This is a genomic window from Pseudomonas sp. LBUM1664, from assembly GCF_059695895.1.
The window spans coordinates 1655055-1763638 of the sequence record NZ_CP166791.1 but is presented as its reverse complement, the minus strand read 5'-3'; the positions used below and the strand labels follow the sequence as shown (position 1 = coordinate 1763638).

At 59.5% G+C, this 108584-nt stretch carries 122 protein-coding genes, 1 tRNA gene and 2 pseudogenes (2 of these 125 cut by a window edge); 40 read left to right on the top strand and 85 right to left on the bottom strand.

Annotated elements, in window-relative coordinates; genetic code table 11:
* Window positions 1–2177: the 5' portion of an exo-alpha-sialidase gene (locus tag ACA047_RS08465; RefSeq protein WP_497358370.1), read on the bottom strand. 355 nt of this gene lie to the left of the window's left edge; 2177 of the gene's 2532 nt are visible here — the first part of the coding sequence; its start codon is at window positions 2175–2177; the stop codon falls past the left edge of the window.
* A gap of 375 nt (window positions 2178–2552) precedes the next feature.
* Between ACA047_RS08465 and ACA047_RS08460 the strand changes: the two genes are divergently transcribed.
* Complete coding sequence (locus tag ACA047_RS08460) at window positions 2553–2825, top strand: hypothetical protein (RefSeq protein ID WP_497358369.1); 273 nt, start codon at window positions 2553–2555, stop codon at window positions 2823–2825.
* A gap of 250 nt (window positions 2826–3075) precedes the next feature.
* Here the strand turns inward: ACA047_RS08460 and ACA047_RS08455 are convergent, their stop codons facing one another.
* Window positions 3076–4422 (bottom strand): DEAD/DEAH box helicase, encoded by a 1347-nt coding sequence (locus ACA047_RS08455; protein WP_497358367.1) that lies wholly within the window; start codon window positions 4420–4422, stop codon window positions 3076–3078.
* 193 nt (window positions 4423–4615) lie between these two features.
* Between ACA047_RS08455 and ACA047_RS08450 the strand changes: the two genes are divergently transcribed.
* Complete coding sequence (locus ACA047_RS08450) at window positions 4616–5914, top strand: mechanosensitive ion channel family protein (RefSeq protein ID WP_497358366.1); 1299 nt, start codon at window positions 4616–4618, stop codon at window positions 5912–5914.
* Window positions 5915–5926: 12 nt separating this feature from the next.
* Here the strand turns inward: ACA047_RS08450 and ACA047_RS08445 are convergent, their stop codons facing one another.
* From ACA047_RS08445 to ACA047_RS08435, 3 genes are all read right to left on the bottom strand, one after another.
* The gene (locus tag ACA047_RS08445) at window positions 5927–6793 is read right to left on the bottom strand and encodes a carboxylate/amino acid/amine transporter (protein ID WP_497358365.1); all 867 of its coding nucleotides are present in this window, start codon (window positions 6791–6793) and stop codon (window positions 5927–5929) included.
* Between the two features lie 249 nt (window positions 6794–7042).
* Window positions 7043–7642: an FMN-dependent NADH-azoreductase gene (locus ACA047_RS08440; RefSeq protein ID WP_497358363.1), complete on the bottom strand. Its 600-nt coding sequence runs from the start codon at window positions 7640–7642 to the stop codon at window positions 7043–7045.
* A 151-nt stretch (window positions 7643–7793) separates the two neighbouring features.
* A complete protein-coding gene (locus ACA047_RS08435) occupies window positions 7794–8108 on the bottom strand; it encodes a 3-phosphoglycerate kinase (RefSeq protein WP_497358361.1) in 315 nt (104 codons plus the stop codon).
* Between the two features lie 50 nt (window positions 8109–8158).
* On the opposite strand from ACA047_RS08435, the gene ACA047_RS08430 reads away from it, so the two are divergent.
* The 5 genes from ACA047_RS08430 (at window position 8159) to aqpZ (ending at window position 13402) form a co-directional block, all read left to right on the top strand.
* Window positions 8159–9082, top strand: coding sequence for a PA3225 family LysR-type transcriptional regulator (locus ACA047_RS08430; protein ID WP_497358359.1), 924 nt, complete (start codon window positions 8159–8161; stop codon window positions 9080–9082).
* A gap of 14 nt (window positions 9083–9096) precedes the next feature.
* A complete protein-coding gene (locus ACA047_RS08425) occupies window positions 9097–9900 on the top strand; it encodes an alpha/beta fold hydrolase (RefSeq protein WP_497358357.1) in 804 nt (267 codons plus the stop codon).
* 4 nt (window positions 9901–9904) lie between these two features.
* On the top strand, window positions 9905–10468 hold the full coding sequence (locus ACA047_RS08420) for a peptidylprolyl isomerase (RefSeq protein WP_497358355.1): 564 nt from the start codon (window positions 9905–9907) through the stop codon (window positions 10466–10468).
* Between the two features lie 85 nt (window positions 10469–10553).
* Entirely contained in the window at window positions 10554–12386 is a 1833-nt protein-coding gene (locus ACA047_RS08415; protein WP_497358353.1) for an ABC transporter ATP-binding protein, read from the top strand.
* A 326-nt stretch (window positions 12387–12712) separates the two neighbouring features.
* Window positions 12713–13402, top strand: coding sequence for an aquaporin Z (aqpZ, locus tag ACA047_RS08410; protein ID WP_497358351.1), 690 nt, complete (start codon window positions 12713–12715; stop codon window positions 13400–13402).
* A 16-nt stretch (window positions 13403–13418) separates the two neighbouring features.
* Here aqpZ and ACA047_RS08405 read toward each other — a convergent pair whose 3' ends face one another.
* The 7 genes from ACA047_RS08405 to aceK all read right to left on the bottom strand — a co-directional run bounded on the left by ACA047_RS08405 (window position 13419) and on the right by aceK (window position 24299).
* Window positions 13419–14543 carry a GNAT family N-acetyltransferase gene (locus ACA047_RS08405; protein ID WP_497358349.1) on the bottom strand — a complete coding sequence of 375 codons (1125 nt, stop codon included), beginning with the start codon at window positions 14541–14543 and terminating at the stop codon, window positions 13419–13421.
* Between the two features lie 141 nt (window positions 14544–14684).
* Window positions 14685–15995, bottom strand: a complete 1311-nt coding sequence (locus ACA047_RS08400) for an OprO/OprP family phosphate-selective porin (protein ID WP_497358347.1) — start codon at window positions 15993–15995, stop codon at window positions 14685–14687.
* 215 nt (window positions 15996–16210) lie between these two features.
* Window positions 16211–16456: an anti-sigma factor family protein gene (locus ACA047_RS08395; protein ID WP_497358345.1), complete on the bottom strand. Its 246-nt coding sequence runs from the start codon at window positions 16454–16456 to the stop codon at window positions 16211–16213.
* A complete protein-coding gene (locus ACA047_RS08390; RefSeq protein ID WP_497358343.1) occupies window positions 16450–17061 on the bottom strand; it encodes an RNA polymerase sigma factor in 612 nt (203 codons plus the stop codon). The genes ACA047_RS08395 and ACA047_RS08390 overlap by 7 nt, the downstream gene beginning before the upstream one ends.
* An 86-nt stretch (window positions 17062–17147) precedes the next feature.
* On the bottom strand, window positions 17148–18269 hold the full coding sequence (locus tag ACA047_RS08385; RefSeq protein ID WP_497358341.1) for a beta-ketoacyl-ACP synthase III: 1122 nt from the start codon (window positions 18267–18269) through the stop codon (window positions 17148–17150).
* Window positions 18270–18506: 237 nt separating this feature from the next.
* A complete protein-coding gene (gene hrpA, locus ACA047_RS08380) occupies window positions 18507–22418 on the bottom strand; it encodes an ATP-dependent RNA helicase HrpA (protein WP_497358339.1) in 3912 nt (1303 codons plus the stop codon).
* Between the two features lie 159 nt (window positions 22419–22577).
* Complete coding sequence (gene aceK, locus ACA047_RS08375) at window positions 22578–24299, bottom strand: bifunctional isocitrate dehydrogenase kinase/phosphatase (protein ID WP_497358337.1); 1722 nt, start codon at window positions 24297–24299, stop codon at window positions 22578–22580.
* Between the two features lie 372 nt (window positions 24300–24671).
* On the opposite strand from aceK, the gene ACA047_RS08370 reads away from it, so the two are divergent.
* Window positions 24672–25580: a DMT family transporter gene (locus tag ACA047_RS08370; protein WP_497358335.1), complete on the top strand. Its 909-nt coding sequence runs from the start codon at window positions 24672–24674 to the stop codon at window positions 25578–25580.
* Window positions 25581–25743: 163 nt separating this feature from the next.
* On the opposite strand, the gene ACA047_RS08365 is transcribed toward ACA047_RS08370, so the two are convergent.
* Together ACA047_RS08365 and cysK are read right to left on the bottom strand one after the other, a co-directional pair.
* Complete coding sequence (locus ACA047_RS08365) at window positions 25744–26682, bottom strand: aspartyl/asparaginyl beta-hydroxylase domain-containing protein (protein ID WP_497358333.1); 939 nt, start codon at window positions 26680–26682, stop codon at window positions 25744–25746.
* A gap of 265 nt (window positions 26683–26947) precedes the next feature.
* On the bottom strand, window positions 26948–27922 hold the full coding sequence (gene cysK / locus ACA047_RS08360; protein ID WP_497358331.1) for a cysteine synthase A: 975 nt from the start codon (window positions 27920–27922) through the stop codon (window positions 26948–26950).
* A gap of 130 nt (window positions 27923–28052) precedes the next feature.
* Here cysK and ACA047_RS08355 point away from each other — a divergent pair, with 130 nt between their 5' ends.
* A complete protein-coding gene (locus ACA047_RS08355) occupies window positions 28053–29129 on the top strand; it encodes a DUF748 domain-containing protein (protein WP_497358329.1) in 1077 nt (358 codons plus the stop codon).
* Here ACA047_RS08355 and ACA047_RS08350 read toward each other — a convergent pair.
* Both ACA047_RS08350 and ACA047_RS08345 read right to left on the bottom strand, forming a co-directional pair.
* The gene (locus tag ACA047_RS08350) at window positions 29126–29626 is read right to left on the bottom strand and encodes a DUF2442 domain-containing protein (RefSeq protein WP_497358328.1); all 501 of its coding nucleotides are present in this window, start codon (window positions 29624–29626) and stop codon (window positions 29126–29128) included. The genes ACA047_RS08355 and ACA047_RS08350 overlap by 4 nt on opposite strands.
* Complete coding sequence (locus ACA047_RS08345; protein WP_497358326.1) at window positions 29614–29844, bottom strand: DUF4160 domain-containing protein; 231 nt, start codon at window positions 29842–29844, stop codon at window positions 29614–29616. Before ACA047_RS08345 ends, ACA047_RS08350 begins: the two co-directional genes overlap by 13 nt.
* A gap of 199 nt (window positions 29845–30043) precedes the next feature.
* Here ACA047_RS08345 and ACA047_RS08340 point away from each other — a divergent pair, with 199 nt between their 5' ends.
* Both ACA047_RS08340 and ACA047_RS08335 read left to right on the top strand, forming a co-directional pair.
* The gene (locus ACA047_RS08340; protein ID WP_497358324.1) at window positions 30044–30889 is read left to right on the top strand and encodes an AAA family ATPase; all 846 of its coding nucleotides are present in this window, start codon (window positions 30044–30046) and stop codon (window positions 30887–30889) included.
* A 34-nt stretch (window positions 30890–30923) separates the two neighbouring features.
* Window positions 30924–32102: a vWA domain-containing protein gene (locus ACA047_RS08335; RefSeq protein ID WP_003184227.1), complete on the top strand. Its 1179-nt coding sequence runs from the start codon at window positions 30924–30926 to the stop codon at window positions 32100–32102.
* A gap of 49 nt (window positions 32103–32151) precedes the next feature.
* Here ACA047_RS08335 and ACA047_RS08330 read toward each other — a convergent pair whose 3' ends face one another.
* From ACA047_RS08330 to ACA047_RS08300, 7 genes are all read right to left on the bottom strand, one after another.
* Entirely contained in the window at window positions 32152–33072 is a 921-nt protein-coding gene (locus tag ACA047_RS08330) for a 5-oxoprolinase subunit C family protein (protein WP_497358322.1), read from the bottom strand.
* Window positions 33069–33773, bottom strand: coding sequence for a 5-oxoprolinase subunit PxpB (gene pxpB, locus ACA047_RS08325; RefSeq protein ID WP_497358320.1), 705 nt, complete (start codon window positions 33771–33773; stop codon window positions 33069–33071). Before pxpB ends, ACA047_RS08330 begins: the two co-directional genes overlap by 4 nt.
* Window positions 33770–34522: a 5-oxoprolinase subunit PxpA gene (locus ACA047_RS08320; protein WP_497358318.1), complete on the bottom strand. Its 753-nt coding sequence runs from the start codon at window positions 34520–34522 to the stop codon at window positions 33770–33772. Before ACA047_RS08320 ends, pxpB begins: the two co-directional genes overlap by 4 nt.
* A gap of 63 nt (window positions 34523–34585) precedes the next feature.
* Window positions 34586–35872 carry an MFS transporter gene (locus ACA047_RS08315; protein ID WP_497358316.1) on the bottom strand — a complete coding sequence of 429 codons (1287 nt, stop codon included), beginning with the start codon at window positions 35870–35872 and terminating at the stop codon, window positions 34586–34588.
* A gap of 324 nt (window positions 35873–36196) precedes the next feature.
* A complete protein-coding gene (locus ACA047_RS08310; RefSeq protein ID WP_497358314.1) occupies window positions 36197–36739 on the bottom strand; it encodes a DUF2937 family protein in 543 nt (180 codons plus the stop codon).
* Window positions 36740–36751: 12 nt separating this feature from the next.
* A complete protein-coding gene (locus ACA047_RS08305) occupies window positions 36752–37528 on the bottom strand; it encodes a class II glutamine amidotransferase (RefSeq protein ID WP_497358312.1) in 777 nt (258 codons plus the stop codon).
* A gap of 32 nt (window positions 37529–37560) precedes the next feature.
* Window positions 37561–38058 (bottom strand): MFS transporter, encoded by a 498-nt coding sequence (locus ACA047_RS08300; protein ID WP_497358310.1) that lies wholly within the window; start codon window positions 38056–38058, stop codon window positions 37561–37563.
* A gap of 179 nt (window positions 38059–38237) precedes the next feature.
* Between ACA047_RS08300 and ACA047_RS08295 the strand changes: the two genes are divergently transcribed.
* Both ACA047_RS08295 and ACA047_RS08290 read left to right on the top strand, forming a co-directional pair.
* Window positions 38238–40292 (top strand): S9 family peptidase, encoded by a 2055-nt coding sequence (locus tag ACA047_RS08295; protein ID WP_497358308.1) that lies wholly within the window; start codon window positions 38238–38240, stop codon window positions 40290–40292.
* Between the two features lie 211 nt (window positions 40293–40503).
* On the top strand, window positions 40504–40977 hold the full coding sequence (locus ACA047_RS08290; RefSeq protein WP_497358306.1) for a cyclic nucleotide-binding domain-containing protein: 474 nt from the start codon (window positions 40504–40506) through the stop codon (window positions 40975–40977).
* On the opposite strand, the gene ACA047_RS08285 is transcribed toward ACA047_RS08290, so the two are convergent.
* Entirely contained in the window at window positions 40974–41261 is a 288-nt protein-coding gene (locus ACA047_RS08285) for a hypothetical protein (RefSeq protein ID WP_497358304.1), read from the bottom strand. The two genes, ACA047_RS08290 and ACA047_RS08285, sit on opposite strands and share 4 nt — an antisense overlap.
* Before the next feature lie 76 nt (window positions 41262–41337).
* Between ACA047_RS08285 and ACA047_RS08280 the strand changes: the two genes are divergently transcribed.
* From ACA047_RS08280 to ACA047_RS08265, 4 genes are all read left to right on the top strand, one after another.
* The gene (locus ACA047_RS08280; protein WP_497358302.1) at window positions 41338–42024 is read left to right on the top strand and encodes a spermidine synthase; all 687 of its coding nucleotides are present in this window, start codon (window positions 41338–41340) and stop codon (window positions 42022–42024) included.
* 48 nt (window positions 42025–42072) lie between these two features.
* Window positions 42073–42447 (top strand): YajD family HNH nuclease, encoded by a 375-nt coding sequence (locus ACA047_RS08275; RefSeq protein WP_003184246.1) that lies wholly within the window; start codon window positions 42073–42075, stop codon window positions 42445–42447.
* Window positions 42448–42703: 256 nt separating this feature from the next.
* Window positions 42704–43174 carry an RNA methyltransferase gene (locus ACA047_RS08270; RefSeq protein WP_003198862.1) on the top strand — a complete coding sequence of 157 codons (471 nt, stop codon included), beginning with the start codon at window positions 42704–42706 and terminating at the stop codon, window positions 43172–43174.
* A 76-nt stretch (window positions 43175–43250) separates the two neighbouring features.
* Window positions 43251–43634 (top strand): YgaP family membrane protein, encoded by a 384-nt coding sequence (locus tag ACA047_RS08265; RefSeq protein ID WP_497358299.1) that lies wholly within the window; start codon window positions 43251–43253, stop codon window positions 43632–43634.
* Between the two features lie 106 nt (window positions 43635–43740).
* On the opposite strand, the gene ACA047_RS08260 is transcribed toward ACA047_RS08265, so the two are convergent.
* Both ACA047_RS08260 and ACA047_RS08255 read right to left on the bottom strand, forming a co-directional pair.
* Window positions 43741–44970 carry a M61 family metallopeptidase gene (locus ACA047_RS08260; RefSeq protein WP_497358297.1) on the bottom strand — a complete coding sequence of 410 codons (1230 nt, stop codon included), beginning with the start codon at window positions 44968–44970 and terminating at the stop codon, window positions 43741–43743.
* Between the two features lie 31 nt (window positions 44971–45001).
* Complete coding sequence (locus ACA047_RS08255; protein WP_497358295.1) at window positions 45002–45451, bottom strand: YcgN family cysteine cluster protein; 450 nt, start codon at window positions 45449–45451, stop codon at window positions 45002–45004.
* 159 nt (window positions 45452–45610) lie between these two features.
* Here ACA047_RS08255 and ACA047_RS08250 point away from each other — a divergent pair, with 159 nt between their 5' ends.
* On the top strand, window positions 45611–46204 hold the full coding sequence (locus tag ACA047_RS08250) for a nitroreductase family protein (protein WP_497358293.1): 594 nt from the start codon (window positions 45611–45613) through the stop codon (window positions 46202–46204).
* Window positions 46205–46269: 65 nt separating this feature from the next.
* Here the strand turns inward: ACA047_RS08250 and ACA047_RS08245 are convergent, their stop codons facing one another.
* From ACA047_RS08245 to ACA047_RS08220, 6 genes are all read right to left on the bottom strand, one after another.
* Window positions 46270–47202 (bottom strand): D-2-hydroxyacid dehydrogenase, encoded by a 933-nt coding sequence (locus tag ACA047_RS08245; protein WP_497358291.1) that lies wholly within the window; start codon window positions 47200–47202, stop codon window positions 46270–46272.
* 124 nt (window positions 47203–47326) lie between these two features.
* Window positions 47327–47620 carry a YcgL domain-containing protein gene (locus ACA047_RS08240; RefSeq protein WP_497358289.1) on the bottom strand — a complete coding sequence of 98 codons (294 nt, stop codon included), beginning with the start codon at window positions 47618–47620 and terminating at the stop codon, window positions 47327–47329.
* Complete coding sequence (rnd, locus tag ACA047_RS08235; protein ID WP_497358287.1) at window positions 47617–48750, bottom strand: ribonuclease D; 1134 nt, start codon at window positions 48748–48750, stop codon at window positions 47617–47619. The genes ACA047_RS08240 and rnd overlap by 4 nt, the downstream gene beginning before the upstream one ends.
* A 133-nt stretch (window positions 48751–48883) precedes the next feature.
* Window positions 48884–49525 (bottom strand): class I SAM-dependent methyltransferase, encoded by a 642-nt coding sequence (locus ACA047_RS08230; RefSeq protein WP_497358285.1) that lies wholly within the window; start codon window positions 49523–49525, stop codon window positions 48884–48886.
* 69 nt (window positions 49526–49594) lie between these two features.
* Window positions 49595–51244: a phosphoethanolamine transferase gene (locus tag ACA047_RS08225; RefSeq protein ID WP_497358283.1), complete on the bottom strand. Its 1650-nt coding sequence runs from the start codon at window positions 51242–51244 to the stop codon at window positions 49595–49597.
* 164 nt (window positions 51245–51408) lie between these two features.
* Window positions 51409–52791: a glutamine synthetase family protein gene (locus ACA047_RS08220; protein ID WP_497358281.1), complete on the bottom strand. Its 1383-nt coding sequence runs from the start codon at window positions 52789–52791 to the stop codon at window positions 51409–51411.
* A 524-nt stretch (window positions 52792–53315) separates the two neighbouring features.
* Here ACA047_RS08220 and ACA047_RS08215 point away from each other — a divergent pair.
* Window positions 53316–53606, top strand: a pseudogene (locus ACA047_RS08215) (LysR family transcriptional regulator); the annotation flags it as partial.
* Window positions 53607–53689: 83 nt separating this feature from the next.
* Here ACA047_RS08215 and ACA047_RS08210 read toward each other — a convergent pair.
* Together ACA047_RS08210 and ACA047_RS08205 are read right to left on the bottom strand one after the other, a co-directional pair.
* On the bottom strand, window positions 53690–54055 hold the full coding sequence (locus ACA047_RS08210; protein ID WP_497358279.1) for a 5-carboxymethyl-2-hydroxymuconate Delta-isomerase: 366 nt from the start codon (window positions 54053–54055) through the stop codon (window positions 53690–53692).
* A gap of 97 nt (window positions 54056–54152) precedes the next feature.
* Complete coding sequence (locus tag ACA047_RS08205; RefSeq protein WP_497358277.1) at window positions 54153–55076, bottom strand: LysR substrate-binding domain-containing protein; 924 nt, start codon at window positions 55074–55076, stop codon at window positions 54153–54155.
* A gap of 208 nt (window positions 55077–55284) precedes the next feature.
* Here ACA047_RS08205 and ACA047_RS08200 point away from each other — a divergent pair, with 208 nt between their 5' ends.
* The 3 genes from ACA047_RS08200 (at window position 55285) to ACA047_RS08190 (ending at window position 56883) form a co-directional block, all read left to right on the top strand.
* Complete coding sequence (locus ACA047_RS08200) at window positions 55285–55476, top strand: YegP family protein (protein ID WP_497358275.1); 192 nt, start codon at window positions 55285–55287, stop codon at window positions 55474–55476.
* Window positions 55477–55606: 130 nt separating this feature from the next.
* Window positions 55607–56413: an AraC family transcriptional regulator gene (locus tag ACA047_RS08195; RefSeq protein ID WP_497358273.1), complete on the top strand. Its 807-nt coding sequence runs from the start codon at window positions 55607–55609 to the stop codon at window positions 56411–56413.
* Between the two features lie 98 nt (window positions 56414–56511).
* Window positions 56512–56883, top strand: a complete 372-nt coding sequence (locus ACA047_RS08190) for a cupin domain-containing protein (RefSeq protein ID WP_497358271.1) — start codon at window positions 56512–56514, stop codon at window positions 56881–56883.
* An 81-nt stretch (window positions 56884–56964) separates the two neighbouring features.
* On the opposite strand, the gene ACA047_RS08185 is transcribed toward ACA047_RS08190, so the two are convergent.
* Window positions 56965–57744 (bottom strand): methyl-accepting chemotaxis protein, encoded by a 780-nt coding sequence (locus tag ACA047_RS08185; RefSeq protein WP_497360261.1) that lies wholly within the window; start codon window positions 57742–57744, stop codon window positions 56965–56967.
* 78 nt (window positions 57745–57822) lie between these two features.
* Window positions 57823–58599, bottom strand: a pseudogene (locus tag ACA047_RS08180) (MCP four helix bundle domain-containing protein); the annotation flags it as partial.
* Window positions 58600–58943: 344 nt separating this feature from the next.
* On the opposite strand from ACA047_RS08180, the gene ACA047_RS08175 reads away from it, so the two are divergent.
* Complete coding sequence (locus ACA047_RS08175; protein WP_497358269.1) at window positions 58944–59507, top strand: P-loop NTPase family protein; 564 nt, start codon at window positions 58944–58946, stop codon at window positions 59505–59507.
* Window positions 59508–59970: 463 nt separating this feature from the next.
* Here the strand turns inward: ACA047_RS08175 and ACA047_RS08170 are convergent, their stop codons facing one another.
* From ACA047_RS08170 to ACA047_RS07990, 37 genes are all read right to left on the bottom strand, one after another.
* Entirely contained in the window at window positions 59971–61059 is a 1089-nt protein-coding gene (locus ACA047_RS08170; RefSeq protein ID WP_497358267.1) for an acyltransferase family protein, read from the bottom strand.
* Between the two features lie 101 nt (window positions 61060–61160).
* Window positions 61161–61682 carry a lysis system spanin subunit gene (locus ACA047_RS08165; protein WP_497358265.1) on the bottom strand — a complete coding sequence of 174 codons (522 nt, stop codon included), beginning with the start codon at window positions 61680–61682 and terminating at the stop codon, window positions 61161–61163.
* Window positions 61679–62104, bottom strand: a complete 426-nt coding sequence (locus tag ACA047_RS08160; RefSeq protein WP_497358263.1) for a cell wall hydrolase — start codon at window positions 62102–62104, stop codon at window positions 61679–61681. The genes ACA047_RS08165 and ACA047_RS08160 overlap by 4 nt, the downstream gene beginning before the upstream one ends.
* Before the next feature lie 65 nt (window positions 62105–62169).
* On the bottom strand, window positions 62170–63216 hold the full coding sequence (locus tag ACA047_RS08155; RefSeq protein ID WP_497358261.1) for a phage late control D family protein: 1047 nt from the start codon (window positions 63214–63216) through the stop codon (window positions 62170–62172).
* A 64-nt stretch (window positions 63217–63280) separates the two neighbouring features.
* Complete coding sequence (locus tag ACA047_RS08150) at window positions 63281–63487, bottom strand: tail protein X (RefSeq protein WP_497358259.1); 207 nt, start codon at window positions 63485–63487, stop codon at window positions 63281–63283.
* The gene (locus ACA047_RS08145) at window positions 63462–64307 is read right to left on the bottom strand and encodes a phage tail protein (RefSeq protein WP_497358257.1); all 846 of its coding nucleotides are present in this window, start codon (window positions 64305–64307) and stop codon (window positions 63462–63464) included. The genes ACA047_RS08150 and ACA047_RS08145 overlap by 26 nt, the downstream gene beginning before the upstream one ends.
* A gap of 9 nt (window positions 64308–64316) precedes the next feature.
* Window positions 64317–67049: a phage tail tape measure protein gene (locus ACA047_RS08140; RefSeq protein WP_497358255.1), complete on the bottom strand. Its 2733-nt coding sequence runs from the start codon at window positions 67047–67049 to the stop codon at window positions 64317–64319.
* A gap of 127 nt (window positions 67050–67176) precedes the next feature.
* Complete coding sequence (locus tag ACA047_RS08135; protein ID WP_497358253.1) at window positions 67177–67488, bottom strand: phage tail assembly protein; 312 nt, start codon at window positions 67486–67488, stop codon at window positions 67177–67179.
* Window positions 67489–67554: 66 nt separating this feature from the next.
* Window positions 67555–68064, bottom strand: a complete 510-nt coding sequence (locus ACA047_RS08130; RefSeq protein ID WP_497358251.1) for a phage major tail tube protein — start codon at window positions 68062–68064, stop codon at window positions 67555–67557.
* Between the two features lie 12 nt (window positions 68065–68076).
* Entirely contained in the window at window positions 68077–69243 is a 1167-nt protein-coding gene (locus ACA047_RS08125; protein WP_497358249.1) for a phage tail sheath subtilisin-like domain-containing protein, read from the bottom strand.
* A gap of 85 nt (window positions 69244–69328) precedes the next feature.
* Window positions 69329–69865 (bottom strand): tail fiber assembly protein, encoded by a 537-nt coding sequence (locus ACA047_RS08120; RefSeq protein WP_497358247.1) that lies wholly within the window; start codon window positions 69863–69865, stop codon window positions 69329–69331.
* Window positions 69866–69874: 9 nt separating this feature from the next.
* Window positions 69875–71434: a phage tail protein gene (locus ACA047_RS08115; RefSeq protein WP_497358245.1), complete on the bottom strand. Its 1560-nt coding sequence runs from the start codon at window positions 71432–71434 to the stop codon at window positions 69875–69877.
* Window positions 71431–72036 (bottom strand): phage tail protein I, encoded by a 606-nt coding sequence (locus tag ACA047_RS08110; RefSeq protein WP_497358243.1) that lies wholly within the window; start codon window positions 72034–72036, stop codon window positions 71431–71433. The genes ACA047_RS08115 and ACA047_RS08110 overlap by 4 nt, the downstream gene beginning before the upstream one ends.
* The gene (locus ACA047_RS08105; protein ID WP_497358241.1) at window positions 72036–72917 is read right to left on the bottom strand and encodes a baseplate assembly protein; all 882 of its coding nucleotides are present in this window, start codon (window positions 72915–72917) and stop codon (window positions 72036–72038) included. Before ACA047_RS08105 ends, ACA047_RS08110 begins: the two co-directional genes overlap by 1 nt.
* The gene (locus tag ACA047_RS08100) at window positions 72914–73240 is read right to left on the bottom strand and encodes a GPW/gp25 family protein (RefSeq protein ID WP_497358239.1); all 327 of its coding nucleotides are present in this window, start codon (window positions 73238–73240) and stop codon (window positions 72914–72916) included. Before ACA047_RS08100 ends, ACA047_RS08105 begins: the two co-directional genes overlap by 4 nt.
* A 5-nt stretch (window positions 73241–73245) precedes the next feature.
* Window positions 73246–73455, bottom strand: a complete 210-nt coding sequence (locus tag ACA047_RS08095) for a hypothetical protein (protein ID WP_497358237.1) — start codon at window positions 73453–73455, stop codon at window positions 73246–73248.
* A 52-nt stretch (window positions 73456–73507) separates the two neighbouring features.
* Entirely contained in the window at window positions 73508–74071 is a 564-nt protein-coding gene (locus tag ACA047_RS08090; RefSeq protein WP_497358235.1) for a phage baseplate assembly protein V, read from the bottom strand.
* Window positions 74068–74610 (bottom strand): hypothetical protein, encoded by a 543-nt coding sequence (locus ACA047_RS08085; RefSeq protein WP_497358233.1) that lies wholly within the window; start codon window positions 74608–74610, stop codon window positions 74068–74070. The genes ACA047_RS08090 and ACA047_RS08085 overlap by 4 nt, the downstream gene beginning before the upstream one ends.
* Window positions 74585–74965 carry a head-tail joining protein gene (locus ACA047_RS08080; protein WP_497358231.1) on the bottom strand — a complete coding sequence of 127 codons (381 nt, stop codon included), beginning with the start codon at window positions 74963–74965 and terminating at the stop codon, window positions 74585–74587. The genes ACA047_RS08085 and ACA047_RS08080 overlap by 26 nt, the downstream gene beginning before the upstream one ends.
* Window positions 74965–75279, bottom strand: coding sequence for a hypothetical protein (locus tag ACA047_RS08075; protein WP_497358229.1), 315 nt, complete (start codon window positions 75277–75279; stop codon window positions 74965–74967). Before ACA047_RS08075 ends, ACA047_RS08080 begins: the two co-directional genes overlap by 1 nt.
* Window positions 75280–75345: 66 nt before the next feature.
* On the bottom strand, window positions 75346–77397 hold the full coding sequence (locus tag ACA047_RS08070; RefSeq protein ID WP_497358227.1) for a ClpP-like prohead protease/major capsid protein fusion protein: 2052 nt from the start codon (window positions 77395–77397) through the stop codon (window positions 75346–75348).
* Window positions 77336–78871 (bottom strand): phage portal protein, encoded by a 1536-nt coding sequence (locus ACA047_RS08065; RefSeq protein WP_497358225.1) that lies wholly within the window; start codon window positions 78869–78871, stop codon window positions 77336–77338. Before ACA047_RS08065 ends, ACA047_RS08070 begins: the two co-directional genes overlap by 62 nt.
* Window positions 78868–79074, bottom strand: coding sequence for a DUF6148 family protein (locus tag ACA047_RS08060; protein ID WP_497358223.1), 207 nt, complete (start codon window positions 79072–79074; stop codon window positions 78868–78870). The genes ACA047_RS08065 and ACA047_RS08060 overlap by 4 nt, the downstream gene beginning before the upstream one ends.
* Window positions 79065–81122 (bottom strand): phage terminase large subunit family protein, encoded by a 2058-nt coding sequence (locus tag ACA047_RS08055; RefSeq protein ID WP_497358221.1) that lies wholly within the window; start codon window positions 81120–81122, stop codon window positions 79065–79067. The genes ACA047_RS08060 and ACA047_RS08055 overlap by 10 nt, the downstream gene beginning before the upstream one ends.
* Window positions 81085–81630, bottom strand: a complete 546-nt coding sequence (locus tag ACA047_RS08050) for a terminase small subunit (RefSeq protein ID WP_497358219.1) — start codon at window positions 81628–81630, stop codon at window positions 81085–81087. Before ACA047_RS08050 ends, ACA047_RS08055 begins: the two co-directional genes overlap by 38 nt.
* 179 nt (window positions 81631–81809) lie before the next feature.
* A complete protein-coding gene (locus ACA047_RS08045) occupies window positions 81810–82553 on the bottom strand; it encodes a hypothetical protein (protein WP_497358217.1) in 744 nt (247 codons plus the stop codon).
* A 45-nt stretch (window positions 82554–82598) separates the two neighbouring features.
* Window positions 82599–82925, bottom strand: a complete 327-nt coding sequence (locus tag ACA047_RS08040; RefSeq protein WP_497358215.1) for a phage holin, lambda family — start codon at window positions 82923–82925, stop codon at window positions 82599–82601.
* 233 nt (window positions 82926–83158) lie between these two features.
* Complete coding sequence (locus ACA047_RS08035) at window positions 83159–83902, bottom strand: hypothetical protein (protein ID WP_497358213.1); 744 nt, start codon at window positions 83900–83902, stop codon at window positions 83159–83161.
* A 56-nt stretch (window positions 83903–83958) separates the two neighbouring features.
* Entirely contained in the window at window positions 83959–84312 is a 354-nt protein-coding gene (locus ACA047_RS08030; protein ID WP_497358211.1) for an antiterminator Q family protein, read from the bottom strand.
* A 320-nt stretch (window positions 84313–84632) separates the two neighbouring features.
* Window positions 84633–85928 carry a tyrosine-type recombinase/integrase gene (locus ACA047_RS08025; protein ID WP_497358209.1) on the bottom strand — a complete coding sequence of 432 codons (1296 nt, stop codon included), beginning with the start codon at window positions 85926–85928 and terminating at the stop codon, window positions 84633–84635.
* Window positions 85925–86227: a nuclease domain-containing protein gene (locus ACA047_RS08020; RefSeq protein ID WP_126589535.1), complete on the bottom strand. Its 303-nt coding sequence runs from the start codon at window positions 86225–86227 to the stop codon at window positions 85925–85927. Before ACA047_RS08020 ends, ACA047_RS08025 begins: the two co-directional genes overlap by 4 nt.
* The gene (locus ACA047_RS08015; RefSeq protein ID WP_126589536.1) at window positions 86224–86448 is read right to left on the bottom strand and encodes a DUF3310 domain-containing protein; all 225 of its coding nucleotides are present in this window, start codon (window positions 86446–86448) and stop codon (window positions 86224–86226) included. The genes ACA047_RS08020 and ACA047_RS08015 overlap by 4 nt, the downstream gene beginning before the upstream one ends.
* Entirely contained in the window at window positions 86448–87815 is a 1368-nt protein-coding gene (gene dnaB, locus ACA047_RS08010) for a replicative DNA helicase (RefSeq protein WP_497358206.1), read from the bottom strand. The genes ACA047_RS08015 and dnaB overlap by 1 nt, the downstream gene beginning before the upstream one ends.
* A complete protein-coding gene (locus ACA047_RS08005; protein WP_497358204.1) occupies window positions 87808–88515 on the bottom strand; it encodes a helix-turn-helix domain-containing protein in 708 nt (235 codons plus the stop codon). Before ACA047_RS08005 ends, dnaB begins: the two co-directional genes overlap by 8 nt.
* Window positions 88512–88736 carry a hypothetical protein gene (locus ACA047_RS08000; RefSeq protein ID WP_497358202.1) on the bottom strand — a complete coding sequence of 75 codons (225 nt, stop codon included), beginning with the start codon at window positions 88734–88736 and terminating at the stop codon, window positions 88512–88514. Before ACA047_RS08000 ends, ACA047_RS08005 begins: the two co-directional genes overlap by 4 nt.
* A gap of 63 nt (window positions 88737–88799) precedes the next feature.
* Complete coding sequence (locus tag ACA047_RS07995) at window positions 88800–89222, bottom strand: phage regulatory CII family protein (RefSeq protein WP_497358200.1); 423 nt, start codon at window positions 89220–89222, stop codon at window positions 88800–88802.
* 66 nt (window positions 89223–89288) lie between these two features.
* A complete protein-coding gene (locus ACA047_RS07990; protein ID WP_497358198.1) occupies window positions 89289–89495 on the bottom strand; it encodes a hypothetical protein in 207 nt (68 codons plus the stop codon).
* Window positions 89496–89584: 89 nt separating this feature from the next.
* On the opposite strand from ACA047_RS07990, the gene ACA047_RS07985 reads away from it, so the two are divergent.
* Window positions 89585–90412 carry a S24 family peptidase gene (locus tag ACA047_RS07985; RefSeq protein ID WP_497358196.1) on the top strand — a complete coding sequence of 276 codons (828 nt, stop codon included), beginning with the start codon at window positions 89585–89587 and terminating at the stop codon, window positions 90410–90412.
* Window positions 90413–90450: 38 nt separating this feature from the next.
* On the opposite strand, the gene ACA047_RS07980 is transcribed toward ACA047_RS07985, so the two are convergent.
* On the bottom strand, window positions 90451–90768 hold the full coding sequence (locus tag ACA047_RS07980; RefSeq protein WP_497358194.1) for a DUF1654 domain-containing protein: 318 nt from the start codon (window positions 90766–90768) through the stop codon (window positions 90451–90453).
* Between the two features lie 488 nt (window positions 90769–91256).
* On the opposite strand from ACA047_RS07980, the gene ACA047_RS07975 reads away from it, so the two are divergent.
* The 6 genes from ACA047_RS07975 to ACA047_RS07950 all read left to right on the top strand — a co-directional run bounded on the left by ACA047_RS07975 (window position 91257) and on the right by ACA047_RS07950 (window position 94044).
* Entirely contained in the window at window positions 91257–91691 is a 435-nt protein-coding gene (locus tag ACA047_RS07975) for a tellurite resistance TerB family protein (protein WP_497358192.1), read from the top strand.
* A gap of 2 nt (window positions 91692–91693) precedes the next feature.
* Window positions 91694–91858 (top strand): DUF3927 family protein, encoded by a 165-nt coding sequence (locus tag ACA047_RS07970; protein ID WP_497358190.1) that lies wholly within the window; start codon window positions 91694–91696, stop codon window positions 91856–91858.
* Between the two features lie 311 nt (window positions 91859–92169).
* A complete protein-coding gene (locus ACA047_RS07965) occupies window positions 92170–92442 on the top strand; it encodes a hypothetical protein (RefSeq protein ID WP_497358188.1) in 273 nt (90 codons plus the stop codon).
* A complete protein-coding gene (locus tag ACA047_RS07960; RefSeq protein ID WP_497358186.1) occupies window positions 92439–92753 on the top strand; it encodes a hypothetical protein in 315 nt (104 codons plus the stop codon). The genes ACA047_RS07965 and ACA047_RS07960 overlap by 4 nt, the downstream gene beginning before the upstream one ends.
* A gap of 91 nt (window positions 92754–92844) precedes the next feature.
* Window positions 92845–93192, top strand: a complete 348-nt coding sequence (locus ACA047_RS07955) for a YfdP family phage-associated protein (protein WP_150748789.1) — start codon at window positions 92845–92847, stop codon at window positions 93190–93192.
* Window positions 93193–93228: 36 nt separating this feature from the next.
* Entirely contained in the window at window positions 93229–94044 is an 816-nt protein-coding gene (locus tag ACA047_RS07950; protein ID WP_497358184.1) for a YfdQ family protein, read from the top strand.
* A 53-nt stretch (window positions 94045–94097) separates the two neighbouring features.
* Here ACA047_RS07950 and ACA047_RS07945 read toward each other — a convergent pair whose 3' ends face one another.
* Window positions 94098–94883: a hypothetical protein gene (locus ACA047_RS07945; RefSeq protein ID WP_497358182.1), complete on the bottom strand. Its 786-nt coding sequence runs from the start codon at window positions 94881–94883 to the stop codon at window positions 94098–94100.
* A gap of 74 nt (window positions 94884–94957) precedes the next feature.
* Here ACA047_RS07945 and ACA047_RS07940 point away from each other — a divergent pair, with 74 nt between their 5' ends.
* On the top strand, window positions 94958–97027 hold the full coding sequence (locus ACA047_RS07940; RefSeq protein WP_497358180.1) for a DNA cytosine methyltransferase: 2070 nt from the start codon (window positions 94958–94960) through the stop codon (window positions 97025–97027).
* Window positions 97028–97043: 16 nt separating this feature from the next.
* On the opposite strand, the gene ACA047_RS07935 is transcribed toward ACA047_RS07940, so the two are convergent.
* Window positions 97044–97787, bottom strand: coding sequence for a hypothetical protein (locus ACA047_RS07935; RefSeq protein WP_497358178.1), 744 nt, complete (start codon window positions 97785–97787; stop codon window positions 97044–97046).
* Between the two features lie 54 nt (window positions 97788–97841).
* On the opposite strand from ACA047_RS07935, the gene ACA047_RS07930 reads away from it, so the two are divergent.
* On the top strand, window positions 97842–98435 hold the full coding sequence (locus tag ACA047_RS07930; protein WP_497358176.1) for a hypothetical protein: 594 nt from the start codon (window positions 97842–97844) through the stop codon (window positions 98433–98435).
* A 29-nt stretch (window positions 98436–98464) separates the two neighbouring features.
* On the opposite strand, the gene ACA047_RS07925 is transcribed toward ACA047_RS07930, so the two are convergent.
* A complete protein-coding gene (locus ACA047_RS07925; RefSeq protein WP_497358174.1) occupies window positions 98465–99037 on the bottom strand; it encodes a hypothetical protein in 573 nt (190 codons plus the stop codon).
* A gap of 157 nt (window positions 99038–99194) precedes the next feature.
* Between ACA047_RS07925 and ACA047_RS07920 the strand changes: the two genes are divergently transcribed.
* From ACA047_RS07920 to ACA047_RS07895, 6 genes are all read left to right on the top strand, one after another.
* Window positions 99195–99569, top strand: coding sequence for an HNH endonuclease (locus ACA047_RS07920; RefSeq protein WP_497358172.1), 375 nt, complete (start codon window positions 99195–99197; stop codon window positions 99567–99569).
* On the top strand, window positions 99566–99754 hold the full coding sequence (locus ACA047_RS07915) for a hypothetical protein (RefSeq protein ID WP_497358170.1): 189 nt from the start codon (window positions 99566–99568) through the stop codon (window positions 99752–99754). The genes ACA047_RS07920 and ACA047_RS07915 overlap by 4 nt, the downstream gene beginning before the upstream one ends.
* Window positions 99755–100034: 280 nt before the next feature.
* Window positions 100035–100499: a hypothetical protein gene (locus ACA047_RS07910; RefSeq protein ID WP_497358168.1), complete on the top strand. Its 465-nt coding sequence runs from the start codon at window positions 100035–100037 to the stop codon at window positions 100497–100499.
* 36 nt (window positions 100500–100535) lie between these two features.
* Entirely contained in the window at window positions 100536–100745 is a 210-nt protein-coding gene (locus ACA047_RS07905) for a hypothetical protein (RefSeq protein WP_497358166.1), read from the top strand.
* Complete coding sequence (locus ACA047_RS07900; protein ID WP_497358164.1) at window positions 100742–101002, top strand: hypothetical protein; 261 nt, start codon at window positions 100742–100744, stop codon at window positions 101000–101002. Before ACA047_RS07905 ends, ACA047_RS07900 begins: the two co-directional genes overlap by 4 nt.
* Window positions 100999–101250: a hypothetical protein gene (locus ACA047_RS07895; protein WP_497358162.1), complete on the top strand. Its 252-nt coding sequence runs from the start codon at window positions 100999–101001 to the stop codon at window positions 101248–101250. The genes ACA047_RS07900 and ACA047_RS07895 overlap by 4 nt, the downstream gene beginning before the upstream one ends.
* Window positions 101251–101252: 2 nt before the next feature.
* Here the strand turns inward: ACA047_RS07895 and ACA047_RS07890 are convergent, their stop codons facing one another.
* From ACA047_RS07890 to dapA, 6 genes are all read right to left on the bottom strand, one after another.
* On the bottom strand, window positions 101253–102230 hold the full coding sequence (locus ACA047_RS07890) for a tyrosine-type recombinase/integrase (RefSeq protein WP_497358160.1): 978 nt from the start codon (window positions 102228–102230) through the stop codon (window positions 101253–101255).
* A gap of 110 nt (window positions 102231–102340) precedes the next feature.
* Window positions 102341–102430 (bottom strand) — tRNA-Ser (locus tag ACA047_RS07885).
* An 83-nt stretch (window positions 102431–102513) separates the two neighbouring features.
* Window positions 102514–103224, bottom strand: coding sequence for a phosphoribosylaminoimidazolesuccinocarboxamide synthase (gene purC, locus ACA047_RS07880; protein ID WP_497358158.1), 711 nt, complete (start codon window positions 103222–103224; stop codon window positions 102514–102516).
* A gap of 28 nt (window positions 103225–103252) precedes the next feature.
* On the bottom strand, window positions 103253–104011 hold the full coding sequence (locus ACA047_RS07875) for an MBL fold metallo-hydrolase (protein ID WP_497358156.1): 759 nt from the start codon (window positions 104009–104011) through the stop codon (window positions 103253–103255).
* 4 nt (window positions 104012–104015) lie between these two features.
* Window positions 104016–105131: an NlpB/DapX family lipoprotein gene (bamC, locus tag ACA047_RS07870; RefSeq protein WP_497358154.1), complete on the bottom strand. Its 1116-nt coding sequence runs from the start codon at window positions 105129–105131 to the stop codon at window positions 104016–104018.
* A 17-nt stretch (window positions 105132–105148) separates the two neighbouring features.
* Window positions 105149–106027, bottom strand: coding sequence for a 4-hydroxy-tetrahydrodipicolinate synthase (dapA, locus tag ACA047_RS07865; protein WP_497358152.1), 879 nt, complete (start codon window positions 106025–106027; stop codon window positions 105149–105151).
* Window positions 106028–106342: 315 nt separating this feature from the next.
* Here dapA and ACA047_RS07860 point away from each other — a divergent pair, with 315 nt between their 5' ends.
* Both ACA047_RS07860 and ACA047_RS07855 read left to right on the top strand, forming a co-directional pair.
* On the top strand, window positions 106343–106903 hold the full coding sequence (locus tag ACA047_RS07860; RefSeq protein ID WP_497358150.1) for a glycine cleavage system transcriptional repressor: 561 nt from the start codon (window positions 106343–106345) through the stop codon (window positions 106901–106903).
* Window positions 106904–106913: 10 nt separating this feature from the next.
* The gene (locus ACA047_RS07855) at window positions 106914–107390 is read left to right on the top strand and encodes a peroxiredoxin (RefSeq protein WP_497358148.1); all 477 of its coding nucleotides are present in this window, start codon (window positions 106914–106916) and stop codon (window positions 107388–107390) included.
* A 69-nt stretch (window positions 107391–107459) separates the two neighbouring features.
* Here the strand turns inward: ACA047_RS07855 and ACA047_RS07850 are convergent, their stop codons facing one another.
* Window positions 107460–108530, bottom strand: a complete 1071-nt coding sequence (locus tag ACA047_RS07850; RefSeq protein ID WP_497358146.1) for an AI-2E family transporter — start codon at window positions 108528–108530, stop codon at window positions 107460–107462.
* 30 nt (window positions 108531–108560) lie between these two features.
* On the bottom strand, window positions 108561–108584 hold the end of the coding sequence (locus ACA047_RS07845) for a sulfurtransferase TusA family protein (RefSeq protein ID WP_497358144.1). Its footprint extends 216 nt past the window's final position; 24 of the gene's 240 nt are visible here — the last part of the coding sequence; the start codon falls outside the window, past its right edge — the gene reads right to left on this strand; its stop codon occupies window positions 108561–108563.

Genomic DNA, 108584 nt, shown 5'->3' with positions numbered 1-108584 from the left:
GGCTGGCTGCTCTCGACCATGATATTGGCCAGGTAATAATCCGGATCGGTTTCAGTGCTCGACGGGATGGCCTGCACCCCTTTAAGCCGGTAGTGCTTCCAGACCGAATTGGTAAATTCGCTGCTCTCGTTCATCAGCGCCTGGACCTGATTGTTGACCACAGTGACTTCAGAAAAGATGGTTAGCGGTTGCACCACAGGGATCGGGCCGGCTTGCCCCTGAGGGATCCCCTTGGTACCGGAGTAAATTTGCGGATTCAACTCAACGAAATTGCTTCTGGGCAAGTCAACCTTATGGGTGGTGTTGCCGTCGGAGAAAGTAGCGACCGGTGGGTTACGCGCCAATGCGGAGGTGGTGGGATAGGCAATCCTGTTGTAGTTGGCGATGTAGTAGAGACCGGTCGGCGACTTGCCATCAGGTAATGTCAGGGCATCTTCGTGCTCGAACGTGGCGAAGATGAAGGTTGGGTAGTTGGGCGTCTTATGGATGATGTGCAAGGCGACCAAAGCGTAGTCTTCGTTGTGCGCCAACGGCGCAGCATCGGTGCCCTGATAGGTCACCACGGTTGCCGTGTGGTAACGCGCGCGTTGCGATAGCGGAATGTCTGCCAACTTGCGCCATGCCGCCTTGACCTCCACCGCGCCGTCAGGCAGGACGATATTTGTACTGGGATAGCGGCTCAGGTTTTTCGCATAGTCGTAAATCATACGATTCGCCTTGGCCTCAAACAGAATCTGGCTGTCGTTTGAAGGGGCATAGGCAGTCCCGGTCGGAGTCGATATCGTTGCTACTTGCGGAGGGGTGACCGGGAAAAATATAGCGTTCTGCCCGATCTGGGTCGCCTCATCCAGATTGTTGTAGTGAGCATAGGTGGCGCCTAGGGCTAAAGGCGCACCGTCGGGAAACTCGATATAGCTGTACTGCGGGTCAGAATCAAATGGACGCATAGGCCCGCCTGCGGAGTTTTTTCCTTTCGCCGGAAACAACTCAGTGCGGTGGGCGAAGGTTTGCCACAGCAAGGGAGTGGATAAGGGGCTGGAAGTTTGTGACACCCTACCCGAATCGGCAAAGCTGCTGGCGGGATTGCCGACGCCGCGGTTAGCCGGCAACGGCGCCTGGGCCGTATTGTTCAGTGCGATAAAGCTCCGCCAAGCGAAGGTTGCATAGTCGGTATGGCTAAGGCCCGTCGCCAGATCAGCAGGCAGTTGTGGATTGTCTGCGGTTAGATCGCTTTCGGTGATGGCATAGGAAACGCCCAATGCCGATGAGAAATTGTTAAGCCCACTCTTGGAGAAGTACGGATTCCAGCTCAGCCCATCGGTTGAATAAAAGGTATTCGTGTTGTTGCTGATAAACACACGCTCGTTGATCATCGTTGCACTGTTCAGGAAAAGCGCACTTTTTATACCTGCCAGCTCTTTCCTCCCTCCCCATTGGCCGGCACGGTCGTAGGTGCGTGCGTACATGAGACGATTCTCCAACGTGTAGTAGGCCCATAATTTACCGTTATAGACGACAGGCACCACTTTGATCAGAGGCGTGGCTGTGCTTTCCTGGAACGCTAGAGTTTCCCGGCTCCACAGAAGACCATCATTTGAAGTGACGTAATAAACAGCTTTAGCTGCACCGTCGTCTTTGTGATACAAGACAAACAATTGACCGTTATACACGACGGGATTGTTAACGCCGACCACAGGCGTGGTGGGGATAGTTTTAATATCGGACCAAGTGATACCGTCTCCGGAACTGGTGGTCTTTAAGTGACGCTGGGGATCGGCAAAGGTCAGCACTAGCTTTTGATTAAATACGGTCACTGAAATATCACCAGCCCACCTGTAGCCGTCTACCAGGATAGGTTGTGGAACGGACCAGTTTTTCCCATCTGCTGAATTGGAAAAATAGATATGACTTGAATCATAATTATTGGACCAAAACATATAAATCTTTCCCTTGAACGACTGCACCGCGGGTGTAAATCCCGCCGGGAGGGTGAATCGCACCATGCTCGTCGAAGAAGGATTACCGCTCGAGGCACCTGGACTGTCGAAGACATCGACTTTGATCCCTACACCTTGTTGCGGTGTGGCAACGATCAGACTCTCCGCATAGGCCGATGAGAGCGCAAACAAACCACACAGGCACAACATTAACCGACTGAGTATCACTTTAAAATTCATCTATTTCATTCCTTTGAATTAATCACTACTACAGGCCGTGGGCGTGTTCTGACAAGCGTAGTTATTCCATAAATTTACGTCCTCTGTTAAGCAGCGACCCAGCATCTTGCAGGCACCGATGTACCCGTCGCCTCTTCCATGGTAGACGACTGTTTAATATCGGCTAGGGAGCCACTGAAAAAGACTTCAACTCGTGGTTGTCCTTTAAGGTGAGCTCTACAACTATTCCTTTAAAATCAAATGCCCCCGAACGAAGATCCTGTGCAAAGAGGTTACACCTGCAAAAACGGCAGCCAAGACGACGGTTAATGAACTTTCCACCCAACCCCGGCCTCAACCGATTACCTGCCCAACAAGGAACAAGAGGCCCCTGCCATGAAAACCCTCATGAAAATCACCCTCGCCACCGCCCTCACTTGCGCCCTGCCCGCCTGGGCCTGCACGCCCGAGGAAGCCACCGCCAAGCGTGAACAACTGGCCCAGGAAGTGAGCAAACTCACCGAACAGAACCCAGACAAGGCCAAGGAGATCAATGACGAGTTGCAGGCCATGGACCTGGAAACCGCTAGCAAGGACCAGCCGGACAAGTGCCAGTTGATTGATAAGCGTCTGGAAGAGTTGAAGGCTGCGGGGAAGAAGGCTGGGTGATTGCCCAAGCCGAGCGCAACCAGCTTTTGTGACGAGGGATTTAGCGAAACGTCGCACCGCCTCGCTGTGGGAGCAAGGCTTGCCCGCGATGAAGGCGATACGGTCTTTCATAAATCGAGGCGTCTGTGTCGCCAGCAAGCTTTGCTCCCACAACTCCCCTCGCCACAGGGTTCTGCGTCGAAATCTGAGTATCCACCCATAAAAAAACCGGACCCAAGGTCCGGTTTTTTTATGAAGCGCTATGGCCGTTTCACTCAGCCGCTGGCGCTTCTGGCTTGCGACGCTTGAGTGGGGCCATGCCGTCCTTGCTGACCAGCGACAAGGCGTCGGTCTTCGGGCGGTTGGCGATTTTGCGTTTGGTCGGGGCCTTGGCGCCGGTTTTCTTTTTGTCGCCCTTGGCGTCGACCTTTTTCTTCTTCACGCCAACGGCCTTGCCCGAGGCCTTGACCTTTTTCGGTCCGCCGTAGGTGCCTTTGACTTCCTTGATGGTGCGGCGCTCGAAGCTCTGTTTGAGGTAGCGCTCGACGCTCGACATCAAGTTCCAGTCGCCGTGGCAGATCAACGAGATCGCCAGGCCATCGTTACCGGCGCGACCGGTACGACCGATGCGGTGCACGTATTCGTCGCCGCTGCGGGGCATGTCGAAGTTGATCACCATGTCCAGACCTTCCACGTCGAGGCCGCGGGCAGCAACGTCGGTGGCGACAAGGATTTTCACGCCGCCCTGCTTGAGGCGGTCGATGGCCAGCTTGCGGTCTTTCTGGTCTTTCTCGCCGTGCAGCACGAACGCCTTGTATTCCTGGGCCACGAGGCGGCCGTAGATGCGGTCGGCCATGGCCCGGGTGTTGGTGAAGACGATGGCTTTCTGGTAGGTCTCGTTGGCCAGCAACCAGTTCACGATCTGTTCTTTGTGCTGATTGTGGTCGGCGGTGATGATTTGCTGGCGGGTGGTGGAGTTCAGCTGGCTGACCGCGTTGAGCTGCAAGTGCTCGGGGTTGTTCAGCACCTTGGCGATCATCTCCCGCAGGCCCGAGCCGCCGGTGGTGGCGGAGAACAGCATGGTCTGCTGGCGGTTGACGCATTCGTCCACCAGGCGCTGCACGTCTTCGGCAAACCCCATGTCCAGCATGCGGTCGGCTTCGTCCAGCACCAGCACTTCGACTTCCTTGAGGTCCAGGTTGCCGGCGTTCAGTTGCTCGATCATCCGCCCCGGCGTGCCGATCAGGATGTCCGGCACCTTGCGCAGCATGGCGGCCTGGACCTTGAAGTCTTCACCGCCGGTGATCAGGCCGGACTTGATGAAGGTGAACTGCGAGAAGCGCTCCACTTCCTTCAAGGTCTGCTGGGCCAGCTCACGGGTTGGCAGCAAAATCAGGGTCTTGATGCTGACGCGGACCTTGGCCGGGCCGATCAGGCGGTTGAGGATCGGCAGCACGAACGCAGCGGTCTTGCCGCTACCGGTTTGCGCCGTCACCCGCAGGTCACGCCCCTGGAGCGCGAGCGGAATAGCCGCTGCCTGCACCGGCGTTGGCTCGACAAATTTAAGCTCGGCCACGGCTTTGAGCAGGCGTTCGTGCAGGGCGAATTGGGAAAACACGGGTGCTACCTCGAAGAAATGCAAAAAAACAGCTGCATAGGGTAACGGTTTCGAGCGCGAAGGCCGAGTTTCTTTATGCAAACGGCGACAATCAGTCGCTTTTTTTGCCGCCGATTTACCATCAACGGTCACTTGGACAGGCTTAAATGCTCTAATCGGCCCATCGCGTATTTATAGAAGAACCGTTTCGTCCATGGATATCAAACAGCTCTGGGTCAACATGCAAGACCTCTGGGGTGCCCTTGACCAGCACCCGCTCCTGCATTCCAGCCTCGCCCTGATGTTGCTGCTGGTCATTGCCTTGGTGCTCGGACGCGTGGCGCGCTACTTGATCCTGCACGGCGCCAAGTTGCTCGCTCGTCAACCGGCCCTGCATTGGATTAACGACCTGCGTCAGAACAAAGTCCTCCATCGCCTGGCGCAGACGACGCCGTCGCTGATCATCCAGTTCGGCCTGCACCTGGTGCCGGAGCTCAGCAAGACCAGCCTGATTTTCCTGGGCAATGTCGCCCTGGCGTTCACCATTCTGTTCATGGTGCTGACCTTCAGTGCCCTGCTCAGCGCCCTGCTGGATGTCTACGCCCGCACCGAGCACGCGCGCACCCGCTCGATCAAAGGCTATGTGCAACTGACGAAGATGGTGCTGTACGTATTCGGCGCAATCATCATCGTCGCCACCCTGATCGACCGCTCGCCATTGCTGCTGCTCTCGGGCCTAGGTGCGATGTCGGCGGTGATCCTGTTGGTCTACAAGGACACCTTGCTGTCGTTCGTCGCCAGCGTGCAGCTGACCAGCAACGACATGCTGCGGGTCGGCGACTGGATCGAGATGCCCCAGGTGGGCGCCGACGGTGACGTGGTGGACATCACGCTGCACACGGTCAAGGTGCAGAATTTCGACAAGACCATAGTCTCGATCCCCACCTGGCGCCTGATGTCCGAGTCGTTCAAGAACTGGCGCGGCATGCAGCAGTCCGGCGGGCGACGGATCAAGCGCAGCCTGTTCATCGACGCCAGCGGCGTGCGTTTCTTGCATGACGAAGAAGAACAGCGCCTGACCCAGGTTCATCTGTTGACCGACTACATCAGCCGCAAACAGGCCGAACTCAAGGCCTGGAACGAGGCCCAGGGCAATGTCGCGGCGATGTCGGCCAACCGCCGGCGGATGACTAACCTGGGCACCTTCCGCGCCTATGCCCTGGCGTATTTGAAGAGCCACCCGGATATCCAGCCGAACATGACCTGCATGGTCCGCCAGATGCAAACCACGGCCCAGGGCATTCCGCTGGAAATCTACTGCTTCACCCGCACCACCGCGTGGACCGACTACGAGCGCATCCAGGGGGATATTTTCGATTACCTGCTGGCGGTGATGCCGGAGTTCGGGTTGAACCTGTATCAGCAGCCAAGCGGCATGGATTTGCGTTCAGGGTTATTACCGGCGGTGCTGGGGGCGAGTCATATTCCGGAGCCGCAGAAGCGGGTGGTTTAACCCTCACAGGGGTCAGAGTGAAGACACGGGCTGGCGCACACCCAACCGGCTGATCCACACCGCCGCCAATATCACCGCCCCACCCAACAGCAACCGCCCCAGTTCCTCGTGCTGGTTCCAGATCAGCAGATTGACCAGCAGCCCCACCGGCACGTGCAGGTTGTTCATCACCGCCAGTGTCCCGCCGTTGACCAGGCACGCGCCTTTGTTCCACCAGTACAGCCCCAGCGCAGTGGAGACCAGGCCGAGGAACACCAGCACACCCCATTGCAGCGGTGCTTCGGGCCAGAAGTTGGCCTTGCCGAACAGCAGGAAGGCCGGCAACGCCACCGCCAACGCGCCGAGGTAGAAATAGCCGAAACGCCGGTAGTGCGGCAGATCGCTGGGGTGGCGGGCCACCAAGTGTTTGTACAACACCTGCCCGGCCGCGTAGGTGAAGTTGGCCAGTTGCAGTAGCAAGAAGCCCATGAAGAAGTCCGGGTTGATCCGGTCGTAGCGAATCACCGCGGCACCGGCCACAGCCACCAGCGCCGCAATCAGCGCCCAAGGGTTGAAGCGACGGTTCAACGCGTCTTCGATCAAGGTCACGTGCAGCGGCGTCAGGATGGTGAAAAGCAATACCTCGGGCACTGTCAGCACCCGGAAACTCAGGTAAAGGCACACGTAGGTCACGCCGAACTGCAAGGCCCCGATCAAGAGCATGCCGCGCATGAACGACGGCTCCACCTGACGCCAGCGAGTCAGCGGAATGAACACCAGCCCGGCCAGCAGCACCCGCACCAGCACCGCGAAGTAACTGTCCACATGCCCGGCCAGGTATTCGCCGATCAGGCTGAAGGAAAACGCCTGAATCAATGTCACAAACAGTAAATAGCCCATACACCCCTCGTTTCGAATGGCGGCGAAGATAGCGGTTTTAAACTGTGGGAGCGAGCCTGCTCGCTCCCACAAGGTCCTCCAGTGTCGTGATTAAATCCCAGGCAAAAAAAAGCCCGATCTCGCTAAAGCGTTCAATCGGGCTACTGCACTCAGGAGCAACAAGTGCCAAGGGAGGTTCGATGCGCAAAACGGTTTGAAGGGTAGCGCCAAGTCACTAGACCACCTGGCGATTACCCGAGGATTAACGGATCAGGCGACCTGGGACAGTTTGGCGTTGGCCTGATTCAACCCCTTCTCCTGGAAGTCGCCGCCCAGGTTCATGCCTTCGGCATGGATGAAGGTCACGTCGTGGATACCGATGAAGCCCATGACCTGACGCAGGTAGGGTTCCTGATGATCGGTACTGCCACCGGCATGGATGCCACCGCGAGCGGTCAGCACGAAGGCACGCTTGCCCGTCAGCAGGCCTTGAGGGCCAGTGGGGGTGTACTTGAAGGTCACACCAGCGCGCAGCACGTGATCGAGCCAGGCTTTCAAGGTGCTGGGGATGGCGAAGTTGTACATCGGCGCAGCCATCACCAACACGTCAGCGGCCAGCAATTCATCGGTCAACTGGTTGGAACGCTCCAGCGAGGCGTTTTCGATGTCGTTGCGCTGCTCGACGGGTTTCATCCAGCCACCCAGCAGATTGACGTCCAGATGCGGCACCGGGTTGATCGCCAGATCGCGAACGCTGATTTCATCGGCCGGGTGCGAGGTTTTCCACTGGCTGATGAAGGTTTGGGTCAGTTGGCGGGAAACCGAGTCTTGCTGGCGGGCACTGCTTTCGATGATCAGAACGCGGGACATGGGATGTAGCCTCCATCGGAAAATGTTGTCAGTCGATGGAGTGAAGATTAAACAGGGCCATATCGATGAAAAAGCGCAAATAATTGCTGTAAAGCATCGATAATTTCGTTTATAAGCGGAGCAAGCGTTATTTTACTGCTCCGCCCTTGGACTATTTCGGCTTACAGGTCAGCTCGACGCGCAGCTTGATGACGTTGCGATTGAACTTGGCCGTGACGTTCTTGAACTTGCCGGCGGCGACTTCAATCTTGCGGGTACGAGGCGCTTCGGGGCCGCTGCGAAACACCACAGTACAGGCCGCATCGGTGGTGCCGTAGTTATTGACCTGGATGGAGCCGATGTCGGTGTCTGTGTCATAGGCGGTGTAGTCGATGCTCAGGCCGTTAAGGTGTTTTTCCACATCGATCGGGTACGCAAACGCAGTCAGCGGCAGCAGGGCCAGCACCGCACAACAGATTTTCTTCATTCGGCAATCTCCACCAAGGGGCTGCCAGCTTAGGACAAGAGGAGCTCAATATGAAAGCGCCCCGCGTGACCCTTGATCAATGGCGAACCTTGCAGGCCGTGGTGGACCACGGCGGTTTCGCCCAGGCCGCCGACGTGCTGCATCGCTCCCAGTCGTCGGTGAGTTATACCGTGGCCCGCATGCAGGATCAGCTCGGCGTGCCGTTGCTGCGCATCGACGGGCGCAAGGCCGTGCTGACCGAAGCCGGCGGCGTGTTGCTGCGTCGCTCCCGGCAATTGGTGAAACAGGCCAGCCAACTGGAAGACCTGGCTCATCACATGGAGCAAGGCTGGGAAGCGGAGGTGCGCCTGGTGGTCGACGCGGCCTACCCCACCGCCCGCCTCGTGCGGGCCCTGACGGCGTTCATGCCGCAAAGCCGCGGCTGTCGGGTGCGGCTGCGCGAAGAAGTGCTGTCGGGTGTCGAAGAAGTGCTGCTCGAAGGCGTGGCGGACCTGGCCATCAGCGGCTTCAGCATTCCCGGTTACCTGGGCACGGAATTGAGCGACGTGGAATTCATCGCGGTGGCCCACCCCGAACACGCCTTGCATCGGCTCAATCGCGAACTGAATTTCCAGGACCTGGAAAGCCAGCTGCAAGTGGTCATCCGTGACTCCGGTCGCCAGCAACCCCGGGACGTTGGCTGGCTCGGCGCCGAGCAGCGCTGGACCGTCGGCAGCCTGGCTACCGCCGCGACCTTCGTCGGCAACGGCCTGGGCTTTGCCTGGCTGCCACGGCACATGATCGATCGGGAGCTGAGAGAAGGCACGCTTAAACGTCTACCCTTGGATAAGGGTGGAAGCCGCAACCCGAGCTTCTATTTGTATTCGAACAAGGAAAAACCCCTGGGCCCGGCCACGCAAATCCTTATCGAACTGCTGCGCACCTTCGACACCGCGCCGCTGGACGCGCCGTTCGCCGCCCCAGAACAAGCCTGACAAGGACTTAGCAGATGGCCTATTTCGAACACGAAGGTTGCAACCTGCACTACGAGGAGTACGGCCATGGCGCGCCCTTGCTGCTGGTCCACGGGCTGGGTTCCAGCACGCAGGATTGGGAAGAACAGATCCCGGTGTTGTCTGCCCACTACCACCTGATCGTCGTGGACGTACGGGGCCACGGCCGCTCCGACAAGCCCCGCGGGCGCTACAGCATCGAAGGCTTCAGCGCCGATTTGATCGCCCTGATCGAATACCTGAACCTGGGCCCGGTGCATCTGGTCGGTTGGTCCATGGGCGGTATGATCGCCTTTCAACTGGCGGTGGATGAACCCGGGCTGGTCAAGAGCCTGTGCATCGTCAACAGCGCACCCGAAGTCAAAATCCGCCGCCCCGACGATGTTTGGCAATGGTTCAAGCGTTGGAGTCTGATGCGCATCCTCAGCCTGGAAAGCGTTGGCAAAGCCTTGGGCGCCAAGTTGTTCCCCAAGCCTGAACATAGCGAGTTACGACGGGAAATGGCCCGGCGCTGGGCAAAAAACGACAAACATGCTTATCTCGCCAGTTTCGATGCCGTCGTGGGGTGGGGCGTTCAGGAACGACTGTCACAGGTCGCCTGTCCTACCCTCGTCATTTGCGCCGACCATGACTACACCCCGGTGGCGCTGAAAGAAGCCTATGTAAAACTGCTGCCTGATGCACGGCTGGTAGTCATCGCCGATTCACGGCACGCTACCCCGCTGGATCAACCCGAACGCTTCAATCAAACCCTGCTCCAATTTTTGACCGCAACCGACTCCACCACTCAGGATCACTGAACCCATGCTGAAAAAAATCGCCCTCGTCGCCGGCTCCGTCCTGTTTGCCGCCAACCTGATGGCCGCGCAGCCGACCAAAGCGCCACACGTCCTGCTGGACACCACCAACGGCCAGATCGAAATCGAACTGGACCCGGTCAAGGCCCCCATCAGTACCAAGAATTTTCTTGAATACGTGGACAGCGGCTTCTACAACAACACGATTTTCCATCGCGTGATCCCAGGCTTCATGGCCCAGGGCGGCGGCTTTACCCAGCAAATGCAACAGAAAGAAACCAAGGCACCGATCAAGAACGAAGCCAGCAACGGCCTGCGCAACGTTCGCGGCACCTTGTCGATGGCACGCACGTCCAATCCGGACTCGGCCACCAGCCAGTTCTTCATCAACGTGGCCGACAATGCGTTCCTCGACCCGGGTCGTGACGCCGGTTACGCGGTCTTCGCCAAAGTGGTCAAGGGCATGGACGTGGTGGACATCATCGTCAACTCCCAGACCACCACCAAACAAGGCATGCAAAACGTGCCGATCGACCCTGTGCTCATCAAGTCGGCCAAGCGCATCGACTGAAGAGGCACACGGCAAGCCTGAGCGGCGCCGGTGATCCCGCGCCGCTCATAGCAAAAAGGAGAGCCCCTGCCAGGGGCATTTACAGATGGTTTATCGCCGCTTCGAAACACTGATCGATATCTTCCGCGACGCCCCCACCTCGGCACCCCCGAACCGCGTCCTGCCCTTCTACACTTATTACCTGAAACAGGTCTGGCCAAGCTTCGCCGCCCTGCTGGTGGTGGGCCTGATCGGCGCGCTGATCGAGGTGGCGCTGTTCAGTTACCTGAGCCGCATCATCGACCTGACCCAGGGCACGCCAAATGTGGATTTCTTCAAGGTCCACGGCGTGGAGTTGGCGTGGATGGCGATGGTGGCGCTGATCCTGCGGCCCATATTCGTGGCCCTGCATGACCTGCTGGTGCATCAGACCCTGAGCCCCGGCATGACCAGCCTGATCCGTTGGCAGAACCACAGTTACGTGCTCAAGCAGAGCCTGAATTTCTTCCAGAACGACTTCGCCGGGCGCATTGCCCAGCGCATCATGCAAACCGGCAACTCCCTGCGCGACTCGGCGGTGCAAGCCGTGGACGCGTTGTGGCACGTACTGATCTACGCCATCAGCTCGCTGGTGCTATTCGCCGAAGCCGACTGGCACCTAATGATCCCGCTGCTGATCTGGATCGCCGCCTACATCGGCGCGCTCTATTATTTCGTGCCACGGGTCAAGGAACGCTCGGTGGTGTCGTCCGATGCCCGCTCCAAACTCATGGGGCGGATCGTCGACGGCTACACCAACATCACCACCCTGAAGCTGTTTGCCCACACCCAGTTCGAACAGCAATACGCTCGCGAAGCGATCCAGGAACAGACCGAAAAAGCCCAACTGGCCGGCCGCGTGGTGACCAGCATGGACGTGGTCATCACCAGCATGAACGGGCTGCTGATCGTCGGTACCACCGCGCTGGCACTGTGGCTGTGGACCCAGTCGATGATCAGCGTTGGCGCGATTGCCCTGGCGACCGGGCTGGTAATTCGTATCGTCAACATGTCCGGCTGGATCATGTGGGTGGTCAACGGCATTTTCGAAAACATTGGCATGGTCCAGGACGGCCTGCAAACCATCGCCCAACCGGTCAGCGTGACCGACCGCGACCAGGCCAAGCCTCTGGCAGTGGCCCGTGGTGAAGTGCGCTTCGAGCATGTGGATTTCCACTATGGCAAGAAAAGCGGTGTGATCGGCGACCTGAACCTGACCATCAAGCCTGGGGAAAAAATCGGCCTGATCGGCCCTTCCGGCGCGGGCAAATCCACCCTGGTCAACCTGCTGCTGCGCCTCTATGACGTGCAAGGTGGGCGCATTCTCATCGACGGCCAGGACATTGCCCAAGTGAGCCAGGAAAGCCTGCGCGAGCGAATCGGCATGATCACCCAGGACACATCGCTGCTGCATCGTTCGATTCGCGACAACCTGCTTTACGGCAAGCCCGACGCCACCGATGCGCAGCTTTGGGAAGCCGTGCACAAGGCCCGGGCCGATGAGTTCATCCCACTGCTCTCCGACTCCGAAGGCCGCAGCGGTTTCGATGCCCATGTGGGTGAGCGTGGCGTGAAACTGTCCGGCGGCCAGCGCCAGCGCGTTGCTATCGCGCGGGTGCTGCTCAAGGATGCGCCGATCCTGATCATGGACGAAGCGACGTCAGCGCTGGACTCGGAAGTCGAGGCGGCCATCCAGGAAAGCCTTGAGACCCTGATGCAAGGCAAGACTGTGATCGCCATCGCCCACCGTCTCTCGACCATTGCCCGGATGGACCGGCTGGTGGTGCTGGAAAACGGCCGCATCGCCGAGACCGGCAGCCACTCCGAACTGCTGGCCCATGGCGGGCTGTATGCGCGCCTGTGGCAGCATCAGACGGGTGGGTTTGTGGGGATCGACTGATCTCTACCTGACACCGCTGAACCTGTGGCGAGGGAGCTTGCTCCCTCGCCACAGGGGTCCGGGTTTGAACAGCAGGGTCAGTGCAGCCCCACGGCCTTTCTGAAAAAATCTGTCCAGGCGCCATTGAGCTCGCCCCACAGCGGCATACTCCCCCGTCGACGTCCGCCCAGAACCGCCACAGTCTCACGACTCTGGCGGTTTTTCGTGGCCGCTGGATTTGTCACGACACTACGCTGTACTCAGCCCAGGTTCTGGAGATGAACCTGTCGTAAATCTGCAGGATGCATAAACCGACTTACCACGACTGGTTTTTATTAAGGATGCCTATGTCTCTAATCAAACGTTCAGCGACTGAATTGTTGGGCACGTTCTGGCTGGTGTTGGGCGGCTGCGGCAGCGCTGTATTGGCCGCTTCCGGGATTGGTGTGCTGGGGGTTGCCCTGGCGTTCGGCCTGACGGTGTTGACCATGGCGTTCGCTATCGGCCATATCTCGGGTTGCCACCTGAACCCGGCCGTCTCGGTGGGCTTGTACGTGGGCGGGCGGTTTCCGGCCAAAGAGTTACCGGCCTACATCATCGCCCAGGTCATTGGCGGTGTGCTGGCCGCCGCGTTGATCTACTTCATCGCCAGCGGCAAGGAAGGCTTCGACCTGGCCGCTTCCGGCCTGGCATCGAACGGTTACGGTGAACATTCGCCCGGTCGGTATTCAATGGCGGCCGGTTTTGTGACCGAGTTGGTCATGACGGCGATGTTCATCCTGATCATCCTCGGCGCCACCGATAAACGTGCTCCGGCCGGGCTGGCACCGATTGCCATCGGCCTGGCCCTGACGCTCATTCACCTGATCTCGATTCCGGTCACCAACACCTCCGTCAACCCGGCCCGCAGTACCGGTCCGGCGCTGATCGTCGGTGGCTGGGCCATCGAGCAACTGTGGCTGTTCTGGGTGGCGCCGCTGCTAGGCGCCGCCATCGGCGGTATCGCGTACCGCTGGTTGGGCAAGGACAATCACTGAGTCGCGCCTGCGGGGATCAGCACTGTCGATAAGGCAGTGCTGTTTTCGCCTCTTCGGCATAAGCCAGCACACCCTCATGTTCGCGGGCAAGGAAATCTTCAACCGCCGCTTTCAGGCCCGGATGGCGCAAGTAGTGCCATGAGCGCGTAATCACCGGCTCGAAACCGCGTATCAATTTATGCTCGCCCTGGGCACCGGCATCGAAACGCTGCAAGCGGTGGGCAATCGCGTAATCCATGCCTTGATAGAAACAGGTCTCGAAGTGCAAGCGGTCGAACTCCGCCAGGCAGCCCCAGTAACGGCCATAGAAACTGTCGCCCCCCACCAGGCTGAACGCCATCGCCACCGGTCTTGAACCTTGCTTGGCCAGGACCACGCGAATGGCCTCGGGCATGCGTTCGGCCAACAGGCTGAAAAACGTCCGGGTCAGGTACGGCGTCTGTCGACGCACGGCGTAAGTGTTGGCGTAACAGGCGTAGACAAAATCCCACTGTGCCTGGTCCAGTTGATGACCTTCAAGCCATTGGAACTCGATGCCCTGCCCCGCCACTTGTTCACGCTCCTTGCGCATCTGCTTGCGCTTGCGGGAACTGAGCACGTCGAGAAAATCCTGAAAGTCTCGATAACCGCGATTCTGCCAGTGGTACTGGCAGCCGATGCGCTGCAACCAGCCCGGTTGCCCGGCCAGCGCTGCATCGGTGAAGGTGTCTGTGAAGTTAATGTGGGCGCTGGAAAGCGCTTCGATTTCCAGGTAACCCGGCAGGCTGCCGAGCAGCTCCAGGCCGTCCTCCACGCGAGCGGCCAGCAGCCGCGGCCCACTGACCGGACTGAACGGCACTGCCGTCAGCAGCTTGGGGTAATAGTCGATCCCGGCCCGGGCACAGGCGTCGGCCCAGCCGTGATCGAACACGTATTCGCCGTAGGAGTGCCACTTGCGGTAACTGGGCAATGCCGCCAGTAAACGGCCTTCTTCAATGTGCAGCAAATGTTCGGGCTGCCAGCCGGAATGCGGGCCCAGGCTGGCGCTGTCTTCCAGGCTGCTCAGGAAGGCATGGCGCAGGAAAGGTTGATTGGCGGGCACCAGCGCGTCCCACTCTTGAGGCGCGATGGCGGACAGGCTGTCCAAAACATGAAGCGGCATGCAGTTCCCCGATATCCAGAATGTGGATGGTGCGAGTATCGCCGATCCTGACCGGGCAGGCATAAAAAAACCCCGCCGGTGGCGGGGTTAAAAAGGAGCTTTAACGGATGAAGGAAAAGCTATGTATCAATTCAGCGCGATTTAGAACACGTACTGGGCGCGAACAACAAAACCATCACCCTCGTCGTCACCGTTCGCGTTGGTCACGTTTTTGGTCGTGGTCTTGACGTACGTGCCGGAGATTTTCACCGCTTCGTTGGCGTACCAGTTCACGCCCAGGTTGTGCACCTTGGCTTCGGCATCGCCCACCTGACGGGTCGAAGTGGAACTGGTGACGTTGTCGTCTTCGACGGTGAGGTTGTCGAAGCGATAGAACAGTTCCCAGGCGCCGATGGATTTGTTCTGAGGTTTGATCGCGTCAAACTTGCCGATTTTATAGCCACGGGACTCACCGGTGAGGGTGTAGGCACCTTGGATGTAGTAGCCGTAGCCCTTGATGTCTTCGTAGTCGGCGTCATCAGCCTTGGTTTCGCGGAGGAGGTATTCACCCTGGATCGAGGCTGGCCCCATGGCGAAAGCAGCTTCCAGGCCGTACGCGGTGTCACTTTTGTACGAGCCGGCTGGTGAAGTGGAGCTGCCGCCCATCACCGGACGGTTGCCGTTGGAGCCGGCGTCGTTGCCGCCGCCGGTTTCAACGCCACGCATGCCCAGGCGGGTGCGGTAGCGCGAATCGAACGCAGTGTCGGACACATCACGGTAAGCCACGTTCACACCGAAGTGCAGGACATTGCCAGAGTCGTGCATCGGTGCGAATACGAAGCGACCGTTGAATTGCTTGACGCTGTCGCCGTCGGTGTCGTCGGTGTCCTTGCTGAACACGCCGCCCGAAGCATAGAACGAATCGGCGAAGGTGCTCGAAGCTTGCAGGCCCAGGCCGTTTTGGTGGCTGTTGGCCCAATCCATGATGTCGTAGACGGAGTTACGCTCAGGAGCCGTGACCCACTTGGAGCTGGTGGCTTTTTCCAGGCCGAACTCAGGGTCGAAACGACCCACCTTGATCGACACCGGCTTGAAGCCGTTATAGGCCAGGGACGCTTCGTCGAAGTAACCGTTATCGGCGTCGCCGCTGTTGTGAGCAAAATCGTAGTTGAGGGTGTAGGCCCAATCCGTGTACAGCACGCCGGACAGTTCCAGGAAGGCACGGCGGAGGTAAGCGGCGTCGGCCGTTTTACCATTGTCGGTGTAGATGCCGTCGAACTGGCTGTAGTCCATCTGCACACGACCGCCGAGCTTGAAGCTGAACTCTTTGTCAGTGGTAGCGACCTCCAGGCCGCCCTTGGTTTTGACCACGATATCGGCGCCGTCGGTGGTGACGGTGCCGGCGAAAGCCTGGGCGGTTACTGCCATCGCCAGCGCGCTAGCAGCAAAACCTGCGAAGTGCTTACGGATCATCGAAGAATTCCCCTGTTGGTAGTCTATGCCGTTAGAAAACACGCGGAACTGGGCCCGCTAGTGTTGGGAGGGGATCTTGGCGATGGCGTGTGTCAGAGGGGTTGCTGTCAGATAAAGATTTTATGACAACGGAACTTTTTGCTTCGAAAGAGAATAACCGAGGAAAAGCTTCAAGGGGGGAGCTACAAGCGGCCAGCTGGAGCAGCCAAGGCTGCTTACCGGGGTTTACTGACTGAGTTTTTTCGCTCGGCAGTGAGTTTCTCGGCGAGGTGATCCAGATCGGGAATGGGCGGTTCCGGGAGTTTTTTCAGGGTCGCCTGCATCAGGCGCATCTGGCGGATGAAACGCCGGCAATTGGGGCAGAACATCAAGTGATGACGCATCATCAGGCGCTCACGAAAGCTCAGTTGCCCGTCAAGATAATCGCTGGAACGCGCCACTTGCTCCTTACAGGTCAGCATTCGCCGGTCTCCTCGAAATGTTCAACGGTCGCGAAAACCTTCAGCCGGGCGCGATGCAGCAGTACTCGCACATTGGAGAGCGAGATACCCAGAAGATTACAGATGTCTTCCAGCTCCAGGCCCTGGCGTTCACGCAGCGTCAACACGCTACTTTGCAGTTGCGACAGGTTGAGCAGGGTGTGTTCAAGGCAATCGCGCAGCTCGCTTTCGGTGAGCAGCGCCTCCGGTGTGTCCTGGTGCCAGGCGAACGGCGCCAGCAGCCAATGGCCATCGGCGGCGAAGCGATCATCGCCCAACGTGCCGTGGGGTGACGGGAGATCATCGAGCAGCACCTCCCGACGGTTCTGCTTGTAGCGACCCTTGGCGGCGTTGGCGGTGATGGTCAGCAGCCAGGTCTTGAGACTGGAGCGCCCCTGGAAACCACCGAGATTGCGCACCACAGACAGCCACGCGTCCTGCACCACTTCGTCGGCATGGCGACTGCCGACAATGGCATAGGCCACCGCGCGCATCGGCCCCTGGTAGGTGCTGACCAGTTGCTTATAGGCTTGCTGCTCCCCGGCCAAGAGGCGTTGGAGCAGTTGTGCGTCGTCGTTGACGGTCATTCAACGCCCTATTGCCTGGTGGACGGGTGATGCCGTTGTGGCGAGGGAGCTTGCTCCCTCGCCACAACAAGCTGAACCAGGCTCGATCAGTGCTTGCGCAAAATCACGCTGCCAATCGAATACCCGGCGCCAAACGAGCTGAGTACCGCCACCGAGCCGCTGGGCAAGTCGTCCTGGTATTTGTGGAACGCGATCACCGAACCGGCCGAACTGGTGTTGGCGTAGCTGTCGAGGATGACCGGGGCTTCCGCTTCGGTGGCTTCACGCCCCAGCAGCTTGCGCACGATCAGATGGTTCATGCTCAGGTTGGCCTGGTGCAACCAGAAGCGCTTCACGTCGCCGACGTTCAGCTGGTTTTCTTCCAGGTGAGCACCGATCAGCTCGGCCACCATTGGGCAGACATCGCGGAATACCTTGCGGCCTTCCTGGACAAACAGCTTGTCCCGCGCGCCGATACCCTCTTGCGCAGCGCGGTTGAGGAAGCCGAAATTATTGCGGATGTTGTTGGAGAACTTGGTGAGCAGCTTGGTGCTGACCACGTCGAACTGATACGGCGAAGTCGCCAGGTCAGCCCGTTCGATGATCACGGCAGTGGCCGCATCGCCGAAGATGAAGTGGCTGTCGCGGTCGCGGAAGTTCAGATGGCCGGTGCACACTTCGGGGTTGACCATCAGGATCGCCCGGGCCTGGCCCAACTGCACGCTGTTGGCCGCCGCCTGGATGCCGAAAGTCGCCGAAGAACAGGCCACGTTCATGTCGAAACCGAAGCCTTCGATCCCCAGGGCTTCCTGGACCTCGATGGCAACGGCCGGATACGGGCGCTGCAGGTTGGAACAGGCGACGATCACGCCGTCGATGTCGGCGGCGGTCCGGCCAGCGCGTTCCAGCGCCTGTTTCGCGGCGCCGATGGCCATTTCGCAGAGCACCGACCACTCTTCATTGGAGCGCTCGGGTAGGCGCGGTGTCATGCGTTGCGGGTCGAGGATGCCGTCCTTGTCCATGACAAAGCGGCTCTTGATGCCGGAGGCTTTTTCGATGAACGCCACACTGGATTCGGTCAATGCCTCGACTTCACCGCGCTCGATGGCCTCGGCGTTGTCGGCATTGAACTGTGCGACGTAGGCATTGAAAGACTGCACCAGCTCTTCGTTGGAGATGCTGTTGGCCGGGGTGTACAGGCCGGTGCCGCTGATGACGACGTTATGCATGGTCGTGTCTCTGATCTGTTCAGGCAGAAAGCATTGGCACCGACGTACCAACACACAAAGGTCTTTTCCCATCCCGGGAAAGCAGACCTGGCATCGCTTTATTCCGATCCGCCCGAGGCAGTGAAGCTCAAAACCACGGGGCCGGCATTTATAGGCGCGAAGTTTGCCATAAACGCTGGCGTTTGGCCCATTCTCAGTGAGTTACAACACAAAACCCTGTGGGAACGGGCTTGTGCATCAAGCCTCCACCAGACTCCACTGCTTGCTCAAACGCTTATCCGAGATCGGCACCTTGGTGCCCAGTTGCTGGGCAAACAGCGACACCCGGTATTCTTCCAGCCACCAGCGGTACAGCTCCAGTTGCGGATCACGCTTGCCTTCCTGGACGTGCTTGCTGGCGCGGGTCTGGTATTGGGCCCAGAGATTCGACAGTTCGCCGCTCCAGACCCGGTCCTTCTGCACCTGGCTGCCCAGCTTCTCGAAGCGCTGTTCGATGGCCTTGAGGTAGCGCGGCAGCTCCTTGAGCCATTGATGTGGGGTTTCGCGCACGAAGCCCGGGTACACCAGATGGCCGAGTTGCTGCTTGATGTCGTTCAGGGCCACGGCCTGGGCCAGATCGATCTTGCCCTTGAAGCGTTTTTGCAGGCTGTGCCAGAGCTTGAGGATGTCCAGGGTCAGCTTCGCCAGACGCTCGGCGTGTTCGGTCCAGGCGCCGCGCTTGCGCTCGGCCAGTGAAGCCAGCGCCGCGCCGTCGCGGGGCAGGCTCGCCTCACTTTCCAGCACACAACTGTCGAGGCTGGCCAGCAGGATGTCTTCCACCAGGCTGTCGATGCGCCCCAGTTCGCGGTACAGCAGGCCCAATTCCGTCAGCCCCGGCAGCTTGCCGCGCAGGAATTTGGCCGACTCAGCCAGTTGCTGCATCAACAACCGCTGCAAAGCGCGGCGATGATGGAACTCGGCTTCGGCCGGCGTCGGGAAACGCCCTTCCTTGACCACACCGCCCTCTTCCACCAGCGCCGGGTAGACCGTCATCGACAGCCCGGCGATCTTCTGTTGGGTTTTCTCAGCCACCGGCGCGAAAATCTTCGCCTCTACTGGATCCTGGCTTTTCGCGGTCTGCGGCACGGCCAAGGCGGCCTGGCTGGCTTCGGCAAACCGCGCAGTGAGCTCGGCCAGGTCACGCCCCTCGCCGAGGAACTTGCCCTGACCGTCGACGATTTCCAGGTTCATGCGCAGATGGCTTTCCACCTGTTGCGCGGCTTCGGCCCACGCTTCGTCGCTGACCCGCGCCCCGGTCATACGCAGCAGTTCGCGGCCCAACGATTGTGGCAAGGAGCCCTCGGCGAAAGTGATGCGTTGCAGCGCGGCCTTGACGAAGTCCGGCACCGGCACGAAGTTTTTGCGCAGGGCCTTGGGCAGGTTGCGCACCAGGGCGATGCACTTAGCCTCGATCATCCCGGGCACCAGCCATTCCAGGCGCTCCGGCGGTAGCATCGGCAACAACGGCGCCGGAACCCGCAAGGTCACACCGTCACGAGGGTGGTTGGGCTCGAAGTGGTAGCTCAACGGCAAGGTCAGGTCGCCGACACGCAACGTGTCAGGATAGTACGCTGCGGTGACTTCACTGGCCTCGCGGACCAGCACATCTTCTTCGCGCATGATCAGCAGTTGCGGGTCTTTCTGGCTGTTGATCCGGTACCAACTGTCGAACGTCGCAGTCTGGTGGATCTCGGCCGGCAAGCGCGCATCGTAGAACGCGAACAGGGTTTGCTCATCCGCCAGAATGTCTCGGCGGCGAGCCTTGGCTTCCAACTCGTCGAGTTGTTCCAGCAGCTTGGTATTGGCGCTCAGGCATTTGGCCTTGGACTGGATCTCGCCACGCACCAGTGCCTCGCGGATGAACAGCTCCCGCGACACCACCGGATCGACCGGCCCGTAATGCACCGGCCGGCGACCGACCACAATCAGCCCGAACAGGGTGATCTGCTCATACGCCACCACTTGCCCGCGCTTCTTCTCCCAATGGGGTTCGAAGTGGTTTTTCTTGATCAGGTGCCCGGCCAGCGGTTCGATCCAGTCCGGTTCGATCTTGGCGACCATGCGCGCGTACAGCTTGGTGGTTTCCACCAGTTCGGCGGCCATCAACCACTGCGGACGCTTCTTGCCCAGGCCCGACGACGGGTGAACCCAGAACCGTCGTTGACGGGCGCCAAGGTAGTCGCCATCTTCGGTTTTCTGGCCGATCTGGCTCAGCAGGCCCGAGAGCACCGCTTTGTGCAGCTTGGGGAAATCGGCGGGCTCTTTATTGAGGCTCAGTTGCATGTCTCGGCAGATCAAGCTCAACTGGCGATGAGAATCGCGCCATTCGCGCAGCCGCAGGTAGTTGAGGAAATGCTTGCGGCACCAATTGCGCAGCGGGCTGGCGGTCAGGGCCTGGCGCTGCTCTTCGAACCCGCGCCACAGGTTGACCAGCCCGGCGAAATCCGAGTCCGGATCCTTCCATTGGGCGTGGGCCTGGTCGGCGGCCTGTTGGCGTTCTGGCGGCCGCTCGCGCGGGTCCTGGATCGACATGGCGCTGGCGACAATCAACACTTCCTGCAGGCTGCCCAGCTTCGCCGCTTCCAGCAGCATGCGCCCCATGCGCGGGTCCACCGGCAAGCGCGCCAACTGGCGACCCAGCGGGGTCAGCTGACTGTTGCGGTCCACCGCCGACAACTCTTGCAGCAGGTTGAAACCGTCGCTGATCGCCTTGCCATCCGGCGGTTCGATGAACGGAAAGTCGGTGATCTCCCCCAGGCGAAGGTGCAACATCTGCAAAATCACCGCCGCCAGGTTGGTGCGCAGGATCTCTGGGTCGGTGAATTCCGGCCGGCCGAGGAAATCCTCTTCGCTGTACAAGCGCACGCAAATCCCCGGCTCGACCCGCCCACATCGACCCTTGCGCTGGTTGGCGCTGGCCTGGGAAATGGCTTCGATGGGCAGGCGCTGGACCTTGGCGCGATAGCTGTAGCGGCTGATGCGCGCGGTGCCGCTGTCGATCACGTAGCGGATGCCCGGCACGGTGAGCGAGGTTTCGGCGACGTTGGTCGCCAGCACCACGCGACGGCCTGGGTGGGACTGGAAGATCCGCTGCTGTTCGGCCGGCGACAGGCGCGCATACAGCGGCAAAATTTCGGTGTGCTTGAGCTGGGCCTTGCGCAGCATCTCCGCCGCGTCGCGAATCTCCCGCTCGCCCGGCAGGAACACCAGCACATCGCCAGGGCTGCGGCGCTCGCTGCGCTCAAAGGCGGCTATTTCATCGAGGGTCGCGAGGATCGCCTGGTCGACGGTCAGATCGTCCTCGACCCGGTTGCCCTCCTCGTCCTGCTCCAGGGTCAGCGGGCGATACCAGGTTTCTACTGGAAAAGTGCGGCCCGAGACTTCCACGATCGGCGCGTCATCGAAGTGTTTGGAGAAGCGCTCCAGGTCGATGGTCGCCGAGGTGATGATGACTTTGAGGTCCGGGCGACGCGGCAGCAGGGTCTTGAGGTAGCCGAGCAGGAAGTCGATGTTCAGGCTGCGCTCGTGGGCTTCGTCGACGATGATCGTGTCGTAGCGCTCGAGGTAGCGGTCGTTCTGGGTCTCGGCCAGCAGGATGCCGTCGGTCATGAGTTTGATCAGGGTGTTGGCGTCGCTCTGATCCTCGAAGCGCACCTGATAACCCACCAGCGCCCCCAACGGCGTCGCCAGTTCGTCGGCCACACGGCTGGCCACGCTGCGAGCGGCGATCCGGCGCGGCTGGGTATGGCCGATCAACCCATGCTGGCCGCGACCGATTTCCAGGCAGATTTTCGGCAATTGTGTGGTTTTACCCGAACCGGTTTCACCGGCAATGATCAGCACCTGATGCTTGAGCAACGCCTCCTTGATTTCGTCGCGCTTGGCGGCGATCGGCAAATTGTCGTCGTACCGAATCACCGGTAGGCTGGCCTTGCGCGCCAGCACCTGATCGCACGAGGCCTGCATGCGCGTCACCCACTGGCCCAGCTTGGCCTCGTCGGGTTTCTTGCGCAGCTCGAGCAACTGACGCCGCAACCGGTGACGGTCGGCGAGCATGGCGTGATCGAGGTTTTTCAGCAGTTTGTCGATAGCGGGGAATTGGTCAGTCATCAGGTTACGCAAGGGTCGTCGGTTTGTGCAGGGGGCGATTGTCGCAGATTTGCGCACATGTGGGAGCAAGGCTTGCCCGCGATGAAGATGACGCGGTCTCCCGGGGAACCGAGGCGCCCGCATCGCGAGCAAGCTTTGCTCCCACTAAGCATTGCCCCGCTATTCGTTACCCAGGTCTTTGCGCCGATACGGGAACACGTCAATCACCTTGCCCGCCCGAATCACTTCTTGCAGCCCTTTCCAGTAATCGGCGTTGTACAACTCGCCGTGCAACTGGTCGAACAGCTTGCGCTGCCCCGCGTCGGCGAACAGGAACGGTGGAAACTCTTCGGGGAACACATCCAGCGGGCCGATGGAATACCAAGGCTCGGAGGCCATTTCGTCTTCCGGCGTGCGAGGTTGTGGGATGTGGCGGAAGTTGGCTTCGGTCAGGAAGCATATTTCGTCGTAATCGTAGAACACCACGCGGCCGTGGCGGGTCACGCCGAAGTTCTTGAGCAACATGTCGCCGGGGAAGATATTGGCCGCCGCCAGTTGTTTGATGGCCAGGCCATAGTCTTCCAGCGCCTCGCGCACCTGGGCTTCGTTGGCGTTTTCCAGGTAGAGGTTCAGCGGGGTCATGCGCCGTTCGGTCCAGCAGTGGCGGATCAGCACCGTATCGCCTTCCACCGACACCGTGGAGGACGCCACTTGCAGCAGTTCCTCCAGGCACGCCGGCTCGAACTTGCTCAGGGGAAAGCGGAAATCGGCGAATTCCTGGGTATCGGCCATGCGCCCGACCCGGTCGACACTTTTCACCAGGCGGTATTTTTCGATCACCGTGGCGCGGTCGACGTTTTTCGACGGTGAGAAACGGTCCTTGATGATCTTGAATACGGTGTTGAAACCCGGCAGCGTGAATACGCTCATGACCATGCCGCGCACGCCGGGGGCCATGATGAACTGGTCGTCGGTGTTCGCCAGGTGATTGATCAACGCCCGGTAGAACTCGGACTTGCCGTGCTTGTAGAAACCGATGGACGTGTACAGTTCGGCGATGTGCTTGCCCGGCAAAATGCGCTTGAGAAAGCCGATGAATTCCGCCGGCACCGGCACGTCCACCATGAAGTACGAGCGGGTAAACGAGAAGATGATCGACACCTGCGCCTCGTCGGTGATCAGCGCGTCGATCTGGATGCCCCGGCCTTCGCGGTGCAGCAGCGGAATCACCAGCGGCCATTGGTCGTCACGGGTGTAGATCCGGCCCACCAGGTAGGCGCCCTTGTTGCGATAGAGCACCGAAGAAAACAACTCCACGATCAGCTCCGGGTCCTTGCAGACCCAATCCGGCAGGTTCTCCCGCAGTTGGGCTTCGAGGCGCTGCAGGTCGCCCGGCAAGTCGGCGTAATCCTCACTGAAACGGTAATCGGCGAAGATGCTCGCCAGCATCCGGTCCAGCTGCCCCTGGGGTTTGTAGGTGCGGGTCTGGGCTGCGCGGGCCCGGCGCAGGCTGGGCCGGGTGGTGTGGATAAACATGCAGCCGTCGCTGATCAGGTCATGGCTGAACAGCCCACAGAAGATCGAGTTGTACCAGGTTTCCGACAGCTCATCGTCAAAGCGCAAGTCGATCAGGCTGATGTAGGCGCTTTTGACCAGCGGCCAGCAACTGACATCCATCAGCGACTCAGCGTCGAATGCCTCGCGCAAATGGCCGATGGTTTCGAAGACCTTTTCTTCATACAAATTGATGCGCGCTGCCGAAGCCACTTGCGCCTCCTGCCACAGGGCCTGCTCGAACCGGGCGCGGGCACCATCGGTGATCTGCCGGAAATGCTCACGATAATCGTCGAAACCTTCGAGGATCGAACGGGCGATATCGGTGGCGGGCCATGGTTGCGGCATAGGGTAAACCTCGGCGGGTCATGCTTGTTATTGGCGACTGAGCTTAGAGGCCAATCGCGCGGCAACGCAACCATTGCCATCGGTCTTTAAGGGCGGCGACACTTGCGACCCGATCCGTGCGGCAGTGCCGGTGTGGTCGCTGCTCAGCCCGGCGAAAGATAAATCAATGGTGAGTCGTTAAGACTCAAGGCTAAATTCTGCTCGTCGCTGTCCGACCTGTGACTAAAAAGATCGCTGTCGATTTTTCGGTGGAGCCGTCCCAGGCGTAGCTCTATGCTCAGCCCCATGCCGAGATAGTCCGCGCCATGCTCGAACGAGACACCGCCTACAGGGGGGCTTCACCGCGGACAAGACCAAAAGAAGGAAGCACTTGTGAAGCCCGTCGATATCCTGCGTATGCTGTCACTGGCCGCCATCTGGGGCGCGAGCTTCCTGTTCATGCGCATTATCGCCCCCGTCATTGGCACAATCCCCACTGCATTTTTTCGCGTGTCCATCGCCTTCGTCGGGCTTCTGGTGATTCTGACGCTGATGCGCGTCGACTGGAATTTTCGCGGCAAGCTGAAAGTCGTGATGGCGCTGGGTTTGATCAACTCCGGCATCCCGGCGACTTTTTACTCGCTGGCCGCCCAGGTATTGCCGGCCGGTTACTCGGCGATATTCAATGCCACGACACCGCTGATGGGGGTGTTGATCGGCGGGCTGTTTTTTAGCGAACAACTCACGGCGGCCAAGGTCTGCGGCGTATTCCTGGGGCTTTTAGGCGTCGGCATCCTGACCGGCGCCGGCCCGGTGGCCTTCGACCTGCAATTGCTGACGGGCGCCCTCGCCTGCCTGCTGGCCACCACGTGCTACGGCTTTGCCGGTTTCCTCACCCGCCGCTGGCTCGATCATCAGGGTGGGCTGGACAGCCGTCTCTCGGCCCTGGGCAGCATGTTCGGCGCTACGGTATTTCTGCTGCCGCTGTTCGGTTACAGCGCCATCAGCCAGCCGCCGGCCAGTTGGGGGGGTTGGAATGTGTGGCTGTCATTGCTGGGCTTGGGCCTGGTGTGTACCGCGCTGGCGTACATCCTTTATTTCCGCCTGCTCAGTTCCATCGGCCCGGTCAAATCCATGACCGTGACCTTCCTGATCCCGCCGTTCGGCGTGCTGTGGGGGGCGTTGCTGCTGGGTGAGCCGTTGGGGATGGCGCATCTGTATGGCGGGGTGTTGATTGCGGTGGCGCTGTGGCTGGTGTTGAAGCCTGGGACGGCGAAACCGGTTGCCGCGTCTGCCCGGTAGTCCATCGGCGCGGCGCCTTGCTCCCACAAGGACTGCACATAACCTGTGGGAGCAAGGCGTGCCCGCGATAGGTTGTTCAGTCAGCGAGCCCCTACCGGTCAGCCAATTTTACGAAACACGAACACCAGCCCAATGATGATCAGCGCTCGATGTTTCGCAATGCTTAACCGAACAACCAATAACCGAGCGCCGTCAGCACCGCCACCGCCAGCACTGGCCGCATCACTCGATACGCCTTGGGGTGCTTGCGTTTCCATTGCTTGACCCGACCGCTGATGCCGTCGCTGAATGACTTGCTCCAGGCGTAGGCCCGGTTGATGCCACCGACACGTTCGTCGTCAAGGTTCTGTGGAGCGGTGGCGCGGCCCAGGAAGGCGCTGATAGCGCGGTTGAGGCGAGTCATCATCTGGCCATTTAATGGCCGCTCGACGTCGCAGAACAGGATCACGCGGGTTTGTGGGGTTTCGTTCTTGACCCAATGCACATAGGTTTCATCGAACATCACGTCTTCACCGTCGCGCCAGGCATAGATCTGACCGTCGACGAAGATTCGGCAGTTGTCGGAATTGGGTGTAGACAGCCCCAGGTGATAGCGCAGGGAACCGGCGAACGGATCTCGATGGGGATTCAAGTGGCTGTCGCCCGGCAGCAGGGCAAACATCGCGCCCCGGACATTGGGAATCCCCTTGACCAGCGCGACGGTCCTGGGGCACAGCAATTCGGCCGACGGCAGCGGTTCGTCGTACCACTTTAGGTAGAAGCGCTTCCAGCCTTTCTTGAAGAACGAGCCGAAGCCGGCGTCATTGTTCTTTTCAGCCGCACGGATATACCCCTCGTCGAACAGATGCATGGCCTCGTCGCGAATGACTTGCCAGTTATCCTTCAGCACATCCAGTTCGGGGAACTTGCTGCGGTCCAGATAAGGTTTGGAGGGCACGCTGGAGAACAGGTACATCAAGGCGTTGTAGGGAGCGAACAATGCCGAATGGTTGACGAACTGGCGCAATACCGGCAAACGCGCCTTGCCACGCAAGTGCACATAAAGCGTGCTGCCTAGAAACAGCAGCACTACCGAGGCCTTGGCGACAAACGAAACGCTCATTTTCAACTCCTTGTCCAAAAGCAAATTTGCGCAGCGCCAACAGCCCGACATAGCGGCGGAATGTTAAATGTCTTCACCCAGGTAAAAAACCGCCAGGTACAACATTCACTGTTGAGAATTGCGCAACAATGCCCTTCTTAACATGCGTCAGCTGAACGTTGGCTGACGCGGGTCAAAGTCCTTTTCAAACCTGTTTAGCTGCTCTGTAGCGAGAGTGCTTGCTCCCTCGCCACAGCAGCGTTTGACTACAACAATCCATTCACCGTTACTGTTGAGTCTCCTGCTCGGTAAACAAATCACTGAACAACATGCTCGACAGATACCGCTCGCCCGAATCCGGCAGGATCACCACGATGGTCTTGCCCTGCATTTCCGGTTTTTCCGCCAGGCGAACGGCCACGGCCATTGCCGCACCACAGGAAATCCCGCAGAGAATTCCCTCCTCGTGCATCAAACGCAGGGCCATGGCCTTGGACTCTTCATCGGAGACCCGCTCGACCAGATCGACCATCGACAGATCGAGGTTTTTCGGCACAAAACCAGCGCCGATCCCCTGGATTTTATGAGGGCTTGGCTTGATCTCCTGCCCCGCCATCGCCTGGGTAATCACCGGTGAAACCTCAGGCTCCACCGCCACCGACAAGATCGGTTTGCCACAGGTGTTCTTGATATACCGCGAGACCCCGGTAATGGTTCCACCGGTGCCCACACCTGCCACCAGCACATCCACCGCGCCGTCGGTGTCGTTCCAGATTTCCGGGCCAGTGGTTTTTTCGTGGATAGCCGGGTTCGCCGGGTTATCGAACTGCTGCGGCATGAAGTATTTGGCGGGATCGCTGGCCAAAATCTCCGCGGCTTTTTCGATGGCCCCCTTCATACCCTTGGCCGGTTCAGTGAGCACCAGCTCCGCGCCCAGGGCCTTGAGCACCTTGCGCCGCTCGATGCTCATGGACGCCGGCATGGTCAGCATCAGCTTGTAGCCACGGGCGGCGGCCACGAACGCCAGGCCGATACCGGTGTTGCCCGAGGTCGGCTCGACGATGGTCATGCCGGGCTTGAGCTTGCCGGAGCTTTCAGCGTCCCAGATCATGTTCGCGCCGATCCGGCACTTGACCGAATACCCCGGGTTACGCCCCTCGATCTTGGCCAGGATGGTCACGCCACGCGGGGCGATTCGGTTGATCTGCACCAGTGGCGTATTGCCGATGGAATGGGCGTTGTCAGCGTAAATACGGCTCATGACTGGGTCCTTGATGCAGCGGGAATTTAGCGTTTAAAGGTATGCCTGTTGCCCTTGGGCGTCCAGTTGCAGCGAACGTTCCAGCTGTCGCAACAGTCAATGGCTTTATCAAGGTTGGAGACTGACTGACATGAAGCGTCGATACAGCTGGCCACTGTGGGTCTTCGCCGCCACCGTTGCGGTGCTGGTGGTCCTGCACTTCACCCTGCCCTACCTGGTACGCGATTACCTGAACGACAAACTGGCCGACATGGGCGACTACCGCGGCCAGATCGCCGATGTGGACCTGGCGCCCTGGCGCGGGGCCTACCGGATCAACGGCCTGAAAATCGTCAAGGTCGACGGCAAGGTCCCGGTGCCGTTCGTCGATGCGCCGTTGATCGACCTGTCCGTGAGCTGGCATTCGCTGTGGTACGACCATGCGGTGGTGGCCGAGGCGCAATTCACCCGTCCCGAAGTCAACTTCGTCGACGGTGGGGCCAACCGGCAGAACTCTCAGACCGGCCAGGGCACCAACTGGCGCGAGCAGCTGAGCAAGTTGTTGCCCATCACCCTCAACGAAGTGCGGATCAATGACGGCAAGGTCACCTTCCGTAATTTCAATTCAAAACCGCCGGTCAACCTGCGAGCTACCGACGTCAATGCCAGCGTCTATAACCTGACCAACGTGGTCGACACCAAAGGCAAGCGCGACGCCCGCTTCGAGGGCAAGGCCCTGGTGGCCGAACATGCCCCGCTGGAAATGCAGGCCACTTTCGATCCGCTGAGCAACTTTGAAGATTTCGACTTCCGCCTGCGCGCCACGAACATCGAACTCAAGCGCCTCAATGATTTCGCAGCGGCCTATGGCAAATTCGATTTCAATGCAGGCCATGGCGACCTGGTGATCGAGGCAGAAGCCGACAACGCCAAACTCAGCGGCTACATCAAACCGTTGCTGCGTGATGTGGATGTATTCGACTGGCAACAGGACGTGGAAAACAAGAACAAGAACATCTTCCGTTCGGTCTGGGAAGCGCTCGTCGGCACGGGCGAAATGGCCCTTAAAAATCAGCGCAAGAACCAGTTCGCCACGCGGGTAGAACTCAGCGGCAATGTCCATCAACAGGACATCGGGGCCTTCGAAGCCTTCCTGCAGATCTTGCGCAACGGTTTCGTCCAGGCCTTCAACGCCCGCTATGAGCAACCGGCGCCTTCGGCCGATTAGGGTTTACGCGTGACGGTATAGCGGCCCGTCTGTTCTGCCGCCGCTGTTGCCGTCGCGCGCTGCAGCGAGTCCCAGCCCAGGCACGCCAGGGCCAATGAACGCGGCACCGCCTCACGACCACTGCTGTAACGACTGATGCTGCGTGCGCTGACCCCCAATGCTTGCGCCGCCTTGTTCAACGGCAGGCCGGTGCGGGCGCGCCAGTCGATGAAGATACGGGTATTTTCATCCACGGCGTTCTGTGCCAACGCGTCCAGATACAAGGTATCGGCCCCGATCTGGATATCCAGTTCGGGCCACTCGACGCTCCAGCCATCGTCGCCCAGCGTTGCGCCCCCAAACGCACCCTCTTCAAGCAAAGGCTGCAAGCCCGGGTAACGTTGCACATCGGCGCTCAAGTCCAGCGTCAGTTGCTGCCCGTCAATAAACGTCAGTGCCAGACTGAATGGCAACAAGGCCTGCACGGACAAGAGCCTCGGCCGTTTCATGGGTAACATCGTTTCCAATCCTCCAACAGTTGCACTTGATGGGAGCTGACCCAGTCCAGCGCTTCCTTGATGATCAGCGGCGGCGCCCGACCCATCATCACTTCGACGGTTTCCAGGCTCAGCACCACGTCCAACCCGCCACCGGTAAGGTGGACATGGGGCGGCGGGTGATCCCTTTCGCGTAGCTGAATGCGGTATGTATCTCTGAATCGATATTTAGTCGACATATGCCAAACATATCGCCAAATTGGCGATATGCAATACTGGCAAGCGGCCCAGACTGAGTCAACATGTGACGCTCCATTCAGAGACTGAATACAGCGTCTGCGTTCACAGTCGGCGGGGCGTCGCGTTATAGTCGGGCACGACATTTATTTCGCGCGCCCTGCCTCATCCAGGCCGGCGGCACCGTTCGAGGAATTGCAGATGAAGTTCGAAGGCACCAGCGCCTACGTGGCCACCGATGACCTGAAGCTGGCCGTCAACGCCGCCATCACCCTGGAACGGCCGTTGCTGGTCAAGGGCGAGCCGGGCACCGGCAAGACCATGCTGGCCGAACAACTGGCCGAGTCCTTCGGCGCGCGCTTGATCACCTGGCACATCAAATCCACCACCAAAGCTCACCAGGGCCTGTACGAGTACGACGCGGTCAGCCGCCTGCGGGACTCGCAGTTGGGGGTGGACAAGGTCCATGACGTACGCAACTACCTGAAAAAGGGCAAGCTCTGGGAGGCATTCGAGTCCGAAGAGCGGGTGATTCTGCTGATCGACGAGATCGACAAGGCCGACATCGAGTTCCCCAATGACCTGCTGCAAGAACTCGACAAGATGGAGTTCTACGTTTACGAGACCGATGAAACCATCAAGGCCAAGCAGCGCCCGATCATCATCATTACCTCCAACAACGAAAAAGAACTGCCGGACGCGTTCCTGCGCCGCTGCTTCTTCCATTACATCGCCTTCCCCGACCGCACCACCCTGCAAAAAATCGTCGATGTGCATTACCCGGACATCAAGAAAGACCTGGTCAGCGAAGCGCTGGACGTGTTCTTCGATGTGCGCAAGGTGCCGGGCCTGAAGAAAAAGCCTTCCACTTCCGAACTGGTGGACTGGCTCAAGCTGCTGATGGCCGACAACATCGGCGAAGCGGTGCTGCGCGAGCGTGATCCGACCAAGGCCATCCCGCCGCTGGCCGGTGCCCTGGTCAAGAACGAACAGGACGTGCAATTGCTCGAGCGCCTGGCGTTCATGAGCCGTCGCGGCACACGCTGATCCTCTTCGTTTAACAAGAGCGAGGGCGATTGCCATGCTGCTTAACCTGTTCAATGAGATGCGCGCCGCCAAGGTGCCCGTGTCGGTGCGTGAACTGCTGGACCTGATCAACGCGCTGAAACAGCGGGTGATCTTCGCCGACATGGACGAGTTCTATTACCTGTCCCGGGCGATTCTGGTGAAGGACGAACGGCATTTCGACAAGTTCGACCGGGCGTTCGCCGCGTACTTCAATGGCCTGGAGAAACTCGATGATCATCTCCAGGCGCTGATTCCCGAAGACTGGTTGCGCAAGGAGTTCGAGCGCTCGCTGACTGACGAAGAGCGGGCGCAGATCCAGTCCTTGGGCGGCCTGGACAAATTGATCGAAGAATTCAAGAAGCGCCTGGAAGAACAGAAAGAACGCCATGCCGGCGGCAACAAGTGGATCGGCACCGGCGGCACCAGCCCGTTTGGCTCCGGCGGCTTCAACCCCGAAGGCATCCGCGTCGGCGACGCCGGCAAGCGCCAGGGCAAGGCTGTGAAGGTCTGGGACCAGCGCGAGTACAAGAACCTCGACGATCAGGTGGAACTGGGTACTCGCAACATCAAGATCGCCCTGCGCCGGCTGCGCAAGTTCGCTCGCCAGGGTGCGGCCGAAGAGTTGGACATCGACGGTACCATCGACCACACCGCCCGGGACGCAGGCCTTTTGAACATCCAGATGCGCCCGGAGCGACGCAACACCGTCAAGTTGTTGCTGCTGTTCGACATCGGCGGATCGATGGATGCCCACGTGAAAATCTGCGAAGAACTGTTCTCGGCCTGCAAGACCGAGTTCAAGCACCTGGAGTATTTCTACTTTCACAACTTCGTGTATGAGTCGGTGTGGAAAAACAACCTGCGCCGCACCTCGGAACGCACTTCGACCCAGGATCTGCTGCACAAGTACGGCGCCGACTACAAAGTCATCTTCATCGGCGACGCGGCCATGGCCCCTTATGAAATCACCCAGGCCGGCGGCAGCGTCGAACACTGGAATGAAGAGGCGGGTTATGTGTGGATGCAGCGCTTCATGGAAAAGTACAAGAAGCTCATCTGGATCAATCCTTACCCGAAAGACACCTGGGGCTACACCGCCTCGACCAACATCGTGCGCGAACTGGTGGAGGACCGGATGTTCCCGCTGACCTTGCGGGGGTTGGAGGAAGGAATGCGGTTTCTTTCCAAGTAAGATCTTTGGTGCCCTTTAGGGCCTCATCGCGAGCCTGCTCGCGATGCTTTTAGCCTTTCAAAAACACCTGCAGACACTCCACCTGCTGCCGATGCGCAACCTCCTGCACCACCGGCCGCAACCGCACCTGCGCACCTGGCAGGCATTGCGCCAGCCGGGCCAGGGCCAGCGGCGTCAAGGCACCCAGGCGCGGATAACCGCCGATGGTTTGCCGGTCGTTAAGCAGCACAATGGGCTGGCCGTCCGGCGGCACCTGCACGGCGCCCAAGGGAATGCCTTCGGAAATCATTGCCGGGCCCTGATATTCCAGCGCCTTGCCCAACAACCGAATGCCCATGCGATCGGCCCGACTGTCCAGTGTCCAAGGCGTATTGAACGCATCAAACAGGCTGCGCCCGCTGAACGCGCCATTCTGCGCACCGAGGATCAGATCCAGCACCAGCGCCTGTTGGAAATCCGGAATAAGCGTGTGCGGCATTGGCCGGGGCGTCGCCGAGCCTGAGTAGCTCAAGTGCGCGCCGCGGTTCAACGCCCGCCCCAGCCCGTCCAGGCCACCGAGTTCTTCGCGCACCACCGTCGACCGGCTCCCTAACACCCGGGGCCCATCAAAGCCGCCCGGGGCCGCCAGGTACGCCCGTGCACCCAGCACCGGTTGAGTGAAGGACAGGATATGCCCCTTGCGCAGGCCAAAGTAGCGCCATGACGCCACCGGCTGACCGTCTACCCGCGCGCCCAAATCCGCCCCTGCCAACGCCAGCACGCAATCATCTTCGGCCACCACCGTGAAACCACCGAGGGTGATCTCCACCACCGCCGCGTCCACGGCATTACCCAACATCCAGTTGGCCCAGGCCATCGACAGCCAATCCGCCGCGCCACCCTGGGTCACGCCCAAATGCCTTACGCCGAAACGGCCGGTGTCCTGCAACAGGCACAGCGGGGTGCTGGCCTCGATCAATAGACGGCTCATGCCAGAGCCTCCAGCGGTGTGTCGTCGCCACCCAGCGCGATGAATTCGGCGTGATCCACGGCGGCAAAGCGCACCGTGTCGCCGGGCTGCATCAGGCTGTAGCCGTCACGCTCGCGGTCGAACAGTTTGGCCGGGGTGCGACCGATCAGGTTCCAGCCGCCGGGGGACACCACCGGGTACGCCGCGGTCTGGCGCTCGGCAATGCCGACACTGCCCGCCGCCACCCGCTTGCGCGGGGTATCGAGGCGCGGTGCGGCCAGCACCTCCTCCACCAGCCCCATGAAAGCGAACCCTGGCGCAAAGCCCAGGGCAAACACCTGGTATTCACGTTCGCTGTGACGGCGGATCACCTGCTCCACCGTCAGCCCACTACGGCTCGACAGCAGGCGCAGCTCCGGGCCGACACTGGCGTCGTACCACACCGGCAGCACATGGCACTGGCCGACCGACCGGGCATCGGGCGAAAGATGGGTCAGCGCCTCGCGGATCAGATCCCGCGCCTGGGCCGGGTTCAACGCCAACATATCGTAATGCACCATCAACGTGGTGTAGGACGGCACCAGGTCGATCAGATATTCGGCGAATACCGTTTTCAGGCGCTCACTGGCGGCGAGCATCCACGGCATGTTGGACTCGGCGATTTCATCGAACAGGCGCACCATCAGGCAATCCACCGCCACCACTTCCAAGCGTGGCGTCATGGCGCACTCTGCCGGTCCAAAGCTTCGCGGATGCGTTGCACGGCGGCCACTGAGCTGGCGTTGTCACCGTGCACGCACAAGGTATTGGCCTTCAGGTGCAAGGCGCTGCCGTCGCTGGCGGTCAGCGCATCGCCGCGGGCGATGGTCAGGGCCTGCTCGATGATGACCTCGGGATCGTGATGCACCGCTCCCGGCGATTGCCGCGAAACCAGACGGCCGTCTCGGTCATAAGCACGGTCGGCGAAGGCTTCGAACCACAGGGTCAGGCCATATTCGTCGCCCAGGGCCTGTGCGGCGCTGTTGTCCCGGGTCGCCATCAACATCAGCGGCAACTGCCGGTCATAAGCGGCGACGGCCTGGATCACGGCACGCAATTGCGCCGGGTTGGCCATCATGTCGTTGTACATCGCGCCATGGGGTTTGACGTAGCTGACCTGCCCGCCCTGGGCCCGGCAGATGCCGTCGAGGGCGCCGATCTGGTAGTGCAGCAGGTCTTGCAATTCCTGGGCGCCGTAGGCCATGGAGCGCCGGCCGAAGCCCGCCAGGTCCTGATAGGCTGGGTGCGCGCCGATCCGTACGCCGTGGCTCAGGGCCAGGCTGACGGTCTTGCGCATGATGCTCGGGTCACCGGCGTGAAAGCCGCAGGCGATGTTGGCGCAATCGATGAAGGGCATCACCTCGGCGTCCAGACCCATGGTCCAGCTGCCGAAGCTTTCGCCGATGTCGCAGTTCAATAGCAGGCGGCTCACGGTGAACGCTCCTGTAGGTTCTTTCTTTGTTGACCATGGGACATAGGCCCCACAGGTTATCAGTTACTCGGCATCCAGCTGCTTGCCTTGGGTTTCCGGCAGGCTCAGGGCCGCCAGGATCACCACACCGTAGGACACCGCCGCGAACGCGCCGATGCCGACACTCAGCGGAACCCTCTGACTCAGCAGGCCGATCAACAGCGGGAACAACGCCGCCACCGCCCGGCCAATGTTGTAGCAGAAGCCCTGTCCCGAACCACGAATGCGCGTAGGAAACAGCTCGGTAAGGAACGAACCCATGCCGCTGAAAATACCCGAGGCAAAGAACCCCAGGGGAAAGCCCAGCCAGAGCATCACGTTATTGCTCACCGGCATCTGGGTGTAAAGCAGCACGATGGTGAACGAGCCGACGGCGAACAGGATGAAGTTCTTTTTGCGGCCCAGGATGTCGGTCAAATAGGCGCTGATGACATAACCCACGTAGGAACCGACGATCACCATCGCCAGATATCCACCGGTACCCAGTACGCTCAAGCCGCGTTCATTCTTCAGAAAAGTCGGCAGCCACGAGGTAATGGCGTAGTAACCGCCCAGGGCGCCGGTGGTCAGCAACGAGGCACGAAGGGTGGTGAAGAGGATGCCGGGGGCGAAGATCTCGTAAAACCTGGCGGGGTTGCTTGGGGTTTGCCGAGCCTTGGTCTGGTTATAGATTTCCGGATCCTTGACCAGCCGCCGGACAAATATCACGAACACCGCCGGGACGATGCCGAGGATGAACAAGGCGCGCCAGGCATCTTCCGGTGGCAGCACCGAAAACAGCAGCGCATACAGAATCGCCGTCATGCCCCAGCCCAGCGCCCAGCCCGATTGCACCATGCCAACCGCCTTGCCACGGTCCTTGGCGCGGATCACCTCCCCCATCAGCACCGCGCCGGCGGTCCACTCGCCGCCGAAACCAAAGCCCATCAGCGTGCGAGCAATCAACAGTTGTTCGTAGTTCTGGGCAAAGCCGCACAAGAAGGTGAAGAAGGCGAACCACAGCACCGTCAGTTGCAGGGTGCGCACCCGACCGATGCGGTCCGAGAGAATGCCCGCCGCCCAGCCGCCTATGGCCGAGGCGATCAGGGTGCTGGTATGAATCAACCCCGCCTGCCCGGTGGTGATGCCCCACATCGCGATCAGCGTCGGCACCACGAAACTGAGCATCTGCGTGTCCATGCCGTCCAGGCCGTAGCCGATCTTGCAGCTCCAGAACGTGCGACGCTCCTGCTGGTTGATGTTGCGATACCAATCGAACGGGCCGGGACGGGCCTGGGATTTGGGGGCGCCGAGGGTGTCGGGGGCACTCATGGTGGTTCTCCACGGTTTTATTGTTCTAAGCCTCGACGATACAAACGTGGAGACCGGATGCCCCGATTCTTGAGCGCGCACACCGTGGCGTCCAACTAATAAAACCTCGGCTGGGTCATAAGAAAAAGTTGATTGGTATGCAACATCGAAGAACTGGTTGTACGCCATTGTGGCGAGGGAGCTTGCTCCCGCTGGGCTGCGCAGCAGCCCCAAACCTGGCACTGCGCAGTGTCAGGTGGATGGTATTCAGCAGTTGTCGGGTCTGCTTCGCAGACCCGCGGGAGCAAGCTCCCTCGCCACAAAAAAGCCCTTTGACCGACGGTGTTACAGCCCGCGCAAATCCCGCTCTTCAATCGGCCGACTCTGGCGCAGGCGCTTGCCGCCCAGCACCACCCAGTCGATCAGGCGGAACAGACATTCCAGGCCGAACGACAGCAGCATGGCGCCACTGATGCCCCAGATCATGGCTTCGGGGGTCAGCAGGATCTGGTAGCTGTAGCCGTTCCAGGTTTCCTTGCGAATGTCCGGATCGGCAGCCAGCGCCACTTGCAGCAAGCGGATGTACCACGGGCCCTGCATCGCCTGGAATTGCTTGTCCAGGGCCTGCTGGCGCACGAGCAAGGTGTTCAGGCTGTCGGCATCGCTGCGAAAGATCGGGTCTTCGCTGGCGCGGTAATGGGCTACCAATGCCTGCATGTCACCCTTGAAAAACTGGTTGGCGGTACCCTGGAAACCTTGCAGGCCGGTCTGCGCTTCAATCAAGTGCGCCTCGACCCGCTTGGCGTAATCGCTGATGAAGCCCGGCACTTGGACCCCGACCAGCAGGCCCACTGCGAACAACACCAGCCGTAGATAGCTGAGCAACATAGCGTGACGTCCTTATTCGGTCTGGCCGTGACTGACGCATTCACCGCGTCGCCACAGGCTCCATTGGCCCGGTTCGTAGCGGGTCCAGGTTTCGTTTTCGGTCAAGGGTTCGGTGGCGATCACCGTGACCACGTCGTTGGGCGTGGTCTCGGCCTGGAAATCGACAATCACGTCCACATCCTTGAGCCGCGCCGGGCCGAACGGCGCACGACGAGTAATCTGGGCCAGTTTGGTCGAGCAATAGCAGAACAGCCAGTCGCCATCGCTGAGCAAACAATTGAACACGCCTTTGCTACGGTATTCGGCGCAGGCCTCGACCAAGGACGGCAACAATTGCTCCACTTCCACCGGTTCCGGGAAAGCCTGGCGCACGCGGTTGAGCAAATCGCAGAACGCCGCTTCGCTGTCGGTATCGCCCACCGGACGGTAGAAGCTCACGCCCGGCTGGAAATCGGCGAGTTGGCCATTGTGGGCGAAACACCAGTTGCGCCCCCACAACTCACGCACGAACGGGTGCGTGTTGGACAGGCAGACCTTGCCGACGTTGGCCTGGCGGATGTGCCCGATCACCACTTCGCTCTTGATCGGATAGCGCTGCACCAGGTTCGCCACTTCCGACTCGCAGCTGGCGGCAGGGTCCTGGAACAGACGCAGGCCACGGCCTTCATAGAAAGCGATGCCCCAGCCGTCCCGGTGCGGCCCGGTCTTGCCACCGCGCTGCATCAGCCCGGTGAAGCTGAACACGATGTCGGTCGGCACATTGGCGCTCATGCCCAATAACTCACACATGTTCGAACTCTCGCTTCAAAGGGCTGGCCTGTTTACAGACGCGGTTCGATACGCGAGCGCTGAGGGTTGCTCGGTACCGGCGGGCGACCGTAACGGTCATCGCCGGCCACACCGAACGGCTGCTCGTCTTGCGGTTCATCGGCCGCTGCGGCGGCCTTTGCGGCGGCGGCCCGCTCCTTGCGAGCGTTGGATGCACGCTCGATGGGGAAGCGGATCAGCACGACAATCAAGTAGAGGCCGAAGGCGATCATGCCGTACATGAGCAGATCGGACACCGCCCGCCAAGCGTTGTTGCCGACCTTGAACAGTACGTCCAGGGCGACAATGGCCAGGGCTGGAGCGACCTTATCTTTCACCGGGTCGACAATGGTGGGGCTGAACAGCAACACGGCCATCAACAGCCGCAGTGGCTCGCGCAACCAGCGCCACATCCAGCGGGTCATGCGCATCCATACCAGCAGGCAGCCCAAGGCGGCGAAGGCGTAGAGGCCCCAGGCGATCAGATAGTCGTTCTCGGTCATGGTGTCCATGGCAAGGCAGGCAAAGAGACGCTTATAGTAACGGCTTTTCGCTCGTCAGGCTGCCCCAGCGTCTGTCGAGTGGCTTGTGGCGTCAGTTCGTCAGTTCAACTTCGGATACCAGAAGATGACTAACAGAACTAATCACACAGGCCACTGGTCCCTTTTCGTACAACGTTCGAGAGCCTTTCATGCCCCTATCTGCCCACGTTCCCAACGCCCCGATTGCCCGCAGGGACGCCAGTGTTGACCCGTATGCCTGGCTGCAGGAACGCGACACCGACGCCGTGCTCGACTACCTCAAGGCAGAAAACAGCTACCAGCAAGCCCAACTCGCCGACCAGGCCGAACTGCGCGAAACCCTGTTCCAGGAAATCAAGGGCCGGATCCTCGAGACCGACCTATCCCTGCCCTCGCCCTGGGGCCCGTACCTGTATTACACCCGCACCACGGCGGGCGACGAATACCCGCGCCACTATCGCTGCCCGCGCCCGGCCGACGACAGCCTGACCGTGGATGAGAGCCGCGAACAACTGCTGCTGGACCCGAACGCGTTGGCCGGTGGCGGTTTCTTTTCCCTGGGCGCGTTCAGCATCAGCCCCGATCATCAGCGCCTGGCCTACAGCCTGGACACCACGGGCGAGGAGATTTACACCCTGTTCGTGAAGGAGTTGTCCAACGAGAAGGTCAGCGAACTGTCCTTCGAGCACTGCGACGGCAGCATGACTTGGGCCAATGACAGCCTGACGCTGTTTTTCGGCGAACTGGACGATACCCATCGCCCCCACAAGCTCTGGCGCTATCGCCTGGACGGCACCGCTGCCGAAGAAGTTTTCCATGAGCCGGACGGGCGTTTCTTCCTGCATTGCTACCGCTCAAGCTCCGAACGGCAGCTGATTCTGTCCTTGGGCAGCAAGACCACCAGCGAAGTCTGGGTGCTGGACGCTGCGCAACCGCAGCAGCCCTTCACCTGCCTGGCGCCACGGCTGGAACACCATGAATACGATGTCGATCACGGGCTGCTTGACGGCCAATGGACCTGGCTGATCCGCAGCAACCGCGATGGGATCAACTTCGCGCTGTACCAGGCCACGGACACGGGCGCAGCGCCGACCGAGGCCGACTGGCAGAACCTGATCCCTCACAGCGACACGGTGATGATCGATGGCTTGAGCCTGAACGCCAGCGCCATGACCCTGAGCCTGCGTGAAGGCGGCCTGCCGATCATCGAGGTTCACCCACAGGATTTGCCGGCGTATCGGGTGCAATTGCCAGACGCGGCCTACAGCCTGCATGTGCAAAACAGCCTGGAATTCGCCAGCGACCGCATTCGCCTGCGCTACGAGGCCCTGAACCGCCCAGCGCAGATCCGCCAGTTGGACCTGGCCAGCGGCGAACAGGTCGTACTCAAGCAAACCCCGGTGCTGGGCCCGTTCGACGCCGATGCCTACGTCAGCCAGCGGCTTTGGGCTACAGCACCGGACGGCACACACGTGCCCATCAGCCTGGTGGTCAAACGCGAAGCCCTCGGCCAACCGGTGCCGCTATACTTGTATGGCTACGGCGCCTATGGCGAAAGCCTCGACCCGTGGTTTTCCCATTCGCGGCTGAGCCTGCTCGATCGTGGCGTGGCGTTTGCCATTGCCCATGTGCGCGGGGGCGGTGAGCTGGGGGAAGCCTGGTATCGCGCCGGCAAGCAAGAGCACAAACACAACACCTTCAGCGATTTCATCGCCTGTGCCGAGCATTTGATCGCCAACGGTTTCACCACCGCCGATCAACTGGCGATCAGCGGCGGCAGTGCCGGTGGCCTGCTGATTGGCGCGGTGCTCAATCAACGCCCGGAGCTGTTCAAGGTTGCGATTGCCGAGGTGCCGTTCGTCGATGTGCTCAACACCATGCTCGACCCCGAGTTGCCATTGACCGTCACCGAATACGACGAATGGGGCAACCCGCAAGAACCAGACGTTTATGATCGAATCCGGGCCTATGCCCCATACGAAAACGTCAGCGCCCAGGCGTATCCGGCGCTGCTGGTCATCGCCGGCTACAACGACAGCCGCGTGCAATATTGGGAAGCAGCCAAGTGGGTCGCGAAGTTGCGGGCCACCAAGACCGATGACAACCCCTTGCTGCTCAAGACCGAACTGGACGCCGGCCACGGCGGAATGAGCGGGCGTTACCAGGGATTGCGTGACGTAGCGCTCGAATATGCATTCGTTTTGAAGGTTTTGGGGTTGGTCTGAGGAACTCTGTGTGACGGCTGGGTCTTAGCTCCATACGCCGGGCCCAGACGTGGCTCGATTCAAATGTGGGAGCGGGCTTGCTCGCGAAAGCGGACTGACATTCAACTTATATGTCGACTAACACACCGTCTTCGCGAGCAAGCCCGCTCCCACAGGGATCTTCTTACACCCCCCGAAACCGCAACAAACACAAGAAAAAGACCGTGACGACATGTCAGAACCTACCTTACTGAACAAAGAAATCCGTGACTGGCTGATGGACTGCGGTCTGTTCGACTCATTGCTGCCTGCCGACTTCGCCGCTGCATCGGGCTACTTCAGCATCAGCGCCATCGCCCAGGGCGAAGCGATTTTCCGTGAGGGCGATGCCGGCAGTTTCATGTGCATCATCCACACAGGCCAGGTGGCCGTGCAGAAAACCGGCCCCGACGGCCAGCCCGTGACCATTGCCACGCTGCGCAGTGGCCGGGCGTTCGGCGAAATGGCCGTGCTCGACGGTGAGCGGCGCTCGGCCAGTTGCATCGCGGCCAGTGATTGCCAATTGCTGAACCTGGGCAAGGATTCCCTGGAAAAAATGCTCAACGACGCCCCGAAGATCGCCGCCAAAATCATCCGCGCCCTGGCCGTCTCCCTGTCCAAACGACTGCGCATGGCCGATGGGCAACTGCTGTCGCAGCAGGTCTAGCCCCCCGGCGACTTGGCCTTCGGCGGTATCGGCTCCATGCCTGGTATCGGCTGGTCCTTGGGCGGTTTGGGCATTTCGATCCGTGGCAGCAACGGCGACCCTGCGCCTGCGGGCCCGGCCTTGGGCACACCGTTGGGCGTGACCACTGGGTACGGCATCGGTGTGGCCGTGCCGGGCGAGCCGGGAATGGACGCCGGACTCACCGGAATCGTCGGTTGCTGGGCCTGGACCCAACTTATCGAGAGCGCCGCCAGGGCAATGGCCGTTAGAATGGTGCGCTTCATCAATGGCTCCGTGGCTATTGTCTACCTTCAGGCTAGTCCTTAGCGCGCCGGTTTGCCCTCCCCTCATGAGACTTCCATGAAACGTTTCGTACTGCTCGACACCACACCCATCCCTGACAACGGCGGTGCCCTGTGCCTGTTCGAGTATGGCGAAGACTTCGTCATCAAGATCCAGGGCGGTGACGGTGGTCAGTTGATGAACACCCGCATGCACGGTTCCGAAGACGCCTTGGCAGAGATTCCCTGCCGCAAGGTCGCTGGCCGTCCCGGCTCGCGCGTATTGATCGGCGGCCTCGGCATGGGTTTCACCCTCGCCTCGGCCCTCAAGCACCTGGGCAAGAATGCCGAGGTGGTAGTGGCCGAGCTGGTGCCGGGGGTGGTGGACTGGAATCGTGGCCCACTGGGTGAAAAGGCCGGGCGGCCGCTGTCGGACCCGCGCACCGTGATCCGCATGGACGATGTGGCCAAGGTGCTGCAAGCCGAGCCTCAGGGTTTCGACGCGATCATGCTGGATGTCGACAACGGCCCTGAAGGCCTGACCCAGAAAGCCAACAGTTGGCTGTATTCGGCCGGTGGCCTGGCCGCCTGCGCCAAAGCCCTGCGGCCCAAGGGCGTGCTGGCGGTGTGGTCGGCCAGCGCTGACCGGCAATTTTCCGACAAGCTGAAAAAAGCCGGTTTCAAGGCCGAAGAGGTGCAAGTGTTCGCCCATGGCAACAAAGGCACCCGCCACACCATCTGGATTGCCGAGAAGCTCAAGGGCTGAGCTAAACTGCCTTCAACCGTCATCAGTCTTTTTTACAAAGGTGAACCCATGAGTTCGTCAACGCCACCGTCCAACACCGCCAAGCTGGACCGCATCCTCGCCGACGCCCAGCGTGATCGGGAAATGGGCTACCGCGACAAAGCCCTGAAAATGTACCCCCATGTCTGCGGCCGCTGCGCCCGTGAGTTTTCCGGCAAGCGCCTGAGCGAACTGACCGTGCACCACCGCGACCACAACCACGACAACAACCCGCAGGACGGTTCCAACTGGGAACTGCTGTGCCTGTACTGCCACGACAACGAGCATTCGCGCTACACCGACCAGCAATATTTCGGCGACGGCTCCCTGAGCACCCCGAAAATCGCCAAGGCCACCCACAACCCCTTCGCGGCGCTGGCCGGGCTGATGAAAAAAGACGAGTAGCCAGCCATTGTGGCGAGAGGATTTATGTGGGAGCAAGGCTTGCCCGCGGTAAAGCCGATGCGGTCTTTCAGAAACCGAGGCGCCTGTTTCGCGAGCAAGCTTGCTTTGCTCCCACAGGATTTTGTGAACAACACGAATCCACTGTGGGAGCGAGCCTGCTCGCGATGACGATCGAAGAAACATCGCTGATCTGGAAACTGACCACCCCCTCCCATTCCCCGTATAATCGCGCCTTTTCCCCAAAGGCACTCCGTCCGTGGCCAACAAACGCTACAGCTGCATCGGTCTGTTCAACCCCAAGTCCCCGGAAAACGTCGGTTCGGTCATGCGTGCCGCCGGCTGCTACGGCGTGGCATCGGTGTTCTACACCGGCAAGCGCTATGAGCGCGCCGCCGACTTCGTCACCGACACCAAGAAAGTCCACTACGATATCCCGCTGATCGGCATCGACGACCTGAAGAAAATCCTGCCCCTGGGCTGTGTGCCGGTGGCCGTGGAGCTGGTGGAAGGTGCTCGCCCGCTGCCCGAATACACTCACCCGGACCGGGCGCTTTACATCTTCGGCCCCGAAGACGGCTCGCTGGACAAGGACATTCGCGACTGGTGCGAAGACGTGGTGTACATCCCCACCACCGGCTGCATGAACCTGGCCGCTACAGTCAACGTCGTGCTGTACGACCGCATGGCCAAAGGCAACAACACACGCTCGGGGCCGCAATTCCGCTGACCGGTGCAAATCCGATTGAACGAGGGAATTGCTCTGGCAGTCAGTTTTATACAAATCCCCACACTGGAGACAGATCATGAGCGATAACAATCCGTTCGAGACGATTGAGGCCACCCCTTTCCAATCCCCAAGCCCGCAAAACGTGCACGGTTGGGAACGTATTGGCTCGCTGGCCGTCGGTGTGCTGATGATGGGCAAAGGCTTGCGCCGTGGCGGTGTGATCGGTCTGGCTCAACTGGCGATCGGCGGCGTGGCGCTGGCGCGGGGCATCACCGGGCATTGTTCGGCCAAGAGCCTGCTGGAAAAGAACCGCCAGAACTTGAACAGCGCCCGCGCCCGGATCGAACAGGCCGGTGATGAGCTGAGCCGCATGAAGGCCAATGCCGAAGCAGCGACCGGCACGGCTACGGTGACGGGGAATGATTCGCTGGTTTCGCCGTCGCCGAAAGCTGGATTCTAGATTTTTGTGGTGGAACTGATGGCCTCATCGCGGGCAAGCCTTGCTCCCACAGGATTGAGCCATACAAAATCCAATGTGGGAGCAAGGCTTGCCCGCAATAGCGATATCACTGAAGCAACCGGCTATCCAGCACGGTAGAGCTCCCCTCCAGGATGCTTTCACTGAGTTGCACAAACTCCTTGGTATCGACCGTCTCCAGCCGCATCGCCCCCTGCAGCACATCATCCAACGAGCGCTTGTTACGGGTTTTCAAACGAATCTCGCGGTCCAGCTCCTGCAACAGCAACACCGCCTTGGCCACCGTCGCGGGGCTGACCTGCTCGCCGCGCAAAGTCGTAACGCCCTTGCTGTCCCGGGCGAGGCGATCATTCAGGGTCTGGTAGCGCTCATCACTCATCCCTCCGGCGCGGCGCAGCAGTTCGATGGCGTAGTACTCGGTCAGCCCCTCGCTGATCCAGTCACTGCGATCATGATCATTGACGCGCGCCAGCACCTGCACCAGTTCCCGCAGCAATGGGCTAGTGCCCCGTTCGCTGATCAGCGGCGCACGGCTGTGCAGATAAATCGAGTCATGGCCAGCCTGGGCGCTGCGCCACAGTGGGTCACCCGCACCCACAATCAGCAGCTTGGCGCGATGGCGCGGCACCACCGATTGCACCTGCGGCCAAACGAACGTCAGCAGCGTCAGCACATCCATCCGGCGCATGCCCTGGCCTTGGGGCGAGGTCACCGTGACTTCGGTTTCTCCCAGGCGTGTGCGGCGGCTGCCGAGTTTGCCAGCGAGCATCCAGCCTGTCGGACGGTCGAACAGCCGCGAAGGGTTGTCGATGCGAAAGCGTTGCTTGCCGATGCGCGGCCAGGGGGTTTCGATGCTTTTCCAGCCGTCGGGCAACTCAACGTCCAGACGGGCCACCAGCTCGACGCCGTCCTGCTGATCGAGCTTGGCCGACGGCACCAGGTCATCGCCGCGCAACAAGGCCCAACTTGGGGTCATGCGGGTTTCGAAGGTGCCATTCTTGCGGGCATGACTGATTCGCACCCGGTAGCTCAGGCTCGCCTTGTCGGCGGTCGGGCGCCATAGGCCGCGCGCGGCTTTACCCGGCGTAAGCTGCCATTGACCGTCAGCCTTGAAGTCGCTGTAACGGCTGCCGTCGCCAAGGTCGAAATCCAGACTGCGCACCGCCGAACCCCGTGCCAGGGTCAGGCGCACTTGCGCCTGATCGCTCTGCGGCAACAGATGCACGTGATAATCCAGATCGACTTTCTGCGCCGCCCACAGCGGCCCGCACACCGCCAGCAGCCCGGCCGCCAACGTCCGTTTCAATCCTGCAGCCATGGGCTCCCCCGGTGAAGCGATGTCCGGCGTTTCAGCCGGCACGAAAAATCAGATGATCTTCCCAATCTTCTTCGGGCACGCTGCCTTCAGCCAGCATACGCCCGGACTGGGAAATGCGTTCATGGTGCACGGCATCGCGGTCGCCACAAACCAGATGGTGCCACAGCGGCAAATCCTTGCCCTCGCTGACCAACCGATAACCGCAGGTCGGCGGCAGCCATTTGAACTCATCGGCCTTGCCCGGCGTGAGCTGGATGCAGTCGGGAACGAACTCACGACGGTGGGGGTAGTCGGTGCACTGGCAAGTTTTCAGATCCAGCAGCTTGCAGGCGATGCGGGTGTAGTAGACGCTGTTGTCGTCTTCGTCCTCGAGTTTTTGCAGGCAGCACAGGCCACAGCCGTCGCACAGCGATTCCCATTCCTGCGGATCGAGCTGATCGAGGGTTTTGCGTATCCAGAACGGTTCGACTTTGGCGGCCATGGCTCAAGCATCAATGTCAGGTGGTGAAAAGGCCGACAGTCTAGTGCCAGGGCCTCTTCAGGCCAAGCACTGGCGACTGTCGGTATGGCGGGGCTTGCCAGGCTGCGCGCTTGGACGTAGCTTGCTTCATCCACTTCCCGAACCCAGTCAGGTAAGCCCATGAGCGCCAATCCCCGCGTTGCTGATTACGCCATTCATCCTCAGTTTACCGAACGCTGGTCGCCCCGAGCCTTCACCGGCGAGAGCATTGCCGAAGAAACCCTACTGGGATTTTTCGAAGCCGCACGCTGGGCACCGTCGGCGTACAACTCGCAGCCGTGGCGTTTCCTTTATGCACGCCGCGACACGCCAAACTGGGAGCGTTTTTTGGGCCTGCTCAATGAATTCAACCGCGGCTGGGCTCAGCATGCCTCGGCGCTGGTGATCATCGCTTCGAAAACCACCTTCGCGGCGCCCGGCGCCACTGAAGAAACCCCGGCGCTGTGCCACACCTTCGACACGGGTGCGGCCTGGGGCCATCTGGCTCTGCAAGCCAGCCTCAGCGGTTGGCACACCCACGGCATGGCCGGTTTCGACCAGGAACTGACCCGCAAGGAACTGAAAATCCCGGAAGGCTACGCGCTGCACGCAGCCGTGGCGATCGGCAAGCTGGGGGATAAATCCACCCTGGCCGACTTCCTCCAGGCCCGCGAAACCCCAAGCCCGCGCCGGCCGTTGAGCGAACTCGTTGCCGAAGGCGACTTCACCCTCTAACCCCACAAAGACCAAAAAAATGTGGGAGCGAGCCTGCTCGCTCCCACAATGGGTTTGGGGCGGCTTTAGTATCCCCGGTTGAAATCCACGTCCCCGCGCAAGGCTTCGCCAGTTTGATAGGCGCGCAGGTTTTCCAGGAACAGTTGCACCATCATCGTCGGTGATGTCGGTGCCGAGCTATGCCCGGTCAAGAGCAGGCCCCAGGCCGTCCAGAATGGATGACGCTGCGGCAGTGGCTCCTGGCGGCAAACGTCGATCACCGCACCGGCCAGGTGTCCTTCCTTCAAAGCTTCTACCAAATCCGCATCCACCACGGCCACGCCGCGTCCAACGTTGATGAACAGCCCGGTAGGCTTGAATTGCTTGAACAACGCCGCGTCGTACACATCATGGGTGTTGGGCGTATTGGGCAGCAGGTTGATGACGTAATCCACCTCGCCGACCAGACGCGGCAGATCCTTCAGCGCCCCGACCTCGATGAACGGCGCCTGCTCCCGCGCTTCGCTGGCAATGCCGTACAGTTGCACACCAAACGGCAGCAGAAACTGCGCCACGCACTGGCCAATATCGCCGGTCCCGACGATCAGTGCCTTGCGCCCGGCCAGCCCCTGCCCCTGGCGGTTGTCCCACTTGCGCTCTACCTGGCTGACCAGTCGCGCCAGCACCTCGCGCTCATGGCCGAGCAGGTAAGTGAGCACGTACTCGGCCATCACCTGGCCAAAAATCCCCACCGCCCGGGTCAGGCGGTAATCGCGCGTCAAGCCTTCGGCCAGCAGCGGCGTGATGCCCGCCCAGGTCGATTGCAGCCAGCGAGGTTGATGGCCTTGGCGTAGCAGGGTGGCCAGCAGATCAGGCTGGCCGAGCCAGACCGGACAATCGGCGGCCAGCCGCGACAGTTCGGCGGAGTCGCCGCTGGTCAGGACTTCGATATCGGGTGCAGCCTGACGCAGAAGCTGGGCATACACCGCGTGGTCGTGTTCGGCAATCAGAACGCGCATGAATCAAACCTTTCAAAAACAGTGCAGACGACCGCCGACAGAGTGTCGATCCATCCATGCGATCATCGCCAATAAACCATTCCAGTGTTTCAAGAGACCCCAGGACGGGTGCCTCAGGGTACCGTCAGACCGGGTCGTTGCGTCGCAGCAACTCTTCGGGCAAATGCTCGATGTACTCATCTTCGGCCGGAGGCATCTGCAAGTGATAACCCTGGGTGCCGAGGTTTTCCAGCACCTTGTTGATGTCTTCCCGGGACAGCTCCCGCTCGGGGCTCAGCACCAGGTCAAAGGCATGGATCGCCTTGCCAAAAGCCGCCATCAATGGCTCGGGCACACGCTTCAAGGCATCGCTCTTGAGCACATACAGGTACATCTCGCTTTTCTTCGAGCTTCGGTAGATAGAGCAGATACGTTTCAAGGCTGTTCTCCGGCAGTGGCCAGGCTGTCGAGCAGCGCCTGGCCCATCAATTCGCGGCGCCAGCCACGCAGCGAATCAGGCAATTGGTAAGGGCCCTCAGGGAAGCCGCTCTTGATCAGCGCTTCGAGGGTTTTCTTGCGCAGCATCAGCTCCGGGGCGATCTCCAGGCGCTCGGCTTCAGCCTGCCCCAGAGCCCGCAGACGCTTGACCAGCGCCGAGGCCTCGATGGGCAACGGCTCGGCCACTGCTGGTGGCCATTGCTCGGCCGGCACGCTGGCTGCGCGCTGAATCAGGTCCAGCAGAAATTCGCCGTCCTGACGCACCGTACGCGGGTGCATGTCTTCAATTTTCGCCAGCGCACCGAGGTTATCCGGCTGCGTGCGGGCCAGGGGCCACAGCGAATGCTCGCGGATAATGCGGTTGCGCGGCAGGTCACGGGCCCGCGCCTCTCGCTCGCGCCAGGCGCACAGTTCACGCAGCACGGCCAATTGGGCACGGGAAAGTTTCCAGGCCAGTTTGGCCTCACGGTACACCTCATAGGGGTCGACTTCGCGACGCAGGTTGGCCACCAGTTCGGCGCCGTCCTCCAGAACCCAGGCGTGTTTATCGTCGGAAAGCTTCGGGCTCAGTTGTACGAAAACTTCCGCAAGATGCACCGCATCTTCAGCCGCGTAGCTGATCTGCGTCTCGGACAGAGGCCGCTGTAACCAGTCGGAACGGGTCTCGCCCTTGGGCAACTCGATACCCAGCACTTCCTGTACCAGGCGCGAATAACCCATGGAGAAACCCAGGTTCAGGTAGGCGGCAGCCAATTGGGTATCGAACAGTGGCGCGGGCAGGCTCCCGGTCAAGCGCAGCAGCACTTCAAGGTCTTCGCTGCACGCGTGCAGCACCTTGAGCACGGCCGGATTTTCCAGCAGTGCGGCCAGGGGCTGCCAGTTGTCGATGGTCAAGGGGTCGATCAGGTAGGCACGTTTGCCGTCGCCGATCTGCAGCAAGCCGGCAATCGGGTAAAAGGTGTCGACCCGCATGAATTCGGTGTCAAGGGCGACGAATGGCAACTGCTGCCATTGGGCGCAAAATTGACCGAGGCTATCGTTGTCGCGAATCCAGTGAATATCGATGGCCACACGGCTCTCCCTTGAAGAATGGCGCGCAGTATATATCGCCGTCAGCGATTGCGAGCATCCATAGAGCAGGAGCCTGAGAGAAATCGCCTGCGCAAAGGCAAGAATAGTCCTACATCGGGGCTTACATCGGGGCTTAACCAGCCTTACGCAATACATAAACCCGCGTCAGCGCGAAACCGGGCAGGAAATCCTGATGCCACAGCACAGTAAAACCGGCTTGGCGGAACTCGGCTTCGACGTCAGCCTTGCCGGCCAGGCTGCGTTGCGGCGGCTGGCCTATTTTGAGGCGCCCCTCGATTTGAACCGACACGATCACCGTGTCGCGACTGACCCGATGAAATTCGCGCAGCAGCGCCAGGCGATGCTCGCTGGCGCTGATATGCCGAAACAGTTGCAGACAAAAAATACAGTCCACCGCGTTGACCGACAGCCCGATGGTGAACGCCGAACTGGGGAAAGTCTTGACCCGCTTGAGCAACGCGCCGCCATGGTGGGTGAGGGCGTGATCAAGCATGTCCGGCGAAGGGTCCGCCGCCAGGATGACCCGATTGGCATGCTCGGCCAGCACCGGCCAGAACCGCCCTGCCCCACACGCCACATCCAGCACCAGCCCTGGCTCACCCGCCGCTTTCAGGGCGCTGCGCACCATTTGCTCGTCACGCCAGAACGCCAGGCGCAACCGTCGAGGCGCCGGCTGACAGCAGACTTGCGCATGTTCCTGGTCGTGATGCCTGGCAAACTCAAGCTCGACGGTGGATGGGGGTTGCCCGGACATACGAACAGCTCTTGGTAGGATGGATAAACAACAGGTTAACCAGCGATGCGTGAAAAAAAGGTCGAGGCGTCATTCCTTGGCCAGCACACCGTCGATCACCGCACTGCGGCAACTGGCGAACAGGTCCAGGTCCGGGTTGTAGACCTTACTGTTGACCTCCAGCAGCCCGAGCATCGAGTGAAACAGGTTGTCCTGGCTCAGAGGTTTTTCCCGACTCAGTTGCAAGCAATGGGTGTCGACCAGGAAAGACTTCTGATAGCTGTCGGAAAACCAGGCCAGCATCGCCACGTGCTTTTGTTGTTCCGGGGCGAGCATGTAGGGCGTGCCATGGAGAAACAGGTTGTATTCGCCCAGGGATTCGCCGTGGTCAGACAGATACAGCATGGCTGTGTCGACCTTGTCCTGATTGGCCCGCAGCAGATCGATCAGCGTCGACAGCACATGGTCGGTGTACACCAGTGTGTTGTCATAGCCGTTGACGATGCTCTCAAGGCTGCAATTGTTCAGCGCGTTGCTTTCACACACCGGGGTGAAATGCTCGTATTCCTTGGGGTAGCGCTTGAAGTATTCCGGCCCGTGGCTGCCCATCTGGTGCAGCACCAGCACCGTGTCCTTGTCCAACGTGTCGATGAAATGCTGCAGCCCCTGGAGCAGGATCTCGTCGCGGCATTCGCTGTTGGCGCACAGGCTCGGATCCTTGAGATTGCTGACATCCTGCACCGTGACCCGGTCGCAGGTGCCTTTGCAGCCGGACTGATTGTCACGCCAGATCACCTCCAGCCCGGCGTGCTTGAGCACATCCAACAGACCTTCTTCATTCCTGGCCTTGCTGGCGTCGTAGTTCTTGCGCCCCATGTTGGAAAACATGCATGGCACCGACACGGCAGTTTCGGTACCGCAAGACTGCACATCGGTGAAGGCAATCAGGCCGGCCTCTTTCTCCAAGGTCGGCGTGGTGTCGCGGTTATAACCCAGGACGCCGAAGTTCTCGGCACGGGCGCTCTCCCCCACCACCAGAACGGTCAGGGACTTGCGGGCGTGGGTTTGCCAGACAGGATTGCGACTCGCATCCTCTCCCACCGGGATGAACGGTTGTTTGGCCGACGCGACCTGCTCGCGCAAGTACTCAAGCGAAGCACCGATGTAGTTGCTCGGCACGACCATCAAACGTAACTCGTGGTGGTTACGAAACAATGAAGACAACCCTTGGTAATTGACCAAGGCGACCCCGCCAATCACCGCCGCCGACGCCACACCGACTATCAACTTACTTAATAACTCTTTCGGCCAGCGACGATACTTGATCGGCGTCTTGAACAATAACCAGGACGGCAACACGCCTAATAAGCCGAGGTAGGCAAACAACTTCAGCGACAACAGATCACGGACTTCCGTAGCATTGGTTTCAGCGAAGTTGCGCAACATACCGGTGTCGATCAGCACACCGTACTGGGCCATGAAGTACGCCACGCCGGCACTGATCAAAAACAGCAGCATCAGCAAAGGCTTGAGCACCGGACGGAACGCCACGAGTGTCAGTACCAGATTGAACGCGCAGAACACCATCACGCCGAACGCCACGCCTATCAGCACACCCCGACCATCCGCAGACGTGATAGTCAGCAAGTGTTGCCAAAGAACGACGTTGAAGCCCACTAATAAAAAGGCACTGGCGACCAGCGTCACCCACTCGGGGCGCACGGCTTTAATAGTCAGCATGATGGTTGACGGTTTCCTGAAGTTGCTCTTTTAAAAAGAAGTGCCGGGAGAAGTGTGAAAAATTCGTTTCCTACGGCAGCACAAACTTTAGGTACCTCACCATCAATTTTTCGTGAAAAAGTTGCTATTAAATAATTTTTTAAGCAGCCGATTTTAAGCTGTCGTCAGGCCTGATGCAGATACCAACGCCAGTCCTGCTCACCCACTTCACCCATGAATTGACGGTATTCGGCGCGCTTGACCGCCAGGTAAACGCCGAGAAACTCACCACCGAAGGCCTCCCGCGCCCACGTCGAGGCCCCAAGGGCGCGCAGGGTGGTCAGCCAATCGGTGGGCAGCAACTCGCCCGCCTGGGCGTAGCCGTTGCCTTCGACAGGCGCCCCGGGATCGCACTGTTCCCGTATGCCGCGATGGATGCCGGCCAGTATCGCCGCGGCCGCCAGGTAGGGGTTGGCATCGGCGCCGCAAATGCGATGTTCGATGTGCCGCGAAAACGCCGGGCCGCCCGGTACCCTCAGGCTCACGGTGCGGTTATCCACACCCCAGGTCGCCGCCAGCGGCGCGTAGCTGTTGCTCTGGAACCGTCGATAGGAATTGGCGTTCGGGCAGAACATCAGCAGTGAATCGAGCAAGGTGTCGAGCATTCCGCCCACCGCGTGACGCAGCAGCGGCGTGCCGTCGGCGGCTTCGCTGGCAAACAGGTTGTGGCCAGCCTGGTCGGCCAGGCTGACGTGCATGTGCATGCCGGAACCCGCCAGATCCTCGAACGGCTTGGCCATGAAACACGCCACCATGCCGTGTTTATGCGCCACGCCCTTGACCAGCCGTTTGTAGCGCACCGCTTCATCCATGGCTTGCAGGGCATCGGTGCGGTGTTCGAGCGTGATCTCCACCTGGCCGGGGGCGTACTCGGAAATGGCTGTTCGGGCCGGAATGCCTTGCAGCTTGCACGCCGCATAGAGGTCCGCCAGGAACGGTTCGATCTGCTCCAGCTCACGCAAACCGTAGACCTGGGTGGCCCGCGGCCGGCCGCCGTCAGCGTCGCGCGCCGGTTGCGGTCGGCCTTGGCTGTCGCGCTGCGCATCCAGCAGATAAAACTCCAGCTCTGCCGCCATCACCGGATAATAACCGTCCGCCTGCAAGGCCTCGATCACCTGGCCGAGCAAATAGCGCGGATCGGCGATGGTCGCAGGCATGCCCTCTTGAGGATGCATGCTGACTTGCACGGCAGCCGTGGGGATCAGCCGCCACGGCATGCGCTGCAAGCTGCCACTGATGGGATAGGCCCGGCAATCGATGTCACCGACGTCCCACACCAGCCCGGAGTTTTCCACATCATCGCCATTGAGGGTCAGCCCAAGAATCGTACTGGGCAACGGCCGACCACCTTCGTAAACCGCCAGCAACTCGTTCCGATGCAACAGTTTTCCTCGAGGCACGCCATTGTTGTCGAGGATAAACAGCTCGAACAGCTCGATATCCGGGTGTTGTGCCAGAAACGCTTGGGCTTGTTGCACGGGTGCGAAAGTAAGGGTGGCAAGGCTCATGAGAATGCTCGTATTTGCGTGTCGGACGGGCGATAAGGCACCGTCAGTCTGTGCTCGCGTTCAACGCGGGCACCGTTTCATGATCAACAGGAAATACGGGTATCTGGAGGACGCGCATGGCGGCAATGCCAGAGTGCCCAAAAAGCCAACTCAGAGGGCAGCGCGCAGAGTGACGGAGTTACGACAGGCGTGAATCTGCCAACCGGAGCAAGGGCGGCGGATAACGGGTATTGGAATGTTGCGGGCCAACCGTCCATAAGCGCATCACAGGAAACACACCTTGAGAGCGTCCCACGACATTATGGGTCGTTAAACATTGATTTGATGGAGTTTGGATCGACGCGAGCTAAACAATCGCTAAACCGCGAAGAGAATGATCGATCCGTCGTGTTCGCTACATTATCTGTCCCACTGGCGACCGTGAAACGCCTCGCACGGCATTCTCTTGGGACGATCGTTCCGTTAGGATCATGGGCCTGATTTGCGCAAGATCCGCGCAAGGAGCACAGCGAGAGACAGAACGGATGCTGAACAGTAACTCCCTCAGAAAGCTCGACATGCAGGACCTCATGGTGTTTAACGCTGTGTACGAGCAAAGCAGCGTCACCGGCGTGTCCGAAGCATTGTGTGTCAGTCAGTCAACCGTCAGTTACTGCCTCAAGAAACTGCGGACCTGTTTCGAAGACGAGCTGTTTATCAACACCCGCACCGGCATGCGCCCCACCTATAAAGCCCAGGGCATGTATGACCATGTGCGCGCCATTCTGCAAAGCATCAACCTGTGTCATGCCGGCGCGTCAACGGTTGGCCCGACCCGCCCGGGTTTACCTTGAAGGTGCAGCGGGGCAGCACCAACGCCTGGCTACGCAAGGCCTGCCCCGGGCGAGACGCCTGATCTTTATTGGCCGATCAACGCCTTGGCATAGGGACCTCGATCGATGTCGAGAATCTCCACACACAGCTGCACGCAAACATCAGCCCGCCATTGGCACAACTCCTGGAGCACGGCCAGCAGGCTATCGGACAATTGTTTCTTGATTTCCGGCGAGCGGCCGCTCAGCAAGGCCAGCTTCACGTGCACGAAACCACGCTCGCCTAAACCGGTACCCACCCGGAAAGTCTCAACTTTCGAGGCCCGACTTTTGATGTCTGTCTCGGCTGCGAACTGACCGGACGCCACCAGCGCATTATTCAGGCGCAGCAGTGCAACATCGGCTTTCAAGTCGGGCAGGTTGGCGGTGTACTCCATGTGCAGGTGAGGCATGTGTTCGACTCCATTTCGAAAATATGACGATAGGTTTCCAGCGTCGCAACCATACCTCGACTTTCTGCTTTCACGCAGTTTTGTTTCGCGTGTCGTGTCAGGGTTTACCCGCTGCTGCGCGCTCGCTCATGAACGCCTCCAGCCGGGAGCGCAACCAGCGTTCGGCCGGGTCACTGTCGACATGGCTCAGCCAAACCATGGACAGATCCAGGGTCGGAGTCTTGAAAGGAAAGGGTTCGCTGAACAGTTGGCCCGAGGCGGCCATGGCGGCGGCGGTATAGTCTGGCAGGCTGGCGATCAGATCAGTGCCGGCCAGCAACGCCGGCAGCGCGCTGTATTGCGGCACGGACAGCACGACTTGGCGTTTGCGACCGATCTCGGCCAACCATTCGTCAGCAAAACCGGCGACGTTCGCGGTATGGGACACCAGCACATGAGGCCTTGAGCAATATTCGTCCAGAGTCAGCGGCGTGTCCGAGGCATCGGCCCGCAACACACTGGGCTGAATGTGCCGCAACAGTTTGCGCTTGGCATTGGCCGGCAGTCCGCGGGTCTGGCTGATCCCCACGGTGATGTCGCCCGAGGCCAGCAAATCGGGGATACGCCAGTAATCGACATGCTGGACCACAAACACGATTTGCGGCGCTTCCTGGCGCAGGCTGCGTAACAGCGGCGGCAACAGGCCGAACTCGACGTCATCCGACAGGCCGATGCGAAAGGTCATGGTGCTGCTGGTGGGGTCGAAATCGTGGGTCAGGCTCAGCGCCACCGACAGCGAATCCAGCGCCGGCGACAAATGCTGGATGATCTCCTCGGCTCGGGCGGTCGGCTCCATACGGTGGCCGACGCGAATAAACAGCGGGTCGTTGAACAGCGTCCGCAATCGATTGAGAGCCGAGCTGATGGTCGGCTGGCCCAGGAACAATTTCTCTGCCGCCCGCGTCACGTTGCGCTCAAGCATCAGCGTTTCGAAAACCACCATCAAATTGATGTCGGCCTTGCGCAATTCGTTGCGGTTCATCCACTGCCCCCGACCCCTAGACTGCATGCAGTGTAGAAACGCCAAGGGCCGCGCGTCTATGCGCAAAAAGTCGTGAAAGCCCCAATATCGGCAATATTTGATAACTAATGAAAACGAATTTCTCATAGCCAAAATTTTCAGCTTGGCTAGGCTTGCAACGACATGTTCAAAGCATGTCTTGAATGAGTTAATCGCATGGAGCGAACCGATGTATTTTGAAATCTACAGGCAGACCCGAGGCACCCCTAGCACCGGAAAAGGTCAATGGCGCTGGCGCTTGAGAGCCGGCAACAACGAAACAATCGCCAGCGGCGAATCCTACGTGAACAAAGCTGACTGCCTTCACGTCATCGGGCTGATCAAAAATGTTCAGGGCGAGACGCCTGTGAAGGAGATCTAGAACAGCACCTGCTGTATCGCCCCATAAGCTGCTCTGCAAGACGAGCAGCTTTCTGTGGCTTTACTTTTTTGCTGTGGCAAGGGATACCACGCAGGTATCGTAAGCAGACAAAAGCGAGAGGCCGGTCTCAATGCGTCAATCAATCCACAATCGCGACTGGCTGATGCGTGCGCCTGAATCAACAAAACTGGAACGCATCGAGGCCTACTTCAGCGGCCATGGCTACACCACCCACCGGCACGACACCTACGCCATCGGGATCACGCTTTCCGGTGTCCAGAGCTTCAATTACCGGCATAGCAAACGCCACAGTCAGCCCGGCGGCACCATCGTCCTGCACCCGGACGAGGTTCACGACGGTGAAGCGGGAACGAGCGACGGCTTTCGTTACCAGATGTTCTACATAGAACCGTCAATGATCCAACAAGTGCTGGGTGGCAAACCCTTGCCCTTCATCGAAGGGGGGTTGTCGAGCGATCCTCGCCTCAACATCGCCACCCGCAGGTTATTGAGCAGCATGGATCATCACCTCGATCCACTCGAGGAAGAGGACGCCATCTACGATGTGGCCCAGGCACTCGACATCGCCGCGGGCAACCGGCGCGGACGGCGACTGCTTGACTACCCGGCGGCTGAACGTGCGCGGCTGTTCATCCATGACGCCCTTGACCAGATGATCACTCTGGATGACCTGGTCCAGGCAAGTGGCCGGGACCGATGGAGCCTGTCTCGGGATTTTCGAGCGCTGTACGGCACCAGCCCCTATCGCTATATCACCCAGCGTCGGCTGAATGAAGCCCGTCGCCTGGTATTGCGCGGCATGCCATTGAGCGAAACAGCCCTGGCCTGTGGTTTTTTCGATCAGAGCCATATGACCCGGCTGCATACCCAGGCCTTCGGCATTTCGCCAGCACGCTGGCTGAAAATGCTGCGCTAAAGGCAACACCGCAAAAAAGCTGCACGATCATGCAATACCCACTCCGGCTCGGGGCAGTAAGGTCGCCCTCATACCCCTTACAGCACGAGGATACGTCGATGACCGTTAACTACTCTCCCATCAATTTCGCGCAGAAATACACACTGTTCCAGGAGCAGTGGACACCGAAAGTCGTGGCCGAAATGAACGACTACCAGTTCAAGATCGTCAGGCTGGAAGGTGAATTCATCTGGCACGCCCATGCCGATACCGATGAAACCTTCATCGTGCTGGAGGGCGAGCTTCGTATCGACCTTCGCGACGGCGCGGTGGCGATTGGCGCAGGCGAGATGTACGTCGTCAAAAAAGGCATCGAGCATAAGCCCAGTGCCGAACGGGAAGTGAAACTGCTGTTGATCGAACCTCGTGGCGTCATCAATACCGGCGATGAAACCCATGAGCGAACGGCGGTCAATGACGTCTGGATCTGAGGACGCACCTCGCACGCCGGCCCGGAAATGATTACGCCGGGGACGGGCATCAGGACGAAACCGCCCTGATGCCCGGCTGACTCAGGTGCGGAAGCGTCCGGTCAGTTCCGCCAGATTCCTCGACAGACCGGAAAGCTGCTGGCTGGCATGCATGCTCTGGGCAGAGTTCTCCGCCGCTTCGTTGGACAAGTCACGGATGTCAGAGATGTTGCGGGCGATCTCCTCAGTGACGCTGCTCTGCTCTTCACAGGCGTTGGCGATCTGCGCGGCCATGTCGTTGATCCGCTGTATTGAACCGCTGGTGCCACTGAGCACCTGATCGACTCCCGCAGCGCGCTCGACGCTGTCACGGGCCTTGCTGCTACCGACATGCATGGCTTGCACAGCCTTGGCAACACCGGCTTGCAGACGCTCGATACGAACCTGAATGTCCTTGGTCGAGTCCTGGGTGCGCGCCGCCAGAGCCCTGACTTCGTCGGCCACGACGGCAAAACCGCGACCTTGCTCACCCGCTCGCGCGGCTTCGATGGCGGCGTTCAGCGCGAGCAGGTTGGTCTGTTCGGCGATGCCACGGATCACCTCGAGTACGGCGCCAATACTGGAGGTTTCCTGGGCCAATGCCTCGATGGTTCCTGAGGCGCTTTCCACCTCATGGGCCAGTTGGCGGATCGACTCAATGGTGCTGCTGACCACCGCAGCACCATCGCGGGACTGGCTGGTGGCTTGCTGCGCGGCGTCCGAAGCATTCAATGCGTTATGTGCCACCTCATGCACGGCGGCGCTCATCTGGGTCGCGGCGGTGCTGACTTGATCGAGCGCCGCATGCTCGCTGCTGATCAGTTGGTCATTGGTCGCGGCCATACTGGCCATGGCACGCGCTGCGGCATCGACTTCACCGGTGACCCGGCCCACCTCGGCAATCAGCGGCTGCAGCTTGTCGAGAAAGCGGTTGAAGGCGCTGCCAAGCTGCCCCAACTCATCAGCCGAACGCACTTCCAGACGCCCCTTCAGATCGCCACCGCCCTCCGCAATTTGCTCGACTCGGTGCAGCAAACGACGCATTGGACGCAGCACCACCATTGGCAGGGCAAAAACCACCAGGACGCAACCGAGCAGCCCAATCAACAGAATGCCACCTTGCTGCACTCCCACGGCCTGGCCATGGTCGATTGCCGCCTGCCCCTCGCGAAGCGACGCCTCATCTTCCAGCTCGCCAAGCTTGTCGATGGCATCACGCATGGTATCGAACTTACTTTCACCGTCACCAAAACTCAGGGTGCTGGCCGCCTGCGGATTGCTCGCGGCCTGCTCGACGACCTGCCGCGAAACCTGCGACCACTGTGCAAAGCGGTCATTGAACTGACTGACCAGCGCCAGCGCATCGGCACCCGGCTGCATCGCGGCATATTTCTGCACACGATCATAAGCCTGCTTCATATTGTCCCTATGACTGGCACGCAGCGCCTCCATATGGTCGCCCGCATTACCACCAAGCAAGCTGCGCTCGGCAACAAAAGCCTGGTAGAGATCGCGATCGGCATTGAGCAGCAGGCTAATGGCCGGTAAATAACGCTTGGTCAGTTGCGTGCTGGACTCAGTCACCTGACCAATGCCACGCATGCCCGACCATCCCATCAGCACTAGCAGCAGTGCGAGGAAAGCAATTGGCAGGGTGATTTTCCAGCGGAAGCCCAGATCGGCAAAAAACCGCAACATGGGGTGTCACTCCTTTTTTTGGATATGTCTTAGCTATCGGCAGCGATGTCTTCTGCTAGAGACATTAGTTCAATTGCCACAAAGAGGTGACGTGCTAATAAGGATCACATGAGGAAAATTCTGACTGTGGCGAGGGGATTTATCCCCGCTCGGCTGCGTAGCAGTCGAAAACCGGCTGGACACGGCTCATCTGCCGCACCTCAGTGCCTGGTTTGGGGTGGCTAGAGCGGATGGACGTTTCGGAGGGTGACGCGGAGCGTCATAAGGTGATGGTTTTGCTCATCTACTGCCGCATAATTGGCAGATGTCTTCAGTTGATTTTTTCGCAAGACAGGAGACCAAGGGTGATCAAACGGATTCATATCAGCGGAGCTTCGGGGGCGGGAGTGAGCACGTTAGGAGCAGCAATGGCTGACAGGCTTCACGTACCTCATTTTGATGTCGATGATTACTATTGGTACCCGACAGATCCCCCTTTTGAAAAATCACGTCCGTCTGAAGAAAGACTTGTTCTGTTAAAACAAGCGCTGGCTGATCTTCCTTGGGTATTGTCTGGATCATTAGATGACTGGGGGACTGAGGTGATTCAAAGCGCTGATCTGGTGGTATTCATTGACACTCCAACTCCACTGCGCATAGAGCGTTTGAGATCACGCGAATCACAACGGTATGGCCAGCGCATTTTGCCTGGTGGCGATATGTATGCGAACCACCAAAAATTTCTCGCGTGGGCTGAAAGCTATGAAGTAGGAAGTCGAGCGGGCCGTAGTAGACCCAGACATGAGTTGTGGCTCAAGAAACTGACTAAACCAACCGTTAGATTGAACGGAGAGATCGCGGTCGCTGAGATGGTGATCAATGTAGTCGCAGCAATTTCAGATTTGACTCACCAGACATCAGCATCGTAGCGAGTCTTTTCGCCCTAAAAATGCCCTAACCGAAACGTCAGAAACGAAAAAGCCCCTGAAATCTTTAACAATTTCAGAGGCTTAGTCATACACAATAATGGCGGAGAGATAGGGATTTGAACCCTAGGTACTGTCGCCAGTACAACGGATTTCGAATCCGTTTTCATACTCAACAAACATTGGCGGCTCATCTCCAGGAACCCTATAGGGAATCGATTTCAACGTAAACCAACACAACACCATTCCACACCATTTGGGGGAATAACTCCCCCAAAATTCCCCCCTCCCCGGCGTCCTGCCGACCGATCACCATCCCCTATTTATGCAGCTCCCGCACGTATGTCTGGAACGCTGCCAGCTTGATCAGTCCCAGTCGACGTCGCCCGAGGAAGGCACCGAGCAGTCACCGAGCAGAGTGCGGCGAGCAAGTACTTCTGAATCGCGGCAAGGATTTAGGAGGGCGTCACAAAGTAGATTGTCTCTCTACGGTCTTGGTCGCACGACTCCAAGAGCTCTGACAAAATACCTTTCGAAAAGATGTCGCTGTGGCGCCGCCAACTTTATTCATGGGCAGCTCCACCAACTGATAAGTAATCACCGAAATCGCAACGGTTAAAGGAACAGAGATCGCCGCATAAATAGCTGCGTTTTCAATCATAGACATCTTGCCAAGCGGTATGCCCAGCTTGACGCAAAGCTGCCTGGTCAAAATCATGCCGGCCAGATGCATGAGGTAGAAGGAGAATGAAATTTTTCCAAGGAAGGATAGGACTGGACGATTAAGCCAGGTCATTGATTCAGACCGGCCAATACTCAGGATCAGAATTCCCGCGCAAGCGGTTTGAATGAGGATTGAGGCATCTGTCTTATATCCAAATACCATATCAGAAACAAGCATCAGAACTAATGCCGAATACGCCGCAAGCCTACCAACCGTTATCCCCCTGCTGACATAAACGATCATGCTTCCGACAAAAAACGCTGGTAGGTATTTTGCGAAAATAGGCGACATAAAGCCACCAAAGAAAAGGACCAATAACGCGCATCCTACGATTATTAATCCAGGCCACCAGATTCGTCGCGCCATGAAAGCCGAGAACACGACAAGGCAGCCAACTAGTTCAACTTTCAATGTCCAGGCCACGCTGTTAATGGACGTATCCATTAACAACATATTCTGAACCAACTTATCGGATGGGTAGCTGATCATGTAGCCCAAAATCAGAAGGCTACAAATTAAAGCCGGGAATATTCGATAAATACGCCGAATAACAAAAACGAAAAACTCGACCCCGTAGTTCACAGACGCAAGACGCTGCAAGGACAGGGTCAACACAAACCCACTAAGAACGAAAAATATTATCACTGCCGAGTGAGCGTTGAACACAAGTTGGATCAAACGAGCAAACACACCCTCGACATTGGAAAAATCCATCATCGCCCAAGTCTGGGCGTGGAATGGCTGGGTCGAAAAAGCCGTGAGGCAGTGCGCCACAGCGACGCAAAGCGCGGCCAAGAACCGCAATGAGTCGAGGCTGTTGTTACGGTCCATTTGAACCTCCCTGTAAAAAGGAGATTGTCGCTGAATGGCTTCCCAACGGCAAAGATATTCCGCCTCTTGGCGTCACAACAGAGCCCTTCACTCGTCCTCCGTCACCACTGATCGCCGCCCAGCTCTCGCACATACGCCTGGCACGCCGCCAGCTTGATCAGCCCCCGGTCGCCGTCGTCGGTGATGGCGATAATTCGTTGAGCATGCGCTGGGTCAAGTTGGGCTCTTGCTCTTCCATGAACCACGCCGCCGGCGCTGGTGGCGGCAGGCACTGCGTTGCTACCGGCTGAATCCTCGTCGAGGAGGACTGACAGCCGCAAATCAGAAGTGGCAAGGCGATCGCGCAGGCGAGCCTGATAGTTTTGTGCATCGCTCATTTCCTTGTAGTGGGTTTGATCACTGGCCGACAGCCGCTGCTCCAGCGCCAGGCGCTTGCCCTGCTCCGCCTGGACCTGGGCGGCGGCCGCGCTGCTGATTTTGTCGAGGTCGGATTGGTGCAGGCCGGCCTGCTCTGCCAACTGCTTGCCGTATCGCCAGTCCTGGACCTTCCAGGTCACGCCCACGGCGAGCAGCAGGAGCACCAGCACACCAACGGCCAGCGCCTTCAGCGCCGCGGGACTCATGGCACATCCTTGAAGAAGACGTGATTGCCAAGGCGCAGGATTTGCGTGGCTTTCGCCGCCCAGGCCGGCGGCTTCGGCATGGTGGTCGCGTAATAGTGGGTCGCCCCGCGAGTCATATCAGGCTCGACGCCAGAGATAACCAAGTCGGCAGCGCGCTGAGCCTGGGCGAACTGCTTTGGCGGGATTTCCTTTGCGCCACTCAGGTAGGGATAGTTCGGGTCGTTCTTGTTCCAGCAGCTGAACTGGTACGGCTTCAGGCAGACGCCGGCGTAACCCTCACCCCACCAGGACTTATCCTTGCCATCGAACACACGGTTGCGGATGGTCCAGGCTGCGGCAATCTGGCCGGCCAGACCCTCCCCTCTTGCTTCGCCCCACAGCGTACGCGCGAGGATGTCGCGGTCCTTTTCGGTTGCAGTCATAACTTTTCTCCAGGCATAAAAAAACCGCACTCGGCGGGTTATGGGGGGGTGCGCTTCGGCGCTATCTACAGGTTGACGACCTTGACCGGCTTGGCCTCTTTCTTCTTTTTCTTACCCTTGGCATTGGCCTTGCCCTTCTTGCCGCCGTTGCACTCGACGGTGGTGGTCCAGCCGCTGGCGGTAAACATTTGCTCCACCGCATCCGCCAGGTACTCACCATCGAGCCCGGGTTTGATGCCCTGGATGATGATGGGCCGTTCGGCAAACACATCAGCACGCCCAGCCATTTCCAATCGCACCCCGGCGGTACTGCGGTTAAACGCGGCCAGGCGCGCCTTGGCGGCCTGCTCAGCGGCGGATTTGTTCGGGTAGATATGCCGGTCGGTGTGCACCGCCGGCAGTCCGTCGGGCAAATCGTCGTTGTCCAGCTCGACCACCTGCAAGGCGCCCGTCTTCTTGTCTTGGTGCCTAGTGCGCACGGCCTTCTGCGTGTTGCGGTCGCCGAGACGGAATTGGTACCGGCTCAGATCAGCACGGCTCAGGGTCACCGGGCTCAAGTTCTTGCCACTCGCGGTCTGCCCGCCCTGCCGGGGCATGACCAACAGCTTGCCGTCGGCCAGCTTGGCCGTGCAGTCGTATTGCTTGGCCAGGCGGGTGATGAAGTTGTAATCCGACTCGTTGAGCTGGTCGACGCGGGGCACCTTGGTTTGTACCGGGCACACCGGCTGCCAGCCATTGCGCGCGGCCACGTCGCGTACGATCTGCTGCAGCGGCACGTTTTCCCAGGAACAGCTGCGCACAGTCTTGCCGCTGCCGCGCATGTCGCTCGCCTTGCCTCGGATCACCAACGTATCGGGCGGCCCGGATACCTCGACCTCGTCGACGGTGTAGCGACCCAGGCGAGTGAGGGCCTGGCCGGTGTAACCCAGGTAGACCTCAATGCGGGCACCGCGTGAGGGCAACGAGACCGCCTGATCCCGGTCATCAATGCGCAACTCAAACTCATCCGACTCCATGCCCTGCTTGTCCGAGGTGCGCAGACTCAACAAACGATCATTGATCAGCGTGGTGATGTCCTTGCCGTCCGCGACAATGCGAAAGGTCGGCGTCATGGTGACACTCCAGAAAGAAGAAACCCCGCACAGGGCGGGGTTTCGTGACGCGTAACGCCAAGGGCTAATCCCATAGCAGGACATCCTCCAGCGTCTGCGCCGGCAGATCCGGCAACAGAATGATCACGCCGACACGAAAAGGCTGCGGCTCGTCAGCTAAACCTTGATTGGCGGACAGCACAGCCTCCACCGTGCCGTTGAGGTGCCCGTAGTAGTGGTGACACACGGTGTCCAACAGATCCCCGTCAGACGTTCTGCAGGTCGTCGCCATAGCTCACAAACTCCAGTGAAAAGGATTGCTTACGCGGAATGCCACCGGCGAGCAGGTGGCTTTGGTCTTCCTCGATGTTGACCAGGCACCAGGTGCCGAGCACTTCGCCATAACCTGTGGTCAGGTTCACCGGCTGCAGGCGGCGGCCGATAGTGCGTAGGGTGTCCAACTGCTTAAGCCCACCCTTGAAACCCGGAAAGATCGCACCTTTGAGGCTGATCTTGTCTTCTCCCAGACCGACCGCCTGCTGAGCGATGCTGCGCGTCAGGCGCTCCTGGCCCGCCCAGCGGAACGACGTCTGCCGGCGCAGTTCTTCAAAAGCGGCCGTATCAAGGTTGAAGTAGTACGCCTGGGCGTTTGGCTCCTGGGGTTGCATGATCAGCAAGTGCGGGAACGGCTTCACCGCCTCGACCACTGGCGTTGCCTGCGGGGCAAATGACCCCGTGGGCACGATGTTGCTCAGCGACGGGCTCACCTTGCCGGCGATACGGTTGATCGCGGCGCCCGCCTTGCCCGACTGTTCCTTGAGCGAGCCCAGCCGTTCCTGCACCTGGCCGGCGGCGGTGACGGCTTGGTTGTACTTGGCCGCCACCTCGCCCACGGCGGACTGCGCCGCGTTGATCGCTCGCATGGTCCGCTGAACCTTGGCGCCGATGGTGGGCCCGATGAAGGGCACCCCCTCCAGCTCGGACGCCGCGCCCGTCATGTCGCTGATGGCGCCATTGAGCGGGCCCAGCATGCCGTCGAGGCTGGTACGGCCAGACTCGCCCGCCGCAATTAGAGACTTCAACACCGATTGCATTTGCTCCATGTAGGCCATGGCACCTCCTTAAACGTGGGGAGCATCGAACAGCTGGGTCGAAGCCTGACGGGCTGCAAGCTCCCGACTGAAAGCCTCCAGCTGTCGCTGAAAATGCGGCTCCAGCTCGCGAGCCAACTGCGCTGGGTCTTTTACGTCGCCTTGCACCGTGACTGGCATGCTCAAAGTAAAGGTAAAGGCCGGCTCAACCTTCGGCGGCACAGGCGCCGGCGCCGCCTTCTCCACCAACTTGGCGACCTCGGGCGGCTTGACCGGCCCCTCCATAGCCCGCACAGCATCACCAGGCACCAGCGGCTGAGCGGGTTTGTTGGGGTCAGTGAGCGATGGCGTTACGCGTAACGACTCGAGTGATGCACCAGACTTGTCGAGCTGAGCGGCTTCGGGCTTGTCGCGTTTGGCATCCTCGGCCTTGTCATCACTGCCAAACCAGGATTTACCCAACATTCCGCCGACAGCCTCACCGCCCATGCCACCCAACAAGGCACCAATGGCCCCACCGATAGCGGTACCGATGATTGGCACCACCGAACCAATAGCAGCACCTGCAGCAGCGCCGGTGAGCGAACCCGCCAGGCCGCCGGCGGCACCACCATAGCCCTCGGCTTTTTCGTCTTGGGTCGTGGCGTTGAGCGCGGTATCCAAAACCCCTACCCCCGCATCAATTACCGCCCCTCCCGGCACACGCTTGGAAACCTGAGTGACGCTCTTGAGCGACTTAACGACCTGCCCGAAAGAACCGCTAGGAACAGCCTCTGCCATGGTTTTCACAGGAAGGCCCGTCAGCGCCCGGGCATTGGGTATGACGGGCAGTGCAGGGGCAGACACAGCCGGGACGCTCGGCGCCCGAACGGTCATTCGCCGGCGCTGGGTCGCCCCCAATGCCACGCGACGACCACGACGGCCCCGCTGACGCTTGCCAGCAGCGCCGCCAGGGTCAGCACCTGGGCCAGGCGAACCCGCCCGCCCTATCGCATCAGCATTGACGACGAAAACGCGCTGGGGCTCGCTGCCAAGTTCTGCACCCGAGTCGCTGCTGCCGCCCAAGAACTTGCCGAGCATGCCCAGGCCCTTGTCGACCGTTTTGATACCGGTTTTAGGGGCTTTGGAAACAGCCTCGCCAAGGGCACCCGCGCCTCGCTCCATCGCCCGGCCGCGACTGATGTTGTACAAGCCTTTGCCAATCTTGACCGCTTTGGCAGTCGTCCGGAGGGCCATCAGGCCGGCGGTGATGGCGGCAATGCCGAGCACCACCGGTTGCGCACCGTCCGACAGCTTGGTCAGCCCACGTGCCATCCAGGTCAGGCCCTGAGCGACCGCGTCGGTTGCCGGGCGGATGGCATCCCCCACGCTACGCATGCCATCGCTGACCGCCTGGCCCAGCTCGTCCCACATCTGTTTCGACGTTTCGCGGCGCTCTGCCAGGTTTTTATCGAGGATCCCGCCGGAGGATTGCGAATCCTTTTTCAGCTGCTCATACAGCGCCTTGTTTTGCGAATAGGCCGTGAGCGCGGCCTTGACCTGCATGTCAGCGAACAGGTCGCCGGTACGCAGGGATTTTTCCAGGGCATCGAGCGCCGCCTTGGCCTTCTCGGGATCCGTCTCCTTGCTGATCTTCGCCTGGGCCTCGGCCATCTTCGCGGCTTTCGCCGGGTCGGTGGCCTGGATGTATTTCATGGCCAGGGCAAAGCTGGATTCCAGCGTCGACATGCCCTTCTGGATGCCGGTGTTCAGCGAGCCTTGATAGTCAATGCCGGCGTCCTTGTACGCCTTGACCACATCACCCGAACCGATTTTCTCAATCCAGTTTTTGAGGTTGTTGGCCGCTTCGTCCGAACCGCCGGCGGTTTTCATCTGGACTTGAAGCATGGCGCCCAGGGAGCTGACCGCCTCCATGCCGGTGCTGCCGTTCTTCTCCATGCTGGCCAGCAGCTGAGGGAACCACCGGGCCATGTCGCTGGCCTCGAAGCTGCCCGCCTGGCCTTGATAAGCAATGGCCTCCAGGGCCTGCTGCATCACCTTGGGGTCGGTGATCTTGGCGTTCTGCTGCAGCGCCATGATCATGCTGGCCGTGTCGACACCCGACGCGCCCTGGCCGATGGCGAACTTGGCCGCTGTCGGCGCGTAGGCCATGGCCTGCTTAAGGTCCATGCCGGCACCGACCAGCTGGTTAACCAGATCCGCCACATCGTTACGGGCCATGCCCGTGTCTTGCGAAGTCTGGATCACCGTCCGGCTAAGCTGGGCTTCCTGTGGCTTGTTGACCACGTCCGCCTTGATCGCGATGTCCCGGATGATCGCCTGATAATCCGCGCTAATCTTGGTAGGCACCGCCGCCAGGCCGGCACCGACGACCGCCTGGCCAACGCTCGACCTGAGCCCGGCCTTGCCGGCATCGAGCTGCTGACGCCCTTTCAGCTGCAGATCGGCCGCTTTGGCCGTGCGGCCGAGGCGCTGGTACTCCTGGCCCAGTTTGCCCACTTCCACACCCTGCTTGCGCAGGGCATCAAGGTTGCCATTGAGCTTGCGCAACAGGCCGTCAGCCGAAGCGGCGCCGCTGTCGTGCGCCCGCTTCCACTCATCACGCAGGCGGATGGTTTCGCCAATGGTGTTTTTGAGCACCTTGGCCTTGTTGCCTTTGTCCTCCAGCTTTTTGATACGGCCTTCAACCGTGTTGAAGGCTGCCCCAACCGTCGAACTGACGGCGCCGCCAATCACCAGCGCTAACGCCAGTTTGCTTGCCATCGACTACCCCCTGGCTCAATCCGAGAGCCACCAGACCATGTCGGAGAACGGCATGGCCTGGATTTCATTGGCGGAAAAATTCAGCTCGGCGGCCAGGCGCTTGGCCAGCCGCTTCAGCACGCTCAGGTCAAAGTTCGTTGTCCTTAACCACGCAAAAATATCCCTCCTGCAGGCGGCCGTAATTGATCACGCCCATGTTGTCGATGTCCGCCATGCTGATCTCGGCCAGGGCGGAAAACAGAACGATTTCCTCCTGCTCCCGATCACCACCACTGCTGGCCTTGGCCGTACGCAACTGACGAATCGTCGGCTCGCGCAGGGTCAGCACGTCGACCTTGACGCCATTGGCCTCGACCGGCTTGGCCAGCTTCACGGTGACGCCGGTTTCGGTGAGGGTGATAAAGCTCGGGATTTTGGCCTTGTCTTCGGTATTGCTCATGGTGTTATGTCCTTGTAAGAGGGGAAGCCGCCCAGGCGAAACGCTAGGCGGTCAGAAAAGGGGAAGTTAGAGGCCCAGGGCACTGCGCTGGGCGGCCAGTTGGTCAACGCCGTTGATCACGCGACGCATGCCGATTGGGTCGATTTCGTAGACGGCGCGGCCATCCACTTCCAGCTTGTAATAGGTCAGTGCGACGGCGTGCTTGATCTCGGCCTTGTCGCCAGGCTTCCAGTCGCCCATGTCGACCTCTTTCAAACTGCCACGCAGGGTGACGATCACCGGGGTGATCGTGCCCTTGAGGCCTTTGTAGGCCCCCCGGAACGTGCCGTTAAAAGCGCTGCCGTCGGCCAGGCCAAAGAACTTCAGCGACTCGCGGCGCACGCCGGTGGTGACAAAGTTGGCCTCCTGCTTTTCCATGCCCATGTCCATCTCGACCGGCGCGTCCATGCCGCCACCACGGTGTTCTTCCATCTTGAGCGTGAGCTTGGGCAGGGTCAGGCTCGGCACATCACCCTGAAAGCTGATGCCGTCGACGAACAGGTTAAGGTTGGCCAGGGTTTGGGGAATCATTGCCATTGTGGTCGCTCCTTAAGCGGCGGTGTCGAGGACTTCGGTCAACCATTGGTTGGTGACCTCTACGCGGAAAATGGGGTTTTCAGCCGGCGGAACGTCGGTAAAGCGGATGTTCCAATACACCTTGCCCTCTCCCAGCTCACTGGCCGTGTTCAACACAGGGTCCGCGTATACCTCAAAGTTGATGATTGCGCCCTGGTTCTTCAGGTCGCGCATGAACGCCTGTAGACCCTCGGTCACGTCCTTGACATAGGTCGCGGTAATGGAGCGGTCGACCGCCCATTTGTGACCGTAGAGGATCGAGTCCATGACGATATCCATCGTCCGCACGCGGGTGACGAACGCCCATTTAGGATCGCTCGACAGGGTGCGGTTGCCCCACAGGCGGAAACCGTCGTCACGGATGATCGTGGTGATGTTGGCGTTATTGAGCAGGTTGGCTCGGCAGGTTTCGTCACCGTCCAAGAACTCGACCGGGCGCGAGGCACCGGTGATGCCGGCGAACTCCTTGTTCGAAGGCGAGGCCCAGAAGCCGTATTCACTGTCGGTCCAGGCGAACAGACCAGCGACCCAGGCCGAAGCCGGCGCGTCGACCGTGGCGTCTGCCGTGGTGTCCCAATACTGCACACCGGGGTCGACCATAAAGGCCCGCTTGGCGCCGAAGTTCTCGGCGTAGGCCATGGCCGCCTCGTCGGTGGTGTTCGGGCCGTCGATGATGGCCAGCCCTCGCAACTTGTCGGCCAGCGCCACCAGGGCGGTACCGACGGCCAGGGTCGAACTGTGCTTAGGGGTCACCAGCAGCCGCGGCTGAGCGTTGAAACGGCTCTTGCCGTCCAGCAGTGCTTGCAGACCGGTACGTTTGCCGCCCGCCAGGACGCCGCCGATGATTGCCGAGGTCTGTTCGGCCGGATCCGCCAGCTTGGCCACGCCACAGGCGACAATCACCGCTTTGGCGCGGACATAGATCGCTTTGCAGGCTTTGGTCATCGCCGAGTCGGCACCGAAGGCGGCCACCGCTTCCTGCTCGCTGGTGATCAGCACCAGATCATTCGGTTGTGCGCTGTAGGCCGGTGCCGGCTCAAAGGTATCAACCAGGCCAATGATCGAGGTCGACGCCACGGCAACGCTGCGCGACCCGGTATCGACGTTCGTTGTGGTAACGCCGTGAAAGAAACCGCTCATAGATTCTCCAGAAACGAAAAAGCCCCGCAATGCAGGGCCTTGAGTGGGTGAAGCGGAAAGAAAACGCCCCGTCAGTGCGGGGCGTTTATTGGGTTTGCTGGCTTAACCAGGCCGGAGCAATTGGGCGGTGCTCGGCAAGCGGGAACTCAGTGCCTTGCGGCCAGTCGCGTAGCTGTCGGCGATAGGTTTGCAGCGAGGTGTACTGCTCGGCCGTGAGCGTTGGCGTAATGCCTTCCTCCAGTTCGTCACGGTGGCGGGACACGACGCCATCGGTAGCGGAAAGCTGAGCATCCCTCCAAGCGCGTTCAACCGCCTCGGCCTCTTCGCTCGACATGGGCGGCGGATCGGCCTCCATTGGCAAACCATCAGAACCAGCGACGATAATTTTGCTGCGCGACGGGGCCGATAACAGCGACTCGTAAAGCTCATCGGAGATCGCCACCGCGTCCGCCGGAATCAGGCAGGCCGGGTTGTCGACTTCGATCATGGGCGGTACGGCATCACCATCGGGCACGCCGTCTTTGATCGGACGTGACCACTCAGGATCGACAACCAAAATGCGGCGAGCGCCGTGGCTCTCGGTGTTGTAAAAGCCCGCAGGCAATGGGCTGTAATAGATCATGAGTCCCCCTTAGTAGCCTTCGGCAACCCAATAAACAGCTTCGGCTGTTCGTGTTCCCGATAGAAATGCCCCGACGCTGAAGCCAGCCAACGCGGATCCATCTGCGCGAACCATGACGTTCGTGTCGCGGGTTGCCCCGCCGTTGATGTAGGCAGTGGCCTGCAATGACACCAGGCGCGTAGTGAACGCCTCAGGAAACAGGACCGCCAAGTCTGCTGAAGCGCTGGTTGTCAGAAATCCCCATTGACGCAGCTTTCCGCTGGGCAGACGCTCTTTGCCATTGGCTGCCAGCGTCGTGGTGAACGACGCTGAGTACTTCAAGGCGACGGTTCCGCCGACCAATCGCCATTGCCCCCCTAGCTTGATAAATTCAGCCGTATCGCCCAAGCCAAGGACGATAGAGCCGACAACGCCGGAAGAAGTGTTAAGCGTGTCGCCACCTGCTGCCGGTACGATCGTCAGCAGTCCAGTGCCGGCACAGACAACAGCAACTGTTGCCGCTGCTGTGGAGGGGATGGTATTGGTCGCAGGCATAGTGCAGGTAAGCGGCGAAAAGCTGGAAAAGCTGACCAGCCCGCCTACCTCGTTAAGCGTCAATGCGGTGCTCACATCCAACGAAAGGAACGTTGAATATTGCAGCCCATGGCGTTTCAGAAAGAACGCATTCACGAGCAACTGCGAGCTGTCGAATTGCGGCGGGGTGTTAGCTGTTGGACTGATCAGCGCCGGCGCGTTTATCGTCGCAAACCCCTGGGTCACGTTCTGGAACGTCAGCGCCGTGGTACCCAGGACAATCGTCCCATCAGTGATTAACTGCCAACGGGTATCGGCCAAGGTGGCGCCTTGCTCAACCGACAAAATCATCGCCGAAGTAACCTCGGCATTGCTATCGGCATCTGGCGCACGCTGCCAACCTGCGGTACCAGCAATCCAAATACCATTGTCCCGGGCTACCGTCTGGTTTTTCACCAGCACGCGATCACCCGCGAGCAAGGTAACGCCGTCAATCGTCTGAAGACCCATCAGCGCGATATTGGATGTGGTGGCCAAGCGCACTGACTGCTTGTTGTCGAGCTTGTACAGCTCCTCAAGGATTCGCCTGTCCACGTATTCCCGGGATGCCAGCACCAATGACGGGTCAATTTTCAGCGTGATGTTGCCCGTACTGCTGACGATGAAGTTCATCCGTACGATTTGTGTTCGTCCGGAGCCCTGCGTCATAACCGGCTTATAGCTCGGTGGGCAGTTCGCGACCGCCACCAGATCCCCGTCGGCATCATAAATACCGATTTCACGAATCCAGTGCCCGCCCTCGTCGGCCGGAATAATCTGTTCGGCGATGATCACCGCCGAGTTGGTCGGGTCAATCTTGAGTTGATTCAGCGGACGGCGACGCCATTCGTTGATCAACGCCGTTTGGGCCGCATTAGGGATGGGATCGGTGCCGTTGGCATCGCCCACGCCCATCTCGGTTAGTTTCCAAGGAACGCCAAGCGCATCGGCGTTCGCCTGCTTCGCCGCTCCCACGTTCGTGAGGATGGCGAAAAACTGCGAAGTCTCATCAATCATTGGTAAACGTCCAGGGTGTCTATGGTGTGTTCGCGCCCTGCCACGCCAATGGAACCGGTGACTTCAATGTCACGCATGACAGGCGGGTACACGTCGATCTCGTCGCCCTCGTACAGGGCAACACCGATGTTTAAATGGCCTTGGGTTTCGAGGCTGATGGCCAATCCAGTCATGTGGCGACTAACCGGCCTGGCGTCGTCGATCAGCCACGTCAGTTCCTGATAGGTTTCTTCGCTGATGCCTTCATCAGAAACGCCGATCCTCAAGTCGAACGTTCCCGGCACACCCTTAGGCACGGTCTGCCACCACTCGACCACCTCAATCAGGTAGCCGAACGGCTCCACCACCCGGCGCAGAGCGCCGATGGTGCCTTTGTGGGCATGGACGTAGAACGACGAGCGGATCACCGAGCGCTTGACCTCTTCAGGCCACCGATCATCCCAACGGTCCACCGACCAGGCCCAAGCCAGTTGGTAAAGCAGATGGGCCGGGCAAGTATCCGGGTTGTACAGCGTCCTAAGGGGCACCTCGGTAACTTCGTCGGTGGCCACCTCAATCGCCCTTTCGAGCTGGGTGCTATTGAGCGGTAGCAGACTTTTCATCAGCTACCCCGCGTGACGGTAACGCCCGAGCACCAGGCCGCTTGGGCCTTGGTCGGACGGATGTCCGCCCATCCCGGGATTTCCACGCGAGCCACACCGCTGATATGAAGCTGCGCGTCGATGGCCGAGTGAGCCACCTCGACGCCCAAACGGCGGCGGGGATTAATCCAGGCTTTCAGCCGTGCGTCGCACTCGGCCAGCGTCGCCTCGGTTTCCGGGCCGGCACCGGCCAGGTACACCACCGCATCGACCCGATAGGGCAGGATCTGGGCGCTTTGCACGGTCAGCCGATCAGCCACCGGGCGTCGGTCGTCGTCATTGAGATGGGCGCCAACCTTGGCTAACAGCTCGGGGCTGGCCGTGCCGTCGCCTTCCAGCGACAACACCGTCACCACCACCTCGGCCGGTGCTGGGCTTTCGGCCGTGGCATCCGCGACCAAGCCCGAGGCATTGCGGGCATGCAAGATGTAGCTGTTTCGCGGGCCGGCCGTGGTCAGCCCTTCGTACACCAACTGGACCCGCTCGCGTAATGCGTCGTGCTCCTCCATCACCTCAGACACTGGCGGCACGGCGGCGAGGTCTTCGGCCTGAATCACCAGTCGCTTGAGGCCCACGTTGGCGGCCAATTGGTCAAGATCAGTACCCGTGGCATAAGCCAACAGCAATGCCTTGGCCCCGTCGTTGACCCTCGCCCGGTTCTGCATGCGGCGATAGGCCCCCAGCTCCAGCAGCTTGGTCACCGGGTCGCTTTCAAGGAGGGCTGTCCAGTTGTCGCCCATGTACTCGCGAAAAGCCGCCAGCTCGCCCTGATACAGCTCTTCAAAGTCCAGGCTTTCCAGCACCTGCGGCGCAGGTAGCGCCGAAAGGTCGATAGTGCTCATGCGCTTACCTCCAGCAGCACGCCATCATCGTCGTAGGAGCCCGTCAGTTGCAGGGTGATTTTGCCATCCACAACGGCAATGACCCTGACTCGCTCCAGCTTCAAACGGGGCTCCCAGCGCCCCAGGGCGCGAGCCACCTCGGCCTGCACGGCGCTTTTCCAGCCTTCGTTAACCGGCAAGTCGACATAGCGGCGCAATTTGCTGCCGTAATCCGGAAGCATTCGGCGGCTGCCCAGAGGCGTGCTAAGAATGTCCTCAATGGACTGCCGCAGATGCGCCGAACCTGACAGCAGCTGCCCCGTGCGGCGGTCCATTCCGATCATGGCGTTTACTCTGTCAGCGGTTGCAGATCCGGGTGGGCATTGAGGAAGGCGTATTGCTCATCGCCGCTCGCCGCAACCCGGCCAGCGATAACGGACAAGGTGCTGCCGTCCGACATGACCAGCGTGCGGGAGGTGTACCGCGTGTCGCGGAACACTCGCGCCGGGCCGATGGTTTCCGGCACATCAGGTGTGGCGGCTGCTTTCTTGGCGCTCATATTTGCTCCAGACAGAAAAAAGCCCGCACTGGCGGGCTGGAAAATTGATTAATTAATGCGAGTGGTGGTTGTCGCTCTGACCGGCCGCCATGATGTTCGCGGCGCCGGTGATGTTGCCCGTTACGAGTAACGTCCCGTCGATTTCCACCACCCCTTTCAGGGTGATGCTCGCGCCTTTCACGTCAACGGCGTTATCCGTAACGACGACCTCCGAGCCACCGACTTTGAGGGCCACGGTGCCGCTTGGCACGGTGATGGTGTAGCTGCTGGCCTGCCAGTCGTAGATCAGCGAGCCGCCATCATCGAAACGCCACACCTCGACATGATCGCGGTTGTCCGGGGGGGCGCCGGCATTGCCGTAAAGCCCAGGAATGAATGTGCCCTGCGCCACCTCCCCGCTGGCACTTATCAGGGTCCCCTGCTCGCCGAGGCTGGGCGCACGCCAATGGCGCGCCATGCCGGCGGCGATGCTGTGCCAACGCACCCAGGCGCTGACCCACTCTCCATCCGACACCCGGCATACAGGTGGCGAGGCGGCCAGATCCACCGCCACCACATAGCAATCCTTGATTAGTCCGGCCAGCATTCGGTCATGCTGCGCGCTTGCGTAGCTCATTCAATATCCCCCGGGCTGATGTAGTCATCCTCCTTGCCGGGGCCCGTGTCGGGATGGAAGGCAAACACCAGCGAACCCGGCGGTTCGTCAGGCCATAACCATTCGGTTTCGCCCAGGTAGACCGGTTGTCGCCACTGCACCGACCAGGCGGAACAGTGCTCAAGCGCGGGAATGGATTCCGTCGGCATCGCCTGCACGTCACGGACGTGGTCGACAAAGTCGAGTTCCCAATACTGGTTATGCAGCAGCTTGGCCAGCTTGCCTGCCAAAACGGCGGCCTGCAGCGGCGCCCGATCCCGGGACGACTCGACCAAAATGCAGGCTTCGAACGTCGCCAGCAGACACACCCGCCCATCCCCGGGATCATCCCCCGGTACCAAATTGGTCAGGGCGTAGAGCAGCGCCGGCAGTGGCATGCCCTCCTCAAGGACCGGATAGTCTTTGACATACACCACTTGCGGCATGGCTGCCGTGATAGCAGCCGTCATGACGTCATGCAGTTGAGTCAGCTCACTAGGTAATGTCTGCGGTTCGCTCACGCTCTACCTCCAGTACCAGGGCCACCATGCCGCTACCGTCCGGCTCAGGGCGCACTACCTTGTACCGTCCGCCGCCATCGGCGGCCGACAGTCCCACGATCAGGACCACACCCTTAACCAGGCCGACCGCGTCAGCGGCTGGCAAGGTAAAGGTGGGTTCGCGTACAGCATCAGCATTAACCGTAATGCCCAGGCGCCCATTACCGCCCCGAGCCCCCAACTGGGGATCAAGAAACGGGTTTTCGAAGGCGCCCAACAGCGGGGTGCCGTCTTCCAAAGTCGCGGGGTCACCCACGCGATTCAGAATCCGGCGATCCAGCTGGGCCATACGGTCGCGAAAGTTCGCGGCCGGCATTACTGCACGATCAGCACGTCAGCGAAGCCACCGACCGGATCGGACAACAGCTTGCCGTAGGGGGCTGAGTCGGCAGTACCGGCCGCTACCAGCGCGCCCGCCTTAACACTGGCTTTCATGCCGGCCTTAAGGGCGGCATCCGCTGGCACGCTCCAGCAACCGTTGGTGCGGTAGACGATCACCGTCCCTTTGGGGCCGCTTTGCAACGGCATCACCGCCAGGTCGTTGATCACCTGGGGAACGCCGGCAACGGAACCGCCGGTGGGGGCTGGCAGGGTTACGGTTTCGCCAGTACTTGCATAGTTTGTAGCCATAGCCTTTTTCTCCTATCCAGAAACAACAAACCCCGCATAGGCGGGGTGCATGGCATTGAGCGCGGGTTACGCGCCGGCGGACTTGTTCAGGCCGCGCGCATCGAGCGCGGAGACGCCGGCGTCAATCCGAACCTTGGTGGCGATACCGTCGCTTTTGAAGCCTTCCTGCTGATCGATGTACGGCGTATCAACGCCATCCAGATAGGCCACTTCGATGGTGTCGCTACCTTGCTTGGCGGCCAGATACCAGGCCGACGACGACGCGTCGTCCAGGCGCGGCTCTCCGATCACTTGGGCAAAGTTCTGGATCGGGTTGACTACGCCGGCGTTGACTTGCGCGGTAGGCACCGAGGACGAACGGATCAACTGATTGGCCTTGTCTTCCAGAGCGACCGGGCACAACAGATACGCAGGTCGCACATTCAGCGTGCGGGTTTTCTCGCCCTCTTTGGCAGGCTTGCCCCTCTGCAACGCCATGGCAGTTTTTGCCGCACTCATTGCTTCAATCGACAACGCCGAGCCGGCACCGGTGAACAGGTTTTTGCGCGAGCCGTCGAACAGCGGTTTACCGTCCTTCATCTTGCCGTTGTTGATCAGGGTGTCATACACCAGATCGCCGATCGTTGCGCGAGCGGCGACACCCATCAGTCGCGGAATCGCGATCAGAGCGTCGAGGTCGTCGTTGATGATCGCCTGACGGTTGATGCTGAAAATTTCACCGTAGGTGGCCAGACGGATCGTCTCGCCGGTGTCGCCAAGGGTGATGTACTTGTATTCAGCACCTGGGCGAACTTCACGCAGGGTCGACATCGAGCCCAAGCCGACGCGGTTGGCCACCTTGAAGTCGCTCAAACGGCCTTGGCGAGTCCACAGGTGATAGGTTTCCTCGGCATCTTCCCAGCCAGCCAGCAACGAACGGTGCGAGGCATCGAGCAGGATGTTGCCGAAGTCGCTGCTGTCATGGGTAAACGCCATGCCGACCATGTCCATTGGGCGCAGGGTCGCCACGCCAATGCCGCGATCAGCCAAGGACGCACGGGCCAACTCGCGCAAGGTCATGTGGTTGTATGCGTTATCCGCTTGGTTCTCTTCCATGCCGAGGCGGCCGAACAACGAAGCCCGCACCGAGTCGCCCACCAGATTGCCGTTGCTGATATGCCCCGGGTGTCGCGGACTGGCGGTCGGGGTGGTCTTTTCGCCGATTGCAGCCAGCAGCTTGGCGTTAGCCTGCTCCAGAGTGCAAGTGGTGTCGCCCAGGCAGGTTTCGCGCAACGCCTCGTGACCCGCGAACGCTGAAAACGCTGCACTGATCGCTGTACGACGGGACGCTTCGGCCGCCACACCTTGAGCCATGATTTGCTCTGGGGTCAACGCAGACGGCGCTGGAGTGTTTTGCGCCGGAGCAGCCGGTGCCGGAGGGGTCACCGAACCGCGGGGTTCGAACAGATTTTTGAAAGATTCTGGCATTTTATTGAAGTCCTGCATTCGTTGTGAATTGAGTTTGGCGAAGGTGTCCATCGACTCGACCATCTCGTCAGCGAAACCCAGCTCGACCGCTTCGGCGCCAGTCATCCAGGTTTCAGCGGCGAGCAAGGCCTTGACCTCGTCAACGGACTTGCCGGTTTTGTTGGTGTAGGCCGCCACCAGCGAATCCTCGACCTTGTCGAGCAAGTCGGCATAGCGGCGCATTTCGTCGGCGTCACCACCCTGAATCCCCCACGGCTTATGCACCATGATCATGGCGTTGGCCGGGATGCGGATCTTGTCGGCCGCCATCAGCACCACGCTTCCCATGGAAGCGGCCAGACCATCCACCGTGCCCTCCACGTAAGCCGGATGGTTCTTGAGCAAGTTGTACATGGCCATGCCTTCAAACACGTCCCCGCCAGGCGAATGGACGTGCAAATTGATCTGTGACACGTCACCGAGAGCTTTCAGATCACGGGCAAACTGGTTGGCTGATATGCCCCAGGCGCCAATGTCGCCATAGAGCATCAGGTCAACAACGCCACGCGCAGCGGCGCGGAGTTGATACCAGCTCTGCCCGCCGTTCGGCTCATCCTTCTTTGGGGTCGCCCCCCGTGGCCGCATCAGCGGCTCGTTGTTTTTCGTCATCATTGGGCTGATTCTTCCCGTAGATTTGGTGGTAGTAGTCCGAGCTGTACACCAGCCCGTTCTCTCGGTTCGCGGCGATTTCCGCCATACGCGACGCCTTGAGTTCTGAAGGGTTGCGCTGCCGCGACCGGGCCACTTCTGCCTCATCAGCAAAACCGGCTTCAACCAGAAGCTTCCAAGCCGTGGCCTCATGCACCGGATTGATCCAGGGCATCACCGGCCCTTGATAGAACGCCCCGTAGATCGTTCGCGGATCTACATCGACAGGCACGACCAGTTGGCCGCTCAGGACCGCCATTTGCAGCCATTGGCGGTAAACCGGACGACACCAGTAGTCGATGAATTCGTGCTGCAGCAGGTCATAGCCCAACTGCCCTTCGACCAGTTCCTGACGCTGCGCCGAATAGGTACCGTCATAGCTGCGCGCCACACTGGAATAAGTGCCGCGGGTACCTGCCGCGACCGCCTTGAGCTGACCATTACGGAACCCCTCAAGGAACGGGTTCGGTCGGTTGCTTTCGATCATCCCGACATCTTCACCGGGCAACAGCGTGTCGATCACGATGCCCGGCGCGATTGGGAACGTTCGCTCGGCGCGCGCCTGACCTTCCGCCGGCGGAATGTAGTCGTCGGGAAGCCCCTTCTTGATGTACATGGCCAACGCCGCACTGATACGCGCCGCGACCCGCTCGCTTTCTTCGTAGTCCTTGATATCCGCCAAGCGGATCAACACCGCGTGTAGTAACGGCTGGCCACGGTTCTGGCCAATGCGCTTGCGGTGCGCAATGTGAATCATCTGCTCAGCCGGGACGCGCTTGGTGTTCTGCGCGACAACGCCACGCAGATCACCCGGATGTATCTTTAGCAGGTGGTAAGCGCGCACCCGGCGCCACGCATTGCGCTCGACGCCCTGAACGATGTTCTTGGACAGATCGGTGTATTCAACGGGCAGGTAGTCTGGCTCCAGCAGCTCCAGGGCAAACGGCACACCGTGCAAATGGTCGTAACCGGGTACCTTGCCCATCAGCATCTGTGCCAAGGCCTCGCCATCGCGCAGCCAGGTGCGGCACACCAATCGTTCCATCTGCGGCCGACTTAGTTCTCCCGACGCCTCGGGCTTGAGCGACCATTCCCCCCACAGCGCCTTGATCTGCGCCGCAAACGCCACGTTTACGGTACCGTCGTAGCCCAGCGGAATCGGCTCCACCGCAATGCCAGGGCCGCCCACCACGCGCTCTTCCAGGCGATCAAACAGGCCGGTGACAATGTCGTGATCTTCGTCCAGCTTGCGGCACTGATCGCGCAGTGATTTCAGCGTGCGATTCAACGAAGCGTCGGCGCTGCGCGGCTGCTTTTTGGCCTTATGCGTGCGGGTAACCGTGGCAGCCTCAAAGGCCATGATCACGTTCCGCGCTCGCAGCCGCTCAGCCACCATGCCCGGAAAGAGCGGCGCCAGGGCTTTATCCAACAGGTTCATTCAAAGGCCGCCAGGGAGTATCCCGGGCGCCCCATTCTCTGCTCGGATTTGACACGCCGCTCCCATTCCAGCCGGCCGGTACGAATGCCCGGCAGATCCGCCATAACGACCCGGCGGCCGTTGAACTGCACGTCTTTACCGGCCAGCACGTCCGCTTCGGCCTGCAGGTATTTATCAAGCATTTCCTGAGCTGTCACAGCCATGCGTTTGCTCCTGTTTCAATCCAGCCGCCGGCGGCAGGCTGGTGGTCTGGTTGTGGTGCGGCCTGGGCCGGCTCAATGGCCAGGGCTTCTGGCTCGGTACGCGCTTCAGGTGCTGCCCCCTCTTCAGGCTCGTCCGGCTCGTCGGATTCATCCGGCACCTCCCACACGCCCGTTGCCGTGTTCAGGCTGGCCAGCAGGTCAAGGTCGAGGCCGAATTTCTCCTGACAGATACGCAGCGCCGCCAAGGCATACACAAAGCAGTCGAGCGCCTCGTTGCGCTTCTTGCTGGCATCCCAGCGAAGCACGCGGCGCCCTCGGGCCATGATCCATTTCTTGGTTTCACTGGTGAGCTGCTTTAGCTCGTCGCCGTCGCAGATTTGGTCGTCGGCAGGAAAATGCACCAGACCCGGCACCGGACGGTTGCCGTCCGGCTGTAGCTTGAGGCGGTTGTAGATCACCTCTTTGGCGTTGTCGGTACCGACCTCGGTTAGGTAGGTTTTTGATTTCTTTTCCTTACGACGCGGGAAGCTCGCAATCGGCTTGCCGTAGGTACTGGCCCCGAAAATCGGGATCACCCAATGCACGCCATGCTTGCGGCTCTCAGCCCGAACAGCGTCCGAGTGGTGGCCGCCGGAGTCCCAGCACCAACGCTCGACCCGCATCACCGCACCGTCAGCACGGATGAACATGCGGTGCAGCTCAAGCCCCACCTTGCGTTTGAGCACCGCACTGGACGGATCGCCGTACAGAATCTTGCGATAAATCAACCACGCTTCTTCGCCAGCGCCCCAGCCCCATACGCGCAACTCGTAACGGTCGTCTTGGGTATCAATCGAGCCGGTCAAGACCACCACGCGCGGCGGCACCTGGGCGGCGTAAACCTCACGCCGGGCGTGCAACAACTCCCAATCGACCTTCTCGGTCTGATCTTCTTCCCACGTCTCGCCCAACGTGGTGTTGGTAAACGTCTTGAGCTTGCCCCGATCCTTGCCAGCCTTAACCCGCTCGTCGGCGATCTTCACCCAGGTGGTGAACGTCGAATACACCGTCCAGATATGGAACGTGAGACGGCGCGGCGTGCGCATCGGCGCATCGTCCGCATCGAACCACTCCATGCTGTCGCGCGTCCAAATACCGGTTTTCTCGCAGATGTACCGGCCCGACTTTGACGCCTCGATCATGTCGTGATGTTCGAACGTGCAGCCGTGACCGGACTCACACAAATACCAAGCCTTGACGACTTCTCCGCGTTCATTCTTCAGCCATTTGATGCCAAACGGCTCATCCGACCCGCCCCACTTCAGCGTCTGCTCCGTGCGGCAATGCGGACAGCGAATGTGAAAGCGCATCAAATACGCCGACTCATTCGCCGCCCGGGTGATTTGGCAGGTGTCCGCTAGTTTTGGCGTGGAACCGCGAATTGACTTGGGGTAAGTCGCCCCTTCAAGTCGCTTATCGCCCAGGAAGGTCGGCGAACCCTCGCCCTCGATATCCTCATCGAAGTTCGACAGCTCGTCGTAGCCGACTTCATCCGGGCTTTTCTCCCGGTAGTTACCGCCCGCCGTGCCACCCAACCACCACAGCACTTTGCGGTTTTCAAAGACTTTGGAGTCTATCGTGTTGTCGCCGTGCTTCTTTCCGCACCAGGGCGCCAGGGCCTTGATCACCGGCACATCGCGAATCATCGGGTCGATGTGCTTTTTCATGATGTCTTTGGCGTCGTCGTCGGTCGGGCTCCACATGCAGACGCTGCGCTTTTTGTGCTCGATCTTGTAGGCGATGTTCGCCACCAACATCTTGGTGTAGCCAACCCGCGCTGACTTCAGAATGTTCAATTCTTCGATCAGGTCGTTGCCCATGGCGTTGAGCAAGGGCACTTGAAAGGCTTCGGTCGTCCACTTGCCTTCGCCGTAAGAGGACTCCGACGACATGTAAAAATACTCGTCTGCCCACTCGACCGCCGTCATCGGGGCATCTTTGTGCAGACTTTTCAGCCCGCGCCGGACAGCGTCAACCAGCGACCTCATCCAAGGTGGCGATGTACTCATCCAAAAGCTCCGGCACACGGTCAGCCAACCCGATAGCGGCGTTACGCGTAACGGCAATTTCGTTCTCGACGGCATCAAGGTGACGCACGGCAATATCGGGGTGCTTACGCTTCACGAGCTTAGGGATGGTGTTAAGGGTTGAAGCCAACTGCGCCGACAGACTGGATAGCGCGAAAATCATGAAACCAACCGGGACAAGCTCCTTGTCACCGATCTTGTTTTTGCGTGCCTGGGCGTCGGCCTGTTCTCGGGTCAGCCGCAGTCGCTCGCAATCAATCTTGTAGCCAATGAGCGGATCGACTTCTTCAGAGCCAGGTTGTTGTTTTCCGTCCTGATGTTTCAGCCGGTTATCCAGCACTGACCGGACGTCGTAAAAGGACTCGCGGCCGATCTTGGCAACGGCCGCGACGCCCCATTTATCGAAGGCCTGCGTCGTGATACCCAAGCTTTCAGCCATGCGGGATTTGTTTAGCCATTCAGGCTTACGAGTGATCGATGGATTAGCCATAACTACACAACAACCAACCTCTGAAAATGGGTCATACATAGCGAAGTAGCGGGGCCCGAATTACCCCCTATGCCCGGTACCCTCGGGAGGACCCATTGGATTCAGATCTGGAGGGGGTCGAGGGCCCGGGTGGGGGGTGTTCCCGCCCTCTTCGTGACCATCGACACCAGGCGCAGACATCACGACCGGGCCGTGGCAATGGCCTGACCAAGCGCCGCAGTGAGTTCGGTTGCACCGTGGGCGGTGATGATGTTTTCCCCGATCTTGTAGAACGGAAAGATCACCCGATAACCTGGCGCGCCATCGCTGTAGAGGAAGATCGGCCGCACCGCTTCACCAAAGGCCGAATCCTTGCGCTCCCACACGCCTTGCTGCCCGTCGACCGAGCCGACGAAGTAGCGCTTGGCATTGCCTTTGCGCTGGCTGCGTTTGCTGCCTGTGGCGTTGGCCTGATGCCCGCGACTGGACTCGGCTGCACCGAGGCCCGACAGGATGCGGGTCATGGTGCCGCGCGAGACGTTGCCGTACTGGTTGAGCAGATCCTTGGCCGGTAGCGCGAACTGTCCTGACGCCATCAGCCCTTGGGCGATCAGCGACTTTTCGAAACGCTTATGAGGTCGCTGGCCACCCTGCACGGCCTGCTGCAGGTAGGTGTCAGCAGGAATGCCAGTGGTCCATGCATCCTTGAAATACACCTTGGCCGGCCGGGACTTGGTAGCCGACTGGACGAAAAGGCTGTTCATGGTGGTCGGGGTAGGCCGATCCAGGCGCTGCCGCATGACCTTGAGAAGGCCCGGCTTAACCCTGTCCTTGGCCAAACGGGTCTGTGCCAGCACCAGGGCGAACGGAATTTGCTTACGCTGAATATCCGAGATTTCGCGATACAGAGGGACGCTGTTCACATCCAGTTTCATGTCAAACATGCATCCCCCTTCAACCCAGCCACACCAGCAACAATGGCCGGCGACTCACAGCGAATCCGTCTTTCGCTCAGCCCAACGGCGACCGAGCTGGCGAACCTGCTCAACGCCCAGGACACCAACAACACCGGCGACGGCATAAGACAGCCCGCCACCCATGCCAGCCTTTTCGGCACCGACACCAACAAGAAACACCAACACACCGCCCAGGGCGGCCTCCAATAACTGCCGATCCCAACGCGACTCTTTGCCGTCGTACAGAACCCGCAAATACGTGAGGACCGCTGCTAAAGCAGCAGCTAGACCATGATCGCGAAGGGCGGCAGCGACCATGACCCAGAAGGCCGGGTCTTTTTCTGGTGGCATGTTCGGCATCTCGGAATCCTCCCTTTCGGGGGGGCAAATAAATTCAGCTCCAACAGCACTCCCAGCTCGGGGCGATGGGTGTGGCGGAGCCGAAAACGAAAAAGCCCCAGCAAAATGCCGAGGCTCAAGGAAGTGTAGAAAGCAAAAAGCCCAACTCAGGGTCGGGCTTTGCTCGCGGAAAAACCGCAAAGTAACGAAGAATCTACACATTGGGACCGGGGCTGTCAACACCCGATTAAAGGTTATTTCCCCAAGGGCTGCCTCCGCATGGGGGCAGCTTTGAGCGGGCCAACACGAAGTAAATTCAAGGATCCCTTCACTGATTTAAGCTCGGCGAAACGGAAGCTTGGACCTACCTCATATCCATTCCGATCACCAATCAGGACTTGATCTCCATAAAAACCTAGAACCACACCGTCGTCTGATACCCAGTAAAAGTCTTGAGTGGCAGCTTCTCTTTTACCTAGAGCCGAGAAAATCAGAGCGAAAATGGCAATGCCAGACAAGATAAGAACATATCGCTTTATGATCGCGTAATGCCTCAAAGAGATGTGCAGCGGATCACTATCACTCTTGACTGCCTCGTTCCCAAAGTCAGGAACGTGACGATCTTTGCAGACCGCCACTACTACCCCCGCCATTGCTGCCAGTCCGAACACCCACCTCCAAAAAGGGGTAAGTGACACATAAAACAGGACGAGCGAAACATATGCCACAGCAGCTGCTACCAGCACTACTTGTTGCCCAGGAGCAGAAAAGCGAACGCCAGAGAGGAGGCTGAATACCATAAAAGTTACAAGCATCCATGGATATACAGTGATCACTACCGGAAGGATGCCGAATGAAGAAACTTGCATAAAGTCGGTTGGCGCACCGAAATAGCTCAGTCTACCCAGCTCATGAAATGCGAAGAGTATGTAAGCCAACGGCCCAAGCAGTGCAGCGGCCGAAACAATATATGCAGCAAGGTTTTTACCATCCGGCATCTTCATTTCCTTTTTTTGAAATGGAGGGTATGCGAACCCGCCCCCCCCCAAAAAACTCAAGCCGCTTGTCGCTTAGATTCTAGCGCGCCATCAATCCACGCGACACCAGCCTTCCAGAGCTGTCGCGTCTTCTCTTCGCCGAAACCCATCTTCTTACCGACTTCCATCAGCGATGTATCGCGGGATGTGTAGTACTTCTTTAATACCTCTCCGCACTCCGGGTATCGCTTGAGCAGTCGACCCATCAAACCATCGATCATGAGCGCGTCGTCGTCAGTGATCATCGGCGACAGCACAGTGTTCTCCCTGGACGCGCAGCAGGACACGCCAGAACCAAGTACCACCCAGCGGCCCCAGTGCTCCAGTAGGTCCTCGGCGGTGCGCTCGGTGAAGCTGATTGTTCTAGCCATGAATCAATCCCCTTTGTAAGACGAGCTGCCAGGCCCGCGGCGGTTGGGTTGCTGGTACTGGCGAGCATCACAGGCGATGGCCGACGCATTGCTCAACTGATGGCGTGATCGGCGGAACATTATCCCGAGCTGAATCACAAGTTCCTCCAGGGGAAGCGGCTCCAGCGTCTCAGCGTGAACGAACCCGGACGAGTGACAACCAAAGCACTCCAGCTGATGGAATACGCCACGAACCAGGCCGGCGCCGTGGCAGGACGGGCACTCGGTCAACGGTATGAGGCAGCGCCCAAAGGCGGGGCCATGCTGCTTTTTGATCATTTTTAAACCTCGCCCTTAACAAATTGTGGTTCTGGCTCGCAGGCCCCGCCGTTCAAGGCGTCTACGAGGTTTTGCGAATCTTCATATCTAACGCCTGTCTGCGAGTGAATCGCCTTGAAGCCGCGCGCATCTAACCAGTTGTGCCACTTCACCAAGGCCAGGCGGCGCTGCTCTTTGGCCTGGGTGTTGATGTAGGTTGAGGCGATCTTGCCCAACGAGTGGTTCAGCAACATCTCGCCGATGTGGCCGTCGACACCGAGGTCAGTCCAGGCGGTACGGGCGACCTTGCGTAGGTCGTGACTGGTCCAGGCGCCCTGCCCCAACCGAGTGAAGACGGCGCTCGCCTGGTTGTCGCTCAGCGGCTTGCCACGGCCTGACGGGAACAGGAAGGCACCTGCATATCCTTGGGCGGTCTGGCGGTCACGGTAGCGGCGCAGCAGTGCGACGACTTGGTCGGTCAGCGGCACCCGCAGCTCGGTCTTGGTCTTGGTGTGTTCGGCCGGCAGGAACCACTCGCGCTCCGGCAGCGTGATATCCGCCCAGCGCGACTGGCGGGTCTCACCGATGCGGGTGCCGTGGCAGAGCATCATCAAGGCCAGCATCGCGTCCGCTGGCGCACGCTCGAAACGCTCGGCCAGCAGCGTCACCAACTCGGGCACCTGCACATCGCGCAGTCGGGCGGGCTTTGGCTGGATTCGCGCCGATGTGAAGTTGCTGAACTTCAGTTCGGCCATGGGGTTGATGGGTATCAGATCGAGCTTGCGCGCCTGACGAAAGGCCATGGCGAGCAGCCGGTACAACTGCTGGACATACGACAGCGACAGCTCAGCCTGGGCCGGCCACATCAGCAGCTTGTCCAGGCTCTGCGCACTCACATCCCGAAGCAGCAGATCGTCCAGGCGCGGTTTGAGTTGGCAGCCGATCGCGGACTTGATGGCCGCGCGGCGCTTGTCGGACAGTGCCCGCGACCTGGCCATGCGGTCACCGAACCAATCGAGCAGCTCGCCGACAGTCAGCCAGCCCGACACGCTGGCCGCGCAGTCCGCCGACACGCGCAGGCGCACCGCCGGCAACGCCGCGATCACCTGCTTGGTGTTCAGGTCAGGAAAGGCGCCAATACGGTGCCACTGGCGCTTGTTGAGTAAGTACCAGGAGCCGCGCGCACGATTCTTGGCGAAACGAAAGTGCAGCGCCGGGTGACTGGCATCGCGCAGATCACGTACATGCTCAAGTTTGGCGTTTCGCGCAATCTCAGCATCCGACAGTTTCACCGTCAGGGTTTTGATTTGAGTGTTCACGCTGCCACCCCCTGGACCTTGAGCAAACCCTTGCCAATCCAGTGCAGCTGGGTCTCGGCCAGAGCGCGCAGCAGGTCAGCGACCTCAAACTCACCACGCTTGCGGCCGTCGATGATCGAATGGCAGTTGTCACAGGCAAAGCAGGCGATCACATCAGGGCCCTTCATGCCCATGCCCTTCTGTCCACACGGGATGTGCGCCAGAACAACCGTACCGTCATCATGTCCGCAACCACCCAGACGCAGGGTGCAGGACTGGCCGCGAGCAGAATCGCGCAACTTCTTGGATTCAACCCTCATTCGTGCTCCTTGGCGGTTTTCAGCTCCAACTCGATCAGCAGCTCCAGGAAGTGCCGCGCCTTTTCCAGATCGGCCAGGCCACCCTTGTCACGCCATCGAGTCACGTACTTGATGACGCTGCCCTCAGCAAAAGGAATGCTGTTTGCGTGGATGTATTCGATGGGCTGGATCTTCAAGGACTTGTAGTGATTGCCCGATACTTGCTTCTCAAGTGCGCTCATCAGGATTTATCCTTGCTGTAACGGCTAGCCATGCTGGTGACCTTCTGGGTTTTCTGCGGCTCAACCCAGCCAGCAGCGAGTTGTTCGAAACGGCTGTATTGACCGAGGAAGGCAGCGCGAACGGTGCCGCCCGCAATGTCTCGGCCCTTGCCAATGATGATTTCGGCAATGCCCTTCGCTTCCGAGTGCTCGTGATAAACCTCGTCTCGATACACGAAAAGGATGATGTCCGCGTCCTGCTCAATGGCGCCGGATTCGCGCAGGTCAGAACACAGCGGGCGCTTGTTAGGGCGCTCTTCGCATTTACGGGAAAGCTGACTGAGCAGGATCACCGGGATGCCCAGTTCACGAGCCATGAGCTTCGCGGTTCGGGTCATGTGACTCACTTCCTGCTCTCGACTGAACGTGCGTGAGTCGGAGTCGACCAACTGCAGATAGTCGATAACCATCAGATCCAGGCCGTATCGGCGCTTGTGACGACGCGCAGCAGCGCGCATCCGGTTCATCGACATCGATGCGCGGTCCGAAAGGTACAAGTTGGAATGTTTGAGTTTCGCGGCAGCGCTCATCAACTCGGCGCCGTATTCGTGCGGGGCTTTACCGTTCTTGATCAACTGGAGCGGTACTCGCCCTTCGGATGCCATGAAGCGATCCATCAGGCCGGTGTTATCCATTTCAAGACTGAACGCCATCACGCTCTTGCCCTCGCGAATAGCGGCATTGGACGCGATGTTCATGGCCAAAGTAGTTTTCCCCATGGCTGGACGGCCCGCGATGATGATCAACTGGCCGGGCTTCAACCCTTGGAGCTTCTCGTCCAAGTCGGCGATGCCGGTGGACAAGCCGTCGATACCCTCCCCCCGATCAGCCCTGGCCTGTAGCACCTCGATGTAATCGTCGAGGATGTCCTCGGCCTTGATCACCTCGGAAGTGGCCGACTGACTGTCGACGGCCTGGGCTTCGGCCTGCACAGCTGCAACCTTGTCCGCGGTGGGCTGGTCGCCGTAAGCGATATCGTTGATCCGAACACTCAATTCAATCAGCGATCTATCCAGGCTTCGCTCGCGGACGGTGCCTGCGTAGGAGGCAGCATTCGCAACGCTGGGGGTGTTGCGCGCGATCTCGGCGGCGTAAGCGAAGGCGGGGGAGCCGCAAGGCAGGTCACCGATTCGAGCGCCGATAGTCACGATATCGACCGGCTGGCCAGCACCGTGCAAGTCCAAAATGCCGCGATAGATTGCGGCGTTGTCCTCGTAGTAAAAATCCTCGACCGCCAGGTCGGCACTGAGCAAGTCGATCAATTCCGGGCGCAGGAACATCGCCCCCAACACACCGTGCTCGGCCTCAAGGCTGTATGGATCACGCATTGAAATTGCCCTCGATGACCTTCACGAAGTTGGTAGGCGCGATGAGCCAATCGAACGTCGCGCGGAACGGTTTTCCGTTTCGCCCTTCTGCCTGGCCCATCAGGAAGGCGCTCGCCGCGACCAACTTGAAGAAGTCAGACCAGAAATCGAGATCCTGGTGAACCACACTCTCGTTCCACCGGGCATTGATCTTGACTACACGGTCCTTGGTGATCATCACGACCTGAGGAAGTCCAGGAAGAGTTTCGTTGAACAGGTCGACGATGGCCTGAGTCGGGCATTTCGGCTTCGAGGCTTTCGACGAATCCTGAGCAGCACGAGAAGGTGATGGTTCACTTGATGGTTCTATTACGGTTCTGGGTGCGGCTGCTGCGGGGGGGGGGTGCTTCTCCTGCGGGGGTGGTGGTGCATCAGATGCGGGGCGCACCTCCTGCGGGGGTGCGTATGATGCGGGGGTCAGGGTGTACATAGTCGAGCGCCCCATGCGTTCGCGAAACGACAGAATCCCCGATGTCCCCAGCCACTTGATTGCCGACTGAACAGTGCGCTCACCCAAGCAAGTGCGCTCAGCGATACGAGCAATAGAAGGCCAGCAAACACCCTCGTCGTTTGCGTTGTCAGCCAGCGATATCAGAACAGCCTTCTGCGGGCCGCTCATGCCTTGCAACGGCCAGCACAGGCTCATGATGATGGTGCTCATGCGGAAACTTCCTGGGCAGGGGCCAGGGACGCCTTCAAGTGATTGAGGCATTCCCGGCGGTATTTGGTTTTTGACGCGAGCGAGTACTGACCGCCAATCATGAGGGCGGCATTCATCGCAGCAGATTGATTGGAGACTGCGTGTCGCGACACCTTTTCGGACTCGCTGTAAAGTGTCGCGATATCGCCTGAACTATTGACTGCTGGGGTGTTTTTGATCATTATCGACCTCGCTAAAAAGTTGTACTGAACCGCCCTGCCAGGCGGTTTTTTTATGCCTGCGATTCAGGCGACTTTTATTGATACCTTCAGCTGCGCCAGCGCCTCTTCGGCGTGAGCGATCTCTTTCAAGATCCGGGCGCGCTCTACCTGGTTAACGCGACCATCAACCATCGCGGCATGGGTCTCGACGGTTACTTCGGCAAACTCCAAAGTTGCGCGACCCAGCGCCTCATGAACGCCGAGGGCTGCTGGCTGGTCCTTTTTAAAGACCGAGTAACCGAACTCGCCAGCCAGTGCGGCCAGCGGGCGCATGTCTTGCGTGTGCAGGAGCAGTGCATACAGGTGCTTCACGTTGAACCAGGCGCCGTCGTAGTTCGCATTAGCGCGCTGAAGCAGGCTCACGGGCGGCATATTCATCAGCGTGGCCAGCTGCTTGGTATCGGCTTCATCAACCACGGTGTCGCAGGCCTTCAGAAAATCGTGCATCCGTAAAACCTCAATCTTGTTTATGTGGCTGCGCGCCATCACGCATTGCAAAATGCCTCCCAAGGTTTAAGCGGATTGCTTCATCACCTGGGCCGGGTCGTCGTCGCGTTTGGCGACCAATGCGCCGCCGGACTCCTTTTCAAGCACGCACTGCATTGGGTACGAGAATCCGCCCGCCGCACGGCATTGGGATACGCGACTACCGCTGACGCGGAGTGCGTCACCGATAGCGCGGCCAGTGCGGAAATGTTTCAGGGCTTCGTCGTAGGTCATGGGCATGTCTCCATTGTCTTCGGCGAGTTTAGAGTTCTTAACAATACAAGGCAAGTTATCTAAACAGCGAAATGTTTAGAATCCTAAATATGGACTTTAAAGACCGCGTTACCTCGCGCATGAAGGCGCTCAACCTCAGCGCTACCGACATCAGCAGATTGACTGGCGTATCAAAGGCGACGGTCAGCTTCTGGGTGAGCGGGACGAATGGGGCAAAGGGGAAGAATCTTCTGGCGCTGGCCAAGGCGTTAGAGTGCTCGCCGGATTGGTTATCCGACGGCGTTGGGACGGCTGATCTGGTCTCTACCGATGACACGAAGGCGGGCATGTCCACGGTGGAGCTTATGGCCAAAATGCTCGCGTCCAAGGCTGGCAAGAATCTGTCGGAAAAGGCTCGGGAAACGATGCTCGCTGCTGCGGAAGAAGCTGATAACCCGGTCGAGCAAGGCGGAAGCTATGTTCCAGGGCACCTCGCGAGTCTTCGTCCAACCAACGAAGAAATCGTAATCCCTCAGTACGACATTAGGGCGGCCATGGGTCACGGCCAGGTCCCGCCCGACTACACAGAGGTCGTTCGAAATTTGGTGGTGCGTGAGGAAATCCTGCGGGAAAAAGGGATTACTTACACCTCCGCTACCTCGCTTGGCATGATCAACGGTTGGGGCCAAAGCATGGAAGGCACCATCAACGACAAAGACCTGGTCATCGTCGATAAGGGTGTGCGGGATTTTGTCGGTGAGGGGATATACGTTCTAACTTGGCATGGCGAGCTATATCTCAAGCGGGTCATGCGCCTGGACGAAGAGTGCTACAGGTTGATCTCCGACAATAAACACTACGAAAATCAGACCGCTAGAATTGACGACGTGACGATCCACGCGAAGGTGTTGTTGATCTGGAACGCCCGAAAAGCATAATGAAAAGCCCGCCACCCTAGCGGGCTTTTTTGTACACATCAAAAAGGCGTCGCTTCTTCCACCGCGTTGAACTCCTCATGATCCTGGGCTCGAGGATCTTCGTCAGCCGCAGCCTCCCAACTCAAAGTCACCGAATCATCCTCGTCGTTGAACGTCATCTCAATCCCATCAACATCGGCAAGCACACCCATAACTTCATCCCACTCACGATCACCATCGCTATCGAGCCTGTGGATGGTCGCCCACTTCCGATCTTGTGCTATGGGATGGTTGATCATATTGGAAACCCTGAGCGTCAGACGCTCGACTCCGGACACTGGCTTTTGCTGTTGAGGTTTCTTCTGCGGGCTCACCATCAGCTTCTCCTTGATTGCTGTATATCCATACAGGTTTGTGCGCAGAATATCGGAACATTTCTACTTGCGTAAGTCTTGACGCTAACCCCGTTAAGGCGTATTCGGCCATCTCAACAGTTAAGATATCTAAAATAACTGTTGACGCTTTCTGTTTAGTTTTCTAAATTAAACCCATCGCCAACGACAACACGGCGACGGGCCAACCGGCTCAGCGGCGAAAGTCGCGCAGCTCTTTAACAGTCAGCGCAACACAGAAACACCAACAGACCGCATTGCCTCTACCGGCGACCGGCGATCAGACGGGTCAGATAGCCCGCCCACGACAGGAGAACCCTGTACGGCTGATAGATGGTGAAACGCCAGAACTGAGTGAATGACCCGGCAAGCAATGCGCCCCGCCCCTTCCGGCGGTAATAGGAGGGAAAGCATCACTTCTGCACCTTGGTAACAGGGTGCAGCGGGATGTCACCCAACCCAGAGGAATAACCATGTTAGGCAAATTGTTCGGCAAGAAATCCGGCCAGGCCCGTGCGGCAGTCGCCAAGCTGGCAAACCGCGACCTGATGGAAGCGGTGGTGTACGGCTCAATCTACGTGGCTGCCGCTGATGGCGACCTTGAAGACAGCGAGCTGCAAAAGGTTGAAACCATCCTCAGCAACAACCCGGCGCTCCAGGGCTTCGGTGCTGAGCTGTCCAACACCATCGACCGCGCCAAGACCGACTTCAAGTCAGGGGCTCGCATCCTGCGACAGAACGCCGAGAAAGAGCTGGGCGACCTGGCCCACTCCCCGGCCGAAGCGCTGACCGTACTCAACGTGATGCTCACCGTGGCTGAGGCCGATGGCGAGATCGAACCGGCCGAGCTGACCGCCCTCGAGCGCAGCGCCAAGCTGCTGGGGCTGAATCTGAAAGACCACCTGTAACCATGCTGGGCAGGCTCAGCAACAAGGCCCGCTCCCTGGCAGCCTACGGGCTCGCCGGCGGGGTTGTCTTCGTCGACTCGGCAAGCCGCATCTTCTCAATGGTTGGCGACCTGGTACTGGTCGCTCTGCTGCTGGTGGTGCTGATGGCCGGCAAACAGAAACCGTAAGCATCACTTCTGCCCATTCACTGAGTGGGCAGCGGGATGCGGACGAATTCCCGGCTTATACCGGCCACCTGCATTTTCAGAGCACGCGGAACGGAGGATTTGCAGCCATGTAACAGATATCGAAGTCCTTCCAACGAAGGCACTCAGCGCTCACATACGGAGGCGTTTGTGAAGCCAACCGAAAGCCCGGTCTAGATCGGGCTTTTTTACGCCTGCCTTTATCCGTCAGCACTCTCCACTTCGCCCAACGGCAACCGGCAGGCGGACAGAGTGCTGACGAATGAAAGCAACCCAACACCGAGGGACCAGCCATGCATCCATCATTTCAAGAGCGCATTGATGAACTCGGTGCACTACTCCGCAAAACCCACGCGGCCCGACTCGAGTTCTTCAACCGCATTGATCGCGTGATTCCGCCGAAGAAGGTGCGCTTTCAAGTCGCCGGTAAAAGCTGCGGGCTATTCCAGGTTATCGACCTGATCACCGGCAAGACCCGCGCCTTCCGCCAAGACTTCAAAGCAGCACATGACCTGGCCCTTCAATTCGAAGAGAAGGCCAATCGCCTGCCAAGAGGTGATCAGTGATCGGCGAGCCAATGCCCAACCCGCGGGACGCAATCATCCATGACCTGAACCAGAAGCTGGAACAGTTCTTAGGCAGCGGGAAGACCATCCAGCAGATCGGCCAGGGCGTCAGCGCCGAGGGCCCTTACATTGGCACCACCGGACACCACAACAAGCTCCGAGCTCAGCGAGACAAGATCGCGCCCCAGGTACGGGAGCTTGCCGAGGCTGGAAAGACAGTCAGCCAGATAGCCGTCGCCATGAATATGCACATCAAGCGCGTTCAACTGATTGGTCGGGAGAACGGCTTCAAGTTCGGCGAGTCGTCATGAGGCGAATCAACAACCAGGTACGCAAACGCCTTCGTCAATCGCAATTCAACCTTCCGCCAAGCGGCCTTAAAGCCATCCCGGAGAAACCGCCATGCCAATCGCAACAGATACCGCCGAGTTCCTTGAAGAACTGAACGGCGGTGCATTCGCCAGCCAAATCGGTCACGCCCTTTCCGAAGTCGCCGCCGGCGTCGTGGATCACGGCAAGGTCGGCAAGCTGGTGATTACCCTGGACTTCAGCCAGATCGGCGAATCCAGCCAGGTGAAGATCAAACACAAGCTCGACTACAAGGTGCCAACCAAACGCGGCACCCGCAGCGAGAACACCAGCCTCGACACACCGATGCACGTCGGCAGCGGCGGCAAGATTTCGCTGTTTGCTGAGAAGCACGACCAAATGTTCACCCGGGACGAGGCGCCTATCCCGCGCCGCACCTGATCCCCGCTGTACCCCTTCCCCATAGAGACCTGACGAATGTCCCTGACCAAAGAAGCAATTCAACTGATCACCGATACTGCGCTGGTTGCCACAGCCAAAGCGCTCGATACCGACATGCCTACTGTGGTGATTCCTGAAGGCGCAAAGGTGGTCAATCTGGAAGCCTACGGCGCGTTCCGCAGCCGCTTCCGGGGCACCTTCTCCACCAACTCTCTGCTGGACTTCGGCAAGTACGTCACCGACCGGGCGGTTGGGGATGCCCGAGGTTTCATCAATCAAGACGAGATGACCTGTTCCGTGCTGTTCAACCTCGGTACCGAAGAGGCACCGGGTCACGCTGATGATCGGGCGGTGCTCAAGCTGAAGGCAACGGCTGGTTACCAGGCAGTGCAGGCAATCAGCGGTCGCGCCATGTCGCAGAAGGACATGAGCGACTGGATTGAGGACTGGAACAGCACGCTGTCGGCCGTCGGCGAAGACAACCAGAACATCAGCCTGGTGAAAGCCATCGCTGCGGTGCGCACCATCACAGTGAAAGCATCTTCGGAAAGTGATCACACCGTCAGCGAAACCCGCGCCAGCCGCAGCGCAATGGACGCCATCGAGGCGACCAGTAAAGAAACGCTGCCGACGTCGCTGATCTTCTCGGTCGTACCGTTCGAAGGGCTGCAGTTGCGCGAGATCATTCTGCGCATCTCGGTCATCACCAGCGGTGCACAGCCGGCACTGAAACTGCGCTGGGTTGGTGAAGAGGTCCAGCGCGAAGAGATCGCGCAGGAGTTCAAGACCGTGCTGCAAGACAAGATTGGTGATGCTGCTTCGTTGTCTCTGGGCGCTTTCGATCCGAAATGATTCATTCGGCCGGGCAACCGGCCATTCTCACAACAATGCATATAAATAAAAAATTACAATGGAGCAAGACGCGCTAGAACCGCGCTCTGCAATAACGCACTTCTATGACGGGAAAAATAATCAGGAGTAGCTCCTTTAAAAAACTCCCCCAGTATTAAGTTCGTAAGAAAAATTTTCTCCTGCCGCGAAAAGATCATGACATAAAACAAAAGAAGCTTTTCATCGGCAGTCAACTGAGAAAACACGGCTCTGATGGCGAATCTTACATTATCTTCACCCTTCGCAGACTCAAGCGCATAGCTTATAAGGAATAATATAGACTCCATATAACTAGCGACCGCCGACCAGTATTTCTCCTTCCAGCCATTGAACTCAGGTGATAGCTTACCGTACATCAGACTACTTTCTCCGCTTGGAACCTTCATAAAATATTCCTCTTGTAACCGATTAAGCGCATAAGCTACTGCACGGTGCCCCTCGAACTCGACTGGCGGATTGGATGGACTCACTAATTTTATTGAAGATACAGCACTATGACTTAGAGCTAGCATTTGGAAGAATCTAGATTCAAATAGTTGCTCTAAATGCCGCTCAGACGCCACTTTACTTTCTGCATGGTGTGCCCTCAACGTAAACAGCAGCCCTAGAAGCGCAAAAAAAGATAAAATTGGATTCAACACCCCACCAAAGTAATCCCCAAACTGCCCCCACTTTTCCTGATCAACTACAACGCTTGCCGAAAACACTGATATATATCGAACAACCACACAAACAATTATCAAAAAAGCAACAGACGTCATTACAAACAACGTTCTATCAAAATCCTTGAGCTTCGCCATTATTTATATCCCTTATACGATAGCAATAACTTACCTGACTTACATCTAAAACGCCAACCGGCGAGGCCCCCCCTATGTCCGCACAACAGAAGAAACACCCCTTCGATTTCAAAACCCAATACGGACTCGGCTTCAACCCTCAGGACGATGAGATCGTTGTCGACTTCTTCTGTGGCGGGGGTGGTGCTGGTACCGGCCTGGAAATTGGCCTTGGCCGCGCGGTGAACGTGGCGAAGAACCACAGCCCTCAGGCGATCAGCATGCACACCGTGAATCACCCAGGCGCCAAGCACTTCACCACGGACGTGTTTGAGGGTGACCCAGACACCGAGTGCGGCGGCAAGGCCGTTGGCTGGTTCCACATGTCACCGGACTGCACGCATCACAGCCAGGCCGCCGGCGGCCAACCGCGCAAGCGCGAGATCCGGAACCTGTCTTGGATCGGCCTGAAGTGGGGCGGCAAGAAGAAGCCACGCGTCATCAGCTTGGAGAACGTGAAGCAGATCCTCCAATGGGGGCCCCTGATAGCCAAGCGCTGCAAGGTTACTGGCCGCGTCGTGAAACTGGGCGGCGGCATCGCTGAACCAGGCGAGGTGGTTCCGGTTCACCAGCAGTTTCTGGTGCCAGATCCGAAGCGCCGCGGGCAGACATGGGCTGTGTTCGTGGCTGAACTGAAGCGCCTGGGCTACGCCGTCGAGTGGCGCATCATCAAGGCTTGCGATTTCGGCGCACCGACCAGCCGCGAGCGCCTGTTTATGATCGCCCGGTGCGACGGGCAACCAATCGTGTGGCCGGAGCCAACCCATGCAAAGAATCCGGTCAAGGGTCAGCAAAAGTGGAAGACCGCCGCTGACTGCATCGACTTCAGCGACCTCGGCAAGAGCATCTTCGGCCGCAAGAAGGACCTGGCCCCGGCCACGCTGCGCCGTGTTGCCAAGGGCATGAAGAAATTCGTCATCGATAACCCGTCGCCGTTCATAGTCCCGATCGCGAATTGGTCTGGCGAGCTGGCGCAATCGTCAGCGGAGCCCTTACGCACTATCACCAGCTGGCCCCGCGGCGGTTCGTTCGCCATGGCCAGCCCCGTTATTGCCCCGGCCACCCACCAGGGTAGCGACCGGGTTAACGATCCGCTGGAGCCTTTGCCAACCGTGACGTGCGCGAACCGTGGTGAGCTGACACTTATCAGCCCGGTTATGGTCACTGCCGCCCACGGCGAAGGCAAGCCAGGCGGTGTGAAGCGCTGGGGCGGCGGAAGCAAAGCAGCCACAGACCCGCTGAATACAGTTACGGCCAGCGGCGGGCACTCTATTGCAGCCGCGCACCTGGTTAAGTTCAGGTTCGACGATGCGGGTAAAGCCCTGGACGAACCGGTTCCGACCATCACAAGTGGCGGCAACTACCAGCGCCCGGCCGGTGCCGCTCACGCCATGGGCATCTCAACGGTGTTCATGGCTCAGATGAATGGCGGATTCAACACCACCGACGCCAAGAGCATTGAAGACCCGATGACCACGGTAACAAACACCGGCAGCCAGCAGCAATTGGTGGCGGCAAACCTGGTACATCTGCGTGGCAACTGCGATGCCCGGGCAGTGGACGAGCCGCTGCGCACCATCAGCGCTGGTGGCGAACACCATGGCCTGGTCAGTGCATTCATGGAACGGGCCTTCGGCGCCAGCGTCGGCCAGGGCCTGGAAGAGCCCGCGCCAACAATCACAGCCGGTGGCGGCGGGAAAAGCTCGCTGGTTTCGCTGAAGCTGTCGCCAGAGCATGAAGCAGGAGCCCTGCGAGTGGCCGCGTTCCTGGTCAGCTACTACGGCACTGAGAACATCAGCGCTTGCGATGCGCCCGCGCCAACCATCACCACCAAGGATCGTTTGGCGATGGTCACCGTGATGGTCAAGGGCACACCGTACGTGATTGTCGACATCTGCCTTCGAATGCTGAAACCGGCCGAGCTGTACAAGGCCCAAGGCTTCCCCGCCGACTACGTCATCAGCCACGGAGCCGACGGCAAGCCGTTCACCAAGACCCAGCAGGTGCACATGTGCGGGAACAGTGTCAGCCCGCCGCCGATGGCAGCACTGGCCCGAGCCAACGATCCTTGGCCCTCTGTAGAGCAGCAGGCTGCCGCAGCCTGAGCTGTTGTGCTAACGACTATTCCAAAGTAATACCAACTTGGTAACCTTGGATACTCACTGCCGTCAGTTCGTTCCAAGACTTGCCGTCGGTAGAATAGGAAAGAGTCTGCTCATTACCTTTTAGGTAGTAACCCTCAAACTCCATGTCAATTCTTTCGATTGCTAGTGCGTGAGGAGGCATAACTCTAATCTGTAGGGCAATATCGCCTGGGCCTCGACAGATCGTAATGCGAGGTCCCTTCACTTCTATATCCCAATTTTCATCGCCTGCTGACCATTCGTTGTCTACGATTTTCAACGTGGTTGAACCTGTAACATCGGACAGATAGCCGGACAGCAAAACTGGAGTGCCTGGCTCTTCGGGGGGTCTAAAAGATAAAAGGTCAACTCCGCAAATTTGAATCAGCGTTTCGCAGTCAATGAAGCTGACCCCGGCAAATTTCACCTCTATTGGTTCTGGACCAAAGTCGAAGAGTTCCGAAGCAAATCCCTGCTGTTTACATTTTGGATTTTCATTTGCCCTAGCGACAGTTGCGGCAGAAAGAGTTCCTCGCGCTCGCTTCTGGTTGCACTGCATGCACAGAAGGGTCATTCCTTTAGGATTGTGCTCTTTGGCATCTTTGAAATCTGGATCGAAGTGCTCGTAATCGTAGTAAGCCAAACCACATAAAACGCATCCAAATCCGCAACGGCTACGAACTTCACGTCGCACATCCTGCGGCACGTATCGGCCAAGCCCGTACTGGTTTCGCTCAGCCATATGTAGCTCCATCTATTCCTTAGGAATCTGAAATATAGACCGGGAGGACGCCCCATGCCCACAGAAAACACACCGGCCGAGCCGAAACCGAGCTTGGCAACCGGCCATCCGCTCACACCTGATACCTGGGCCGACTTCGCCCAGCGCCTGCGTCATGACTGCGTCGGCGCCGGCGTGCACGAGCACTGCACCGCCGACGCAATCTTCATCGTCCAGGCCAAGCGCATCATCTACGGCATCGACACCGACTACAGCGACAACCGCGTCCTGATCGATCGCTGCAACGAGGGTGAATGGTTCTCGCCGAAAGAGTTCTGGGAGGACCAGGATCGCGATGAACGCACGGCCTTGAACAAGGCGATGCAGGATTGGGCGGGCTGCCAGTTCATGAAGGCCGACGAGGCGGAACAGTGGTACGTGCTGGGCGAGCTGGAGGGGCACAGCGTCGCCGGCTGGCAAGAGACCTGGGAGTACGTCAGCGCGCACTTCACCAAGGACGCCGCCGAAGCATTTATCAGGCGCAAGAAGCACGACTACCGCAAAGGCATGCGCGTTTACGTCGAGTCGCAGTACTACGCCTGGGAGTTCAATGCCATCAAGGAAGCGATCCTTGCGGGAACGCTCACCTATACGCAGAGTCGGCAGTGAATGCCCATGATCTGGTAAAAAACTTCTAATTAATCATTCATACCGGCAATTTTTTTTAGTTTACGGAAACCTATTGTATGAGTTAATCGGCCCATCACTTGAATACTTTGAACAACACGACTTATAGGTTCGCCAGGATTAAAAAAATATGGATCAGACTCTACTACCTGAATGATAGCTGCTCTTTGCTCTTGATAATTCTGATCGTTCACGCTCAGCCTGCATAATAGCTCTTGAGCGACGACCGCCTTAGCGTTGACAGTAGCCATAAAACACGACCTCATATCAACCCTCGCATCGCTTATTTCTGAACAAGCAAGGAAAAATTTGTTGAACGCGACTAGATCATCGGAAGATAGAGCAGATACAAAAAAATGCTTGTTTGCATCCCAATTTTTTGCTCCCTGGATATTCCCCATATACCTATCGAAAGTGTTTCGTTGTAGGACATCACCAATAACTCGCTCCGCATGGCGAATGTCCATAATCAATATTATCGCTGCACCTCGTCGCTCAGCTCGCCGCTGTAGGCCATATACGACTAATGCCACTAACCCAACCACGAGGGTTACTAATCCATTAACCCACAAACTAAAATCCATATCCCCTCCCGTCCGACGTCGCAAATGCTAACCATTACCGAAAAATTACAGGGTGGCAGGCTATCACCCTTAGGGTAATCGGAAACTTTAAAAAACTCTCGTACAAAATATTACTCCCTCCCCCTTTAAGTCAGCCGCTATAGCGGCAAGGAATTCTATGCGCCTGAAGAAAGCTGAGCGCGAACAAGTGCGGGCCAAATATGGCGGGCACTGCGCTTATTGCGGCGTTCTGCTGGGTGACCGGTGGCATGCCGACCACCTGGAGGCCGTGCACCGTAACTGGGGCAAGGAGGCGAAGCTTGTGCCGGCGCTGAATCCGGAAAACCACAACCTCGCCAACATGATGCCAGCCTGCATCCCCTGCAACCTGAGCAAGCATGCGATGCCTCTGGAGGCCTGGCGTGACTGGATTGCGGGCCATGTGAGCAGCCTCAATAACTATCACCCTATTTACCGCCTAGCCAAGTCCTACGGACTGATCGCCGAAACTGGTGCGCCGGTGGTGTTCTACTTCGAAAAGGTGACCATATGAGCAAAGTCCGCATGATCATCGCCATCGACTTCCGCGGTGAAGGCCAGGAGCGCGAACCACTACACCTGGATATGACGATTAACAAGGACAACCCGTCCGACGATCACATCGCCCAGGCCATCTACGACGAAGTGACAGATCACCTTCACCAGAACCCGTGGGAAGCAGAGGAGGCACAGCCATGATCCTCCCCCTGCTCTACATGGCTTGGCTGATCTATAGGGGGCCGAGGCCATGAGTGACGAACTGAGACCTTGCCCACAATGCGAAAGCGACAACTTGGAGCTAGACAGCAGCTCAAACGCCGGCCTCAGCTGGGTTATCTGTCGCGACTGTGACTTCACCCTTCAGAAAAAGGTGCCCGAGGAAAACATCTGGCGGCACTGGAACAAGATCAAGAAAGCACCCAAACCCTAACCCCAATCCACCTACAGCCTGCCGGTAAACGGCGGGTGAGGAATTCCTATGCCCGATCAAAAGTACCAGCTGCGCGAGGTGGCGATTGATGCCATCTCCGACATCGCCCAACACCTGCCGCTCGACTGTGAAATGTTTCTCATCGCTTGCCGCCCGGGCAAGGCCGACTTTGACCTGGTGCTGCCATCGCCCGAGGCAAACCTGAACAACGCGCTCGACGCCCTGCGCCGCCAGGGACTCAGCATCGACGGCGACAACGCCTACAAGCGCGACCTGTGCGACTTGGTTTTCGGGGCCCTGGCGCTCGGCGCGCAGAACACCAACCCGCCGCCGGCCGGGCACTGGGGTCAGCGGTTTTGGGACATCGGCCGAGAGGAACGCGCAATGCAGGAAGAACTGCTCGGAAGCCTCACCGGTCTTGTTGGCCTGGCAAAACTCGGCGCGGCGCGGCTCGACAAGTACCACGCAGCCCTTGCTCACGCCGAGGCGGTAATCGCCAAAGTCACTCGATAACCACCTTCTGCCGCCACGCGCGGCATGGAGCGCACCATGCTGTATGACATCCACGAAAGGCGCCCAGACGGCGGTGTTGGCCGGCTGCTGGACGTCATTGACCGCGTACCCGAACACCGAAAAACCGGTCTCTTCGTCGAGTACGACGGCGAGATGCACCCGGTGCTGACCGGAATTCGCAATTTCATCATCGTCACGACCGAGCGCTGGGCCCGGGTGTCGGCTGCATCCTGGAGGAAGGTATGACCACTTGCGGAGATCCTCGCGTCGACCTCGGCGCAAACATGTTTTCGGAGCTGGCCGAGCTGTTCGTAATGACCATGGAAAATCATGGATACACCACAGGGGAAGATAGGACCGTTGTCTACGCCGGTTTCCTTTCCGTGGTCGTGGGCCAGATGTGCCACACGGTAGGGGTTGAGAACACTCACACGGTTATCGATGCGGTGAAGAACGGTGCTACTGGAGCACTGCGCTCAAGACTGAAAGTGGTGAAGGTATGAGCGAAGAAAGCGAAGTGGTTTTTGTCGATGGGCTGGGGAAGATGCTCGGGCGAACCGAGGCATCGGTAAGGGAGGGAATCCGCCGCGGCGTCGATTGGCTGCCGAAGGGCTTCAAGATGGGCACCAGGCATTGCTGGCTCAAGGCGGATGTACGGGAGTTTCTGCGCGCCTGCCGGGATGGCGAGAACAAGGCGCCGAAGGTTGGTCGGAAGCGCCAGGCACCGCCGACGCTCCGAGGGGTGGCGTGATGCTACCCCAGCTTCTCGGCCAGGTCATTTGGGCAAAGGTGCGTGTAACGCTTGAGCATCGCCAGGGTCTTGTGACCGGTGATGCTCGCAACTTCCATCAGCGACAGGCCGCGTTCGAACAGACGGCTTGTGGCCTCATGCCGCATATCGTGAAGGCGCAGGTCTTTGATGCCGGCCTTCTCGCAAACGATCGGGAAATAATTGCTGACGCTGTCGGCCTTCAAATGGAAGAACCTGCCGCCATCAATCGGTGTCGGCAACCCCTCCAAGAGTTCCACCGCCCGCGATGACAGCGGGACGGCCCGGCGCTCGCCGTTTTTCGTGTCATCGAGGAACGCAACTCTCCCCCTGACTTGATCTTTCCTGAGCATCACCAGCTCAGACCGACGCATCGCCGTCTCGACTGCCAGCTCAATGATTACGCGCAGCTCAGCATTCATTTCGCCAGCATGCTTGTAGATAGCCTGCAGCTCTTTGGCCGTCGGTCGGCGCTCCCGCTGCTTGCTGCCCTTGGGCATGCGTATGGCCTGGCACGGGTTCTTCAGCCCCTCAATTCCCCAATCTTTCGAAGCGACTGTGTATAAGTGGCTGATCAGGGCGAGGTCGAGCCGGACGGTGGCCGTGGACTTTCCCTTCTTCAGCTCGGCATCGCGATAAGCTGCCATGTCACTTGAGCGGATAGATGCGAGCGACTTCTTGCTGTATTCGGAGTTCTTCCACTTCTCAGCCCTGACCTTTTCTTGCTTCTCGCCCTTCTTGGCCTTGCTGACCTCGTTCAGGTATCGGGTCAACGCATCGCTGAGCGTGGTGCTCTCCGCCTCCCTGGTATCAACAAATCGCGAGCGTGACATATCACCTTCGATCTCGGCCGCCCATCGCTGGGCTTCTGCCTTGGTATCAAAGGTAGATGAAAGTGTCGGGTATCCCTTGCGACGGATCTGGGCTCGCCAGGCGTCGCCGCGCTTTTCGTAGTAGGCCATGCGTCGATAATAGCGTGGGCCTGGGGGAATGACATCCGCACCCATTCCCCCAAAATTCCCCCAAATACAAAAAAGCCCCGAGGCTGTTAAGCGCTCAGGGCCTTTAAATATGGCGGAGAGATAGGGATTTGAACCCTAGGTACTGTCGCCAGTACAACGGATTTCGAATCCGTCCCGTTCGGCCACTCCGGCATCTCTCCAGTGGCGCGCATCATACCAGCACATTCGCCGGAAGCGAACCCCCGTGCGAATTTTTTTCCGTGCTATCAGATGCTTGCGTCGATTACAGCGGTACACCCAGACGCTGGGCGACTTCTTCGTAGGCTTCGATCACGTCACCGAGGCCCTGGCGGAAGCGGTCCTTGTCCATTTTCTTGCCGGTGGCTTTATCCCACAGGCGGCACCCGTCCGGGCTGAATTCGTCGCCCAGGACGATTTCGCCATGGAACACGCCGAATTCAAGCTTGAAGTCCACCAGCAGCAGGCCGGCGTCGTCGAACAGCTTGGTCAGCACTTCGTTGACCTTGAGCGACAGTTCCTTCATGCGAACCAGTTGCTCGGCCTTGCCCCAACCGAATGCCACGACGTGGGATTCGTTGATGAACGGGTCGCCCTTGGCGTCGTCCTTCAGGAACAGCTCGAAAGTGTAAGGGTTGAGCTTCATACCCTCTTCCACGCCCAGGCGCTTGACCAGGCTACCGGCAGCGTAGTTACGCACGACGCATTCAACCGGGATCATGTCCAGCTTCTTGACCAGGCATTCGTTGTCGCCCAGCAGCTTGTCGAACTGGGTCGGCACGCCGGCGGCTTCGAGTTTCTGCATGATGAAGGCGTTGAACTTGTTGTTCACCATGCCCTTGCGGTCCAGCTGTTCGATGCGCTTGCCGTCGAACGCCGAAGTGTCGTTGCGAAACAGCAGGATCAAGCGGTCAGCGTCGTCGGTCTTGTAAACCGATTTGGCTTTGCCGCGGTAGAGTTCTTCACGTTTTTCCATGATGGGCTCCGCTTGCTAAGTAGATGGGCTAGGCGATATGTCGCCAGTCGAGCCCTGAATCTTGATCGGCCAATTGCAGCCAGTCCGGGTCGCACCCGAGGGTGTCGACAAAACATTGCCGGGCCAGCTGCGGCAGGTTGTTCTTGCTGCTCAGATGGGCCAGGACCAGGTGTTGCAGGCCTTGCCAGCCCAACTCGGCCACCAGGAATGCCGCCTGGTGGTTGTTCAAATGTCCGTGCTCCCCGCCTACCCGCTGCTTGAGAAAGTACGGGTAGTACCCGCGCGCCAGCATGTCGCGGCAGTGGTTGGACTCGATCATCAACGCATCAAGGTCCCGGTAGCTGTCCATCACCCTGTCGCAATACGAACCCAGGTCGGTCAGCAACCCGAAACGCCGTTCACCGTCGCTGAATACATACTGCGTCGGTTCCCGGGCATCGTGCGCCACGCTGACCACGCTGACATCCAGGGCGCCAATGCGCAGTTGCTCGCCACCCGCCACGAAACCGGCGGGCTCGATGGGCTTGCGCAGGGCCCCCAGCGTTCCCCGGCTGAGGTAGACCGGCAGATTGTAGCGCCGAGACAGCAAACCCACGCCATGCACGTGATCGGCATGTTCGTGGGTCACGAGTATCGCGCTCAGTTGCGCTGGGTGTACACCCAGGCGCAACAGGCGTTTCTCGGTTTCCCGCAGGGAGAAACCACAATCAACCAGCACGTACGTGTCGGCGCTGGCTATCAGCGTGCCGTTCCCTTGGCTACCGCTGCCGAGAACGGCAAAACGCATCGGATCAGCCCAGGTTATCCTGAATCACGCCCAACACCTTGCGCGCCACATCGGCCGGCGCCACGGTATTGATGTTTTTCTCAACGGTCACCTGAACGTTTTCACCCACCTTGCTCAGGCGAACCTGATAACGCTCGGCGCGGGCTTCAATTTCTTCCTTGTTCGGCTTGCTGCCAAACAGGTTACTGAAGAAGCCGGGCTTCTCGTCCTTCCTCTCGGCTTTTTCGGCGAGGTTGATGTAGTACAGGCCCAGGCTGCGGTTGATGTCTTCAACCCGCCATTCGCCCTGCTCCAGCGCACGGCCAACGCTCGACCATGCGCGATCCAGGTCGGAGCCAACGTTGAGCACCGGGTTGCCGCTGCCGTCTTCGATCAGGCTGACGCGGCTCGGCGCGTCGAACTCCTTGGAAGCCAGCATCGAGACCGAGCCGCCCTGCTCTGCGGTACGGCTCATGCTGGCGAGCATGTCGTCCACCAGCGCAGCGTCGAGACCGGTATTGACCGAACGGTTGGTGAATGCCACGTCAGCGGTGCTGCCGGCAGGACGCTGGGCACTGACCACGTAGATTTCACTGGTGTTGCGCTGCACGCCTGGCTCGATCCGTACCCGCACGCGGCTTTCGCTGTCAGTGGCGACACCGGCGGCGCTCAGGCGCTTGGCCATGGTGGCGGACAGTTCATCAGCATGTTGCCAGGATGTAGTGAATTCGCCCGTCTGCGGGCGCTGTTCGTCCAAGCGAAAACCGTTGTCCTGGAAGAACTGGAGCGCCACGGGCCAGACTTCGGCCGGTGGATGCTGGGCCATGACCCAGCTGGAATCGCCACTCTTCTGCAGGGTGTAGTCGCTGGCATCGGCCATGGCCGACAGCGGTTGCGGACGTGGGACGACGTATTCGCCCTTGACGCTGTCGTCGGCTACGTTGCGCGGGATCGGCAGCAGCGGATCCAGACGCTTGGCGACGCTGACGTCGGGCGGCAGTTGCATGGGTACAGTCTGTTGCGCTTGCAGGTAATCGCTACCACGATCGCGGAAATAACCTTCCGGACCCCAAATCCATCCGCAGCCACTGGTGCTGGAGATAATCAAGGCAAGTGCGGAAAGTCCGGCCATTCGCTTCATGCGTTGTGCTTCCTCAATTAAACCAGGATGCCCGACTGGCTCAGGGCCTGCCGAAGCGGTTCGTGACAGGCTTCGCTGAGCCAGGTGAGCGGCAAACGGATGCCTTTATGCATCAGGCCCATTTCGACCAAAGCCCACTTCACCGGAATCGGATTGGCTTCGATGAACAGATCCTTATGCAACGGCATCAGTCTTTCGTTTATTGCTCGTGCGGTCTCGGCGTCGCCCTTGAGCGCGGCCTCGCACAAGTCGGCCATTTCGCGCGGAGCGACGTTGGCGGTGACGGAAATATTGCCCTTGCCACCCATCAGGATCAGCTCGACCGCCGTTGGATCATCGCCGGAGAGCACGAGGAAGTCCTCGCTCACACCATCGAGGATGGCTTTGGCACGCTTCAGGTCGCCAGTGGCTTCCTTGATGCCGATGATGTTCGGGACGGTGGACAGGCGAATCACGGTCTCGGCCTGCATGTCGCAGGAGGTGCGGCCGGGAACGTTATAGAGGATCTGCGGGATATCGACCGCTTCGGCGATGTACTTGAAGTGCTGGTACAAGCCTTCCTGGGTCGGCTTGTTGTAGTACGGAACGACCAGCAGGCAAGCGTCGGCGCCGGCTTCCTTGGCGTTGCGGGTCAGCTCGACGGCTTCGCGGGTCGAGTTGGCGCCGGTACCGGCGATGACCGGAATGCGACCGGCGACCTGCTTGACCACGGCACGGATAACTTCGATGTGCTCGTTGACGTCGAGGGTTGCCGACTCGCCGGTGGTACCGACGGCGACAATGGCATGGGTGCCGTTCTCAAGGTGGAAGTCCACGAGTTTGCTGAGGCTGGCCCAGTCAAGACGCCCTTGTGCATCCATGGGTGTGACCAGTGCCACCATACTGCCCGCAATCATGAAACCGCTCCTGCCGGAAAAAGAGAGCGGTAATGGTACTGGCGCCAAGATGCTTGCACAAGCGAACTACCATTCCCCTTGGCGATGGTTTTCGCTACCCTTCAGACTTTGATCGGTACTGATAAGCTCATACACCGGTTTCCAGCCTCCGTTTTCGTCGCCACAAGCCCCGATCCTGCGTTTGTCCTGGTGCATTCCCGCCCTTAACGGAATGCTGCGCAAACCCAGGCACAGGGCTTGAGCCGTTCGTTACCCGGGCCTGATGCCGTGTCGAGCCGCAGAAGTACCGACCGCTCATCGCTTTAGGAATGCTGCATGTCCACCCCCACAGTCCGCGAACAATTCCTTGTTATCAGTGCCCTTGGCGCCAACCCCATGGAGCTGACTAACGTCCTGTGCCGCGCCAGCCATGAAAATCGCTGCGCCGTCGTGACCTCCCGCCTGACCCGTCATGGCGAATGCAGTGCGCTCGTGCTCGAGATCTCCGGCAGCTGGGACGCCCTGGCCCGCCTGGAAGGCAGCCTGCCAATGCTGGCCAAGAAGCACTCGTTCACCGTCAATGTAGTGCGCAGCGCTGCCCTGGAGAACCGTCCCCAGGCCCTGCCCTACGTGGCCTACGTGAGTTCGGCCTACCGCCCGGACATCATCAACGAGCTGTGCCAGTTTTTCATGGACCACCACGTCGAGCTGGAAAACCTGACCTGCGACACCTATCAGGCCCCACAGACCGGCGGTACCATGCTCAACGCCACGTTCACCGTGACACTGCCGGCGGGCACCCAGATCAGCTGGCTGCGCGATCAGTTCCTGGATTTCGCCGACGCGATGAACCTGGATGCACTGATCGAACCGTGGCGCCCACAAAACCCAATGTAAGGAAGCGTTCATGGCCGTTGCCGTCGACCAGCCGGTTACCGATTTCCAGGCGCCCGCCACCAGTGGGCAGACCGTCAGCCTCGCTGCCCTGAAAGGCAAACAGGTGGTGATTTACTTCTACCCCAAGGACAGCACCCCGGGCTGCACCACCGAAGGCCAGGGTTTTCGTGACCAGTACGCGCAGTTCAAGGCCGCCAACACCGAAGTGTTCGGCGTCTCCCGGGACAGCCTAAAATCCCACGAGAACTTCAAGTGCAAGCAGGAATTTCCCTTCGAGCTGATCAGCGACAAGGACGAAGCCGTCTGCCAGTTGTTCGATGTGATCAAGCTGAAAAAACTGTATGGCAAGGAATACCTGGGCGTTGATCGCAGCACGTTCCTGATCGACAAGGACGGCGTGCTGCGCCAGGAATGGCGTGGCGTGAAAGTGCCAGGCCATGTGGATGCGGTACTGGCGGCGGCTCAGGCACTGAACAAGAAGGCCTGATTCAGAAAATCGCAGCTCTTACAGACGTGCACTCTGTAGGAGCTGCCGAAAGCTGCGATCTTTAATTGCCTACAGCAACGGCGCCACGGCCGACTCCTTGCTTGGCCACGCATCCAGCACTGCCTTGAACAGCGTCGCCAGGGGAATCGCAAAGAACACCCCCCAGAAGCCCCACAACCCGCCAAACAGCAACACTGCGCAGATAATCGCCACCGGATGCAGGTTCACCGCCTCGGAGAACAGCAGCGGCACCAGCACGTTGCCGTCCAGCGTCTGGATGATCCCGTAGACCGCCATCAAATAAATGAACTGGTCGCTCCAGCCCCACTGGAACAACGCAATCAACGCCACCGGCACGGTCACCACCACAGTGCCGACATAAGGCACCACCACCGAAATGCCCACCAGCAGTGCCAGCAGCGCGGCGTAATTGAGCCCCAGAGCCACGAAGCCGATATAGGTCACGCCGCCGCAGATGAAAATCTCGATGACTTTGCCGCGAATATAATTGGCGATCTGACGATTCATCTCCTGGGCCACCCGGGTGATCAGCGCTCGTTCTCGGGGCAGGTAGCCACGGACCCAGCGCCCGATCATTTCCCGATCCTTGAGAAAGAAAAACACCAGGATCGGCACCAGCACCAGGTAGATCATGATGTTCACCAGAAGCGGCAAACTGGACAGCGAAAACGTCAGCGCCCACTGGCCGAACTTGCCGATCTGGCCGCGCACCACTTCGATGGCCTGCAGCACCTGCTCATCAGACACCAAGTGCGGGTAGCGTTCGGGCAGCAACAACAATAGCGACTGCCATTTGGCGAGCATCCCGGGCAACTCGTTGAACAACGTCACCAACTGGTGCCAGAGCAACGGCACGATCACCACGATGAACACCACCAACACCCCCATGAACAGGGCGAACACCAGTCCCACCGCCACGGCGCCGGGTAGCCGCAGACGCTCCAGCGTCGAGACCAACCCTTGCATCAGATACGCCAGCACCATCCCCGCCAGCACCGGCGCCAGCATGCCACCCAGGGTGAGCACGGCGGTAAAGGCCAGAAACAGCAGCACTGCCAGCACCACCGCCTCTTCGTCGGAGAAGTAGCGCTGAATCCAGTCGCGTAACACTTTGAACATTAAAAATCCTTAAGAGACGCTGTCGGTATTTCAGGTTTTTTTCAGCCAGTAACG

What these genes read in the sequence shown, in the direction of transcription:
- ACA047_RS08330 (WP_497358322.1), bottom strand. Translation starts at nt 33,072, where the DNA reads ATGAGCCGTCTATTGATCGAGGCCAGCACCCCGCTGTGCCTGTTGCAG.
- ACA047_RS08130 (WP_497358251.1), bottom strand. Translation starts at nt 68,064, where the DNA reads ATGGCAATGATTCCCCAAACCCTGGCCAACCTTAACCTGTTCGTCGAC.
- ACA047_RS07935 (WP_497358178.1), bottom strand. Translation starts at nt 97,787, where the DNA reads ATGGCTGAGCGAAACCAGTACGGGCTTGGCCGATACGTGCCGCAGGAT.
- ACA047_RS08210 (WP_497358279.1), bottom strand. Translation starts at nt 54,055, where the DNA reads ATGCCTCACCTGCACATGGAGTACACCGCCAACCTGCCCGACTTGAAA.
- ACA047_RS08190 (WP_497358271.1), top strand. Translation starts at nt 56,512, where the DNA reads ATGACCGTTAACTACTCTCCCATCAATTTCGCGCAGAAATACACACTG.
- ACA047_RS08115 (WP_497358245.1), bottom strand. Translation starts at nt 71,434, where the DNA reads ATGATTGATGAGACTTCGCAGTTTTTCGCCATCCTCACGAACGTGGGA.
- ACA047_RS08020 (WP_126589535.1), bottom strand. Translation starts at nt 86,227, where the DNA reads ATGAGGGTTGAATCCAAGAAGTTGCGCGATTCTGCTCGCGGCCAGTCC.
- ACA047_RS08450 (WP_497358366.1), top strand. Translation starts at nt 4,616, where the DNA reads ATGGATATCAAACAGCTCTGGGTCAACATGCAAGACCTCTGGGGTGCC.
- ACA047_RS07955 (WP_150748789.1), top strand. Translation starts at nt 92,845, where the DNA reads ATGCCAATCGCAACAGATACCGCCGAGTTCCTTGAAGAACTGAACGGC.
- ACA047_RS08160 (WP_497358263.1), bottom strand. Translation starts at nt 62,104, where the DNA reads ATGACTGCAACCGAAAAGGACCGCGACATCCTCGCGCGTACGCTGTGG.
- ACA047_RS08260 (WP_497358297.1), bottom strand. Translation starts at nt 44,970, where the DNA reads ATGGCTGCAGGATTGAAACGGACGTTGGCGGCCGGGCTGCTGGCGGTG.
- ACA047_RS08300 (WP_497358310.1), bottom strand. Translation starts at nt 38,058, where the DNA reads ATGGACACCATGACCGAGAACGACTATCTGATCGCCTGGGGCCTCTAC.
- ACA047_RS08135 (WP_497358253.1), bottom strand. Translation starts at nt 67,488, where the DNA reads ATGAGCAATACCGAAGACAAGGCCAAAATCCCGAGCTTTATCACCCTC.
- ACA047_RS08195 (WP_497358273.1), top strand. Translation starts at nt 55,607, where the DNA reads ATGCGTCAATCAATCCACAATCGCGACTGGCTGATGCGTGCGCCTGAA.
- ACA047_RS08045 (WP_497358217.1), bottom strand. Translation starts at nt 82,553, where the DNA reads ATGTTTGACATGAAACTGGATGTGAACAGCGTCCCTCTGTATCGCGAA.
- ACA047_RS08460 (WP_497358369.1), top strand. Translation starts at nt 2,553, where the DNA reads ATGAAAACCCTCATGAAAATCACCCTCGCCACCGCCCTCACTTGCGCC.
- ACA047_RS08090 (WP_497358235.1), bottom strand. Translation starts at nt 74,071, where the DNA reads ATGAGCTACGCAAGCGCGCAGCATGACCGAATGCTGGCCGGACTAATC.
- ACA047_RS08290 (WP_497358306.1), top strand. Translation starts at nt 40,504, where the DNA reads ATGTCAGAACCTACCTTACTGAACAAAGAAATCCGTGACTGGCTGATG.
- ACA047_RS08220 (WP_497358281.1), bottom strand. Translation starts at nt 52,791, where the DNA reads ATGAGCCTTGCCACCCTTACTTTCGCACCCGTGCAACAAGCCCAAGCG.
- ACA047_RS07995 (WP_497358200.1), bottom strand. Translation starts at nt 89,222, where the DNA reads ATGCACGATTTTCTGAAGGCCTGCGACACCGTGGTTGATGAAGCCGAT.
- ACA047_RS08140 (WP_497358255.1), bottom strand. Translation starts at nt 67,049, where the DNA reads ATGGCAAGCAAACTGGCGTTAGCGCTGGTGATTGGCGGCGCCGTCAGT.
- ACA047_RS08340 (WP_497358324.1), top strand. Translation starts at nt 30,044, where the DNA reads ATGAAGTTCGAAGGCACCAGCGCCTACGTGGCCACCGATGACCTGAAG.
- ACA047_RS07970 (WP_497358190.1), top strand. Translation starts at nt 91,694, where the DNA reads ATGCTGGGCAGGCTCAGCAACAAGGCCCGCTCCCTGGCAGCCTACGGG.
- ACA047_RS07860 (WP_497358150.1), top strand. Translation starts at nt 106,343, where the DNA reads ATGTCCACCCCCACAGTCCGCGAACAATTCCTTGTTATCAGTGCCCTT.
- ACA047_RS07945 (WP_497358182.1), bottom strand. Translation starts at nt 94,883, where the DNA reads ATGGCGAAGCTCAAGGATTTTGATAGAACGTTGTTTGTAATGACGTCT.
- ACA047_RS08415 (WP_497358353.1), top strand. Translation starts at nt 10,554, where the DNA reads ATGGTTTATCGCCGCTTCGAAACACTGATCGATATCTTCCGCGACGCC.
- ACA047_RS07930 (WP_497358176.1), top strand. Translation starts at nt 97,842, where the DNA reads ATGCCCACAGAAAACACACCGGCCGAGCCGAAACCGAGCTTGGCAACC.
- ACA047_RS08070 (WP_497358227.1), bottom strand. Translation starts at nt 77,397, where the DNA reads ATGATGACGAAAAACAACGAGCCGCTGATGCGGCCACGGGGGGCGACC.
- ACA047_RS08275 (WP_003184246.1), top strand. Translation starts at nt 42,073, where the DNA reads ATGAGTTCGTCAACGCCACCGTCCAACACCGCCAAGCTGGACCGCATC.
- ACA047_RS08060 (WP_497358223.1), bottom strand. Translation starts at nt 79,074, where the DNA reads ATGGCTGTGACAGCTCAGGAAATGCTTGATAAATACCTGCAGGCCGAA.
- cysK (WP_497358331.1), bottom strand. Translation starts at nt 27,922, where the DNA reads ATGAGCCGTATTTACGCTGACAACGCCCATTCCATCGGCAATACGCCA.
- ACA047_RS07890 (WP_497358160.1), bottom strand. Translation starts at nt 102,230, where the DNA reads ATGGCCTACTACGAAAAGCGCGGCGACGCCTGGCGAGCCCAGATCCGT.
- purC (WP_497358158.1), bottom strand. Translation starts at nt 103,224, where the DNA reads ATGGAAAAACGTGAAGAACTCTACCGCGGCAAAGCCAAATCGGTTTAC.
- ACA047_RS07985 (WP_497358196.1), top strand. Translation starts at nt 89,585, where the DNA reads ATGGACTTTAAAGACCGCGTTACCTCGCGCATGAAGGCGCTCAACCTC.
- ACA047_RS07900 (WP_497358164.1), top strand. Translation starts at nt 100,742, where the DNA reads ATGACCACTTGCGGAGATCCTCGCGTCGACCTCGGCGCAAACATGTTT.
- ACA047_RS08095 (WP_497358237.1), bottom strand. Translation starts at nt 73,455, where the DNA reads ATGAGCGCCAAGAAAGCAGCCGCCACACCTGATGTGCCGGAAACCATC.
- ACA047_RS08015 (WP_126589536.1), bottom strand. Translation starts at nt 86,448, where the DNA reads ATGAGCGCACTTGAGAAGCAAGTATCGGGCAATCACTACAAGTCCTTG.
- ACA047_RS08430 (WP_497358359.1), top strand. Translation starts at nt 8,159, where the DNA reads ATGAAAGCGCCCCGCGTGACCCTTGATCAATGGCGAACCTTGCAGGCC.
- ACA047_RS08110 (WP_497358243.1), bottom strand. Translation starts at nt 72,036, where the DNA reads ATGAAAAGTCTGCTACCGCTCAATAGCACCCAGCTCGAAAGGGCGATT.
- dapA (WP_497358152.1), bottom strand. Translation starts at nt 106,027, where the DNA reads ATGATTGCGGGCAGTATGGTGGCACTGGTCACACCCATGGATGCACAA.
- ACA047_RS07875 (WP_497358156.1), bottom strand. Translation starts at nt 104,011, where the DNA reads ATGCGTTTTGCCGTTCTCGGCAGCGGTAGCCAAGGGAACGGCACGCTG.
- ACA047_RS08445 (WP_497358365.1), bottom strand. Translation starts at nt 6,793, where the DNA reads ATGGGCTATTTACTGTTTGTGACATTGATTCAGGCGTTTTCCTTCAGC.
- ACA047_RS08155 (WP_497358261.1), bottom strand. Translation starts at nt 63,216, where the DNA reads ATGACGCCGACCTTTCGCATTGTCGCGGACGGCAAGGACATCACCACG.
- ACA047_RS08420 (WP_497358355.1), top strand. Translation starts at nt 9,905, where the DNA reads ATGCTGAAAAAAATCGCCCTCGTCGCCGGCTCCGTCCTGTTTGCCGCC.
- ACA047_RS07895 (WP_497358162.1), top strand. Translation starts at nt 100,999, where the DNA reads ATGAGCGAAGAAAGCGAAGTGGTTTTTGTCGATGGGCTGGGGAAGATG.
- ACA047_RS08005 (WP_497358204.1), bottom strand. Translation starts at nt 88,515, where the DNA reads ATGAGCACCATCATCATGAGCCTGTGCTGGCCGTTGCAAGGCATGAGC.
- ACA047_RS08315 (WP_497358316.1), bottom strand. Translation starts at nt 35,872, where the DNA reads ATGAGTGCCCCCGACACCCTCGGCGCCCCCAAATCCCAGGCCCGTCCC.
- ACA047_RS08055 (WP_497358221.1), bottom strand. Translation starts at nt 81,122, where the DNA reads ATGAGTACATCGCCACCTTGGATGAGGTCGCTGGTTGACGCTGTCCGG.
- ACA047_RS07855 (WP_497358148.1), top strand. Translation starts at nt 106,914, where the DNA reads ATGGCCGTTGCCGTCGACCAGCCGGTTACCGATTTCCAGGCGCCCGCC.
- ACA047_RS07925 (WP_497358174.1), bottom strand. Translation starts at nt 99,037, where the DNA reads ATGGATTTTAGTTTGTGGGTTAATGGATTAGTAACCCTCGTGGTTGGG.
- ACA047_RS08040 (WP_497358215.1), bottom strand. Translation starts at nt 82,925, where the DNA reads ATGCCGAACATGCCACCAGAAAAAGACCCGGCCTTCTGGGTCATGGTC.
- ACA047_RS08335 (WP_003184227.1), top strand. Translation starts at nt 30,924, where the DNA reads ATGCTGCTTAACCTGTTCAATGAGATGCGCGCCGCCAAGGTGCCCGTG.
- ACA047_RS08165 (WP_497358265.1), bottom strand. Translation starts at nt 61,682, where the DNA reads ATGAGTCCCGCGGCGCTGAAGGCGCTGGCCGTTGGTGTGCTGGTGCTC.
- bamC (WP_497358154.1), bottom strand. Translation starts at nt 105,131, where the DNA reads ATGAAGCGAATGGCCGGACTTTCCGCACTTGCCTTGATTATCTCCAGC.
- ACA047_RS08385 (WP_497358341.1), bottom strand. Translation starts at nt 18,269, where the DNA reads ATGCATAACGTCGTCATCAGCGGCACCGGCCTGTACACCCCGGCCAAC.
- ACA047_RS08185 (WP_497360261.1), bottom strand. Translation starts at nt 57,744, where the DNA reads ATGGCCGCGACCAATGACCAACTGATCAGCAGCGAGCATGCGGCGCTC.
- ACA047_RS08150 (WP_497358259.1), bottom strand. Translation starts at nt 63,487, where the DNA reads ATGGCGACGACCTGCAGAACGTCTGACGGGGATCTGTTGGACACCGTG.
- ACA047_RS08245 (WP_497358291.1), bottom strand. Translation starts at nt 47,202, where the DNA reads ATGCGCGTTCTGATTGCCGAACACGACCACGCGGTGTATGCCCAGCTT.
- ACA047_RS07915 (WP_497358170.1), top strand. Translation starts at nt 99,566, where the DNA reads ATGAGCAAAGTCCGCATGATCATCGCCATCGACTTCCGCGGTGAAGGC.
- ACA047_RS08400 (WP_497358347.1), bottom strand. Translation starts at nt 15,995, where the DNA reads ATGATCCGTAAGCACTTCGCAGGTTTTGCTGCTAGCGCGCTGGCGATG.
- ACA047_RS08100 (WP_497358239.1), bottom strand. Translation starts at nt 73,240, where the DNA reads ATGATCGGAATGGACCGCCGCACGGGGCAGCTGCTGTCAGGTTCGGCG.
- ACA047_RS08425 (WP_497358357.1), top strand. Translation starts at nt 9,097, where the DNA reads ATGGCCTATTTCGAACACGAAGGTTGCAACCTGCACTACGAGGAGTAC.
- aqpZ (WP_497358351.1), top strand. Translation starts at nt 12,713, where the DNA reads ATGTCTCTAATCAAACGTTCAGCGACTGAATTGTTGGGCACGTTCTGG.
- ACA047_RS08295 (WP_497358308.1), top strand. Translation starts at nt 38,238, where the DNA reads ATGCCCCTATCTGCCCACGTTCCCAACGCCCCGATTGCCCGCAGGGAC.
- ACA047_RS08350 (WP_497358328.1), bottom strand. Translation starts at nt 29,626, where the DNA reads ATGTTACCCATGAAACGGCCGAGGCTCTTGTCCGTGCAGGCCTTGTTG.
- ACA047_RS08250 (WP_497358293.1), top strand. Translation starts at nt 45,611, where the DNA reads ATGAGCGCCAATCCCCGCGTTGCTGATTACGCCATTCATCCTCAGTTT.
- ACA047_RS08280 (WP_497358302.1), top strand. Translation starts at nt 41,338, where the DNA reads ATGAAACGTTTCGTACTGCTCGACACCACACCCATCCCTGACAACGGC.
- pxpB (WP_497358320.1), bottom strand. Translation starts at nt 33,773, where the DNA reads ATGACGCCACGCTTGGAAGTGGTGGCGGTGGATTGCCTGATGGTGCGC.
- aceK (WP_497358337.1), bottom strand. Translation starts at nt 24,299, where the DNA reads ATGCCGCAACCATGGCCCGCCACCGATATCGCCCGTTCGATCCTCGAA.
- ACA047_RS08200 (WP_497358275.1), top strand. Translation starts at nt 55,285, where the DNA reads ATGTATTTTGAAATCTACAGGCAGACCCGAGGCACCCCTAGCACCGGA.
- ACA047_RS08000 (WP_497358202.1), bottom strand. Translation starts at nt 88,736, where the DNA reads ATGATCAAAAACACCCCAGCAGTCAATAGTTCAGGCGATATCGCGACA.
- ACA047_RS08405 (WP_497358349.1), bottom strand. Translation starts at nt 14,543, where the DNA reads ATGCCGCTTCATGTTTTGGACAGCCTGTCCGCCATCGCGCCTCAAGAG.
- ACA047_RS08345 (WP_497358326.1), bottom strand. Translation starts at nt 29,844, where the DNA reads ATGTCGACTAAATATCGATTCAGAGATACATACCGCATTCAGCTACGC.
- ACA047_RS07940 (WP_497358180.1), top strand. Translation starts at nt 94,958, where the DNA reads ATGTCCGCACAACAGAAGAAACACCCCTTCGATTTCAAAACCCAATAC.
- ACA047_RS08390 (WP_497358343.1), bottom strand. Translation starts at nt 17,061, where the DNA reads ATGACCGTCAACGACGACGCACAACTGCTCCAACGCCTCTTGGCCGGG.
- ACA047_RS08230 (WP_497358285.1), bottom strand. Translation starts at nt 49,525, where the DNA reads ATGTCCGGGCAACCCCCATCCACCGTCGAGCTTGAGTTTGCCAGGCAT.
- ACA047_RS08205 (WP_497358277.1), bottom strand. Translation starts at nt 55,076, where the DNA reads ATGAACCGCAACGAATTGCGCAAGGCCGACATCAATTTGATGGTGGTT.
- ACA047_RS08395 (WP_497358345.1), bottom strand. Translation starts at nt 16,456, where the DNA reads ATGCTGACCTGTAAGGAGCAAGTGGCGCGTTCCAGCGATTATCTTGAC.
- ACA047_RS08285 (WP_497358304.1), bottom strand. Translation starts at nt 41,261, where the DNA reads ATGAAGCGCACCATTCTAACGGCCATTGCCCTGGCGGCGCTCTCGATA.
- ACA047_RS08080 (WP_497358231.1), bottom strand. Translation starts at nt 74,965, where the DNA reads ATGCCGGCCGCGAACTTTCGCGACCGTATGGCCCAGCTGGATCGCCGG.
- ACA047_RS08310 (WP_497358314.1), bottom strand. Translation starts at nt 36,739, where the DNA reads ATGTTGCTCAGCTATCTACGGCTGGTGTTGTTCGCAGTGGGCCTGCTG.
- ACA047_RS08075 (WP_497358229.1), bottom strand. Translation starts at nt 75,279, where the DNA reads ATGGCTACAAACTATGCAAGTACTGGCGAAACCGTAACCCTGCCAGCC.
- ACA047_RS08225 (WP_497358283.1), bottom strand. Translation starts at nt 51,244, where the DNA reads ATGCTGACTATTAAAGCCGTGCGCCCCGAGTGGGTGACGCTGGTCGCC.
- ACA047_RS08030 (WP_497358211.1), bottom strand. Translation starts at nt 84,312, where the DNA reads ATGGCTAGAACAATCAGCTTCACCGAGCGCACCGCCGAGGACCTACTG.
- ACA047_RS08305 (WP_497358312.1), bottom strand. Translation starts at nt 37,528, where the DNA reads ATGTGTGAGTTATTGGGCATGAGCGCCAATGTGCCGACCGACATCGTG.
- ACA047_RS08105 (WP_497358241.1), bottom strand. Translation starts at nt 72,917, where the DNA reads ATGAGCACTATCGACCTTTCGGCGCTACCTGCGCCGCAGGTGCTGGAA.
- ACA047_RS08145 (WP_497358257.1), bottom strand. Translation starts at nt 64,307, where the DNA reads ATGGCCTACATGGAGCAAATGCAATCGGTGTTGAAGTCTCTAATTGCG.
- ACA047_RS08050 (WP_497358219.1), bottom strand. Translation starts at nt 81,630, where the DNA reads ATGGCTAATCCATCGATCACTCGTAAGCCTGAATGGCTAAACAAATCC.
- hrpA (WP_497358339.1), bottom strand. Translation starts at nt 22,418, where the DNA reads ATGACTGACCAATTCCCCGCTATCGACAAACTGCTGAAAAACCTCGAT.
- ACA047_RS07905 (WP_497358166.1), top strand. Translation starts at nt 100,536, where the DNA reads ATGCTGTATGACATCCACGAAAGGCGCCCAGACGGCGGTGTTGGCCGG.
- ACA047_RS08120 (WP_497358247.1), bottom strand. Translation starts at nt 69,865, where the DNA reads ATGATCTATTACAGCCCATTGCCTGCGGGCTTTTACAACACCGAGAGC.
- ACA047_RS08355 (WP_497358329.1), top strand. Translation starts at nt 28,053, where the DNA reads ATGAAGCGTCGATACAGCTGGCCACTGTGGGTCTTCGCCGCCACCGTT.
- ACA047_RS07910 (WP_497358168.1), top strand. Translation starts at nt 100,035, where the DNA reads ATGCCCGATCAAAAGTACCAGCTGCGCGAGGTGGCGATTGATGCCATC.
- ACA047_RS07850 (WP_497358146.1), bottom strand. Translation starts at nt 108,530, where the DNA reads ATGTTCAAAGTGTTACGCGACTGGATTCAGCGCTACTTCTCCGACGAA.
- ACA047_RS08170 (WP_497358267.1), bottom strand. Translation starts at nt 61,059, where the DNA reads ATGGACCGTAACAACAGCCTCGACTCATTGCGGTTCTTGGCCGCGCTT.
- ACA047_RS08065 (WP_497358225.1), bottom strand. Translation starts at nt 78,871, where the DNA reads ATGAACCTGTTGGATAAAGCCCTGGCGCCGCTCTTTCCGGGCATGGTG.
- ACA047_RS08255 (WP_497358295.1), bottom strand. Translation starts at nt 45,451, where the DNA reads ATGGCCGCCAAAGTCGAACCGTTCTGGATACGCAAAACCCTCGATCAG.
- ACA047_RS07965 (WP_497358188.1), top strand. Translation starts at nt 92,170, where the DNA reads ATGCATCCATCATTTCAAGAGCGCATTGATGAACTCGGTGCACTACTC.
- ACA047_RS07980 (WP_497358194.1), bottom strand. Translation starts at nt 90,768, where the DNA reads ATGGTGAGCCCGCAGAAGAAACCTCAACAGCAAAAGCCAGTGTCCGGA.
- ACA047_RS08035 (WP_497358213.1), bottom strand. Translation starts at nt 83,902, where the DNA reads ATGCCGGATGGTAAAAACCTTGCTGCATATATTGTTTCGGCCGCTGCA.
- ACA047_RS07990 (WP_497358198.1), bottom strand. Translation starts at nt 89,495, where the DNA reads ATGACCTACGACGAAGCCCTGAAACATTTCCGCACTGGCCGCGCTATC.
- ACA047_RS08265 (WP_497358299.1), top strand. Translation starts at nt 43,251, where the DNA reads ATGAGCGATAACAATCCGTTCGAGACGATTGAGGCCACCCCTTTCCAA.
- ACA047_RS07975 (WP_497358192.1), top strand. Translation starts at nt 91,257, where the DNA reads ATGTTAGGCAAATTGTTCGGCAAGAAATCCGGCCAGGCCCGTGCGGCA.
- ACA047_RS08365 (WP_497358333.1), bottom strand. Translation starts at nt 26,682, where the DNA reads ATGAGCGTTTCGTTTGTCGCCAAGGCCTCGGTAGTGCTGCTGTTTCTA.
- ACA047_RS07920 (WP_497358172.1), top strand. Translation starts at nt 99,195, where the DNA reads ATGCGCCTGAAGAAAGCTGAGCGCGAACAAGTGCGGGCCAAATATGGC.
- ACA047_RS08440 (WP_497358363.1), bottom strand. Translation starts at nt 7,642, where the DNA reads ATGTCCCGCGTTCTGATCATCGAAAGCAGTGCCCGCCAGCAAGACTCG.
- ACA047_RS07950 (WP_497358184.1), top strand. Translation starts at nt 93,229, where the DNA reads ATGTCCCTGACCAAAGAAGCAATTCAACTGATCACCGATACTGCGCTG.
- ACA047_RS08435 (WP_497358361.1), bottom strand. Translation starts at nt 8,108, where the DNA reads ATGAAGAAAATCTGTTGTGCGGTGCTGGCCCTGCTGCCGCTGACTGCG.
- ACA047_RS08125 (WP_497358249.1), bottom strand. Translation starts at nt 69,243, where the DNA reads ATGAGCGGTTTCTTTCACGGCGTTACCACAACGAACGTCGATACCGGG.
- dnaB (WP_497358206.1), bottom strand. Translation starts at nt 87,815, where the DNA reads ATGCGTGATCCATACAGCCTTGAGGCCGAGCACGGTGTGTTGGGGGCG.